This is a genomic window from Listeria grandensis FSL F6-0971, assembly GCF_000525835.1.
Taxonomy (GTDB): Bacteria; Bacillota; Bacilli; order Lactobacillales; family Listeriaceae; genus Listeria_A; species Listeria_A grandensis.
Window position 1 is genome coordinate 1 of the sequence record NZ_AODD01000006.1, and the last position, 115343, is coordinate 115343.

The window sequence follows — 115343 nt, forward strand, 5'->3', positions numbered from 1 at the left end:
CGAGGACTTAACCAAAGAAGTAAGAGACTCGGGCACGAACGGTCACGCACAGACCAACTTTCTTATCTAGTTTTGAGAGAACCGCGTTCTTTCAGTTAGTCACACATTGTCTGGTGGTTACGGCGAAGAGGTCACACCCGTTCCCATCCCGAACACGGAAGTTAAGCTTTTCAGCGCCGATGGTAGTAGGGGGCTTCCCCCTGTGAGAGTAGGTCGTCGCCGGGCAATGTATTATTCCACAGTAGCTCAGTTGGTAGAGCAATCGGCTGTTAACCGATCGGTCGCAAGTTCGAGTCTTGCCTGTGGAGCCTTATTTTTGTTCCAGGGAATATTACGTGCTACTGCTTCCATAGCTCAGTAGGTAGAGCACTTCCATGGTAAGGAAGAGGTCACCAGTTCGAATCTGGTTGGAAGCTTTTTAGAAAATGATATACCAAGGAGTTTAACGGTTTCCCGTTAGACTCCTTTTTTGTTCTGGTCAGCATTTGGTCACCGATTTTTGTATCCAAATTATTGAAGGTTAGGCCGAATTTCTTTAGACACTCATCAGTAGATTTTGAAGACGAAGGGAGTAATTCCTCCCAATTTTTAATGACTAAGCAATAAAATTTTGGGAAAGTCGAAAAAAGTTCACAAAAATAGGATCTTTCTCCACATATTTAGAAAACTATTCATAATTATTGTAATATACTAAATATATCATCTAGAAAGATAAAACTATAGATGCATCATATTAATGCTTCGTGTTTTGTGAGTAACTCACAATGACAACGGTTACATATTTTTGCACTTATTATTGCGATTTTATGTAATGAGAACGGAACTTCTGCTTATAAAAAAGAGGAAAGAAGGAATGTTTTATGAAAAGCTGGGGAATCAAAAAATTAGTAAGCTGTTTGACAGTAGTATCAGTTATAGGAGCGACTATTACAGCACCATTTAGTACGTTTACAAACGGAGTTCAGGCGGTACAGGATGTTCCAATCAAGCCAGATGAAACAACAGAGCAATATAATAATAGGCAAAAAGCAACGGGGAATTTATTAGAAAATCCTGCATTTCATTTTGATGCGGCGGACACGGATGTAGCAGGTTGGAAGCTGTTTAAAAATGAAACAGCCGTGATTGTGAATAATAAAGCTATCATGATGAGAAATGTAATTGATAGTGATGGAAATACATTAACGACGAATGAAAATATTAAATTAAAAAATGGTTTGCCGATTGGAGAAATTGGTGGTTATGTGAAAGCTGACAATGTGTTGATGATTGGGCAAACAATCGAGACCATTGCAGGACATGAGTATCAGATAGAGAGCAGTCATACGGGCGTTGATCAAATGGGGTATACGGTCTATAATGGGGCTAACATATATGCTGGTCGCAGAGCTTTGCTTAGTTCGTATTTGATGAATCCTGAGGGAGATACAAGACAAGTAGAATTTACAGCTGTATCTGATAAAACAAGCATTGGAAATCGCGTTTATTCTAACAAAAGCGAGGAGTGGCAAGAATTTAATATAAAAAACCTTAGGGTAGTAGATGTAACAGACTTAAATGAAGCGATTAGAATCGTAAAAGAGCTTTTTGAAAATGGGGATGTAGAAGGAATTATTAAAGAGACAACAGATGGAGAATCTATCCAAAATGCACAGAACAAAGTTAATGCTATCACAGATATAGTGAAAAAAGGGGAATTGCAGGCGAGTGTAGATGTGGCTAAAAATCAGCTAGGTAAAAGGGAGTTAGATCAGTATAATGCGCATATGAAGGAGATTGAGGCCAGAAAATTAGTAGATGAGCTATTTCTGAATAATGCTCCTTCTGCCAATGTCATTAAGGAGACAACCAAGCAAGAAGCAATAGATGAAGCTCAGAAGGCGATTAATGAAGTGGCTGATATTGCTAAAAAAATGGAATTGCAAGCCGATTTAGATAACGCTCAGGAGTTGCTAAACCAGCAAATGGCTGCACAATTGGAAAAAGAGAAGCAGGATGCTGCGACAAAAGCCGTGCAGGAACTGTTTGTGAATAATGATCCGTTGACGAACCAAGTTAAAGCGACAACGAATCAAGACACGATTGCGGAAGTTCAGAAGTTAGTAGATGGTGTGCGTGACGGGGCACTCAAAAAAGAGCTACAATCCTATCTTGATATTGCAAAGTCACTTTTAAATAAGCAGGATGAAATGCAGGGGGAAATAACGACACACGATTATGTCTTGGGTGTTGATCGTTATGTGACGGGGACATACGTAGGATATGTGTCATTTATCACAGTTACAATTGATGGTAAGGAGTACAGAGGTGGGACGGTGATCAATGGCGAATTTAAATTTTATACTTTTGATAAGATCCTATTTGCGACAAGTGAGGTTATCGTGAATGCCTACAATGCTTCGAATGAGTTGCTGGATACGAGGAGCGTAGTGCTGAAATCTAGTGTTGATTTGACGAAAGGGCACGTGACACCAGCTACTTTTACGATTGGGGATAAAAATATTACGGGGACATACGCGCATGATGTGAAATCATTTATTGTCACTGTCAATGGTACGAGTTATAAAGGTGGTACATTCCATGGTGAAAGTGAATTCAAATTCTATGTTCTAGATAAAATTAAAACGGTGGATGATATTGTGACTATTCAGGCTTTGGATAAGGCGAACAAAGTGCTAGATACGAAATCAGTGATGGTGAAAGCTGCGAATGTTACAACGAGTGGAGAGGTGACGCCAGGCATATTTACAATCGGTGATAAAAATCTTATAGGGACATATACGCATGACGTGAAATCAATTATTCTGACGGTAAATGGCGTGAATTATAAGGGCGGAACATTCCATAGTGATGGCACTTTTAAATTCTATGCTATCGATAAAATTAAGAAAGTCGGAGATATAGTTTCACTGGAAGCTTTTGATAAGTCTGGTAAATTGTTAGATACAAAAAACGTGATATTAAGTATGAAAACAGCTATTAAATAACTGATATTAGTGACTTGGCTAATACTCTTTACACAGCTTTTGGGCGCTTTACCTATGTATTGAAATGTGCTATCATGGAGACACCTTTGGTACTATATAGATGTTGAATGGAAACATACTGGAGGGTTAGTGTTTTGTGATATATGGAAAATTGCATTATGTAGCGGGATGGAAGGGGAATGTTGAAATGAGTGCACGTTTTAATCTTATGAAAGAAAATCCAGAAGTTTATGCATTGCTCGGTAAGCTTGATACGCTTGGACGGGAAAGTAGCATTCCGAAGAAGTTACAAGAATTGATTAAAGTTTATGCGTCGAGCTTGAACCACTGTGCGTTTTGTATTGATATGCATACGAAAGAAGCATTGGAGAATGGCGAAACAGTGCAACGTGTTATAGGTGTGAATGCTTGGCGTGAGGCTCCGTTTTATACGGATAAGGAACGCGTGGTTCTGGAACTGGTTGAGGAAGTAACTTTTATTCATCAGCACGGCGTTTCAGACAAGGTTTATGTGGAACTTGAGAAGTATTACAATGAGAAGGAAATTGGCGAGTTGTATTTGTTGATTACGACGATCAATGCATATAATAGACTTGGGGTTATGAGCCGTTTGCAACCAAAAGCCGATAAATGAAAAAATGGGGGGATTTACCGTTTTTAATGGTGAATCCTCTTTTTACTCTTTACCTTCTTTGCAAAATATGCTATCATAAAAGGTAGTCAAAATGAGGACGGTTTTAGGAGGAAAGAGCATGAATACAGCGTTAACAATTTTACTTGTAATTATATCTATATTGTTAATAATCGTAGTTGTTCTTCAACCAGGTAAGAGTAACGGGTTATCCGGAGCTATCTCTGGTGGAGCAGAAGAACTATTTGGTAAACAAAAGGCAAGAGGACTTGAGCGTATATTACATCGCACAACGATCGTTTTAGCGGTTATCTTCTTCGCAATATTGATTGCTTTAGGATTTTTCTTGTAATTTCAAAAGCAATGATGACTCCACCTAATTTTTTTGGGTGGAGCTTTTTGTTGATGGGGCTGTAGTGAGTATAGCCCTAAATGAGTGTGAGCGCAGGGAAACCATATTCAAAGCTTGATAAGTCTCTAGCACCTTCTTTTTGAAATTTAGATGCGGAGGCGGTACACTGGATGTAATGATATTTTTAGAATGAAGGGGATTTTTTGATATGAAGATGAAGGCGCCAGAGCCATTTTTATTTGAGACGGGAAAGCGTGCGGTATTGTTGTTGCATGGCTTTACGGGAAGTTCGGCGGATGTGCGGATGTTGGGGCGGTTTTTGCAGGATAATAATTATACGTGTTATGCGCCGCAGTATAAGGGGCATGGTGTGTCGCCTGATGTGCTTCTGACGACGGGACCTGATGATTGGTGGCAGGATGTGCTCGCGGCTTATGATCGCTTGAAATCGCTTGGCTACGAGGAGATTGCGGTGGCTGGGCTGTCGCTTGGTGGGCTTTTTTCGTTGAAGCTAGGGGTTAATCGGCCGCTTAAGGGAATTGTTGCGATGAGTACGCCGACGCGGATGGATAGTTCCTCGCCGATTATTCAGGGCTTTTTGGATTATGTGCGTAATTACAAGAAGTATGAGGGGAAGACGCCGGACGAGATCGATGCGGAGATGTTGGCATACAAGGATGCACCAATGGATACGATTGCAAAATTGAAGGATGAGATCGAGGACGTGATTCCGCAGATGGACATGATTTATGCGCCAATCATGGTTGTTCAAGGAAAAAAAGATCAGATGGTGGATGTAAATGGTGCGGAATTGATTTATAATAAGGTAGAGTCAGATCAAAAGGAACTGAAATGGTACGAGAATTCTGGACATGTTATTACGATCGATAAGGAAAAGGCGCAGTTGCAAGATGATATTTTGGCCTTTTTAGATACGCTGGATTGGCATGTTTAAGTTTTATGAAGAGAGAGGAGGGAAACAATGAAGAAAATAGAAGATAAGATTTTAGATTTTATGAAGGAATCACCGAAAAAGACGTTTTCACTGGATGATTTAGAGGTGGAGATGGCGTTGCAAGATGCGGATGATTTTAAGGCGATGGTGAAGTCGCTTGTTGCGATGGAGGATCGCGGGGATGTGATTCGGACGAAGAAGAACCGTTATGCTTTACCAGAGGAACTTGATTTTGTGAAAGGGACTTTCCGGGCACATGAGAAGGGGTTTGGATTTGTGCTTCCTGAGGAACAAGAGATGGATGATATTTTTATCCCGCCAACGCAGGTGAATAATGCGATGAATGGGGATATTGTTTTTGCTAATATTACGAAGATTAAGGGTGACAACTTAGCGGAGGGCTCCATTCACAAAATTGTGGAGCGGAAGACGTCGCAAATTGTTGGAACTTATATGGAGGATTTGATTGGGGACCCGATCGTGATTCCTGATGATAAACGTACATTTGGTCAGGTGGAGGTGGATCTTGAAAGTGGTCTGAAACCTGTGGATGGACATAAGGTGATCGTGGAATTGACGGATTATCCTGAGGGACGCAACCGTGCACGAGGGATTGTCAAAATGATTATTGGCCATCGTAATGATCCGGGTGTTGATATTCTATCGATTATTCATAAGCATGGGATTCCGATTGCGTTTCCGGATGAGGTGATGGAGCAGGCGAATGCGGTTCCGGCAGAGATTTCGGAAAGTGAGATTGGGGCGCGACGCGATTTGCGTGATGAGGTCATTGTTACGATTGATGGCGCGGATGCGAAGGATCTTGATGATGCGGTGACGGTGACGAAACTTCCCAATGGCAACTATAAATTAGGTGTACATATTGCGGATGTTAGTTCGTATGTGACGGAAGGTTCGGCGCTTGATCGTGAGGCATTTGATCGGGGAACGAGTGTCTACTTAGTGGACCGGGTTATTCCGATGATACCACATCGTCTGTCGAACGGGATTTGTTCGCTAAATCCGCATGTGGACCGTTTTACGATGTCTTGTGAGATGGAGATTGATGAGACGGGGACGGTTGTTTCGCATGAAATTTTTGAGAGTGTGATTAAGACTACGGAACGGATGACTTATTCGGATGTGAATGATATTTTAGTCTCTGAGGATGCGGACTTACGCGCGAAGTATGCCGCGATTGTCCCAATGCTTGAGGAGATGCATCATTTGTCGCGTATTCTGAATAAGAAACGGGACGCGCGTGGAGCCATTGATTTTGATTTTAAAGAGGCACGCATTGTGTGGATGATGAAGGTCGTCCAACGGGTGTTGTGACGCGGGAACGTTCGGCTGGTGAACGCCTGATTGAAGAATTTATGCTAGCGGCCAATGAGACTGTTGCGGAGCATTTTTTCTGGATGCAGGTACCGTTTATTTACCGTATTCATGAAAATCCGCGGGAAGAGAAGTTGCAACGTTTCTTCGAGTTTATTACGAACTTTGGCTTGATTGTGAAGGGAACGGCGAATGATGTTCATCCGCGGGCTTTGCAGCAAGTTTTGGAAGAAGTAAAAGGTAAGCCGGAGGAAATGGTGGTTTCGACGATTATGCTTCGTTCGATGCAACAAGCGAAGTATGATACGGCGAATTTAGGGCATTTCGGTTTGTCAACGGAATACTATACGCATTTCACGTCGCCGATTCGTCGGTATCCGGATTTAATCGTACACCGCCTGATTCGCGAGTATTTGATTCACGGGGATATTGATGAGGGTACGCTCGCAAAATGGGCTGAACGCCTTCCTGAGATCGCAGAGCACACTTCTAAAATGGAGCGTCGTGCGGTGGAGGCTGAACGTGAAACGGATGAGTTGAAGAAGACGGAGTATATGGTGGACAAGGTTGGTGAAATTTTTAAAGGGATTATTAGTTCGGTGACGAATTTTGGTCTGTTTATTGAATTGCCAAATACGATCGAGGGTCTTGTTCATGTGAGCACGATGAAGACGGACTACTACCAATTCCATCAAAATCAATTGGCGATGATCGGTGAGCGTACGGGCCAAGTTTATCGGATTGGTGATGAGGTCGAGGTCGAAGTAACGAAGGTTGATGTAGATCACCGCGAAATCGATTTTGCGCTTCGTAGTCCTGGTAAGGAGACGCCAGGCTTTAAGCGGAATAAGAAGCAGCTCGAAGTCTCGAAGTCGTTCAAGAAAAAGAAAAACCGCCCAAGTGGTGATAAAAAACGGAAGGATAAGGACTCGTCTAGCAAGAAGGAAAAGCAAGATAACGAATGGTCCGGCCAACCGAAGAAGAAAAAGAAAAAACCATTTTACCAAGGTGTGGCGAAGGGCACGAAGCCAAAGAAGCCGCGCCGTTAGAAGGGAAGATGTATCATGCCTAAAGGTGATGGACGTTTACTAGCGCAAAATAAGAAGGCGCGTCATGATTATGCGATTGAGGAGACTTTTGAAGCTGGGATTGTGCTTCAGGGAACGGAGATTAAGTCGGTCCGTAATGCACGCGTGAATTTGAAGGATGCGTATGCGCGAATTGATCGCGGTGAAATTTTTCTGCATAATATGCACATTAGTCCGTATGAGCAGGGAAATCGCTATAATCATGATCCGCTTCGGACGCGCAAGTTGTTGTTGCACAAGAAGCAGATTAGCAAGTTAATCGGTGAGACAAAAGAGGCGGGGTACTCGATTATTCCGCTGAAAATGTACATCAAGGATGGCTATGCTAAAGTGTTGATTGGTGTGGCGAAAGGTAAGAAGAAATATGATAAGCGTCAAGATTTGAAGAGCAAAGAAGCGAAGCGTGATGTGGAGCGGGCGTTTAAAGAAAGACAACGATAAGTTTCGGAGACTATTGTGGGTGAGATGCCGCTCGTGATTGGCTGTAATTTGCCATTTGTGAGCCTCTCGTGTATAATATTAGTTACTGTCACGTTTGGTGTTTCGCAAAAGGAAGCATTTTTCTCGTGGTACGCCGTTTGAGCGGCTATATCACGGGGACGTTACGGATTCGACAGGGATAGTTCGAGCTTGGATTGCGAGTCGGGGGGATCGGCCTCGTTACAAACGTCAAAGCCAATAATAACTGGCAAAACTAATAATAACCTAGCTTTCGCTGCCTAAGAACAGTCGATAGCTGATCCTCCGTGCATCGCCCATGTGCTACGGTAAGGGTCTCAAATGAAGTGGGATACGATTTCAAGTCTCCGTCTGGGGCTTGGAAGAAGAGATGAATCAGACTAGCTTTATGGAAGCCTGTTGTCGGGCTGATGTATATGCGAAATCCTAATACGACGACTACGCTCGTAGAAGTCTAAGTGCCGTTATTTCTGGACGTGGGTTCGACTCCCACCGTCTCCATTTTTGGAAGTTTAAAGAAGAATATTGTTTAGGAGGAAATCACTCTTGAGGCGTTGATATGAGACGCTTTAGGGGTGTTTTTTTTTTTATAAAAAGGATAGAAAATGATAGAAATGAAAAACTTTTGCCACGCTTTTTCAACTAACATCGTATAATTGTTCCATCACATCATCCACTAATCGTGATTCTTTTTGTTCAAGTTCATCAATTATATGACTATAGATTTGTAACGTAGTTATAATATCTTTGTGATCTAAACGTCTAGATATATATTTTATATTTATGCCCCTGTATAAAAGTATGGATGCATGAGAGTGTCGTAAACCATGACTTGTTATTGTTTCAACATTAATTTTACCGCAGAATTTTTTTAGTGTTTTGTTTAAGGCATGATTTGGTTATCACTTCTATATACAGTTTAAGGATGTTGTATCTCTTCAAAAAATATTTAATCATAAAGATCAAAAAGAAACATTAATTTATATTGGTATACAGCAGGATGAGTTAGACAGTAAGATGTTGAAGTTTAATTTGTAAATAGGTAATTGTTTATATAGAACTATGTTTGGTACAATTGGATACAGAGAGGTGTGTGAAAATATGAGTTTTGTATCAATTGTAGGAAATAAAAAATTTATTAATGTGGTGAGTGATCAGCTCGGAGGCACGAACCATCAAGACCCAATCGCGTGGTTAAAACAAAATGGTGTATCCATGACACAACTAAAAAAGGATTTGAAAGCTAAATATCGAGGGGATACCATTGTTTCACCAAGCACGCCCCCAGTGACAGAAACACCAAAACCAAACGTGCCAAGTAACATTGTGGTAGGTGCAAAAGTGAAGGTCTTGCCAAGTGCTAAAAAGTACGCTACGGGACAAGCTATTCCAGCCTTTATTAAAGGTAGCCAATACACAATTTTACAAACGAAAGCAGATCGCGTGCGACTCTCAGGGATTAACTCGTGGGTGTACAACCGAGATGTCGAGGTGATGAAGACAACAGTTGTACCACCTGTGACATCCAAAAAGGTCTATTTACCAGCTACAGCGAGCACATGGCGGATTTATGGACTTACGGTTAGTCCTGTTAAAGCGAACACGAAAGCCTTCTTAAAACCAGCAAAGTTTGGGGGATTAAGCTATACCATTCTAAAAAAACGTGGTTCGGATGTGTATGAAATCCAAACATCTCAGTTTGGAAGGGTGCAAATTTACGCTAGCTTAGCCACGGGTGCAACAATCAAATAAAAGAATGTGCAAAGCTCTTATCTTTTTTCAATAGATAGGGGCTTTTTTTATATGCAGAATATGGTATGATTGGAAGAAGAATATAACAATGTAAGGGCAAAAGATCAGGGCAACAAAATAATGCACTGAAAAGGAAAGCAACCAAAGATTTAAAAATGAAGAATGTCGGCAAGGAAATAGGCTGGGGAATAACTAAAATTCATCTTTAAAAACTTAGAAATAGAAAAGTATGAATAGATAAGCCATTGTGAAAAATAGATTATAAAAATTACTATTTTTCTGATTTCAAAACCTACAGAACCCTAATATTTTTCATATTTACGTAACATTTGACATATCAATGAAATCATTATATACTCAAAATTGTAAAATACAGAAAAAAAAAGAGAATGTATTATGTTGAAAGTATTGAGCAAAAAGAAAGTAAAAATGTTAGCGGTAGCAATGTCTTGTTCATTTGCATTTACAGTTGCATCCCCAGCTTTAAATGCCCATGCAGAAGAAAATTTGGAAGATGTAATGCTATCAGTAGAAACAAACCAATTCGATGTGGATGCCTCCCAAGCAATTTCTGAAATTGATAGTGTAGGGGTAGAAGAGATTGTAAGCGAAGATGCACCAACCACCTCAAACGTCCAACTACTTAGAGCAGCAGCTTATAAAAATAAGACTTATTCTTATAAAAGAGGTGGCTTTGCTGCGTGGTGTAGAGATAATATAAGTTATAAATATAATGGAGTTACAGTGTCGGAAAATAGTAAGTGGCAAGAAGCTGGCTATATTTTCCCAAATATTATTTCAAAAAAAGGAATCAAAATCGTTGCCACTGGTACAGGATACAGGGATTATAGAGGCACAAAAACATATAAAATTGGAACGCCAAGTCCGTGGGGAGATTTTGCCTTCAGCGCATTTGATAAAACAGATCAATACAGAGTGAAATCCAACGGCTCTGGTTATCTGAAATAAAAAGGTTTTAAGGTTCGATTAAGTGAGGCAGTTGCAATGTGTATTCTTAAATTTGCAACTGCACTACTTTTTAAAATATTGATTAGTGGAGTGGTAAAATGCTAGAAATTATTAATTTAGAAAAGCATTATAAGAATAAAAAAATATTAGCAGGTTTTAATTTAAAACTTGATTCCAAAGGTATTATTTTTTTTCTAGGGAAAAATGGAGCTGGAAAGACCACTTTTTTTAATTGTATTATGGGTTTTGAAGATTACTTAGGTGAGATTATCAAGCCTGTAAACATTGCAGCCGTTTTTGATGAGTCACAATTGTATAGCAATTTAAATGCATATGATAATATAAAATTATTGGTTGGAAGAGATTTAGAACAAGAGGAGCGGGTATTGCTACTGAAGTACATAGATGATAGCGTGCTAGATAGAAAAATAGGATCGTATTCACTAGGGCAAAAAAAGATTCTATCTATTTTTATTGCCATATTTACAAAGCCAGAAATGCTAATATTGGATGAAGTATCTAATGGTTTGGATTATGAAACGGCAAAGAAAGTTAAAAATTTGTTAATATCATGCAAAGATAAAATGCTTGTTTTAGTATGTGGGCATCAATTTGATTTTTATAATCAAATCTTGGATGAAGTTTTTGTAATAAATGATATGCAACTAATTCATGTTGATATAAATAAGTTTACAGATTTGGAGAGCGTATATGAAAAGTATGTGGGCTAGTGTAAAGATGCAATTATTTTATCAATGGAAGGCAAAATATCTTATTTCATTATTTATATCTCTTATTGTGATGTGTGTATTTTCTAGCTATACACAATACAGTTCGCTCCATCAAAAAGAAAATCGATTTGATATAACAATGGAGACGTATGAACAAGATGGAATTACCTTGAAGCAGGCACTTTCAGAGGAGTTGAAGATTAAGAAGGATGGTAATTCGGAAGAGATAAGCAATGCATTAAAATATGATTATTACCGTGTTATCGCGGCAAAAGTAGCATTAAACCCCTTAAATGCGCCCAATCAAATTTTTACATCTATTGCAATTATAATCTTACCCATTCTTTTTGGAGTATATAGCTGTCATGTTGCCTTTTTTGATTTTAAATATAGAACGATTAAAAATCAGTTATTATTAAGAGGTTATAAATCTTTCTATTTTAGTAAGCTTATATCTATTGCGATTGTTGCTGTCGCTACTGCTCTGATTACAATACTGCTTTCGATAGGAGTACAGTATTTATTTAATTTATTAGCAGGTGTTCAGCCTAATACAAGTGTGAACTATTTGTCGAAACTACCCTTACAGTTTTTTTATCAGTCATTAGTTTTTATTTTATTTGGAACTTTTTTTCTTCACACTAACCATTCTGATTCGTTCAACGTTAGTAAGCATAGTCATGTTATTTTTATACATGTTTATTGTACCAAATTTGGGCGGTTATGATCTGAAAAACTTGATGCTTCTTACAATATCTAAAATATACAATACCTCAGCCTCAACAATGGAAGTGGTATCAGGAGTGAATACAAATATTATAGCTGGTTACTTGATTGTTATAACTGTGTGTATTGTGTTTACAATTATTTCTTACAAGTGGAATGAAAAAAGGTTATGTCCTAAACTTTGAATCGGATAATATTGGAATGATTTCCACTAAGTTGCTGCAAGAATGTATGACTATGTTGAATGATTGAAAATATAGAAAGCTAGGCATCTTGCCTAAAGCATCTGATGCAAGTGGAATTGGATTAATTGAGAATTATAAAAAGCAGTTATTAAAGAAAAAGCAGTGCTAAAATCATTTGCCACAAATTTGCCACAAGAGTGATTTATGGGATAGTACAACCATTGGTACGAGTACCTTTGATGAACGGGTTATACGGTCACCGTCTCCATAAAACAGGGAATATGAAGAAATTCCTAGAAAACACCTCAAAAATTAGATGTTCGGTCTAACTTTTGAGGTGTTTTACTGTATGCAGCGCTAATGTGATTGTTTAAATGAAAAAATAAGTATTTACAACGTATTCCAAACATGGTATTATAGTTCAAGTAATCAAGGTTTACCAGTTCGGATCAGATGATTCATAACAGGCTACTAGTTTCAACCTGATTAGTAATTAAATATAGTCTGGTGGTTATTGCGAGAAGGTCACACCCGTTCCCATCCCGAACACGGAAGTTAAGTTTCTCAGCGTCGATGGTAGTAGGGGCTTCCCCCTGTGAGAGTAGATCGTTGCCAGGCAAAGTTGCATAATAGTCTATGAAATCGTAACGGATTTGTAGGCTATTTTTTTGTGATTTAAAAATGGGAATGGAGATGGCGAATTGGATTTAGTTAGTATTAAAAATATTCGTATTGCAAACTCCGGTTTAGGCAATGCTTTTGGATCAGTGAATGAGTGTGTGGAGGCGCTGATTGGTATACAGGCACAGTATCAGCAGTTTGGTGAGATTAGTCTGTTTCATCGGCTGGGTGAATTGGATAAGGATATTTTAAAAGGGAAATATGATGATAACGAAATCATTAAGTTGTGGGGACAGCGAACAACCGTGCATCTTTATATTCCTGAAGATTGGAAAAACTTAAGCGCGATTTATGCGCCGAGAAGGACGTGGGTTCGAAAACATTGTGAGGAATTGGGGGTGGATCTCGATCTTCTTTTGGAGCAAATGGATAGTCTTGGGAAATCGAAGCGCTTTGTCCCGAAAGAAGAATTGGCGGATTTGATGGGAGATCAAGCTAAGAAATTGATGACTTGGGGTGGCGTTTTGATTGAAGCTTCTTTGAGGGGGCAAATATATGCTGTGCCGGAGAGTCCAAAAACGCGTTTTATGCGCATAGGGAGTGGATCGATGACGCGTCGCTTGCAGCATGGCAAGAGAGTATAGACAAGTCCGCGATTGATCGATTTTTGTATCGGTATTTTTCTTGCTACGGGCCGGCTACGTTAGAGGATTTCAAGCATTGGAGCGGCTTGCCAAATTATGCTTTCTTGGACGCTTTTAAAAGGATGGAAGGGAACTTGGAGCGGTTTGAGGTTGCTGGGAAAATGTATTATATTCCTGAGGAGGCGCTTTATTTGGAGCGACAAAATGTGATTTCTCAGGTGAAATTGTTGGGGAAATTTGATCCGCTTTTTGTGAGTTATGCGGACAAGGGCTGGTTTGCGGATGCTATGTATCAAAAGGAAATCTGGCGAACGGCGGGACATATCGAGGCGGTGATCTTGATTGATGGGGAGATTCGTGGGACTTGGAGATACTTGATCAAAGGAACGAAGATTCAGTTTACTTGCTATTGTTTTAGTCGGATTTCTGTACGTGATCGGAAAAGAATCGCGCTTGAGGCAGAGCGGTTAGCATTATTCCTCCAGAAAGATTTAGCAGGTATCAAATACGAATAAAAACACAATCAGACTCCACTGCTAAGAATGCTGATTGTGTGATGGTTTTATAAAAATGGATTTTCTGACCAGTACTGGAGTGGTAATTCCATGCGTACCGTTTTGTTTGGGTCGACAACTTGGCAGATTCGAAGGTCGCCGGCTAGTGATAATAGCATGATGGCATCAGTAGCTGTAATTGTGCTTGTATCTACTAAAAGTTGTACCATGTTTTTAGTTGCTATTCGACTGGCATCGTCGAGCGTTGGAGCGGAAGCAATCGTGATGATCTTATCTTCGCTAATGAGGCTCGGTTGTTGGCCATTTTTTATTTTTTACAACTTGGAGGCGGATCGTGACTTGGCTAGCCATTTCTGCGCCTGAAACAGATACTTCTCCATCGGCCATTGCGGCATGGACGTCACCAAGAGCGAGAAGGGCGCCAGAGACGTTAACAGGAAGGAATAATGTTACGCCTTCTTTAATTTCCTTGCAGTCCATATTGCCTCCGTGTGCGTCTGGTGTGCCACAGGAAATCGGATCACCAACTGGTGCTGTGCCGATAACGCCGATCATTTTGTTTAATGGAATAGCAATATCGCTTGCAAAAATAAGTTTGTCATTTAGAATTGGAAGGCGTCGGATGGTATTGTTTGTCAATTCATCACCAAGTACGCCTAGGCCAGGGCCCGTTAGCATGGTCGCTTTTCCAATTAATTGAATTTTCTCTATAGTAACAGCCAGAATATCACCAGGCTCTGCGTCATTTATAAAAATGGGGCCAGTTGCTGGATTTATTTTGTTCCAATCAAGTTGATGGAAAGGCTGATCTTCCGTTTTAATTTGGTTTTCAAAGCAGTCAAAGGTTTCAACGGTAATTACTGCGCCGTTATCGACTGTCATACTCGGTTTGGTATTCTTATCCATCGCATAAATAACGTGTTGTTTCATCACAGGATGCATTTAATTTTCTCCTTTCTTTTTTAATGGTAGTACTTCAAGCAATAAGAAATAATTATATTATTTGATTACTTTGATAAAGTATAGCATCTCCGTAAATTGATGTACATGGACATATTGTGAACAGTTTGAGTCAGATTGTTTGCTTTTCTCCATTTTTTTGGTTAGAGGGCCAGGAGAAGTTTGGAAATATTGGAGTGATGCCGTTTCTGAGTTCTTCTTTGCAGGTTTTAAAATGAGAAAAACGTGAAAACAAGCTTGATTTTAGTCCTATTTTTTTGTCTGTAGTAGTCTGGATAGGGATCAATCATAATGAGTGCGCTTGCGATGGTCAACCGCATTAAAAATTCCTCATTCTTTATTTGAACACTCCTTCACTACGTCTGTTTAGGCCTTTTTGAGAGATTTTGAAAATGATTGCGATTGGGAACGCTAGGAAAACCATTCTTTGCGTGAGGTGTTTTTTTGTACTATAATAGGCAGAGAATAGGATCGTGTGAGAGTGAGGTGGGCGTGGTGTCGGAGGATTTTGTGAAATTAGATCACGTGAGTTATAAATATGAGGATGAAGATAATTTTGCGGTGAACGATGTTTCTTTTACGGTAAAAAGGGGCGAATGGTTGGCGCTCGTCGGGCATAATGGCTCAGGGAAGTCGACGATTGCAAAATTGCTAAATGGGCTTTTGTTTCCAACGGATGGTTTGGTGAAAATCGGCCATTTCAAACTGGGGGAAAAAACGATTTGGGAAATTAGAAAACAGATTGGCATGGTATTTCAGAATCCGGATAACCAATTTGTTGGGGCAACGGTGCAAGATGATGTGGCTTTTGGACTTGAGAATCATGGTGTACCGCATGAGTTGATGGTGGAGCGTGTGGAGAGTGCACTAGATGAGGTTGGCATGCAAGGTTACGCATTACACGAGCCGTCGCGTCTTTCAGGCGGTCAGAAACAGCGTGTGGCGATTGCAGGGGTACTTGCTTTGCAACCAGATGTGATTATTTTAGATGAGGCGACGTCGATGCTTGATCCGCGAGGCCGGGCTGAGGTGATGGAAACGATTCGCGTGATGCGGGAGCGCGAGGCCATTACGGTGATTTCCATTACGCATGATTTGGATGAGGTCGTTCTGGCTGACCGGGTAATCGTGATGAATAAGGGGTCGCTACATATTGAAGGCACGCCAAAAGAAGTTTTTGCGCAGGCGGATGAAATGCGTCGGATCGGACTGGGCGTCCCTTTTATAACCTTGCTACAGGAAAATTTAGAGCAATCAGGAGTCACACTCGCAGATCGAAGCTTGATGGAAGGGGCGTTGATGGATCAATTATGGACATTACATTCGAACAAGTAGGTTTTTGTTATCAGAAAAATTCTCCCTTTGAGACGCGCGCACTTCAACATGTGGATGTGGCAATCGATTCGGGAAGTTATACGGCGATTATCGGGCATACTGGCTCTGGGAAATCAACGTTGCTGCAACATTTGAATGCCTTGTTATTGCCAACAGAAGGAACAGTGACGCTCGGTGATCGTGTGATTAAGGCTGGCGAGAAACAAAAAGGATTACGTGAGCTACGTAAGCGTGTGGGAATTGTATTTCAGTTTCCAGAGGCACAGCTATTTGAGGAAACGGTGGAAAAGGACATTTGTTTTGGTCCGCTGAATTTTGGTGTGCCAGAGGAGGAAGCTAAAGCACGAGCGCGCAAGGTGATCGTGGAGGTTGGATTGACAGAGGAAATTTTGATGCGTTCACCGTTTGAACTTTCTGGTGGTCAGATGCGTCGGGTGGCCATTGCGGGCGTTTTGGCGATGGATCCGCAGGTATTGGTGCTTGATGAACCGACGGCGGGGCTTGATCCAAATGGGCGCAAGGAGATCATGGAAATGTTTGCAGCGCTGCACCGGACGAAGGGATTGACGACAGTTCTTGTGACGCACAGTATGGAGGACGCGGCGACCTATGCGGAAAAAGTGGTGCTGATGAAAGGCGGAACGGTGGAGCAAGTTTCGACGCCGAGAGAGCTTTTTAGTAATCCGGATAAATTGACGGATTTGGGGCTATCGGTTCCGGATGTGGTGCATTTTCAACGCCATTTTGAACAACGGTTTGCCGTGAAGTTTGGCAAGACGTGTTTAACGATCGATGAATTGGTGGGCGAAATGGTTCCGCATCTCGGGAAGGGTGTGGCGAGCGAATGATGGAGAAAATGATTCTCGGTCGGTTTATCCCCGGCGAATCATGGTTGCATAGGCTCGATCCGCGGGCTAAGATTACAGCGGTGATGTATTTTATAGTGATTGTATTTTTAGCAAATAACTGGCTTACATATGCGTTATTATTTGTGTTTGTACTCAGTTTATTATTTGCGTCACGTGTGCCATTTATGTTCTTTATTAAAGGACTGCAACCGGTGTTTTGGTTGATTATTTTGACGTTGCTGTTGCAAGTGTTTTTTACGCAGGGTGGGACAACGTATTTTGAATGGGGACCGGTTCATGTGACGAGTCTTGGCTTGATGAATGGGGCGATGATTTTTGCGCGGTTCGTGTTGATCATTTTTATGACAACGTTGCTGACGCTTACGACGAGTCCGATTGAGCTGACGGATGGGATTGAAAGCATGCTAGCATTATTGCGATATGTTCGTTTTCCAGTGCATGAGTTGGCGCTGATGCTTAGTATTGCACTCCGCTTTATTCCCACATTGATGGACGAGACGGAAAAAATTATGAAGGCACAGAAAGCACGAGGTGTGGAGTTTTCTAGCGGGCCAATCAAGGAGCGGATGAAGGCGATTGTGCCGCTACTCGTGCCGCTATTTATCAGTGCTTTTAAACGGGCAGAGGATTTGGCGATTGCGATGGAAGCACGCGGATATCGTGGTGGTAAGGGCAGGACGAAGTTTAGACTACTTGCGTGGCGGTTTTCGGATACATTTTTGTTAGTGATGATGTTTGTTGTGACGGCAATGTTGGTTTGGCTGCGATCATAAGAAGAGGTGTGACAAATGAAGCGATTTAAGGCAGTGATTCAGTATGACGGTACGGAGTTTGTGGGATACCAGATTCAGCCAAATGGGCGAACGGTGCAAGAGGAAATTGAAAAAGCGTTGTTGCGGATGCATAAGGGTGACGTGGTGAAAATCGTTGGGTCTGGACGGACGGATACGGGGGTTCATGCAAAAGGACAGGTGATTCATTTCGACTCGCCGCTTGCGATTCCGCCTGCAAAATATCGAAAGGCACTGCAAACGTTCACGCCGTATGATATTAGTATCGTGTCTGTAGAGGAAGTAGATGCTGATTTTCATGCGCGTTTTGGGACAGCTGGGAAGGAATATCGATATTTTGTGCAGCGTTCGGAGTTTTTTGATCCGTTTGCCCGTCATTTCTCGCTACACTTTCCTTATAAATTAGATGTTTCGCGGATGCGTGAGGCAGCGGATGTTCTGACTGGTGAGCATGATTTTACAAGTTTTTGTGCCGCGGGGTCGAGTCGTGAGAATAAGGTTCGGACGGTTTATGCGATTGAGATTATCGAAGAAGGCGATACGCTTATTTTCTCTTTTAAAGGAAATGGTTTTTTGTATAATATGGTGCGGATTCTAGTAGGCACGTTACTCGATGTCGGAAATGATCGGTTGACGGTGGCGCAAGTCAAAGCAAATTTAGAGGCACGCGACCGGACGCAAGGTGCAAAAACTGCGCCACCACAAGGACTTTACTTATGGGAGGTTTACTATAAGTAATATCAAGCGTTTTAGGTGAATAACGTTCCAATCTAAACCCATTTGAAAAAAAAATAACCAATCGCATTGACTTTTTACGGTAAAGACTGTATTATTGACTATGGTATTGTTTGCCCCACAATAAGCCCCGGAAAGTTTGTTGTGTTGAACAAAACAATGGAAATTTAAAACAAATCGAAAAGCAGATCGTGGGCTATGGAACAGTTTACAGATCGCATTTTTCTTAAAATCTAGGAGGGAAAATTATGCGTACGACTTATATGGCAAAAACAGGCGAAGTACAACGTAATTGGTATGTTATTGATGCCACTGATATTCCGCTTGGCCGTTTATCTAGTGAAGTAGCTTCAATCTTACGTGGTAAAATCAAGCCACAATTTACTCCTCATGTTGATACAGGGGACTTCGTAATTATTATCAATGCAGGCAAAATTGCTTTAACTGGTAAGAAAGCAACTGACAAAATCTACTACCGTCACTCTCAATATCCAGGCGGTTTGAAATCACGTACAGCGGGCGACCTACGTACGAACAATCCAGAGAGATTACTTGAGCTTTCTATCAAAGGAATGCTTCCAAAGAACTCTTTAGGACGTCAAATTTTCAAGAAATTACACGTTTATGGTGGCGCTGAGCACGAACATGCAGCACAAAAACCAGAAGTGTATCAATTACGCGGATAATTAGAAGAGGAGGGAAATATAGTGGCTCAAGTACAATATTATGGAACAGGTCGTCGTAAAAGCTCAGTAGCTCGTGTACGTTTAGTACCAGGCGATGGCAAAGTAGTTATAAACGGTAGAGATTGGGAAGATTACATTCCATTCGCGGCTCTTCGCGAAGTTATTAAACAACCATTAGTTGCGACTGAAACTCTAGGAAACTATGATGTTTTAGTAAACGTAAACGGTGGTGGTTATACTGGTCAAGCTGGCGCAATCCGTCACGGTATTTCACGTGCATTGCTACAAGTTGCACCAGATTACCGTTCTCCACTCAAACGTGCAGGTCTATTAACTCGTGACCCACGTATGAAAGAACGTAAGAAACCAGGTCTTAAAGGCGCACGTCGTGCACCTCAATTCTCAAAACGTTAATATATTTTTATATATCGACATTCAAAAAGGCACTTTCCAAGTAATTGGAGAGTGTTTTTTTACTCTTTGGAAGTTGGGAAAGATGTGCTATCAAAATGAAATGGAGATTCTAGAATGACAAATAATTTTTGGACGGAGTTGCCAAAGCCTTTTTTTGTTTTAGCACCGATGGAAGATGTGACAGATGTCGTTTTTCGGCACGTTGTAAAAGAAGCTGGTTCGCCGGATGTTTTTTTCACGGAGTTTACGAATTCTGATAGCTTTTGTCATCCGGATGGGAAAGAAAGTGTGCGTGGGCGCTTAGTTTTTACGGAAGACGAGCAGCCGATCGTGGCTCATATTTGGGGGATAAGCCTGAATTTTTCCGGGAAATGAGTATTGAATTGGCAAATATGGGGTTCAAAGGTGTAGATATTAATATGGGATGCCCGGTTCCGAATGTTGCTGGTCGTGGAAAAGGTAGTGGTCTTATTTTGCGTCCGGAAGTGGCTGCGGAATTGATTGAGGCTGCAAAAGCTGGCGGGATACCGGTTAGTGTTAAAACACGGATTGGGTATGAAGAGTTGGATGAACTGGAAGCGTGGATTACGCATTTGCTCAAGCAAGATATTGCGAATTTATCGGTTCATTTACGGACGCGCAAGGAAATGAGTAAAGTCGACGCTCATTGGGAAATGATTCCTCAAGTTATGGCGATTCGTGATCGTGTCGCGCCTAACACACTTATTACGATTAATGGGGATATTCCTGATCGTGAAAAGGGCTTGCAACTGGCGGAACAGTATGGCGTGGATGGGATTATGATTGGTCGAGGGATTTTTAAGAATCCATATGCGTTTGAAAAAGTGAAGACAGAGCATTCGGCGCAAGAATTACTTGGACTGCTGCAACTACAACTTGATTTACAAGATCAGTTTGCAGAACTTGTTCCGCGCTCCATTGTTGGATTGCATCGCTTCTTTAAAATTTATGTTAAAGGTTTTCCGGGTGCCAATGATCTGCGAATCCAATTGATGAATACGAAATCGACAGAAGAGGTTCGACGGGTTTTAGCCGATTTCACAAGTATCACTGAAAATTAGTATTGGAAAAACAAAAAATCCTCGAAATTAATCGGGGATTTTTTGTTGCTTACTATTGTTTCTCAACCACATGTACATCTTCAAACGAGCCATATTTTGACCACCATGGAGATGCTCCGGCGTTTAACAAGCCGTCAAGAGATGTGATATTCTCTTTTCCTTGTGTACGCAACCATTCGCGCAGTGCGTCATCGCCTTGTTTTCCGTAAACTTCAATGCCATCTTTCCATGTTGCACGGCCACAAAGCACACCGCTATATTGCACTTTATGCTCATTCGCAAAGGCGATTGTTTTATGGAAAAGTTCCGCCGTTACACCAGCACTTAAATAAATAAATGGTAGTGGGCTTAGATCGGAACACTCTTCAAAATGGCGTCCAGCTTCTTCTTTCGTATAAACGGTTTCGCCGTCCGTGAAGCCTTCTACATATTTAAAGTTCACTGGAACCTCTAGTTTAAGTACGTCCACGCCATAACGCGGTTTGGAGAATTCTTTGATCGATGCTTTGACTTTCGCAGGTTTCAGTTTGGCGTATTCGGCGCTTGCTGAATCTGTTACTTTCGCATCGTACGTAATTGGTTCAAGGAAGAATGGGATATCGACTTCACGACACTCAGCACCAATTCTTTCAAGAAACGCGTATTTGATCTCATTGATCTCAGCTGGCTCGTCTGGATCATAATATACTAAAATTTTCACTGCATCGCCGCCGCTTTCTTTAATGCGGAGTGCGGATAAGTCAGCGATCAAATCAGGAAGTTTACCTGGGGTTGTAGCGTCATAGCCTGTTTTTTCGTAAGAGGTTAGTAAGCCGCAATTCTCATGGCGTGCTTTGATGGCTGGTGTACCATATTGAAGATCCAACAAGATGGCAGATGCGTAAGGTGTCAGCTCTTCGGACACCAATTGTTTGAAATCCTCGACATCTTTATCACTCTCAGACCCCTTAGCTTCTTGAATCATTTTCTTTAGGGAGCCACGTTGGTCAATCGCGAGTGCGGCAATAATTCCTTTATCATTGGAAAGCCGTTGTAAACCATCAAATTTACCTTTTGTGATTTGTACCATAACTCTAATCTCCTTCTTTCTCTTATTTCTATACATACCTACCTACAATACCCTGTTAAAATGAGGCATAAACCTAGATTTGACCTACGTACCACTCTATTCTAACATCAAAATTGTTATATACAAAATATTTATCTATAAACGTTGCATTTTACACAAAAATGGGCTACTATTTTGATTAGGAGTTGTGTTTGGGGAATTGTTAACAATGGGGACGACAAGCGAGCAATTCTTGGATAGAAATGAGGATATGAGGCATGACAAAACAGGCTAGGAGCCGCTCCTCGAAACGGCGCAACAAAAAGAAACGTGATTTTTATGTCGGTGTCGCTTTGATTTTCGTGTTGTTGATGGTTACCTTTATTGTTGTGAAAATGATCACACCGGAAGAGCTAACAAATGCGGATGAAAAAAGTGCTCAGGAGGCGCCAACGAAAAAGAAGAAGTCAGAAACACCGAAGAAGCAGGTGGAGAAAGAAACGCCAACGGTGACGGATAATACCGAGATCGATCAATATCTAGAGAGCATCGGGTTTAGTGGAACGGCGCTGGTTTACCGAGAGGGTAAAATTGTACTGAATAAAGGGTATAAAGATGCGAATCGGGAGACAAAAGCGGCGAATACACCAGATACCGCATATTATATTGGCTCTTCTCAAAAAGCGGTGATTGCAACGGCGATTTTGCAATTGGAGGAACGTGGCAAGTTGCAGGTTTCAGATCCAGTGTCGCAGTATTTACCAGATTTTCCGAAGGGGGATCGGATTACGCTTCAGAACTTGCTCAATCATACATCTGGTATTGTCGGTCATACGGAAGAAAATGTGAAGATCACACCAGCTGACTTGATAAAGGATATTGAAGCGCAAGGTATCAAGCGCAAGCCCGGAAAATGGGATTATAATGATTCGAACTATAGTGTTCTAGCGTATATTATCGAGCAAATTAGTGGTGAAAAACTGATGAGCTACATTCAAAAAAATATTTTTGAACCGGCAGGCATGAAGCATTCGGGAATTTACACAACGTATAATAAGGAAAAGCATTCCTCTGTAGGCTATTCGATTCAAAAAGATGGAACGTATAAAACGCCATATTTACCTGATTTATCACAGCTTTACGGGTGCGGGGACATGTACATGACAGCGACGGATATGTATTTGTTTGATCGTGCCTTATCGGATCGGAAGTTGATCAATGATACGAGTTTTGAGAAGATGTTTACGGCTGGGAGTGCTTCTGGCTATGGTATGGGGTTTTATGCCGATCCAGGAAGCTACAATAGCCATGGCGTGTTAAGTGGTTGGAACGTTTCGAATAGCTTCAGCCACAGTGGAAAAACGGTGGTTGTTTTGCTGTCAAACATTCAAAATAACATTAAATCATTCGGCAAGGTGAACAATCATATTTATCAGCTACTAAATCAATAAAAAACAGGATGGGCACGTTTGGGGGCGTGACTCATCCTGTTTTTTGTTATTTTTTCGTTATTTTATCGATTGCATCTTGCATTTGGTATTCTCTTGATGGGGCCGTGTAATTACTCCAGTTATCGTTGTCTACAAGGTACACGTGTTTTGCTTTGACAGCAGGGATGTCTTTCCAAATGCCAGCTAAAAGTGTGCTGACATCGTCTGTTGTTTTACCTTCTGGTGTTAAAATAAATAGCTGATCAGCGTCGCTAACATAGGCTGGTACGGCTTCTGTTGCGATTGCTTTTGTTTCTTTATTCTTTTTGGCTGCTTCGGTTGGTGTGAACCCAGCGCCAGTATATAGGCCGTCAAACACGATTGGATCGTGTATGTAGGTTTCTTTACCCCAGAATTGAACAACGGCTGCTTTTTGATTTTCAATGCCAGCGTCTTTGAGTGTCGCTTTGGCTTTTTTTGATTCTTTTGCGTATTTTGCTTGGTATGTTTTTTCCGCGTCTTTGGCATTGACTAAATTAGCGATATCATTGAGTTGTTCATCAGGTGTCACACCGAATTTGGTTGCATAAACAGGTGCGATTTTTTCTAGGTTTGTAAGCATATCTTTTTGATAATCGGAAATAATGATGAGATCGGGTTTGAGTGAAGCGATTTTCTCCACGTTGGGCTTGTCGCCACCGACATTTTCAACACCTTTTAAGAAGTCTGGATAAATTCCCATGTAGTAGTCTGTTGTTGCGAGTGGCTTGATGTCAAGGGCGTAAAGTTCCCCAGCGTTTTGAATCGCCACGATTTTTTTCGGCGTTGCTGGAATGACGACTTTACGATCTAGTGCATCCGTTAGTGTACGCGCCTTATCTTTTGTTTTCGCTTCGTCGTTAGAAGCGCTGGATCCGCCACATGCGGCAAGTGCCAGTACCAATGTCAAAACGACGAGAAGAAGTGCTGTTAATTTTTTCTTTTTCATCCTTAAACCTCCTGTAATTGAAAACTATTCTCAATAAGATAATTATAGATGTAGATGAATGAATATTCAAGGGGTTTTGTAAAATAATTTTTGAGGTATACAAAAAAGCTGGATTCATGGCTCCAGCTTTTTGTATGTAGGGCTTTATTTCTTCATTTTCAAATGTTCGACTTCGATGACGCGCAGGCCTTTGCGATCTAGCGCGGTCACGATGGCGTCTTTTTCGGTTTCGGTGATGCCAGCAGGTAGTGTGACAAGAACGCGGCGGATGTAGTCCTCTACTTGGGAATCCATCGTGATTAGACTGGCGATTGTCGTATATTTATCGATGACTTTCGTGATTTTTGTAAGGGAGCCGGGAACTTCGCCGGTTGCGATTGTTAAAACGTAGCTTCCTGAATCAATATTCCATGCATCTTGTAAAACTCCGAGCAATTTACCGTGCGTCAAAATGCCGTAGAAATCGCCTTGTTCATTCAATACAGCGATGTAGGGCAGTTCTTTAATCGTGAAGAAAACCTCGAAAAATGAGGAATTGATGCTGATATGCTTGGTTTGGTTTTTAATGAGGCTTGTCACATTATCGGATAGGTCCCCACCATTTGCGGCGTGACGATAAATATGCATTTTATAAATATTACCAATAAATTTCTCGCTTTTATTATCTAATACGGGAACGCAACGGTATCCATCTTCTTCCAAAATATCTAGCGTTTCTTTGAGCGTTGCGTCTTCGGTGATGGTCGTTAAATTGATTTTAGGGATGCAAAGGTTTTTAATCAACATATGTTGGTCACTCCAATCTCTTTTTATTAGGATTCATCCTCTTCATTCTAACCCAATTTCGTGGGTTTGTATAGAAAATACTGTATGGATTAGTTGACAGTGAGAAGGGTTGTCATTTAGAATAGAGAAAATGATATTGATAATGATTATCAGTGAGAAAGAGTAGGTGGCGTTATGCATATTGAAACAGTGAGTATTGAGTTTGAGACGGGTAACAAGGAGAAAATGTTGCAATCTGTGGCGCATCACCGAGAAGAAATGGCCAAGTTTGAGGGCTTTTTAGGATATGAGGTTTGGTTAAAAGAGGGTGCGCGAAAGTCGACAGTGATGAATGTGTCGCGCTGGGCGTCGAAGGAGCAGTTTACGGTGTGGATGAAGCAGCATCGCGACTTCCATCGGGAAATGAAGCGAACTGGTGGAGGTGGGGGCTCAGAGCTTGTTGTCACTCGCCAGACTGGATCGTATGATATGATTATGATGTAGTATTTTGAAGCAGGAATCTTTCGGGGTTTCTGTTTTTTTGTTTAAAATGCGTCGAAAAGGTGTATTTATAGTGTAGTGGTCCATTCGTTACAGATGATGGGAATTGTGATAATATGGATACGTGACAAAATCTAAGACAAGAGGAAAGCGGGGACTTTATACAATGAATAAAGGAATTGCCAATTTTGATTATTATAACCCAACGCACATCGTATTTGGGAAAGACCGGATTGCGGAGCTTGTAACACTGATTCCAGTGGATAAGAAGGTACTGGTATTATACGGTGGTGGAAGCGTGGAACGTTTTGGGACGCTTAAAAGAGTACGTGAAGCACTTTCTGGGCACACTTTTGGTGAATTTGGTGGGATTGAAGCGAATCCTACATACGCGACGCTGGTACGCGCAATTGAGCAGGTGAGGCAAGAGGGCTATAATTATTTACTGGCTGTCGGCGGTGGTTCTGTCATTGATGGAACGAAATTCGTTGCGGCGGGCGCGCTTTTTGATAGTGAGCCGATTAATATTTTTGGTAGTGGGATTGGTGAGGGGATTCCGATTAAGGAGCATTGCCGTTTGGGGCTGTTTTGACGCTTCCTGCAACGGGGTCTGAGATGAATAGTGGTGGTGTGGTGAGTATCGTTGAGAAGAAGGCGAAACTTGGTTTTGGTAGCGCAGTTACTTTCCCACAATTCTCGATTCTTGAGCCGGAACTTACGTATACGTTGCCGAAACGTCAATTGGCGAACGGTGTGATCGATTCGTTTGTGCATATTATGGAACAGTATATGACGTATCCTGTTGGTGCGATGGTGCAGGATCGGTTCGCAGAAGGGTTGCTTGAGACGTTGATTGAGATTGGGTCGGACGTTGTAGATGAGTCGAATCATGATTATAACTTGCGGGCTAACTTTATGTGGACGGCGACATATGCGTTGAACGGGACGCTGAATAAAGGGGTTCCGGGTGACTGGTCGAGCCATGGGTTAGGGCATGAGATTACGGCGCTTTATCATATTGACCATGCGCGGACGCTTGCGATCGTGTTGCCTTCGCTACTGGAGATTCGTAAGGAAGAGAAGGGCGCGAAGCTGTTGCAATATGCGGAACGTGTTTGGCATATTATGGACGGGACGGATGATGAGAAAATTCAAGCGGCTATCGACAAAACGCGTGCTTTCTTTGAATCGCTTGGAGCTCCGACGCATTTCAGTGAGTATGAGCTTGGCGAGGAAGTCGTGGATGCGCTCGTTTCTCAGCTTGAAAAACATGGGTTGACGGCGATTTCTGAACGAGGGGATCAAACGCTTGATGTCAGCCGCGAAATTTATAGAAACGCCTTGTAATAATAGGCTAATCTAACTTTATGTGAATAGGACGCCGGACTTTTTTTGAGTTTGGCGTCCTATAATAGTAGATTTTGATAGGGAAGAGGGGATGATGATGAGGGAGATTCAGGATAGTAGTGCTAAAACATTTTTTGGACATCCTCGTGGTCTTGCAACGCTGTTTTTTACGGAGTTCTGGGAGCGTTTTTCTTACTACGGGATGCGTGCGATTCTTATTTACTACATGTACACGGCGGTTGTCGATGGAGGGCTTGGTTTTTCTCAAGCTACAGCGACGGCGATCATGTCGATTTATGGCTCGCTTGTTTACATGTCTGGCGTTATTGGTGGTTGGACGGCGGATCGGATTCTAGGACCGCGTAGGACGATTTTTTACGGTGGCGTCTTGATTATGTTAGGGCACATTGCGCTGTCATTTCCAGGAGGCGCGACGGCACTTTTCGTATCGATGTTCTTCATTATTATTGGAACTGGTTTTTTGAAACCCAACGTATCGAATGTGGTCGGTGATCTTTATCCAAAAGGAGATCAAAGACGGGATGCTGGTTTTAGTATTTTTTACATGGGGATTAATCTGGGTGCGTTTATTGCGCCGTTTATCGTAACGGGCGTGTCGAATTCGGCTAATAGTTATCATGCTGGGTTTGGTGTGGCTGCGGTTGGGATGGCGGTCGGTTTGATCGTGTACGTGATTACGGGGAAAATGTATCTGCGTGATGCTGGTAAAAAGGTTCCTAACCCACTGAAAAGCTCGGAAAAGAAGAAAATGTCTGGTCTAGTGTTAGCTTTGGCAGTTGGAATTGTTGCTATTGGTACGATTGTAGCTTGGCTTCAAGGTGAATTTACATTGCAAACAGTCATTATGACGGTTACCGTTATGGGTGTTATTATTCCGCTTATTTACTTTATTGTGATGATGACGAGTAAGAAAACGACGAAAGATGAGCGTTCGCGACTTACGGCTTACATACCTCTATTTTTGATCTCGGTTATGTTTTGGATGATTGAGGAACAGGGATCAACGACGCTTGCTTTATTTGCAGCTAATCGAACGGATCTGAGCGTTGGTAGTTTTACATTAGATCCGGGATTATTCCAATCGCTAAATCCAATGTTCATCATTATTTTATCACCAATCTTTGCTTGGATCTGGACGAAGCTCGGAAAAAGGCAACCAGGAACACCACGAAAATTTGCGATGGGTCTGTTTTTTGCGGGGCTATCGTTCGTGATTATGATGTTGCCGGGGATTCTCGCGGGAAATACGACGACAGCAGTAAGCCCGATGTGGCTTGTGCTGAGCTTCTTTATTTGTATCGTGGGTGAGATGTGTTTGTCGCCAGTTGGTTTATCGGCAACGACAAAACTAGCGCCAGCGGCATTTGCATCCCAGACAATGAGTGTTTGGTTTTTATCTGATGCGATGGCTCAGGCGTTTAATGCCCAAACGACGCAATATTTCAATGCCAAAACGGAGATCTTGTATTTCGGTATTTTCGGATTTGGTGCCGTGGCATTTGCGATCCTACTTTTCCTCGGTGCGCCATTACTAAAAAAATATATGCGAGGCGTGGATTAATGACGCCAAATTGTGCATAAGAAGGCAGTACAAAAAAAGCATTGAGAACTGGATTTTAGACCAGTTTTCAATGCTTTTTAGTTTGTTATTCAGAGAAGTGTCCTTTGTTCTTTTTGTAAAGGTAAATTGGTAGTCCGATTGCGGTGAGAACTAGTCCGATTCCGGCGTTCATTGGTTGTGTGAACAAGGTGTTCAGAACGATGAAGGCTCCACCACAGATCGCAATGAGTGGTATCACTGGATAAAGTGGGACTTTGTAGGGTCGGGCGAGTTCTGGTTCTCGTTTTCGCAATATGAAGACGGCAATGAATGTAAGTGTATAGAAAATCCAGATGACGAAGATGAGCATATCTGTCAGTTGGTTGAATTTCCCGGTGAAGATCATGATAATCGAAATGAGGAGTACGACAATTCCACCATTATACGGAACACTGCTTTTAGCGCCAAGTTTTTTGAACCAGTTGCTGAATGGTAGTTGATTATCTAAGGCCATTGCGTATGGAATACGGATTCCGGTCATGGTATAGCCATTGATAGTACCAAAAACGGAGATTAGAATTCCGACGGTGATCAACTTCCCGCCAATTGAGCCAAAGATGATGTTTGCTACGTCAGATGCCGGTGTTGCTGTAGCTGCGAGTGCTGCAGCAGGCATCACGAATAAATAAGCAATATTAATCAATAGATAGACAAGCATGACACCTGTTAGTCCGAATACGATCGCTTTTGGCAAATCTTTTTTCGGGTTTTTCATTTCGCCGGCAATATTACCAACGTGAATCCAGCCATCATAAGCAAACATTGTTGCAACAAGGCCGGAACCAAGGCTTGTCAAAAATGGGTGGTCTTCTACACTGATCGGGAATAAACGAAAAGCAACGTCCCCTTGATGAAAAAGTCCGAAAATAATAATTAGGATAAGTGGTATTAATTTACATATTGTTGTGACGGCTTGAAATGAGCCCGCTACTTTTGCGCCAATAAAGTTCATCAGCATAATGAAAACTGCTGCAGCAATGGCAACTGGGACAATGATATGATCGCCAGTGCCAAAAAGATTAGCGACTTGTGTTGCAAAAATAATGGATAAGGCCGCGATATTTGCTGGGAAGTAGATAACCGTCTGCGCCCAGCCAAGTAAGTATGCGGTTAGCTTGCCATATGTTTTTTGAAGGTACATCATCATTCCACCGGTTTGTGGGATGGCCGCGGAGAGTTCCGCTGCGGTTAGCCCTCCACAAATAGTGATGACACCGCCGAGAATCCAAGCTAGCAAGCCTAATCCCGCAGTTCCAGTTGCTGAATAAACAGCCTCAGGTTTGAAGAATACACCGGAACCAATAACAGTCCCCATAACAATGGTTAGTGCGGTAAAAAAGCCAATCTCTTTTTTTAGTTTCTGATTTTCCATATGTTTCCCCCTCGCTTGTCTGCGGTATGACATAATAACACCGCAGACAGTTGCTTTTGTAAAAGTGAAAATAAATTAATGCCTTACTACTGTATCATTTTCTAGCTTTTTTGTCAGCTTTTCTAGCATATCTTTTGTCATACGGTCTAGGTCATATTGTGGATCAAAATCCCATTCGTTTCTAGCACAACTAGCGTCTAGGGAATCTGGCCATGAGTCAGCGATGGCTTGACGAGCTGGATCGACATCATATTTTAGTTCGAAGTCAGGAATAAATTTGCGAATCGACGCAGCGATTTGTTCTGGCTCGAAGCTCATTGCGGTAATATTAAAAGCGTTGCGATGCACGAGACGTTTTGGATCCGCGTTCATCAGTTTGATGATGGCATCAATAGCGTCTGGCATATACATCATATCCATGTGCGTTCCTTTGCCAATGAAGGAGGTGTAGCTCTTGTTCTTCAAAGCTTCATAATAAATATCTACTGCATAATCGGTTGTTCCACCGCCTGGTAAGGTTTTATAAGAGATGAGGCCAGGGAAGCGAACGCCGCGGGTATCCACACCAAATTTTTGGAAGTAGTAGTCACATAGAAGTTCACCGCTGACTTTGGTAACACCGTACATTGTGGTTGGCCGTTGCAACGTATCTTGTGGTGTGTTTTCGGCGGGTGTGCCCGGTCCAAATGAGCCAATCGAGCTTGGTGTGAAGAATTTCAGATGGAGTTCGCGTGCTACTTCAAGGGCATTGACAAGTCCGCCCATGTTAAGGTTCCAAGCTAATTGTGGCTTTTCTTCGGCAACTGCGGAAAGAAGGGCTGCCAGGTGAATAATGGTATCGACTTCATATTCACGTGCGATATCCATCATCTTATCCTTATCGGTCACATCTAAAATCTCAAAGGGACCGCTTTCAATTACTTCGTTGCCAGCGATACGGCGAATATCTGTTGCGATAACACTATCTGTACCATTATCGGCACGTAAACGCATCGTTAATTCAGAACCAATTTGACCTAAGCAACCTGTAATAAGTACTTTTTTCATTAAAAAAACCTCCATTGGATTTGAAATCGTATTTTTATATATTGCGACACATTCATGATATAATTAAATTTGGTGTTAGAAAGAGTCATCGGTTGGGTGCGCATTGAGACGAATGTACACTCGATCGGCTCTTTTTTACGTTTTTTCGACACATATTGAGTGATGTGTGTGTTCTGCACTGGGAAGGAAAGTGGACGTGTGCCGACTTTTTCCCAAGAGACGTATGCAGTTTTTAAATCACGTTTAGCTCTTTACCGACTTTTTCGTAGGTTGTAAGCACTTCATCGAGCATTTCTTTTGTGTGGGCAGCGGTTGGCATATTACGAACGCGGCCAGTGCCTTTTGGAACGGTTGGGAAGACGATCGATTTGGCATAAACGCCTTCTTCTAGTAAACGGCGGGAGAACTGTTGTGTTAGGTTTTCATCGCCAATGATGCATGGTGTAATGGGTGTTTCTGAATGACCGATGTCAAAGCCTAATTTTGCTAAGCCCGATTTAAGGTACGCACCGTTTTCCCATAATTTATCCATGCGTTTTGAATCGTTCTCCATGATGTCGATAGCTTCGATACATGCGGCTGCGGTTCCTGGTGTTAGGGATGTTGAGAATAGGAACGGTCTAGCGCGGACTTTGAGCCAATCGATTAATTGTTGAGAGCCAGCCACGTATCCACCGACCGCACCAATGGCTTTGGAAAGTGTGCCCATTTGGAAATCAATTTTATCGGACATACCGAAATGTTTGACGGTTCCAGCACCTTTACCCATAACACCTGAGCCATGCGCATCATCTACATAAGTAATTAAGCCGAATTCTTCAGCGATAGCAACGATCTCCGGAATTTTAGCAACATCGCCATCCATGGAAAAAACGCCATCTGTGATGTACATAATTTTTTCATATTGACCGCTTTCGGTTGCTTCTTTGGCGACGCGGCGAAGGTCATCCATATCTTGATGCTTGGCGCGCAATACTTTAGCACCAGAAAGGCGACAGCCATCAATGATTGATGCGTGATTTAGTTCATCGGAAATGATCGCGTCTTTTTTTGTCATGACAGCGGAAATTGCCCCATATTACAGTTGAAACCGGATTGGAAAGCAATTGCTGCTTCGGTGTGCTTGAATTCGGCAAGGCGTTCCTCAAGTTCATTGTGGATGGTCATCGTTCCGTTAATCGTCCGGACGGCACCAGCGCCAACGCCATATTGTTCGGTCGCTTCGATGCATTTCTTTTTAAGGCGGTCGTCATTTGAAAAGCCAAGATAGTTATTGGAAGACAGGTTGATCAGTTCGGCACCGTTCACTTTAATTTTTGCGCCGTTAGGACCTTCTACCGTATCAATCGTGTTGTAAAGGCCTTGCTCTCGTAATGCTTGTAATTGTGGTTCTAGAAAGTCATTTAAAACGTTGTTCGTCATGTGAGAGATTCCTCCTAAAAAGTTTTTATATATTATCACGCATGCTGAAATTTTCGGATGGGGTTGAAAAAAGGGCACGCGCGGTAATGACAAAATAAGATTAGAAACCAAGTGAGCGATCGGTTACCATATGGTTGATATTTTTCTGTTCTAAAAATTCTTGAAGTATGGAGAGAATCAGGCTCTTGATTTTTTCGGGATTGCCAGACTCGATCATCGTGGTTGCGATTTCATCTTCGGTAAGCATCGTAATCAGATAGGTGAAAATCTCGATTTCTTCGCTTGACAGTGTACTTGGAAGTAGGAAGACGAGAATGTTTGCGATGTTGATTTTACCTTCTGAGGCGACATGCATTTCTAGATTATGTTTGGAGTTGAAGATGTGAACCGATGATGTAGTGACGTCTGTGTTGATAAGAAACATGGCCGTATTTGTTCCACAGGCCAAGATTTTACGCTTACTTTCGTGTTGGTTAAGCTGAGCATAAAGGTTATCCGCCGAAAGGTCGGTTTTTTGCGCGATTTCTTGACTGAAAGCGCGTAGATTGTCTTCTAAATTACGGGTCATCACGCTACTTGTTATGAAATGCGTTGCTTGGATAAGGGAAATAATCAAGTTATAATAGCATTGCATCGCGGTCAAACTAGATAAGGCAATGTCAAAATCAGTCGTTGATGCGGCATCCATCGGAAAGGCCTCATTTTGCTTCCGATTCGCAATTTTCTCCAGCTTTTTATTGATGGTATTGATTTCATGATCTGTGAAAAAAATACTGATAAATTGATAATCATGCGTAAAATTCTCCAAATGAGATGTTGATAGGATCATATCGTATTTTTCTAGATTGGTTTCTTTCATGAGATCGATCGGCGTGATGAATTTCATCTTTTTTAATTTCGGTAAGCGCTTCCTAAATCTTGCTTGTAGCCAAGTATTGATACCACTACTGCGCGAAGTGACGATGAGCGCGCTGTATGGTCGCATGTTTTCGGAATGAATAATGGCAGCTTCAAAATGAAGAACGATAAAGCCAGTCTCTTCCTCGGGTATTTGTTTGAAAGGATAAACGTCACACGCAGCGTTATGCACAATCTGGAAAAGCTCCGGAAATTCTGCCTTGATCATTTCGAGCAACGGATTACTCATGGGCATCTTTTTCTTCAATCGGATAATGGAATACTGGATATGTTCGGTGAGTCCTTTTAAAACATTGATTTGGGAAAGCGGTGTATCGATTTCCTTGGCAACGCGTGAAATGAGCTTCTTCGCGATCCGAATGGCTTGCACTTTCTCATTGCGATAGAAAACATCTTGTCCTTTACGGATCTCGGATTCAAGTACAAGCATTGTCAGTTCGGCAATCTCACTCTCCGGTATTTCCACCATGTCTGGCAAGCAATCACGTAAAATTCGCTCGGCAATATCAAATTCAGGATATTCTTGCAAAAAGACATGATTGCCTTCACTCTTTGTAATGATTTTCCCTTTTGGAATCTGCTGAATCGTAATCATGAGAAAAATAAGCAAATTTATGTAGGAATCGTTACTAATTTCATACGACAGCTTCTTCATCCATTTACTAATAATCGGATCGCACATCTGCAAAAGGGAGACATCAATGAAGTCGGCGAGTCGTTCGTCTATTGGATTTGTTTTCTCGTCTAGAATATCGCTGAACATCTGGTATAGTTTGATTTTCGGGATCGTCATCAAAAGCAATTCCCAAAGCAGTTCGCGCTTTTCCAGAATAGAAGCTTCTAGTAGAACCCCAATACCGCGCTTTCGTTTGATGTGAATCTTACCATTCCAATCTTCTTCAAGTCGCGTTAAATCACTGCTGACCGTCGCGACGGTGACTGATAATTCATTGGCAAGCGCTATTAACTTTACCGGTTCAGACTCGTTTAAAAGTACCCGCAAGATGATTTGTTGTCTCTCAAAAGGTGTGAATTCATTATTGACAAGTTCTAATATATTTTTTTGAATCTGGTCGCGGTGAAGGGTTGCTCCCGTCACGGTGAGTCGGCTACCATGTTTCACGAGTGTAAGTTTGAAGTCGTTCAATGTTTGGGCTACTTCTTTTAAATCACGCCGCACGGTTCGCTCGCTAACACCAAGATAGGACGCGAGTTGCGCAATCGAGATATCGCCAGGTACCGATAAGATTTTCTCTAAAATGATTCGGGAGCGTGCAGATAGGTACATTATGCTACTTCCTTTCGCAGAATTTTTCCCCCGTGAAAGCTGCTTCGTGCATGCTATTTCTTGCGTTGCTAAAGTTTCACCTTACACCCTTATACTATGACTCCGCTTGCATATAAGCAATACAAACATACTGCTAATTTGTCCAGATTTGAAAATGAAAAGTTGGACAAAGTTATATCAAGCCATGAAATGAGTGCTTTTGCTAGTGTTTGCAGGCGTTGGCGCGCAATACTTTTGGGAAGAATCAATCTGATATGATTTGTGAAATAATTATCAAACTTGATTTGACAGCGTTTCTTTTATGATGCTATTCTGTACTCGCAAACAGAATTTAAAGAAGGACGTGTTCATGATGAAAATAAGTGTTGTTAAGGAAATAAAAGCCGGTGAAGCACGAGTTGGAATGACACCAGAAAATGTGCAAAAATTGGTGGATCAAGATCATGTTGTGATGGTAGAACAAGATGCGGGAATTGGCTCTGGTTATAGTAATCAAGAATATGTGGAAGCGGGCGCCATAATCGTTGATCAAGCCGAGGCGTGGATGGCTGATATGGTTGTGAAAGTGAAAGAGCCGCAAGCCTCCGAATATCCTTTTTTCAAAGAAGGACAGATTATTTGGGGATTCTTACACTTGGCCGCATCAAAACCTTGTGTGGAGGCACTTTTAACGGCTGGTGCTACAGCGATTGGTGGCGAAACTATCGAAAAAGATGGCGTGCTGACCTTGTTGAAACCGATGAGTGCTATTGCTGGGCGCCGCGCGATTTTCATGGGAGCTTATTACTTAGAGAAACAGCATCAGGGTGAAGGAATTTTGTTATCAGGAATCGAAAATATTCCGGCTGGGCATGTTGTGATACTTGGTGGCGGAAATGCAGCGATAAATGCGTGTGATATGGCGATAGGAATTGGTTGTGATGTGACGATTTTAGAGTTGAATGCAGCACGTATAACCTATTTACAAGAACATTACGCGAATCAAGCAGTGACAGTTTTGCCGTCGACTACGGAAAATTTGGAACAAGAAATCAAGAACGCAGACCTGTTCATCTCTACCATCCTCATACCTGGAGCAAAACCACCAAAAATCGTGAAAGAGTACATGGTAGAATCAATGAAAGCGGGCAGTGTTATTGTTGATATTGCTATTGATCAAGGCGGAACAGTGGAAACGATCGAGCATTATACGACACATGATGATCCTACTTTTATCAAGCACGGGGTTATCCATTACGCGGTGCCGAATATGCCGGGCGCAACGCCTAGAACCTCCACGATGGCACTGGCAACGGGGAACATCGAATACCTGCTGGCTATTGCCAATAAAGGGCTAGAACAAGCCATGTTAGCAGACCCATCTTTAGCGAGCGGCCTCAACATTCATCAAGGGGAAATAACCTCGAAAAGCCTTGCTGAGACACTAGGAATGGAACTTGGCGAGGTGCCTCAATGATAAAAACCAATGAATACGTCAATATTTGGGATATTAATAAAGCGAAAGAAGTCCTTCAAAATAATGCCCGCAAAACACCGCTTGTAAAATCATTCTACTTAACAAGCGTTGCAGAAGCAAATGTTTACTTAAAGTTAGAAAACATGCAATTAACAGGCTCCTTCAAATTTCGTGGAGCCTACAATAAGATAGCCGCTCTGACAACGACTGAAAAAGAGCATGGCGTCATCGCGTGTTCGGCAGGGAATCACGCACAAGGCGTCGCACTATCCTCGAAATTACTTGGAATCAATAGTAAAATCGTGATGCCTGAAACGGCGCCTCAAGCCAAAATTGATGCGACGAGAGGTTACGACTCCGATGTTGTTTTATATGGACAAACGTTCGATGAAGCCAAAGAAAAATGCATTGAAATCGCAGAACGGACCGGGCGAACTTTTTTGCATCCGTATGATGATCCAGCGGTGATTGCGGGACAAGGCACCATCGGTTTGGAAATTTTGGATAATATGTGGGATGTCGATACCGTCATCGTTCCAATTGGTGGCGGTGGCTTGATTTCGGGTATCGCGATCGCCCTCAAATCCTTCAATCCAAACATTCGGATTATCGGTGTACAAGCAGAAAATGTGCATGGGATGAAGTCCTCGTTTGACGCTGGAAAAATAACGCCGCATTATCAAGCGCCAACGATGGCTGACGGTTGTGCTGTCAAAGTACCTGGTGACATCACATTTGCAACTGTACAAGCATTGGTGGATGAGATTATCACAGTTTCAGAAAGCGAATTAGAGCAAGCCATGAAAGATCTGTTACAGCGCGGAAAAGCCGTTGTAGAAGGTGCTGGAGCTCTTAGTGCCGCCGCGCTTGTTTCTGATAAAATAGTAGACTATGTCAAAGGGAAGAATGTGGTGTGTGTCATCTCTGGTGGAAATGTCGATTTAGAGCGAATTTCACAAGTTTGCGAACATTTCTTTTCAAGTGAAGTAGTTCAGTAATCGCAATCACTTTCATTGTAACTCTTTTCCAAAATAGGTATACTTAAAGGAAGCTAGAGTTTTGGAGAGGAGTGAATGCAATGAAGGTGCAGTGGCAAGCGATTGTCGGTATTATTATCGCTATTTTGATTATTATCTTTGGTACAACGAATATGGGAACGGTAGATGTGAAATTACTGTTTTGGACGGTACAATGGCCGCTTATTATTGTTATTTTAGGATCTGTGGTGGCAGGAGCTTTGCTCGTTATTTGTCTGAATTACTACCGAGCAAGAAAGAAGCGTAAAGCTGTGAAAAATCCAATAAAATAGCCGCTAAAAAATCTCCAAAGGCCTCGTTTCATGGTCTTTGGAGATTGGTGTTTTATTTCAGAATTTTACGGTGAAATTGTTGATGGGAATCATGCACTTGTTGATGCGGTTTCCCATGCAAATTTTCAGCAAATGGCTTTTTCTCTTTGTCGTGTGGAAGAGCGTCACTGATTTTTGGTGTTTGAATCGCTTGCGAGGTCTGACTTTTCTTAGAATTGGTCATTTTTTAAAACCTCCTTTCTTGTTCCTTTCCCCAAAAATATAGATTAAAACACTAGTTCATAAGGTGAAGTAATAATGGAAGATAGGAGTGCTTCTCTGTATAGGAGGGGTATTTTTTATGGGTTCAATAATAAGCAAACGGTTGACAAGCTACCCTAGTATCTATTAAAATGGGGTGTATAAACGATAATGAAAATCATTCTCAATTATAAAGGTGGGTGGTTGCTTGAAGAGAGCGATACTTATTATTGTTTTTATTGGACTAGCGCTACTTTCGGTATTTGTCGGGGTACAGAAGATTTCTATATTACATATTTTTGAATTAACAAAGGAACAATGGGACATTATTTGGATAAGCCGAATCCCTAGGCTGATCAGTATTATTTTGGCGGGAGCTGGGATAAGTATTTGTGGGATGATTATGCAGAGTTTGACGCAAAATAAGTTTGTTTCGCCTACAACGGCAGGGACGATGGATGCGGCAAGACTCGGAATACTTGTATCGTTGCTCGTGTTTACGACGGCGAGTCCTTTAGTGAAAATGGGTGTGGCTTTCTTATTTGCATTATTAGGTACATTTATATTTATGCAAATATTGGAACGGATTCCATTTACAGATACGATTTTTATTCCGTTAGTCGGGTTGATGTTTGGTGGGATACTTAGCTCGATTACGACATTTTTTGCATACAAATTTGATTTGATTCAAAATCTTTCTTCGTGGCTTCAGGGCGATTTCTCGATGGTACTAAAAGGGCGTTATGAATTGCTCTACGTTGCCGTTCCGCTCATTGTGATTGCGTATTTGTATGCGAATCAATTCACAGTGGCGGGGATGGGCGAAACTTTTTCACGAAACCTGGGGCTTTCTTATAAGGCGATTATGCGGATTGGACTGGTCATTGTGGCGTTTATCACGGCATCGGTTGTCCTGACGGTGGGCATGATTCCTTTCTTGGGATTGATTGTGCCGAATATTGTCTCGATTTATCGTGGGGATAATATGAAGAAAACGCTATTTGATACGGCCGTTTTTGGCGCTACGTTCTTGCTGTTTTGCGATGTATTGGGACGAGTGATTATTTATCCTTATGAGGTGTCGATCAGTTTGATGGTAGGCATTATCGGTAGTGCGATTTTTATTTATCTGCTGATGAGGAGAAAAGTCTATGCGTAAAAATTGGGTTTTAGCAGGTATTGTCGGGCTTTTGATGGCGTGTTATTTATTTTTATTCTTGGGTGGGAATCCAACTTTTGCTTTGGAACTCAGGTCGACGAAGCTCCTTGCGATTGTGTTTACGGGCGTTGCGATTGCGGTTTCGACGGTTATTTTTCAAACGATTACGCAAAATAAAATATTAACGCCTTCCATCATGGGGCTGGATTCGCTTTATATGCTTTTGCAGACGTCGCTTGTGTTTATTTTTGGCTCACAAGCGTTGATGCGAGCTGGGAATGGACGCTGGAATTTCTTTTTGTCGGTATTGTTGATGATGGGATTTGCACTTGTTTTGTATTGGTTGATGTTTAAGCGGAACGGGCGGAATATTTATTTCTTGTTACTTGTCGGGATCGTTTGCGGGACTTTTTTCTCGAGTTTCTCATCTTTCATGGAAATGTTGATTGATCCGAATGAATTCCAGATTGTACAGGATAAAATGTTTGCGAGTTTTAATAATGTGAACACGTCGATATTAGTGGTTGCTATTCTCATTTTTCTGCTGGCGATGATGTATTTATTGAGATTTGTGAAGTATTTGGATGTGCTGTCTTTGGGCAAGGATCATGCGGTTAATTTGGGCGTTCCTTATAATCGGATTGTGAAACAGCTGTTGCTTATTATTGTTGTCTTGGTCTCAGTTGCGACGGCGCTTGTCGGGCCAATTACGTTTCTGGGACTGATTGTGGCGAATGTGACGTATCAGTTTTTGAAGACGCACCGCCATGTCGAATTGCTCATTGGAGCGAGTCTGATTAGTTTGGTGGCCCTCGTTGGTGGGCAGTTGCTAGCAGAAAGGTTATTCCATTTCGATACGCCAATCAGCGTGATTATTAATTTATGTGGCGGCGTATATTTCTTGTATTTGCTTTTGAAAGGGGCGAAATTATGATTGAGGTACGGAACTTGCAGAAAAAATATGGAACAAAATCAGTGCTTCAAGATATCGATTTGGTGATTCCGGAAAAGCAGATCGTGTCCTTTATCGGAGCAAATGGTGCGGGAAAAAGTACGTTGCTCTCCATTATCGCGCGTTTGATGAAGTCGGATGGTGGTGAGGTTTTGGTGGATGGCGTGGCGCTCGCTGATTGGAAGTCGGATGATTTGGCGAAACGGTTGTCGATTTTGAAGCAGAGTAATCATGTGACGATGCGTTTGACGGTACGGGATTTGGTGGCCTTTGGGCGTTTTCCGCATTCGAAAGGACGTTTGCAAAAGGATGATGAGGCGTTTATCGAGATGGCATTGGATTATATGGAGTTACGGGATTTGGCGTCGCGCTATTTGGATGAGCTTAGCGGTGGTCAGCAGCAACGGGCGTATATTGCGATGATTATTGCGCAGAATACGGATTATATTTTGCTGGATGAGCCGCTGAATAATTTGGATATGAAGCATTCGGTGCAAATTATGCAGTTGTTGCGGCGTTTGGTGGATGAACTGGGCAAGACGGTGTTGTTAGTTTTGCATGATATTAATTTTGCGTCGTGTTATTCGGATTCGGTTGTGGCATTGAAAGATGGCGCGGTTGTGGCGAATGGTAGCACGGCGGAGATGATTCAGGAAGATGTGTTGGCGCAAGTTTTTGATATGCATATTCCGATTTCGTTGATTAATAATGACCGGATTGGCGTGTACTTTAAATAAAGGAGGTGAGGGCGCCAAACGGTTGGTATGACATGGAATAATAGCTTCAAAAATAGATAAATAAGGGTGGTTAAAGTAGATGAAGAAATTAGTATTGGTCGCAATGTTGATGCTTTTGGCGGTGTTTGCGGTTGCTTGTGGGACGGATGAAAAGACGAATGCAGACGCGGAAAAAACAGCGAAGGAATTGACGATTAAGCACGAACTTGGTGACACGAAGGTGAAGCAAAACCCAGGAAAAGTGGTTGTTTTTGATTTTGGAACACTTGATACGTTGAAGGCGCTCGACTTGTCTAAAAACGTGACTGGTTTGCCGAAACAATCTTTGCCGAAGTATTTGGATGCTTTTGCAAGTGATAAATACGCGGATCTTGGCGGTTTGAAAGAGCCTGATTTTGAGAAAATAAACGAGGCGGTACCGGATTTGAACATTATTTCTGGGCGCCAATCCGATTCTTATGATAAATTTTCCGATATTGCACCAACGATTTATCAAGGTGTGGACACGAAGGATTATATGAAGTCGTTCCAAGCGAATGTGAACACGGTGGCTAGTTTGTTTGGAAAAGAGGATGAAGCGAAGAAGCAGTTGGATGCGATTGACAAGCAGGTTGCGGATGTAAAAGCGAGCGTGCCAGCTGGTAAAACGGGATTAATTATTTTGGCGAACGATGGAAAAATGAGTGCGTATGGCCCTGGTTCGCGCTTTGGATTGATTCATGATGTGCTTGGTGTGACGCCGGCGGATCCGAAAATTGAAGCGTCAACGCATGGTCAAAGTATTTCTTCCGAGTATATTGCGGAGAAAAATCCGGATTACTTGTACGTGATTGACCGTGGTGCTGCGATTGGCGGGGAATCTTCCGCGAAATCTGTCGTGGAGAATGATCTAGTGAAGAAGACGAATGCTTATAAAAATGGCAACATTGTTTACTTGAATCCAGAGTACTGGTACCTGTCTGGAGGCGGGCTAGAGTCTGTTTCAGAGATGGTGAAAGAGGTTGGAGATAGCCTCAAATAATACGGAAAAACTGCTCAGCGAAATGTGTCGCTGAGCAGTTTTATTTGGCGTTGTATTCTTCTTTTAAAATAGCGTAGTAAGCGTCATCTACGAATTCTTCTTTGATGTAGCGGCTTTTTCGAAGTGTACCTTCGTAGCTCATGCCTAGGCGCTGCATGACTTTTCCAGAGGCGGGGTTGCGGACGTCGTGCATGGAGCAGACGCGTTCTAGTTGTAGTGTTTGGAAAGCTAAATCAAGGAGTGCGCGCCCAGCTTCGACCATGTAGCCTCGCCCCCAGTAATCGCGATTGAGGACGTAGCCGAGGCAGCCACTTCGGTTCATTGGATCGATGCGAATATCGATGGTGCCGATAAATTTACCAGTTTCGGCGAGTTCTATTCCGTATTTTCCAATGGGAGACGCGACGAAATATTCGGCAATTGTTTGACGGGTGATTTCGATGGATGTGTGTGTATCAAAAACAAAGCGTGTATTCTCGTCATCAGAGGCGTATTCAAACATACTTTTTGCGTCGGCAAGCGTGATGGGGCGTAAGATAAGTCGTTCGGTGCGAATAATTTGATGTTCCACTAACAAGTAAGTAAAGCTTTCCATTTTCGTTCCCTCCTTTTGGGTATTGTTGCTTATTTGAGCACAGGTAACCGTGGTTTGGAAGGGAATTTTTGAAATTGAGGCTGGAAAAAGGTATAATAGAGCTATAGAGTGATTAGGAGGTTTTTTACATGCCGATAAATGTAGCTTTAGATGAGAAGAATCTATCTATTCAAGGTGTCAAGTTTCGCAATAAACAGGATTATGTCGCGATGAAAAATTCTATTGGTTCAGCTATGTATGAAGGATTTGAGCCGACTAAAGTGATGGTTGAGTTACTCAGAGATATTCATGACGGAAAAAAAGGTACAGAGGCTATCTCCTCGTTTGTTTTGGGGTAGTAATATGAATTCAAATTATTATTATCTAGATGACGAAAATTTATATACGTATCCTAATACCTCAATATTGAGAAATAAATTGGATGTTCAGAACTTGGAAAAACTCCATTTGGCTGAGCATCTTTTTGTTTCTAATAGGCTTGTTCAATTAGTAGAGGAACCTATTCCCGTTATGGATATAAAATCTGTAAGGACAATTCATGAATATCTGTTTCAGGATGTTTATACTTGGGCTGGAGAGTATAGACGTGTAAATATAAGTAAAGAAGGTAAGCCATTCATGCCTTTCCAGTCTTTTCATATGGCGGAGATACATATTAGTTCTCTAATTAGCCAATTTAAGAGAAATAATGATGATATTACGACAGTTAGCAGAGGTTTGGCTGAGATATTAGACAATCTTAATTACATGCATCCATTCAGAGAGGGGAATGGCCGAGCCCAGCGAGAAGTTATTCGATGTTTGGCATTAAGTAAAAACTACACACTTGAACTGAATCCCATTAATAATTCACGAGTTTATAATGCTTACATGCAGGGAGCTGTAGAATCAAATGTGGTGTTGCTAACAGAAATCATCGTGGAACAGTTGACATAAATTGATGGTATGTGAATTTTATGCAGGAGGGGAAACGAATGTCTAAACAAAAATTAGAAGAAATCGTACCACAGGAGGCGCTCCCGCAGTTTTTAGCAACGGAGAAAAGTCGGATCTTGCTTTCGTTTAAGGATGAGGGAGAGCTTGGTTTGATGCAAAGTAAAGCGGGCGGACGGGCTTATTTGCCGAAATCGGAACCGTATCCGCGTAATGGGGATGGTCAGCCGTTGTCATTATTGGCACAGATTAATTTTGAGGAAATGCCGGCTTTGGATAATTTTCCGACGCGTGGGTTGTTGTCGTTTTATGTGGATTACAATGATGATATTATTGGCATTGACTTTGATGAGCCGACGAACACGAATGGGTTCCGTGTCTTTTATTTTGAGGATTTTAGTGAGGTTAGTTACTCGAAGGAAGAGCAGGATGCGTTGTTTGAGTCGGTGGATAAGGATGATTTTTACCCGGTTGTGGAAGGAGAGTTTTGGATGTATGGGCAGGAGAATTCGCAGTTGTTGCTGACGGATAGCTATGATTTCAAGAAAGTGTTTGGCGGAGATTTTTATGAAGTGGCTGAAAAGCTGGTTGGTGAAGATGATGACAAATTGGATGAACTTTTTGAATTAGCTGAAGTTGGTAGCCAACTGGGAGCGTACCCTTATTTTACGCAGGAAGATCCGCGGAAATACCAAGAGGGTGTGAGGCATGATACGTTGCTGTTCCAACTGGATTCTGTTGGTATCGATACATTTAATTATGGTATCATTTGGGGCGATTGCGGCATCGGGAATTTCTTTATTAATCTGGAGGATTTGAAGAACAAGGACTTCTCGAATGTGATGTATAATTGGGATTGTACCTGAATAAATTGGAGGAGCTGGTTTCGTGCTAGCTTCTTTTTTATTTTCAAAACCTTAACATTTCTTTAAAAAGTTTTTAGTAAGCCTTGATTGTTGGGTGGTATGCTAGAAACTATAGAAAAGACGAGGAGGAGATAGAATGAAAAAGTTAACGATTTGGACGGTTTTGCCAGTGCTATCCCTTTGCGCGGCGGTTATGATGTACTATCTTTGGTTTCAAGGATGGTTGCAATTTTATTTGAGAGATGTGATGCAAGCGGTGGATCACATGGGATATATAACGGTTGGTGTGACGGCATTGATGCTTTATCTTTGTGCGGTACAGCTTGTCAATTGGAAAATTAATAAGACGTTGCTTGTTTTGACATATGTGATTTATTTTGGCATCATGATTGGGCTTCTGTTTGGAAAAGCGTCTGGTGCGCAAGGGTTTTCGACGGATACATTTGGTTTTGTGGATACGTTTGTTTCGGGGAACTTGCGGGTGATTACGATTGGAAACGTGCTTGCTTTTGTGCCGATTGGGTTCTTGTTGAAGAAATTATCACCCCTGATGGCGCTGCTTTCAGCGGGAATCATGATTTTTATTGTGGAAGGGTTGCAATATGCGCTACATGTAGGGTATTTTGATACGGGAGATGTCTTTTTGAATGTATCTGGTATCATGATCGGGTACGTGATCATTCGTATTTTTTCAAGTTCGCATAAACATATAATGGAGCAGAAATGAGTGGACAGTAATGAAAATGTGGAAAAAAGTGATTTTAGCATTAGTGGGAATTGGCGTTGTGTATGTTGGCGTCGTGCTCGGCTCTATGTATAGCGGGGCGCGGGAGGTACCAACGTCAAACCCGGATACGATTCTTATTTAGGTTCAAAAGTAATCGATGATCCGGCGCGGCCAATGCCTGTTTTGCGGGAACGATTGGACGCAGCGATTCCGTTTATTGAGAAGCATGATTCGGCGAAAGTGGTTGTGTCGGGCGGCCAGGGTGAGGATGAGTCTGCGTCTGAGGGAAGTGTAATGAAGGCCCATTTGGTTGCGCACGGCATTGCGTCATCAAGGATTGAAGTCGAGGATACATCGATGCGTACCGAGGAAAACCTAGCGAATAGTAAGGCGAAATTTGAGCTTGGTAAAACGGTCATCGTGACAAGTGACTATCATTTGTACCGCGCGTTGATGCTAGCAGGGCGGCAAAACATCGATGCGACAGGATTACCTGCAAAAACGCAGATGGGAGCGCTTTTCAAAGGTGTGCCTCGCGAGATTTTATCGATTAGTTATGCGTTGGGTTTTTGATCGGTAGAATTTAAAAAAAGTTATTGACATTCACGTTACGTCAAGGTGTAAAGTAGAGTTATCAAGGAGGCGAGAGACGCATGGAATATACGGTTCAAAAGCTAGGACAGCTTGCGGGAGTGAGCACGAGGACGCTGCGGTATTATGATGAAATTGGGATTCTGAAGCCAGCGAGAATTAATTCTTCAGGGTATCGGATTTACGGGCAAGTTGAGGTGGATCGATTGCAGCAAATCATGTTTTACCGTGAAATGAACGTCAGTTTGGAAAAAATCAAGGCGATTCTAGAACAGCCGGATTTTGACGAGGCGGAAGCACTTAGAAAACATCGCGTCGAACTGCTTGATAAACGAAAACAATTAGACGAACTGATTCGCAATGTGGAGAAATCCATCGCGCATTCAGAAAGGAGAATGACAATGACTGATCAAGAAAAATTCGAAGGCTTCAAACAAAAAATGATAGATGATAACGAAATAAAATATGGCACGGAAATTCGCGAGAAATATGGCGGGGAGACGGTCAATAAATCGAACGCGAAGCTAAAGGGCATGAGTGAGGCTGAGCTTGCGCGGGTCGATCAACTTGGTCAAACGATCTTAACAGACTTACAAGTGGCGTATGAAACGGGTGATCCAGCTGGTGAACTGGCACAAAACGTAGCGGCAATGCATAAAGAATGGCTGATGGCTTACTGGGATAGCTACAGCAAAGAAGCACATGCTGGACTTGCCCAAATGTACGTTGATGATGCACGATTTACGGCTTATTACGACAAAGAAAAACCAGGATCGGCCGCTTTTTTACGCGATGCGATTGTCATTTTTACTAGTAAGTAGGCTGGAAAAACGATATAATGAAGAGAGCTTCCGAACATTGATGCGGAGGTTCTTTTTTAGTTTGGGAGGGATTTTTAATGCTAGAAACAAAACGCCTAGTTTTCCGCGAATTGGATCAACTCGATTTTGCGGATTTATGTGAGATATTGCAAGATGATGCGGTGATGACGGCTTATGAGGGCGCTTTTACGGATGAAGAAGTGCAGCGCTGGCTTGCGAAGCAGTTAGATAATTACGAACGGTGGGGCTTCGGTCTGTGGGCGGTAATCAAGAAAGATACTGGCGAATTTGTTGGACAAGTAGGTTTGACCATGCAACGTGTGGAGGCAGAGGAAGTGCTGGAAATCGGTTACCTTTTGAAAAGGAAGTTTTGGCAGCAAGGTTTTGCAACGGAAGCAGCATTCGGATGCAAGCAATATGCGCTAGAAACGCTAGGTGCAAAAACGGTGACTTGCACGATTCGAGACAAGAACATTGCCTCCCAAAAAGTCGCCGAACGGATTGGTATGACAAGACATAAGCGCTACGTGAAATATTATCGCGGCGTCGAGATGCCACATTACGTATATTATTAAATTTAAGTGGCGACATGTCTATAGATTTTTAGTACAATAGAAGTGGAGCATAAAAAGGAGGAAAGCATGAAAAAGTTTCTGTTTATAAGTATACTCTCACTACTTCTTGTTATCATGGCAGCATGCGGACCTAAAGATGTTACTTCTTCTGGAAGTGATAGTGAAACATCTAGCAAGCAAAAGGTGTCGAATCAGGCTACAGTTTTAACCGTGAAGGATATGTCGGGGAGAACGGTGAAATTCGCCAAGAAGCCAGAACGAATCATTACACTTACCAATTCTGATATGGGAATTGTTTATGCACTGGGCGGAACAGTGATTGGCCGTCAAACGATGGATGCAAGCGGTGTTGAGCCAAGTGCCGCGCTAAAAGCAACAGAAGTCGGCAATACTCATGACTTGAATTTAGAAAAAATTGCATCGCTCACGCCAGACGTCATTATCGCAAGTTCGGAACAAAATTTAAAAGACGTCCCCGCGCTGGAAGGGATTGGCGCGCAAGTCATATTAACAGGCGCCAACTCGATCGCTGATATCAAAAAACAAGAAGCGATTTTGGCGCAATTACTAGGGAAAGACGCGACGAATCTAGAGCAAGAGATCGATACGAAAGTCGCTGCAATAAATGAAAAACAAAAAGGAAAGGCAGTTCGCGCACTACTCATACTAGGCGCACCGGGCAGTAATTATGCGGCATTGCCGAATTCACTCAGCGGAGATATCCTCGAAAAAGCTGGCGGAATCAATGTTGCAAAGGATTTCAAAGGGGTCGAGAATTTCCCTCAATATGCATCACTTAATATTGAAAAAATCGTCGAATCAGACCCAGAGGTGATCTTTCTGATGATCCACGGTGGCGACGAAAAGGAAACCGAGCTTGCGTTCCAAAAAGAAATGAAGCAAAACGATGCATGGAATTCCACAACAGCTGTAAAAAATAACAATATCGTCGTGCTTCCGGCAGATCTTTTTGGTACAAACCCTGGTATCCGTATTACAAAAGCGCTTGATTACATGGCAAATGAACTGAATCAGGTTACAAAATAATGCATGATCCACGTAAAAAGAGAAGAATCATCACATTTATCGTTACGATTTTGCTACTCATCGTTGTTTTCTTTTATGGTTTGACAACAGGGTCGGTGAAAGTGAGCTATTCTGACGTATGGCAAACGCTGATGGGGCATGGCGACGACCTTTCTACACAACTCATTTGGAATCTGCGTTTACCACGAATGTTCATCGCGTTTCTCGTTGGAGCGGCACTGGCCATCGCTGGTTGCTTACTACAAGGTGTGATGCGCAACCCGCTCGCTGACCCAGGCGTTATCGGTGTTTCAGCAGGTGGTGGACTTGTCGCGATTATTTTGACCATCGTGTTGCCATCACTGAGCCAGTTCGTCCCACTTGGCGCTTTTATCGGCGCTTTTGGTACGGCGCTCCTTATCTATTTAGTCGCTTGGGACAAAGGCGTTGCACCACTTCGTGTTATTTTATCTGGTGTCGCCATCAATGCCTTTATCGGTGCGATGACATCAGGAATCATGGTGCTTTATAGCAACCGCGTGCAAAGTATCATTTCGTGGATGACCGGAACGCTATCAGGAAAAAGCTGGTACCATCTGAATCTTATTTTGCCATATATGATTGTCGGTTTTGCGCTTAGTATCTTTGCGATTAGGTCATCAAACGTCCTCTTACTCGGGGATGACGCGGCGAAATTGCTCGGCTACTCCGTTGAGAAACACCGCTTTTTCATCATCATGCTAGCGGCTTTCCTAAGCGGTGTAGCTGTCAGCGTCGCAGGCTTAATTGGTTTCGTAGGGCTTGTTGTGCCGCATATTTTCCGACTTATCATTGGTAATGACTATCGTTACCTGCTACCAATGTCAGCGATCGGGGGCGCTTTGCTCGTCGGATTTGCAGACACGGCCGCGCGTAGCTGGTTTGGCTCGATTGAATTACCAGTTGGCATCCTGCTCGCCATGATCGGCGCACCGTTCTTCCTATTTCTACTACAGAGAGGGAGGGTTGCCTCATGACCGCGATTACAGCACTGGAAAACGTCACCTTCATCCGCAAGCGTTCCTTCGAAATGAAGGGTTTACAACTCGAAATTCCAGAAGGCAAAATCACCACGATTATCGGGCCAAACGGTTCCGGAAAATCGACCATTCTGCGCCTCATCATGCGTCTTTTAGCTCCAAATGAAGGCAAAATTATGTTAAATGGCACAGATCTAAAAAATATTAGCGCGAAAAATTTAGCACGCGAAATGACGATGCTATCTCAATCACCCGATGGACTTATTGATGTCGTGGTACGCGATCTTGTGAGCTACGGGCGGATGCCTTACAAATCATGGCTTGGCACGATGGAAAAAGACGACGAACTCGCGGTAGATTGGGCGATGAAAGTTTGTAACCTAGAAGAGCTTGCATACCGCCCGCTACACACCTTATCTGGCGGCGAAAAGCAGCGAGCTTGGCTTGCCATGGCCTTGGCACAAAAAACGCCTATTCTGCTATTAGACGAGCCGACAACCTATCTTGATATCTCGCATCAACTAGAATTACTCGATCTGTTGAAGCAACTCAATCGCGATTTTGATATGTCGATTATTCTTGTTTTGCACGATTTAAATCAAGCCGCAGGATATAGCGACCACGTTATCGTATGCGAGGACGGAGAGATTCAGCGAACCGGAACACCGGAAGCCGTTTTCACGAAGGATTTACTGCGCGATATCTTCAAAATCGAAGCGGAGATCCATACGACGGAAAGAGGCTTACGCGTACTCCCAATCGCCTCGGCAAAATTTCATTCATGAAGTTAAAGATATGTTAAAGATTTCAATATTATGGCTCTAGAAACCAAGACAGCATCCTGTTTTGTTCTCTAGAGCCGTTTTTGACTACATTAGAATTTAGTGAGAAAGCTTCCTATCCAGTACAAAATTTTATATAATAAGAAGGTTGGCGTAAGGTAAATATTATTAGGAGGAAGTGCATGAATAATAAAAGGGACGGCAGTACAAAGATAGATTATTCGATCATTATTCAACCTTCCGAATCAATGAAAAGCTTCTTGATTGTCGCCCTCACAAACTAATCTGGGATCATACTAAGAAAACACACATTCGGACATGCAAGAGCGATGTTATTTTTTTATGAAAATCAGTCTTATGGCCTTGGTTCCGATAGACCTTATTATGTTACAATCAGATTTAGGTACGTCGCTAGTGCTTATTGCTATTATGATTGGCATAATGTTCACAGCGTTTACTGCTGCCGATTTTTGGTGGTATCAGATAGCCAGCCATTCCAATCCCAGAAAACGATAATGATTTTATTTTTACAATCATCGGTGAGGACTTCGGCTTTGTTGGTGCATGTCTCTTACTTGTGTTATACTTCTTATTAGTTTACCAAATTATCCGTGTCGCCTTGGATGTTGGGATGCCGTTTTATTCGTACATATGTACAGGCGTTGTGGCGATGATTTTTTTCACGTATTACAGAAATAGGTATGACGATTAGAATATTACCAAATTACGGGGATACCGCTACTATTTATTAGTTATGGTGGAAGTGCAATGGCGATCGGCCTTGTTTTATCCGCACGTTACAATGCACCAAAGGCAATGGATCTATAAATTTTTAAAAACTGTATGGGAAACAGTATTCCGTCCAGTAAGGAGCGTTAGGAATGAATTCGCAAAATAAAATGTCTACGAGAATTGATTACGGTATTGTATTATCTCTTATGTTATTGTGTTTGATCAGCATGGTTTCGATCTATAGCGCACAGCTAACGAATGAGCAGTATACAGCCAACTTTGTCATGAAACAAGCCGTTTGGTTCGTTGTTAGTGGCTTTGCTATTTTCGTTATTATGCAATTAGATTATGAAAAATTAACTAAATGGGCGTACTATTTTTATGGTGCGGGTCTTTTAATGTTGGTTTTTGTGTTGTTTTTCGGTAAAGAGGTGAACGGCGCGAAAAGTTGGATTATCATTCCGTTTTTAGGAAGCCTGCAACCATCTGAGGTCGTAAAAGTGATCTTAATTATCGTGCTTGCAAAAGTGATCTGGGACCATAATCGTAAATACACGATGCATACGGTTAAATATGATTTCTTGCTTCTTGTCAAAATGGGTATTATTACAGTTATCCCGATTGGTCTTATTATGCTACAACCCGATTTAGGAACTGGCCTTGTTTTTATCGCGATTATGTCGGGAATGATTTTGGTTTCGGGGATCACTTGGAAGTTGATTGTGCCGATTTATGGATCGATTGTGGCGATTGGTGGGACTTTGCTATATCTTGTGCTCTATCATGAGAGCTGGCTTGTGAAGCTAGGCTTTAAACCGTATCAATTTGAGCGTATCCATACGTGGATTAATCCAGAATCTGATCCACAAGGTGGCGGCTATCAAGTGTTGCGCGCGATGACGGCGATTGGTTCGGGTCAGATTAGCGGGAATGGAGCAGGGTACAACGCGATTGCGATACCAGAAAACCATAATGACTTTATTTTTACGGTTATTGGTGGGGATTTTGGTTTTGTTGGCGCGAGTATTTTATTAGCGATTTATTTCTTGCTCATTTATCAAATTATTCGTGTGGCTCTAGATATCGGTATTCCGTTCTATTCTTACATTTGTACAGGTGTGGTCATGATGATTATGTTCCACGTATTTGAAAATGTTGGGATGAATATTGGCTTACTGCCGATTACAGGAATACCATTACCATTCATTAGCTACGGAGGAAGTGCACTCCTTGGGAATATGATGGCCATTGGTCTGGTTCTTGGGATTAGATATAATTATCAGAAATCGATGTTTACAGTCAAGGAAGAGAAGCTCGCAGAATAAGAGGTGGATTACCCTGTCGGTTTGGTGGTCGGGTAATCTTTTTTTGCTTTTTTTAGGGAACTATTTGTGATTACATTCGAAATCCATTATGATAGAGGTAGATTACAATTTGGGAGGGGAATAACAAAGATGATAACTTTTTACTGGTATCCAAAATGTTCGACCTGCAAGAAGGCAAAACAGTGGCTAGATGACAACCAAGTGGCTTATAATCAAGTAGACATGATTGAAACACCACCGAAGAAAGAGGAATTGCAGAAGTGGTTTGAAAATAGTGAACTAGGAATTCGTCGTTTCTTTAATACGAGCGGCATTAAATACCGTGAATTGGGCTTAAAAGACAAAGTAGAGCATATGACAGAGGATGAAGCGTTTACATTGCTTGCAACTGATGGTAAACTAATTAAGAGACCAATTGTTACGGACGGTAAAAAAGTGACGCTTGGCTTCAAAGAAAGCGAATTTGTAGCAAACTGGAAGTAAATACGGACTTGAAGGGGGATTTATTAAAATGAGTTTACCAAAGGATTTACGTTATTCAGAAGAGCACGAATGGGTGAAAGATGACGCGGGAAATTTCGTTATCGGGATTACAGATTTTGCGCAAGATCAATTAGGTGATATTGTTTTTGTTGAATTACCAGAAATTGGTGACACGATTACGCAAGGTGATTCTATTGGAAGTATTGAATCTGTAAAAACAGTGTCTGATTTTTATGCGCCAATCACAGGGAAAGTCGTTGCGATCAATGAAGTGCTTGAAGATGAGCCTGAACTACTTAACTCAGCGCCTTATGAGGCTGGTTGGTTATTGAAAGTGGAAGATGTAGACGCAGCGCAAGTTGCAGCCTTACTTTCTGCAGACGACTATGAAAAAACATTAGATTGATACGTTACATAGAAAACCCTCTCGCGTGATGCGGTAGGGTTTTCTTTCTTTAAAGCATGGATACAGAGGGGAGGCTAAACAGTGGTAGACATTTGGAATAAGCAACAACTCATGGCGCAGTTAGATAATCGCGCGGATTTCGCAGTATATTTTTTCACGCCGATGTGTTTAGGCTGTCAACAAGCGATGAAGTTGGTAGACCTTGCGGGAGCCGCCTTGCCGGATCTTGCTATTGGCAAAATGGATTTGAATTACGTACCAGAACTCGCGGAGAAATGGGCAATTACGAACGTGCCAGTCTTATTGACTTTTAAGGATGGTGAATGGATTTCGACGAGCTATAGGTTAGGAAATATGATTGAGGTGTATGATTTTTTGAAGGCGTTGTGAGATTTATTTTTATTTCAAAAACAGGAAGTAAACGAAGATTAAATGTTTCCTTCACCCAAAAAAGTTTCGCTTCCGATATAGATGTGTACCTTGCAAAAAAGGTTTCTATAGACCCACATGAAGACGGTGTGGTACTATACTTGAGATACTTCATCGGCGCCTATGAATGCTCTTTCTTAGGCGCGATGATATTTATAGTATAGCGGGGGTTTATGATGAGCAATTCTAATTTAACTATTCTTTCGGTAATAAGTAATTTTGTTATCGTGGTTTTGAAGTTTATCGTTGGATTTTTGACGGGGTCTGTTGCGGTTATTTCGGAGGCTGTCCATTCATCGATGGACTTGTTTGCGTCTGTGATTACCTTCTTCTCGATTCGTATTTCAAGTCAGCCGGCAGATACGGACCATCCTTATGGGCATGGGAAAGCGGAAAACATTGCTGGAACGATTGAAACTTTACTTATTTTTGTGGCGGGGATTTGGATTATTTTTGAATCAATGAATAAGTTTTTCAATCCGCATGAGATTCGTTTTCCTGCTCTCGGTATCGCGGTGATGCTTTTTGGGGCTGCGGTGAATATTATTGTTTCAAAAATCATCAAAAAGGCGGCGGATAAGGAAAATTCGGTGGCGATGAAGTCGAATGCGCTTCATTTGTACACGGATGTGTTTACGTCGCTAGGCATTGCGTTTAGTTTGTTACTTGTTCATTTGACCGGCTGGTTGTGGCTAGATCCTGTCATTGCGATTTTAACGGCGTTTTATATTATGTATGAGGCTTGGAAGTTGTTGAAAGAGTCGTTCCCACCATTGATGGACAAGCGTTTGTCGCCAAGCGAAGAAGAGGAAATTAAGCGTATTATCCTGACGTATCAGGACGATTTTATTGAATTTCATGATTTCCGTTCTCGTCGTGCTGGCGCGGAGGAATATATTGATTTCCATTTGGTCGTGGCGAATGATTTGACCATTGAGCAGGGACACTCGTTGTGTGATGCTATTGAGAAGGAAATCTACGAATTTTATGCTAAAGCGCAGGTGCTCATTCATTTAGAACCGGAAGAAGAGCGGGTTTTGACGAAGTAAATCGGGCGTTCTTAGTTTAGAAATGTACCTTGAAGTCTCTTGTGATACAATAAATATAGGCGATAAAGATGACGCGCCGAACGACAGAAGGGATTGATATGATGACATCCATTTTAATTGCAGACGATGATAAGGAAATTGTTGATTTGGTCAAACTATACCTTCAAAATGAGGGATACACGATTCATAGTGCGTACGATGGCGCCCAGGTGTGGGAAATGGTACAAAAAGAGCAGCTGGATCTCGTTGTGTTAGATATTATGATGCCGAAGATGGATGGCTTGGAAGTGTGTCGCTTGATGCGTCAAGAAGGTATCGCGACGCCAATTTTGATGCTGAGTGCGAAGGCCGAAGATAACGATAAAATTATGGGGCTCTTGACTGGTGCTGATGACTACATGGTAAAGCCGTTTAATCCACTGGAACTGTCGGTGCGTGTGAAGGCGATTTTGCGACGCGTGCAGATGATGAAGCAGGGGAGCCTTGGAAATAAGCCGAGTAATGAGCTCATCCTAGGACCGATTGTGATCGATCGTGAGCTACACACAGTGATGGTGAATGAGAAAGAGTTGCATTTAACGACATCAGAATTTGATATCTTATTTTTGCTTGCGCATGAACCAGGTCGTGTTTTTAGTTCCGAGTTGATTTTTGAGCGGATTTGGCAAGAAAAAGCGCTTGGTGCGAGTAAAACGGTGATGGTGCACATCAGTAATTTGCGCGATAAATTGAAGGATGCGATGGATGGGGAAAATGTGATCAAAACCATCTGGGGAGTAGGTTATAAAATTGAAGTTTAAGCAGTTAGTATGGCGAGTTTGGCAGCAAATGCACCCGATACAAATCTTAATTTTAGCGCTGCTATCTTGGTTTTCTAGTTTTGTAGCTTTGCGAAGTATTGGTTTGTGGTTGGTTTCTGTGAAGAATGATTCGGTAGTGCTGATGGGAACGACGAGCCGGTTTATTGATCTGTTTGGCTATGGCCGCTATGATAAATTGCTGAATTCGCCGTGGATGATCATGCTTAAGTACATGGGGATTTTAGCTGTATCGCTTGTCTTTTTTTATTTTTTTTCTATTGGCTATTTAAACAAAACTTGCTTAGAAAACAGTTGCGTCGAATTAATATTGCAATTTTAGAGAACCAACCGATGGAGCAGGAGAGCTTGATTCCTGAGATTATGCAACTGGAAGAGAGCATCAATAAAATGCGGGAGCACCAGGAGGCGTTAATTGCGCAGGAGCAAGAGGCTCAGCAAGCTAAGAATGACCTCATTACGAATGTATCGCATGACTTACGCACGCCTTTGACCTCTATTTTAGGTTACTTAAGCTATATTCATGAGGATCGGTATCGCGATGAGGTGGAACTGCGCCATTATACGGAATTGGTTTATGGAAAGGCACAGCGGTTGCATAAGTTGATCGATGATTTGTTTGATTATACGCGCTTGGAGAGTGCGGAGTTTCACATCAAAGAGGACACACTTGATATGGTGGAATTGTTGCGCCAACTAGTTTCCGAATACGAGCGCTCAGCCGCGGAGAAAGACGTTCGGATTGTCGAAATGTACGCTGTGGAGAATTTGCGGGTAATTGGTGACGGTATGCAGATTATGCGTTTGTTTGAGAACCTGTTTTCAAATGCGCTTAGATATGGTGCGAGTGGTAAAAAGATTGACATTAGTGCCAAGAGTGAGGCTGGCATGGCAGTTATTGAAGTGTCCAATTATGGCGCGGAGATTCCAGCTGGCGATATACCGCAATTGTTTGACCGATTTTACAAAGTGGATAAAAATCGGACGACATCGGGAACGGGGCTGGGTCTTGCGATTGCGAAGTCCATTGTCGAGCGCCACGGCGGTCAGGTCACGGCTACGAGTAGAAAAGGAAAAACAACCTTCACTGTGCAGTTGCCAATCAGCAATCTTTAAAGTTTCTTTCTGATTTCTTAACTCCTGGTTTATCATTGTTAGTTAGAATGAAACTAGGAGGGGAAATCATGAAAAAACAAATGGTAATTTTATGTTTAGCTTGTTTAACGATTATTGCTATTTTATTTTTTTATTTTTTTGGGGTGAGGGTATTCGCACTACGCCAAAGATTGAAGCAACTAGTGCCTTGGTTATTAATACGAAAAGCGAGGAGCCCATTTTCAAAAAGGGAGAAAATGAAGTGGTTCCCATTGCTAGTTTGACGAAATTAATGACTGCATACTTAGTACTCGAGGCCGTCCATAAAAAGACGATTTCATGGAGTGAAGTACTACCACTGAAACGCCTAGATGATCCTCGTGCTGTGAGCTTATACGCACAAACCGGGACAAAATATTATACGGTACAAGATTTGTTTGCAGCGATGCTAATTATGTCGGCTAATGACGCTGCTGAGGCACTGGCTGAGCGCATAGATGGTACCAATTTTATAAAGAATATGAATGCTAAGGCTAAGGCGATTGGAATGTCCAGTGAGACGAAGTATGGAAGTGCTAGTGGCTTGGATGAAGCTGGTGAGACATCGGTATCCACGGCCAATGATCTGTTGACTTTGTCGAAGAGGTTGATACAGGACTTTCCAGAAGTGCTCGATATTACTTCGCGAACAGAATATGTTATACAAAAAGGGAGTACAATACATACGACGAATCAAGTTCTGGCAAAAGGGTCAGTAGATGGAATGGACGGCCTTAAAACTGGTTTTACCGATCAGGCAGGCTATTGCCTCATTGCGACGGCGGTACAAAATGGTGAACGAGTTATTGTGATTACACTTGGAAGTAAAACAGACGGCGCGCGCGCAAAAGCAGTCGAAAAATTGATGGATTACGGTTTTTCAAAATAAATATTGACTGAATCTTGACAAATCCGACTAAAAACATGTAATATTAATAAACACAAGACGTAAGCGCGGTTTGCGTCGGAAAATTAATCTTATCAAGAGTGGTGGAGGGACATGCCCGAAGAAACCCAGCAACCTAAGTGGACGAAAAGCCCATTGCAAGGTGCTAAATCATACAGAGCGTAAAGCTTTGAGAGATGAGAGAAAAGCGTAAATTATGCATGTAATTACACCTTTCTTCGCTCAATTTGGCGGGAGAGGTTTTTTGATTAAGAAAAATAAATAAGGGTGGAGTTTACTTTGATTAGGCTTAAAAGCGTTGCAAAAGAGTATAAAACACGCAAAAATAATGTCAGAGCTGTAGATGATGTCAATTTAGATATTGCAGAAGGCGAGATTTTTGGCGTGGTAGGGTATTCAGGTGCTGGAAAGAGCACGCTGATTCGGATGTTTAATGGTTTGGAGTTGCCAACAGAAGGTACCGTCGAAGTCGATGATTTATTTATTTCAGAAATTAGAGGAAGTAAATTGCGTAAGGCGCGCCAGCAGATTGGAATGATTTTTCAACATTTTAATTTACTTTGGTCGCGTACCGTCTTTGATAACATCGCTTTCCCGCTAGAAATAGCTGGAGTTAGAGGGGAGAAAAGACGCTTTCGAGTGAACGAATTAATCCGCCTTGTTGGTTTAGAAGGCAAGGAAGATGCGTATCCGTCGGAATTAAGTGGCGGTCAGAAGCAACGTGTCGGGATTGCTCGGGCGCTTGCCAATAATCCGAAATTACTGCTGTGTGATGAGGCAACATCCGCGCTCGATCCGCAAACAACGGATGAAGTGTTAGAACTGTTGTTGGATATTAACCGCCGTTTGAACTTGACGATCATCGTGATTACCCATGAAATGCACGTTATTCGTAAAATCTGCAATCGGGTAGCGGTGATGGAAGCTGGTCGCGTAGTCGAACTCGGGGATGTGATTGAAGTGTTCCAACATCCGAAAGAGTCCGTGACACAGCGATTTGTGCGCCAAGTAACGGAATCAGACGAGACGGAAGAACTGATTCACATGCTGCTTAAAAATTACTCGGAAGGCAAACTGGTGAAGCTACTTTTTGTTGGTGGACAAGCGACACAGCCGATTATTTCACAAGTAGCGCAAGACAATCAGGTATTACTGAATATTTTACATGGAAACCTGACGCAGACGCAAAATGGGGCGTACGGGACTTTATACATTCAAATTCAGGGTGAAAAATCGCAAGTGGATGCCACAATCACACGGTTACGCGAGCTTGAGATAGAAACGGAAGTGATTGAAGGATGAACAATTCTGGAGGATATTTTGCAAACGTAGATTGGGATATGATGAAAGCAGCTACAGAGGAAACGCTTTACATGACGATCGTTTCACTGTTCGCTGTTTTCTTCCTAGGTTTAGCTTTGGGGCTAGTCTTATTCCTAACCAACCGCAAAAAGGATGCTGGTTCACGGACGGCGTATTGGATTACAGCCATTTTAGTCAACGTTTTCCGATCGATTCCATTTATTATCTTAATCGTATTACTACTTCCAATGACGAAAACCTTAGTTGGTACGATTATTGGACCAAAAGCGGCACTACCAGCCTTGATAATTTCAGCAGCTCCATTTTATGCGAGAATGGTCGAAATCGCGTTTCGTGAAGTAGACAAGGGCGTGATTGAGGCAGCCAAAGCAATGGGTGCCAACCTGTTCACGATTATTGGCAAGGTTTTAATACCAGAAGCATTACCAGCAATTATTTCAGGGATTACCGTGACGGGGATATCACTTGTTGGCTTCACTGCCATGGCGGGTGTTATCGGCGCAGGCGGACTCGGAAACGCGGCTTATTTAGAAGGTTTCCAACGAGCGCAACCAGCAGTCACATTAGTAGCAACTATTATTATTTTAATCATAGTATTTGTTTTCCAATTCATTGGAGACATCTTAACCAAATGGGTCGACAAACGATAAGAAAAGGGGCGTTAACGGATGAAAAAAGTTTTATTAGGATTATTTACACTGACATTAGTACTAGTTTTAGCAGCTTGTGGCGGAGGTTCGAAAGATGACGCAAGTGGAGACAAAGGAACGACGCTCGTAATCGGTGCTTCTAACTCACCACATGCCGTTATTTTGGAAAAAGCGAAACCGATTTTAGCAAAAAAAGGCATCAACTTAGATATTAAAAAATATACCGATTACGTAATGCCAAATGTAGCATTGGATGAGGGCGACTTAGATGCGAACTATTTCCAAACGATTCCTTATATGGATCTAGAAATGAAGGAAAAAGGTTATAAGTTCGTCAACATGGGTGGCATTCATATTGAACCCATGGGCCTTTATTCTAAGAAAATCGATTCATTAGATGCTCTGCCAAAAAATGCGTTAGTTATCATGTCCAACAGTAAATCTGATTGGCCGCGTGTGCTAGGAATTCTTGCAGATGGTGGCGTTATTAAACTAAAAGAAGGCGTGAAGCGTCAAGATGTTACGTTTGATGATATCGTGGAAAATCCGAAAAACATTAAGTTCAAATACGATGTGGATGCTGGGTATTTGATGACAGCATACAACAATAAAGAAGGCGATGTTGTCGCGATCAACTCTAATTTTGTGGTGGATCAAGGCATGAATCCTAAGAAAGATGCGATTGCAATTGAGAAAACAGATTCTCCTTATGTAAACATTATTGCAGCACAAGAGAAAAATAAAGATAACAAAGATATTAAAGAATTAGTAAAAGTGTTGCAATCAAAAGAGATTCAGGACTTTATCACGAAAGAGTGGAAGGGCGCAGTTGTCCCTGTCTCCAACTAAGTGAAAGAACGGATACACATTAAAAAATAAAGCCGAAGCGTACCTTACCACGTAGGATGGGGAGGTACGCTTCGGCTTTAAAGCGAGCGTTTGTTACCAATTTATTTAGTCTTTCGTTGTTCGCGGATGATGTCGGTGATGAGCTTGTCGAGCTCTTTTTTTGTGATGATTTGGGTTGGATCTGGCGGTGTGGGGATCTGTTCGTAATGTAGTAGTTCCATTGTGAAGTCGAAGTTTTAGTTTTTGTTTTTTAGAGGTGTCTTCGTAGTTTACGGACATTGTTAGCTTTCGGACACCTTTTTCTGCATCGGGATGCATGGTTATGGTCATACCTAATTTAATATCGGCATTTGTGATAAGCTCTTTTAGTGTTTCTTGGGCTTTTTTGTCGGTGGTTAACCATGTTTTCTTGGCTTCGGTTTCGGTCAATCCGGAGACTTCTGCATACAAGGCGATGAAATCTTTGTTGGTTTGAAATTCTTCCAACCAAGCGTTACTCAGTTCGGCCATCTCTTTTTTATCTAAAGTGAGTGTGATATTGCGATCTTGGGTTTTGTAATGGCTTTTGTCCAGGTTATTGATTTTTTTATACAAGGTGAAAGCTGTTTTTTGTTCAATGGCACGCAATTGACTGGACTGTTCATCTACGGTTTTTTCATCGATGACCCGGTTGGTGATGTTTTGTAGTGCTTGCAGGACGTCTAGGTGTCTGTTCTTTAGATCTTTATTGTCTGCTAGTACTCTGGAAAACACGGAGTCTGTCGCTAGATCTAGGATGTTTGTGACGGTGTTTGGTGTTTGGTAAAGATCGGCGACGGGAACGTAAATTTTGCCCGTATTACCATTTTCAAAAGAGTGGGCGGTTATGTCCATTGCGGGTGTGCCTCCGACATGAAGGCCGTAAGTATTATAGGTTAAGTCACGCGTAAGGTCACGCGATGTTTTCATGGTTAAACTGCTTTTGGCTAATGCGTCTGGATTGAGGAAAGCTAGCGTATCAAATCCGGCAATTGTTATGGGTTTCAATGTGAATACAGCGGTATATTGTTTGTTTTTAGCGATGCCTCGAAAGGACGACATGAATTCGGATTTCGGTGAGCTACATGCGGCTAAGATAATCGTAACTGATAGGATGATGACTGCGAGCGCTGCGATGGCTTTCTTCATAAAAACTCCTCCAAATGTTTCAAAAATATTACACAAATATAACGATACCATATCATCATACAATCTTCAATCTCTTATTTTCTAAACGCCTGTACAAAAAATCGTTTTGGATGTTTTCGGTCGTAGATTTTGGTACACTTAGAGGGTATGCGAAGGGGCTGTTTTCTCAAGTACAATTTCATGAGTGATAATAAGAAAAAAACATCGAGAAGTTAGGGTATGCCACAAAATAAGGCGCTTTTTGAAATAAAGTATTTCGGATAGTTGTAATTAGATTAGAATTATACTAAACTAGAACCATACGTACTGAAAATAATGCGAAAAAATTAGGAGGTAATTTTTAATGTCAACGTTGAAAATTCAAGATTTACATGTTGAAATAGAGGGCAAAGAGATTTTAAAAGGGGTTAACCTAGAAATTTCTACAGGGGAAATCCACGCTATAATGGGACCTAACGGAACTGGTAAATCGACGCTATCCTCAGCAATTATGGGGCATCCTAAATATGAAGTAACGCAAGGGACAATCGAGCTTGATGGGGAAGATGTTCTAGAAATGGAAGTAGATGAACGCGCTCGTGCTGGTCTATTCTTAGCAATGCAATATCCAAGTGAAATTAGTGGGGTTACAAACGCTGAATTCATGCGTGCAGCGATCAATAGCCGTCGTGAAGAAGGTAAAGAAATTCCATTGATGCAATATATCCGCAAATTAGACGAAAAAATGGCTATTTTGGAAATGGACGAAGAAATGGCGGAACGTTATTTGAACGAAGGTTTTTCTGGCGGAGAGAAAAAACGTAATGAAATTCTACAATTATTGATGATTGAGCCGACGATCGCGATTCTAGATGAAATCGATTCAGGTCTGGATATCGATGCATTGAAAGTAGTTTCAAAAGGAATTAACGAAATGCGCGGGGAAGGTTTTGGCTGCTTGATTATTACCCATTACCAACGTTTGCTGAACTACATCGAGCCTGATTTCGTGCATGTAATGATGCAAGGAAAAGTCGTGAAAAGTGGCGGATCTGAACTTGCGAAGCGCTTAGAGGGCGAAGGTTATGACTGGATTAAGCAAGAACTTGGTATCGAGTTTGACGAAGAAGAAGAGACCGTTGACCAAAAATAAGAGGGTGAGGGATAAATCATGACAGAAAATTTAGCTGTAAAAGATGATTTTATCCGTGCTTTTTCAGGCGATTTAGGCGAGCCTGGCTGGTTAACAGAGCTACGGATAAACGCATGGCAACAAGCTTCTGAGTTAGCATTGCCGTTTGTAGATAAAACAAAGATTGATCGCTGGAATTTCACGAAGTTTGAGGCTTTTGCGGCTTTTCAAGCGGGTGTGACGAATGAGGAGTTGCCTGAAAGTGTGCAAACGCTAATCAGTGAGGACGCAAATGTGTACGTCCAAATCGATAATCGCCCAGCGCGACTGCATTTAAATAAGGAATTATTGGATGCTGGTGTTATTTTTACGGATATCATCACGGCTGCGAAGGATCATCCGGAATTGGTACAGAAATATTTCATGACTGAAGCGGTGAAAGTAGATGAAAGTCGTTTGACGGCCTTCCATACGGCGCTTGTGAACGGTGGATTGTTCTTATATGTACCGAAAAACGTGGAAGTGAAAGAGCCGATTCAAGCGGTTTTTGCACACGGAAACGCAGCTTCACCACTCGTAAACCATGTGTTATTGGTTGCGGATGATAATAGCGCTGTGACGTATGTGGAGAACTATGTGACGCTTGACGCGGAGAATAAAGGTATTGTGAACATTGTTGCTGAAGTGATTGCGGAGAATAATGCGCAAGTTAAATTCGGTGCGGTGGACAACTTGGGAAGTGGCGCGACGACTTATGTTAGCCGCCGTGGACATGTTGGTAACGATAGCCGTGTGGAGTGGGCGCTTGGTTTGATGAACGATGGCGACACGATTAATGAAAATACGACGAACTTGATGGGCAATGGCTCTGTCAGCGACGTGAAAACCGTGACGGTTGGTCGTGGGAAGCAAACGCAAAACATTACGACACGTGTGACGCATTACGGCTTGGCTTCGCTAGGTACGATTTTGTCACATGGAGTTATGAAAGATAGCGCGACAACGATTTTCAATGGTATTGGGCATATTAAACATGGCGCGTCGAAATCGGATGCGCAGCAAGAATCTCGCGTGTTGATGCTTAGTCCAAAAGCGCGTGGAGATGCGAATCCAATTCTTTTAATTGATGAAAATGATGTAGTAGCAGGGCACGCAGCGTCAGTTGGCCGTGTGGATCCGTTGCAACTTTTCTATCTAATGAGTCGCGGAATCTCGAAACAAGAAGCAGAACGTCTTGTTATTCATGGTTTCCTCGATCCAGTTGTGCGTCAACTACCAATCGAAAGCGTGAAACTTCAATTGAAGGAAGTTATCGAAGGGAAAGTGCGCTAATATGACGCTAACCCAAAAAATTCAGGCTGATTTTCCGATTTTAAAGCAAGAGATCAACGAAAAACCGCTTGCTTATCTGGATAATGCTGCTACTTCCCAAAAGCCGAAGCAAGTCTTGGATGTGGTAATGAAGTATTATGAGTGGGAAAACGCGAATGTTCACCGTGGTGTGCATACGTTGGCAGCTCGCGCGACGGATGCTTATGAAGGAAGTCGTGCCAAAGTTGCGCGCTTTATTGGTGCACGGGAGACGGCGGAAATTATTTTCACGCGCGGGACGACGACGGCGATTAATATGGTTGCAAACGGTTATGGTGACGCGAATTTACATGCGGGAGATGAGATTGTGATTTCTCACTTGGAGCATCATAGTAACTTGATTCCGTGGCAGCAATTGGCGAAACGGACGGGCGCGACGCTTGTTTATATCGAATTGGATGCAGACGCGACGATTACGCTTGCCAATGCCGAAAAAGTGATTAACGAGAAAACGAAAATTGTCGCGATTGCGCACGTGTCTAATGTGATTGGCTCGATTGCACCGGTTCGCGCGATTGCGGATTTGGCGCACTCGGTTGGTGCGGTTATCGTTGTGGATGGCGCGCAATCTGTGCCGCACATGAAGGTTGATGTTCTCGAATTGGACGCTGATTTCTACGCTTTTTCGGGTCATAAAATGATGGCGCCGACGGGAATTGGTGCGCTTTATGGGAAACGGGAATTGCTTGATGCGATGAACCCGACTGAATTTGGTGGCGAAATGATCGATTTCGTAGAGTTACAGGATGCAACGTGGAAAGAACTACCGTGGAAAATGGAAGCAGGGACGCCAAATATTGCGGGAGCGATTGGTCTTGGCGCGGCGATTGACTATTTGGAAACAATCGGTTTTGACCTGATTCACAATCACGAAGAAGAATTAACCGCCTATGCGATGGCAGAAATGCAAAAGCTAGACGGGATTACAATATATGGTCCACTGGACGCGACAAAGCGTTGCGGGCTGATTACGTTTAATTTAGAAGGAGCGCATCCCCATGATATCGCGACAGTGCTTGATGAAGAAGGCGTGGCAATCCGCGCTGGACATCATTGTGCGCAACCGCTCATGAAGTGGTTGGACACGTCTTCTACAGCCAGAGTAAGTTTTTACGTATATAATACCAAGCAGGAGGTCGACCAGTTTATCGCTGGCCTCAAGCTAACAAAGGAGTATTTCGGACTATGAGTGGTCGCAAATTAGATCAATTATATCGCCAAGTTATTATGGATCACTACAAAAATCCGCGTAACAACGGCACGCTCGATGACGAAAGTGTCACGATTGACCTGAATAACCCGACGTGTGGTGATGAAATTCATCTCCATCTTAAAGTGGAAAATGAAATCATCACTGCCGCCAAATTTACAGGTAGCGGATGCTCGATTTCGATGGCGAGCGCTTCGATGATGACCGAGAGTATTATCGGCAAATCAGAAAAAGAAGCCCTCAAAATGTCGCGTGACTTTTCAGAAATGGTACAAGGTCATGAACACGATGTGATCGATGAGAACGGTGATGTGGAAGCATTATCCGGCGTTGCTAAATTCCCAGCTCGAATTAAATGTGCGACTCTTTCATGGAAAGCCATGGAACGTGCGATTTTCGAATTTGAAGGAAAGAAATAATAAGTTTAAAGGAGGATCTTGACTATGACTGAAATTCCAGAAATGGGCGAGTATAAATACGGTTTTCATGATAAAGATACATCCGTTTTCCGTAGTGAACGCGGCTTGACAGAAGATATCGTAAGAGAAATTTCAAGCATTAAAGAAGAACCACAATGGATGCTCGATTTCCGCTTGAAGTCCCTAGAACAATTCTACAAAATGCCGATGCCGCAATGGGGTGGCGACTTATCCGAACTGAAATTTGAGGATATTCGCTACTACGTGAAGCCATCGGATCACACGGTAAACGATTGGGACGAGGTTCCTGACGAAATCAAGCGTACCTTCGACAAACTCGGAATTCCAGAAGCAGAGCAGAAATATCTTGCCGGTGCTTCCGCGCAGTACGAGTCCGAAGTAGTTTATCACAACCTGAAAAAAGATCTAGAGGACATCGGTATTGTTTTCAAAGACACAGATTCAGCGCTCAAAGAAAACGAAGACATTTTCCGCGAGTATTTCTCCAAAGTTATCCCGCCAACTGACAACAAATTCGCAGCGCTAAACTCGGCTGTTTGGTCTGGTGGCTCGTTCATCTACGTTCCAAAAGGCGTGAAAGTGGATACACCGCTACAAGCCTATTTCCGTATTAACTCGGAAAACATGGGACAATTTGAGCGCACACTGATTATTGTGGATGAAGGCGCGAGCGTAAACTACGTAGAGGGCTGTACAGCACCAGTTTACACGACGAACTCCCTTCATTCAGCGGTTGTTGAAATCATTGTTAAACGCGATGCATATTGCCGCTACACAACGATTCAAAACTGGGCAAATAACGTGTACAATCTAGTAACCAAGCGTACTTTCTGTGATGAAAATGCGACAATGGAATGGATTGATGGAAACATCGGCTCGAAATTAACGATGAAATACCCGGCGGTTCATCTTCGCGGGGAAGGCGCACGTGGTATGACGCTCTCCATCGCGATTGCTGGTAAAGGACAACGCCAAGATGCCGGAGCGAAAATGCTTCACTTGGCACCAAACACGTCGTCCACTATCGTCTCAAAATCCATCTCCAAACAAGGTGGTAACGTAACCTATCGTGGTATCGTTCACTTTGGCCGTAATTCAGCAGGGTCCCGCTCGAATATTGAGTGTGATACGCTAATTATGGATAACGCATCGACGTCTGATACAATTCCATACAACGAAATCTTGAATAGCGATATTTCCCTTGAGCATGAAGCGAAAGTTTCCAAAGTATCAGAGGAACAATTATTCTATCTGATGAGCCGCGGCGTAACGGAAGAAGAGGCGACAGAGATGATCGTAATGGGCTTCATTGAGCCATTTACAAAAGAATTACCAATGGAATATGCCGTCGAAATGAACCGTTTGATTAAGTTCGAAATGGAAGGCAGTATCGGGTAGGTCTTTAGTGATTGTTTTCAGCAATCAAATAGCTTTGCAACCCAAAATTTCAGAAGCTATTTCGTATAATCTGTATAGATATTAATTGAATCAGTTTCAAACTTCTTTTTAAGATGAACATAGGTATTAATAATTGTTTTAACAGATGCATGTCCGAACCCCTCGGACATGCATTTTATGTTACTCCAACTTCGATCGAATTGAAGACATAATCAAGGAATTTCAGAAGAAACTAATGCTTTTTTGTTTATGAGCATATGTTACCTTCGTTGTATCTATGTCAGAAAATTGGTTAGCTTCTTGATAGATGTTATAGTTCGAATATCCCGTTTAATCGATCCAAGAGTCAATGATATACATAGGGAATAGTATTAAAGTAAAAATATTTTAAAAAAAACTGTCAGATATTTCGAATCGGCTGTCAATGTATTAGTTGAAGGTAGCTATGGCTTAATTCTAACAGGAATTTAAAAAGAGGGATAAACAATGTTTTCAGACAAACAGTCAATGATATACATAGGCATACTATTAAAATATTTTTTTAGAAAACTGTCAGATACTTCGAATCAGCTGTCAATGTATTAGTTGAAGATAGCCATGGCTTAATTCTAATAGGAATTTGAAAAGAGGGATAAACAATGTTTTCAGATAAACAGTTAATGATATATATAGGGCATACTATTAAAATATTTTTTAGAAAACTGTCAGATTTTTTGAATCAGCTGTCAATGTATTAGTTGAAGATAGCTATGGCTTAATTCTATTATGAATTTGAAAAGAGGGGTAAACAATGTTTTCAGATGAGCAATTATTGGATATGCTCACTAATCAGCCTGAAATCGGTTTTGGGCTATTAATGGATCAATATATTGGTCTTGTTTATACAATAGTAAGAAGTAAGTTGATAAATGTAGCAAGCAGTGAGGATATCGAAGAATGTACAAGCGATATTTTCTATGAGTTCTATCAAAATCGAGATTCACTTGACTTAACAAAGGGAACTATCAAAGCTTTTCTTTCCATCATTGCAAAGAGAAAGGCGATACGTCAATTTCACAAACTTGTAAGACTATCCCAGAATTACCTAAACGAAGAGTTGGAGGCAGATCGTATTAACTCACAAGAAGATGTGGTAAGCACCTTGATCGACAGAGAGGTAAAAGCCGATTTGGTAAAAGAAATAAATGCTTTAGGTGAGCCAGATAATGAGATATTCATTCGGAAATATTTTATGGGGCAGAGTACAAAGGCAATAGCAGAAGCTTTACAAATAAAGGCGAATACAGTTGATAAAAAAATTTCCAGAGGTCTTCACCGTTTGCAAAATTCGATAGGAGGTATTCTGTAATGGATAGAGATATTCAGAAAATTTTAGAGGACTTAGATGAAAGTGAGATGACAAAATTGCTAAAAAAAGATATGCAATTTGAAATCGATTCTCTTGTTGCTGAGAGAATAAAGCAAGCTACATTTAAAAAGGCTAGTCTGGAACCAGAAAAATCCATCAGCCAAATACAAAAAGGGAGTGCTATTATGAAGAAAAAACGTCGATTCTCAAATCAAACCAAGGTGCTTATTACTGCTGCAGTTGTAATACTTTCCTTTACTGCAGTGTTAAATTCAGATAAAGTCAGTGCTACATTAGACAATTGGTTTAAGTTTAACCCAGGCTCAGGTATCACACAAAATAATGATAAAGATGTTGAATTCCCTGAAAACGGAAGATTGATTCTGGACAAACAGTCAGCGTTAACTGCTGAAAATGATCAATATCATTTAGCGTTAGAGAACGCAGCTTCAGTGCAAGATGAACTTTTACAGGTCGGTGTAACAACAATCAATAAATTAAAAAAGAATGTTCAAAAAAGTGATGCTTTTTCAGGCATTACTGAAACGCCGTATGTATTATACATTGGTGATCAACAGTATCAAGATGAAGGGAATGGCCTAACAGGCTCATCTGAATCCATGGTGTCAGGCATACCTGAATTTAGAGTAGGTAAAGGAAATTTAAACACGAACACTGTCTATAAATTAGTAGATACACAGAACGATTTATCTGTTAGTTTTAAGCTGGTTGATGCAGAATCTGTTCAATCACTTAATGAAATCGGGAAGACTGTAACGCATAATAACTTTGGTGTAACAGCCCTACCTACTTATAAAAATGGGAAAATTATGGTGGAGCTATACCCATCAGGAAAAGATAACGGGTATCATCCTTATTACTACTTCGCAGATCAGCAACGTTTGACTCAATTCGGAGGCGTGACACTTTTAACAGAAAGTGGTTCGAAAGTCGGTAAAACGCCAGATACAACCTTCAATGTTGATAATAAATATGCTTTTGATGTAAACTCGACTGATAAAAATTTTGATCTAAAAGTTTCAGCACTAGCAATCGCGCACCGGACAGACACGGCATCAACAACGATACCAGTTCCAGAAATGGGTCAAAAGTTGCCTGTTAACAAGGATGCACAATTTAAAGATGGTGCTATAACTATTGTATCTGTAGAAAGAATTAAAGATCCCGAAGGCGAAAACCCCAATGGTGCAGTGAAGATGACTCTTAAAATGAAAAGTAAGAATGAACATATGAAGCTTTTTGATAGCTTACTTGTTGTAGGTAAGTATGAACATGAGTATGATGAAAATGGCGTATTGAATGAAATTGTCTATTCACCAAGTAATAACGCTGGTGAGCCAATGAAGTTCGATAACGATTTAAAACTTCAATTTAGTTGGCCGATTTACAAATTGAATGATACCTATAACTTTAATTTTACTAGAGAAGATCTCAAGTAATCATTGTGTTAGTCTTAGGCCAGCTTTTGTCGATGATTCAAGAGAAAATCACAACTAACAAATGACGAATTGGAAGCATCTTAGCTCTATGTCAATTGTTGGGATGAAATATCGAGGTGCGAGCTAGAGTTTCCATAGCTCGTGCCTCTTTTTAGCCTACAGAAACGTCAAAATCTTTGATAAAGTGTTGTGCGAGTATTTTGGATCGGAAGCTTTCGAAGCACTGGAAGCCATAGGCGCCTCGTTTTTCGGCTATTTTAGGTGTATACGGTAATCTTTAATACGATTCGTACGGGTTTGACAGTGAGGACAAGTATGTTTCTTTCGCTTTAGTTGAATATGGATGTGGCACGTATCATTCTCTATCGAATGCTCGATGATCTGAACGTTTTTTTCTAAACTGATAAGTTGTATGATAAAATGGTCTGGCATGGTAATATCGCTTCTTGGGGGTGGGTTTCCTCACTTTTAACTTAAAGGATGTTGATATTACTGTGTTTTTTTTGCCTCGAAATGGCAACGAAAAATGTTGAGGCAGATATTTTCGTCTTTTTATGCCTAAGTCACTTAGAAACAAATTTTATACTAGCTTCAGATTTGTGATATAAAAATTAATATATATTACTAAAATAATATATAGTGTTAAATCCAACACTAGCTTTCTGGCAAGAGGAACTAATCAAATCATGGGCTTTAGACGAAGTTAAATAGTTCCTTGACACTCTTGTCTATAGTAGTAAATGTTTTGCAGGACAAGAGGTTAGACCATATTATGTATGTAATATTTCTTCGGTTTTTTCTACCTTTACCCGTGTCGTTTTTCCCTCCTTTATTTCAAATTCAAACGCTAGTTCATTTTGTTCATTAACTCCCTTTTTTAAAAAAAGTGGTAGACAGAACAATGTGTAAATGATATAATTCAGTTCTGGATCCAGCAAGTAATGTAGGTTTGGAAACTTACTATCCTTGTAAAAAGCAGAAATACCAAAAAAACATTATATTAAGGGGTTATCAACTTATGAAGAACAAAAAATATTTAAAACCAGCAGTAGCAATCGCATTAGCACTTTCTCTTGCAGCTTCACCAACTTATTTAGGTATGGCATCATCAGAAGCATCTGCAGCTACAAAGCAAGTATCAGCACCAGTTATTAGCGGAGAAGTCTTTGCGGATAGTAGTATTCTTTCTGGTTCAACGACAGATAAATCTGCAGCTACTGTAATTGTTACTTTTTCAAACGGAAATCAACGAATTGTAGGAGTATCGAACGGGAAATTCTCAGTTAATTTACCAGCTGGCGTTCTTGTAGCTGGAGGTAAAATTTCTGTTAAAACAGCAAACAAGAATTATGAAGAAAGTCTTGCAACGGACATAATCGTTAAAGCAGCTTCAAAAAGCCAACCAGTAACACCTGTTGTTCCATTAACACCTATTACTCCAGCAACGCCTGTTGTTCCAGTAACACCAGTTACTCCAGTAAAACCAGTAACACCTACTACTCAAGCTTCAGCGCCTCAAATAGTTGGAACAGTTAATACAAGTAGTACTATTCTTTCTGGTGTAACGACAGATAAATCTGCAGTTACTGTAATTGTTGCTTTTTCAAATGGAGACATGCGCATTGTAGGCGTGCAAAATGGGAGATTCTCAGTCAATTTACCAGCTAGCGTTCTTGTAGCTGGAGGTAAAATTTCTGTTAAAACAGCAAACAAGAATTACGAAGAAAGTCTTGCAACGGATATAATCATTCAAGCAGCTAAGTAATAACTCTCAAAAAATCAACCAGACCCAACACCAGCAGAATCTGTTGTACTAGCAGAACAAACTCTAGAGTTAAAAATACTTGGTATCACTCCCATGAGGTGGAGCGATACCAAGTATTTTTTTATTATCTGGGACCTCCATTTTTAGATCTCTTTACAAATTTTTAAATGAAGCTTAAAATGAAAGAACGAACATACGTTTTTTTGGAGGTGTTACCATGGAATCCAATTTGGAACAAAAATTAAAAACATTGCCTGAATTGTCAGGTTGTTATATATATCGTGACAAAAAAGGAGCCATCTTATACATCGGGAAATCCAAGAACTTAAAACACCGTGTGAAATCTTACTTTACTAAGACCCAAATTGGAAAAACAGCGCGCTTAGTTCACCATATCCATGATTTGGAACTTATTATTACTGATTCTGAACAAGAGGCTTTACTGTTAGAGATGACGCTCATTATGAAATATCAGCCGCCGTATAATGTGATGCTCAAAGACGAAATTCAGTATACATATCTTAAGATCACAAAAGAAGCAAACCCACATCTCGAGCTAACGAAAGAAATTAAAAAAGATGGTGCCCGTTATTTCGGTCCGTATGCTAGTAGTTATAAGGCAACGGAAACGCATGAATTGTTACAAAAAATCTATCCACTTTGTCATTGTGAAGGGAAGAGAGGGCGTCCTTGTTTTTACTACCAGATAGGTATGTGTCTTGGCCCCTGCGTTCGAGAGGTCACTAAAGAAGAATACGAGGCTCAAATCCAGAAGATAGAGGCCTTTTTTTTATGGCAGCGGATATAAAGAGGTGAAACGCGAGCTAGAAAAACATTTGAAGCAGCAAGTAGACAATCTTGAATTTGAGCGGGCGAAGGAAACACACGAACTTTTGAATGTTTTAGATCGGATAACAGACAAGGAAAAAGTGCTAACGCGGGATTTTGGTCATCGTGATGCCATTCATTTCGTAACACGCGATCAGTTTTGCGCTATTCAAATCAGCTTCTTACGGAACGGAGCGGTTGCTGGGAGGAGTTCTAAAGTATTGGAGCTTGTAGGGGAAGAAAGTGAACTGGTGGAGAGTTTCCTGATGGCTTTTTATACGGATCCTAATCATTTGAGGCCAAAAGAGTTACTTGTTCCTGAGCAACTGGATGCGAAATTATTGGCGAGTGCATTAGGTATAAAAGTAAGAGTACCACAGAAAGGTGAAAAAAAAAGCATTGCTAGAGCGCATTCATGAAAATGCTAAAAGTGCACTAGATGCCCATTTTAAAATGATAGATTATGCAGAGGAAAAAGAAAACGGAGACCCTGATTAGTCTGCTACAAATATGTTAGGCTTAAACAACGAAGAAAGCGCTTAAAATGATGGGTTTCAACTGCGCGGATAATCAAAAAATGTTAAGTGAGGAAGAGGCGAAATAAAGATGCTAAGAAAATATCCAGAAAGCCTAGTTGATGATATCAAAAAGAAGCAAGAAGTAGTGCTGGTCGATGAAGTAGAAGTTTTGCTTAAGCATATACCTGATGGTGACATAAAAGGTGCCATGGATCCTCGTCTTTATAAAGAGATGAAGAAAATGGCTCTCTTGTCCAATTTCATTCCGAAAAGCATGTTCAAGATGGACTCGAGTCCGAAATCCTTGGTGAGATTAAGAAAAATATTTAACAGTGTGGATAGTTATCCAATGGTAGAAGAGGAAATTAGAACAACGAAATTCCTGATAAAGGCGAGTGGAAGCTATGATATGCCAATGTATTGTTTCAAATCAGAGGCCCCGTTAGAGAACGCCCCAATACTTTATTTTATTCATGGAGGAGGTTTCTTTGCCGGTAGTGTGGATGTAGTTACCGAAGCGCTCAAATTATTTGTTGCGAACACGAATATGATTGCCTGCTCTATCGATTACCGCTTAGCGCCTGAAAATCCGTATCCAGTAGGTCATGAGGATTGTTATACAGGGCTTAAATGGATACATGAAAATGCGGCTCGATTTGGTGGGGACCCAACTAATATTTTTGTAGCAGGTGATAGTGCTGGTGGGAATTTAACCCAGTATTGTACGAACAAATCGTTAGAAGACGGGAGCCATTTGGTTAGAGGCCAATTATTACTTTATCCAACGGTCAATATGGGTGGCGTAAAAGACGAACATGTTCATTTTAGTAAAGAAAAATTTGATATTTATTCTAAACATAGCAAGGTTATCAATATGTCGTTGGGTATGTTTGATGACTTATCAGGTAGTTTAGGAGATTTTCTAGGAACAAAGGATTTGATGAATAAATATTTAACGCCGTATTTGGAGGTTAGCTCAGATTTGCCGCCAACATTCATAACTGTAGGGGAACACGACTTTCTAAAAATTGAAACGTTGGCTTATGCGCGTAAATTGACACTTGCTGGGATTGATACAACAACAGTAGTATACAAAGGACTTGGACACGCTTATATTGATAAGGTGGGATATTACCCGCAAAGCGAGGATTGTGTACTAGAAATGATTGATTTTATAGGAAAGCATAGAAAATAATTCCTGCATAAAATCGAAGTGTATCCGGATTTTTGTTTAGAACGATTGCAAAACATGATGTAGCTTGATAAACTAGTGGTATAATGGAAGAAACGGCGGTGTTTGTTAAAATGACTGGAAAAGTAACATTGTTTGTAACGAGGCACGGTAAGACAATGCTTAATACAACGGAGCGCGTGCAAGGATGGGCGGATTCGCCACTGACTGCGGAGGGGGTTCTAGTCGCGGAACAATTGGGACGCGGTTTAGCAGATACAACATTTGAAGCGCTTTATACGAGTGATCGTGGACGGACGCTTGAAACAGCAGATATTGTGATGCGCCACGCAGATTTTCAGTTGCCGGTGAATCAGTTGAAGGGATTACGCGAATTCGGCTTTGGTAAATTTGAAGGCGAATACAATCTTTTCATGTGGGAGACGGTGAGTAAGAGGCATGGTTTTCCGTCTGTGGAGGCATTTTTTGAGGTACATAAGCATGATGCGCCACGGGTGATGATTGATGCGGTAGCCGAAATGGATGAGACTGGTATGGCGGAGAATTGGGATATTTTCACGGAGCGATTGCTTCAGTCGCTGGACTTGATCTGTGAAGAACATACAGAGGGGCATGTACTCGTGATTTGTCACGGTATGGTTATCAATATTTTGCTTTCACTACTGGCTCCAAACCGCGTGGATGGTCCCATTGAAAATGCGAGTGTCACTAAAATAAGTTATGCAAATGGGGAATACACTGTAGAGTCGGCGAATGACATGCAGTATGTTGCGCGTGGCATCGTTAAAAATTAGGATAAGGGATGAAGAACATGGAAGATGAACCGATCAAAAAAAAGAACAACACTCTTAGGTATTCTGGCATTTTTACTAGGAATTCTATGTATCGTGATGATTTTTATAAAGCCAGTTGAGTTTGGATTTGTCACGTCGAGTAATTGGTTTATTGTGATTTTTGGTGTGGCGGTAGTGGCGATGATTTTTTCGATTTGGGGTATTGCAAGGGAGACAGAGCGCAATTTCTTACCGATTATTGGCTTTATTATTTCGATGGCCTATATCGTATTTTGGGTGATTTTTTTCTTGTTGATATTAATAGGTGTGATGTAAAAAATGAGATGGAGGAATGAGAATTATGGCATTTGAAACAAGAAAACCGATTTCTACTTTTTTAACGTTTAGTGGGAAAGCAGAGGCGGCGATGGATTTCTACGTTGGGCTGTTCGGTGAAGATGCGAAGACGTTCGGCAAAACATATATCGGCGAAAGCGATCGTGGGGAAACCGGTAAACTGCTTAATGGTACGTTCGATATTCGTGGTCAATCATTCATGGTAATGGACATGGAGGCGGAGTATGCTACGCCGTTTTCGTGGGCAACTTCGATTTTAGTGCAGTGTGAAGAGGAAGTAGAGTTTGATCGCTTGTTTGCGGCATTTTCCGATGGAGGTTCTGTGATGATGGGACCAATCGAGCTTCCACCATTTAAAAAAGTAACATGGGTTACTGATAAGTTCGGCGTGACTTGGCAGCTCGTTTGGTAAAATAGGAAAAACGTTTGTGACGAAATAAAGCTAGAAAAGCCCTTCCCGGAAATGGGGAGGGCTTTTCAAAAGTATTAACGTGATGCGGTTACTGTAGATGTGAGTGGTTCGCATACGTTACTGTAGTCATCGACCATGGTGGCTGTTAACGTGGTTTCAGCTTTTAACAAAGCATCTAGTTTAACGTGAATGATACCAGCAGAATCAGCAGAATATCGCTTTCCTAGTAGTGTCAGTCTAGAATAAGGCGTCGCAGTAGAGAGGATATCTGTACTACGATCGGAAACCTCTTGTACTAATTGCGGCCCTTTTGGTAATGCGGTAGTAGAAGGCTTAACATTGTAGACTGGACTATATAAAACCTGACTATACTCTGATGAAGTTACTCGTAGCATAACACTATCTCCAAGAGGGATAGGGGAGCCCAGTCTTATGTACCACTGACCATAGCCAAATGAGTATGTAGAAGCAGATTCTTTTCCATTTACTAAAAGAGTTACAATAGAATTTGGTCGTACACTTCCAAATAGCATGTTTGCTCCAGTGGTGACTGCAGGATCTATCGTGTTTCCATTTGCTACGGTGTATACTTTCGTGGCACTGCTAACCCCTGTTGATGAGATGAACTTTGTAATAACATTATCACCTAACTCTAGATAATTCGGTAATTGAATATGAAAAACTCCGTTAGTATTGCTTGTATAGTTTTGTCCATTGACAACTAAAGTGGCATTTGGGGGACCGATAAAGGTGGCCTCTTTACTGGTATTTAGTAAGTTTCCAGCCAAAAATGGTACATCGATAGACGCGTTGCTGGTAGCAGTTACATTACTATTGTGTTCAGCTACTTGAGCAATACACGAATTACCAACAGTGAAGCTTCCTAAAGTTTATCCTATTCCGGCGGCGACAAGAATGGCATTTATTTATTTGTTAAAAAGTTACACAAAAAAATTGAAAAGAAAACGCTTTCTTCGAGAGGGTAGTTGCGATTGAGGAAGGCTACTATAAAAAAACCTCCGTATCAAATAGAAGGCTCATTTGGTACGGAGGAAAAATTTAATATACAATGACCTAACACTTATAAAGAAATCACACGTGGATTTTTCCCAGTGAAGCCTTGTTCTAATATCGTCATATTTGTAAGTGTTTCGTTGTCGCTTACTAATTTTTGCGTACTGTTTAAAATGGCATCATGCAACTGATCATAAAGACGACCATAATCACCAAGTGGTGTAGGTACGGTTTCTTGCACGGTTTCGTTATTTTCATTGACATAAACAAGCGTACCGTAATGGCTCTCAGGATCAATACCGAAATTCGCATCACCAGGCATTACACCAGCTTTTAGGCATGTTTCCTGCTGGTCGATACCATATTTCACGAAGCTGCCTTTTGTACCGTGAAGGATGAACTTCGGATATGGAATATTCACCAAATGGCTTGTCTTCACAATTACCTTATGCTTTGGATAGAAGAATTGCACTTCAAATGTGTCATCAGGATTCTTCGGATTGCGAACAGAACGAATGTCGTAACTAACTTCTTCAGGGCGACCGAACAAATCAATAATTTGATCCATCATGTGAACGCCAAGTCCATAAAAAGCTCCGTCGTAATATTCCCCATCAGAATCTGGCGCCTCCGGACGATAATAATCCATATGTGATTCCAGTTCTACAAGATCACCTATTTTCCCACTAGCCAAAACTTCCTTTACCGCCAAGAAATCACTATCAAAACGACGGTTTTGGTAAGCCGTCGCAATTAAACCTTTTGATTTCGCCAGTTCAAAAAGCTCTTCCGCCTCTTCAGAAGTTGTGCAGAACGGTTTTTCAACGAGAACGTTTTTGCCGTTTTGCAAAGCTTTTTTCGCTAGTTCATAGTGCGTGCTTGCAGGCGTGCAGATGCTGACTAACTGAATTTCGCCGTCTTGCAAAAGCACATCAAGATTATCCGTAAATTCAATCTGATGTTGCGCATATTCTGCCTCCAGTTCAGGCTTGCGGTGGTGATTGTAAATCGTTTTAACGCGGATATTGTCGCGGATCAGCGTGTAAGGCATGTGATAACGCGTCGTACTTTTCCCAAATCCGATATAACCAATAGTCAATGTCATTATATTTCCTCCTAGAGAGATGCTTGGGCCAAATAAATCGGCGACAAGCGCTCGCATTTAAGGAGTTTCGCGAACTTCCGGTTCTCATGTACAGTCGTACACTCCGCTTCCGGCTTCCGCAAAACTCCTTAAATACAAACGCTTTCGCTCGATTTGTGTAAAGCCATAAATACTTTTTATCTAAAGTATGGTGAGCTCTTTTCACTTATTCCGAATTTTCCCAAGGCCTCTTGTTTATTACTCGTTAATAAATTTCACGCAAACTGGTTCTGGAACGTGGATATCTTTTTGAAGTAAAGTTAGCGCGCCAGTTTCTTTATTCACGCCAAATACTGTAACGTTGTTCGTGTTTTCGTTGGATACTAACAAAATTTCGCCACTCGGATCAAGGTCGAAGTCACGAGGACCAACACCTTCCACAGGAGTAGTAGCGGCCAAACTCAATTTACCTGCTGCATCAATCGCAAAAGTCACAACCGCATCTTGTCCGCGATTAGAAACATATAGGAAGCGACCGTCGTTGGAAATGTGAATCGCGCTACCTTTATTTTCACCACTAAAATCAGCTGGTAAAGAAGCAATGCTTTGAATCTCAGTTAACGCGCCAGTGGCTTCATCATAAGCCGCAACGACAACATCAGCCGCCATTTCAGTCATGATATAAGCAATTTTGTCGTTCGGATGGAAAACAAGGTTACGAGGACCACTTCCACCCTTGACTTTCAAATCGCTCACTTTTTCAAGAACACCGTCGTTTAGCGCATACGTTGTCACATAGTCTGTTCCAAGATCACACGTAATGACAAATTTCTCATCCGGCGTGAAACCTGCAAAATGGGCATGTGCTTTTTCTTGACGCTCTTTGTTCGGGCCAGTACCGATATGCTGAACGGACGAACTTGGAGCTTTTAGTGCGCCGTTTTTCTCGGTTGGGTAGGCCACGATTGTTCCTAAATGATAGTTCGCTGATACGACAAAAGCGCCGTCTTTCGATGCATCGACATAACAAGGAGGATTTCCAGCTTGGACTTCTTGGTTCAAATAATCTAGAGAACCATCTTCTTTAATCGCAAAAGCCGCAACTCCGCCATTTTCGCCATCTTTTGCTACAGAATAAAGATATTTTTGATCATCCGTAAGTTTCAAGTAAGTAGGATTGTCCATCTTTCCAGCAAGCTTATTCTGCGTAATTTCACCTGTTTTTTTATCAATATGAAGGCGATAAATTCCTTCACTTTCTACTTTGGTGTATGTACCAATGTAGGCAATTGCTTCTTTGTTAGCCATAAATCTTTTCCTCCTTTAAGCGTTATCTTCTTTATTATTATAGCACAGCTGGAGAAAAGTATAGGCTTATAAAACTATGTTACTATATCATTACAAATATTTCTGTAAAAGCACTCATTTTAGAGATTGAAAACACAATTTTAGCGAAAAAAGTGCGTTTAATGTAAAAAATAAGAACTTTTTTCGAGTATTCATGATATCAATATAAAATAATTGTAATAAAAACGTAACAAAAGTATTGACTTAGAAATATTAATAGTGTAATATAAAGATATCGAAAGGGCGCCCCTTAGAAAACTTGTAAAACTGCAACTATCCTTATGAAAAACTAAATTTGAAGGAGAGATTATGATGAATAATGTAATGAGCAAAAAAACAACTAAATTGGTAGCCGCAACAGGATTAGCATTGACACTAGCATTCACAACAGTAGCAGCCGGAGCCTTTACAGTAGATGCAGCACAAACAACACATTATACAGCGAAACCTCAAATGGTAACAGCAAAATCAGCAGTATACGTTCGCGCAGGTGAAAGCACAAATTCAAAAATACTAGGCACACTTAAAAAAGGTGAAAAAGTTTACTTCGTGAAAGACAATTATGGATGGAGTAAAGTTACTTATAAAGGCAAGACTGGCTATGTCGGAACTCGCTACTTAAACATTCCTGGCAAACAAGTCAACTCAGTTAAAAAGTAGAACCAACAAAAGCAGCAACTGCCAAAACTGCTGTATCCGTTCGGGCTGACGCAAGCAAGACAGCTAAGATTTTAAACACACTGAAAAAAGGCGAAAAGTAACAATTGTAATAGACAAGCATGGCTGGAGCAAAGTGATTTACAAAGGTAAAACAGGCTATGTAGCGACACAATTCTTAAACTTAAGATAAGTTTTTCTGCAACAAGAGTGAAAATTGTGAAGTAAGTAGGATTGCATCACAAGAATGAGTAGCTCATCACATAGATTTTTGCATAAACTCCCCCCATGAAGAACGAAATAGGACGTAAACTGGTTGTATAGATCAGTTCGCGTCCTATTTTGTTCCACAGAAAAAGAGTTGTGAATTGCTTTTTGACAATGGCTGAGTATAATGAGATGCAAGAACATATAAACTGTTGTACTTATTTTATGGGGGTGTTGTGTATGAATCATTTCTTTTTACAGTTGATCGCAGAAAAAAAGGTTAGGCGACAAATCAGGGTAGTCCAGAAGATTTACGATGCTAAATTCCCTATGACAGTGGATGAGATTGCAGAGGATTTGGATATTTCCAAAAGAACATTATCTAGAGATATAAAGGATATCGAGCACTCGTTTCCAGAACAAGAAGTATTAGAACTAAATACGGTGTATGGCTATTCTATTAATCACACGCATTACGTCGATGATCTGATAGTAAGAATTTCTGAGGAATCACCATTGCTTCTTATTGTGAATGGTGTTTTTCAGGGAGAGTCCAAAAGTATCGATGAGTGGGCAGATGAATTGTTTATATCGACATCTACGCTACACAGATATTTAACATACCTGAAAAACATATTAAAGGAATTTAAGCTTGAATTATCGTTAACACCGATAGCAATACTTGGTGAGGAAGTGAATATTCGACATTTCTTTTTTAACTTTTTCTACAATATGAATGATATTTCGACGATAAGCCATCCAACAGAAGCGGAGTATGAGTTTCACCTAAAATTATTGGCTGAATATGATGAAATCAGGAAAACCAGTAATTTTTCACAACACAGAAGAGGGCTGTATTGGATTATGGTAGTAAATACTCGCATTAAACAAGGTCACTTTATCAAAATAAATCCAGAACTAAAAAAAATGCAAAAACAAATGGAGACATATCAGGTATTAGCTCAGGTAGTAGAATCACTACTCCCGATTTTTGTGGTAGATAGTGTGCCTGAAGATGAGATGGTGTACATGGATTTGTTGACGCTAGATATTTTTGTGTATTTAGGGGATAGAGTTATAAGTGGTTTTCATTCTAAAGCAGAAATGGATGCAGTCGATGATTTTCTAGCGAAGGCATTTCAAGTGTTAGGTATTGATGCGATAGAAGCGTCTGATTTAAGGGTTTTCATTGCCTATTTTCGTAATCAAATTATATTATCTAAGCTAACACCTTTATTTCAAAAAAATGTTTATGAGGTCAACCAACTTATAAAAGGTGGACATAAGGCGTTGTTTTACAATTGGGTAGATCTATTGCAAAATGACCCAATTAAGCAAATTGCTAACATAGAGTATATAGAGGATGTAGCGGTGAATTTGACGATCTTTACACATTGTATGGCTTATAATAAGCACTTCAAAGAACGTGAGCGGCACATTTTATTTACATTCGATGGTCCTAACGCCTATTTGAACTATTTGGCGACTTTGATAGAGAAATTCAATATTAAAAATGTCCGAATCACACTTTTGACGAATGAGCACGCTACGAATGAGCTTATAAAAGAACGTCAGGTGGATGTTGTTGTGTGCAACTACAAAGATGATAATGTGGTATTGGACTGCGAAGTATATAAGGCCGAGCGGGTTCCAACAGAGAATGATTGGGAACAAATTCGTAACATTATATTTTATATGGATGAAATTATCTAATAATAGCAGGAAGCTCTAGTGTCAGTAAAGTTGCTGATACTGGAGTTTTTTTGTTGGAAATAGAATGGCGGAGGTTGAAGCCAAATTTGATTTCTAATCAATTATTAAAAATGGTTTAATAGAATTAACAACAAGAACAACTGACCACAAGAAAAAGACATAAAAAAAATGTCAGAGTTGTGACGGATACCAACCTTGTCATAGCAAGGAAAAAAAAATGTATAGAAAAAAAATAAAAACATGAGGTAGCATGGTATCATTTTGGAGCACGTATAAAAAAGACGTTTTGATTGGATTAACGTATTAATAAAAATACAAAAACATAGTAGTATTAATTCTAGTCATGCAAGGAGATATTAATGGAGGTTTACAAATGGATTATTTAGCAATAAACAAGCTACTCATTCGGGATAAGACAATTTTACAAAGCATCATAAACTCCAATGATTTTCAGGATAACTTATTGGAAACGGTAGTTATTCGAAAAGGGGATAGAATAATGCAAGATAGGATTCAAGATATTTACATCATAGAGGAAGGCTATCTTGCCAAAATATTTACTCATAATAAAAATATAGAAAAAAAAAATATGTCAAGCATTCTTGAGTGAAACAGATGTTATTTGGAGTAATCAATTTATTAGTGATAGTAAGGTGAGTTATGAGCCGCTAAGCAGAGTTGTATTAACGAAAATTGATGCAAATATTTTTTTTAACGTACTAGCATCACATCCATTTTTTACAGACGTCCTTATTGAGGTATTGAATCGAAATGAGGAGCTTGCTGAATTATATGCCAAGCAGTTTCAGTACGAGTTGCAAGACAGAATCCTTATGTTATTCGAACAGCTAGGAACACAAATAAGTCAGCAAAAGTTTATTTTGCCAAAAGGCTTGAATGCATATTATATCGCTGCTTATTGTGGCGTGAGTAGAGTTAGCGCTAACAGAGTATTGAGAGAATTGAAAGAAATTAAATTGATAGAAAAAAATAGTAAAGGTATATTAATATTCAGAAAATAATAATGTGACCTAAATTAGAAACATGGGTTTATAAGTTCTCCCGTGCCCGCAAAAAACTTAAAATGATCATTTGGAGTGTCAGTTCAAAGGGTATACAGTTAAGAAAATAAATTTAGAAGGAGAATGATTTAAAAATGACAGAAGCAAAACAAAGTAATAAGTAGAGTATCGAAAGTAATGGTAGCAGGAACAATTGTGTTTTCTAGCTTAGGGACAATCCCTTTTAATACGTTAGCGGCTGATGTAACAGGGACGCAAGCGGCAAATGCGCAAGTTACAATCCAGAATGGCGTAAAAGCAGAGTATACGCAAATTATTAAAACTAATCCATGGCAAGGTAACTTGGTTGGAACAGAATATGTAGCAAAAACATTTAGTGAGGATTTCGGTACGAACGAGCTTTTTCCAGGGGTAGGAAAAACGAATTATTCCGTTACGAAAACAGCTTTCGTTGTCATTCCAGTTTCTGGGCAATATAATTTCAGAACACAAGGAGATGACAGAACATCCGTTAAAATCAATGGAGTGCAAAAGTTAGCAACAGGTGCGTATAATGCGACTGATGACAAGAATGTAGGTTATTTTCACGGTGGAGATGTCGTTGAAATTTCACAGACGATGGAAAATGATGGAAGTCTAGGTTTTATGGCCTTAAAATGGGGAATGCCAAACTTGATATTGGAAAATCCAGATGGGCAAAGAAAAGATATTCCGCTTGCTAGTACGTTCCCAACAAGAGAACAAGCGGAGCAAGCCGCAGCAAAAATGAAGGACTATGGTGTCTTGACAGAATATTATGACGGCACTTCATCCAATGTTTTTAAAGGTCAAGTAGTTGAGCCTGAGAGTTTCACAAAGCATTATGGCTCGTCGGAACCGTATCCAGGGGTAGGAACTACTGACTACACAGTGAAGAAGACAGGTTATATTTATATTTCTGAAACTGGTAATTACCGTTTTAATGGCGGTGGAGATGATTACTATACGCTTGCTATTGATGGAAAAGAATTGATTAAAAGTTTGAAGTATCCGAATTATGCCGAAACAGGTAATATCTACCTGGAAAAAGGAGCGACCATCAAAATTGAGCAAACATTTGTTAATGAGGGTGGCGAAGGCTATGCCTCACTGAGATGGACAACTCCTAGTCAACCCGCATACAGTGACGTTAAAGTAACAGATGTTTATGAGTCTAAGGAGAAAGCACTGGTATCTAACGAAGGAACATCATTTGCGGATGCGAGCGCAGCAGTCAACAACTTATTTACAAATCAAGATCCAAATGGCAATATCAAAAGTACCTTAACACAGGCTGAAATCGATGCAGCGCAAGCGTTAATCAATAAAGTAACAGATCCAACGAAAAAAGCAACGTTACAAGCCGATTTGAACAAAGCACAAAGCCAATTAGATGCTAAAAACGCAGCCTCAGCGACAGAAAAAAGCAAACCAAGATGCGGCTAAAAAAGCAGTAGACGAACTATTCAACAACAATACATCATCAAGCAATGCGATCAAACCATTGACAGATCAAGCAGCAATTGATGCAGCACAAGCACTAGTAAACAAAGTAACAGACCCAACAGTGAAAGCAGCATTGCAAGCCGATGTAGACAAAGCACAAAACCTACTAGACGCTAAAAACGCGGCAACAGCAGCAGAAAAAGCAAAACAAGATGCAGCGAAAAAAGCAGTAGACGAACTATTCAACAACAACGCACCATCAAACAATGCGATCAAACCAGTAACAGACCAAGCAGCAATTGATGCAGCACAAGCACTAGTAAACAAAGTAACAGACCCAACAACAAAAGCAGCATTGCAAGCAGATGTAGATAAAGCACAAAACCTACTAGACGCTAAAAACGCGGCAACAGCAGCAGAAAAAGCAAAACAAGACGCAGCGAAAAAAGCAGTAGACGAACTATTCAACAACAACGCACCATCAAGCAATGCGATCAAACCAGTAACAGACCAAGCAGCAATTGATGCAGCACAAGCACTAGTAAACAAAGTAACAGACCCAACAGTGAAAGCAGCATTGCAAGCAGATGTAGACAAAGCACAAAACCTACTAGACGCTAAAAACGCGGCAACAGCAGCAGAAAAAGCAAAACAAGATGCAGCGAAAAAAGCAGTAGACGAACTATTCAACAACAACGCACCATCAAGCAATGCGATCAAACCAGTAACAGACCAAGCAGCAATTGATGCAGCACAAGTACTAGTAAACAAAGTAACAGACCCAACAACAAAAGCAGCATTACAAGCCGATGTAGACAAAGCACAACAACTGCTAAATAATAGCGTACTAGCAATACCACAATTGAATCCAATGACAGAAGCAGACACAGTATTCAGCGGTAAATTGGATGTTTCGAAATACAATCCAGGCACGATTCGTATTTACATCAATAATGCACCAGCAACAGTTGTAACAGTGGACGCGAGCGGTAACTTCTCGTTTAACATTGGAAACCGTAAAGCAGGCGATGTAATCGGTGTAGATTACAAAGATCGTACAGGTCAGTACAATACTACGACGAAAACATCGATCACAGTAACCCCAGTAGCTAGCAATCTAACTATTAATAAAATGACAGAAAATGATGACACGATTACTGGTAAAACAGCACCAAATGCAAAAGTGAGATATGTTGTCAATGGTCAAGCAGTGAACGTAGGTAATGCAGATGCGAACGGTAATTACTCGATGTATATCGGCAAACAAAAAACAGGAACCGTTGTTGGCGTAGAAGTGTTTGATCCAGCAACAAACAAATACAAAGCAGCAGTAACGACAACGGTACTAGCCGTGAACGTTACGATTCAATCCATGACAAACACAAATGATACCGTATCAGGAACAGCCCCAGCCAATGCTAAGCTAAGATTCCTAATCAACGGTACAGCTGTGAATGTAGGAACAGCAGATGCGAGCGGGAACTACAGCAAATATGTAGGGACTCAAATAGTAGGCACAACAGTAGCAGTAGAGATATTAAACCCGGACACAGGAAAATACGAACTTGCGAAAACAACAACTGTAACAGGCGCTCCGAAAAACACAGCATATACCGTCAACGCATTGACGACAGACAGCGACACACTGACAGGAACAGCCCCTGCAAATGCCAAACTAAGATTCTCTATCAATGGTAATTTAATCAGCGTGATCACGGCAGACGCATCTGGAAATTACAGCAAATATATTGGGAAACAAAAAGACGGCACAGTCGTTAGCGTCGAGCTATTAAACGAAAATACGAACCAATATACAGCACCACAAGCAGTGACAGTTACAACAGGAACAGGCAATGCAACATTGGCACCAGTCATCAATACAATTACAGAAGGCCAAGGCGTGGTTACCGGCACAGTTCCAACAAGCGTTACAACTGTCAGAGTATGGGTAAACGGCGTTGCACAAACGATGGTAACTGCCACAAACGGTAACATCACATGGACAAAAGCAAACCTAAAAGCAGGCGATACAGTCAAAGTTGACTATAAAGATGCCACTGGAAACTGGATTTCCGCAGAGAAAATCGTAACAAAATAATAAAGAACGAGCTGGGACGTGAAAACAGTTTTCCGTCCTAGCATATAAAGTAAGCCAAGTAATATATGGTGTAGAAAATCTGACAGACAAGCTTATTCATCGAGATAATCTCAACTTACCCGATTTGAAAATAGAATGGCGGATGTTGAAGCCAAATCTGATTTCTAATCAATTGTTAAAAATGGTTTAATAGAATTAACAACAAGAACAACAGATCAGACGATACAGTCAAAGTAGACTATGAAGATGTCACTGGAAAATGGATTTCCACAGAGAAAGCCGCAACAGAATAATAAAAATGAGCTGGGATGGGAAAATATTTTTTCATCCCAGTATATAAAAATAAGCGAGGTAATAGAATGAAAAAAATAGCAATCGGACTCGTAGCAGTAATCGGTCTTACATCAGCTCTTACAGGATGTAGCAATCCACCATCAGAAAAAAGCCAAACAGAACAAAAGCAAGCGGTGCAACAGGAAACAATAAAAGCAACAGACCAAAAAACAGTCAAACTAGGCGATCATGTAGATTTTCTAGGGCTGATTATTACATTTGAAAAAGCCACCTATTTAGAAAATGACAAAGGCGTCAAAAATAGTGTGATGAAAATAGATATGAAGGTAGAAAATAAATCAGCAGCATCACGTGGCTTTACAACGATTGATATGGAGATTAAAGACAGTAAAGGTAAGAAATTAGCGATTTATCCAGGCGAAAACCTAGGTGAAAAAATAAAGCCAGGCAAGTCAATCAGCGGTTCAGGTTATTTTACAGTGAACGGCAACGGACCATACACAATCACTTACAAAGACCAAGATTCAGATAAAAAAGCTTCATGGGAAGTGGAGGTTAAATAGCATTGGAGCAAAAAACAATTGAACTAGCAGACTTTTTATATGTGTTAAAAAAATGGTTCTGGCTCATCATTATTCTATGTATCGTAGGTGCTGCGAGCGGATTTGTTATTTCAAAAGAGTTTATGACCCCAATCTATGAATCTCAATCACAACTAGTCATTAAGCAAGAACAACACAAAAATGACACAACTACAACATCAGAAACCCAGAGTAACATCCAGCTCGTTAACACCTACAAAATCATCCTAGTAAGTCCGACTGTGTTAGAGACGGTAATCAAAAGTTTAGATTTACCAGAAACAACAGAGCAACTTTCAAAACAAATATTAATCGAGAACTCGAAAGACTCTCAAGTGCTTACTGTCAACGTATTAAATGCAGATCGTGAACTAGCAAAACAAATAAATCAACAACTGATCAAAGCAGCAACAAAAGAATCCGATAAAATCATGTCTGCCAATAATATTCGAGTTTTGACAGAACCAACTGAAAATATGTCACCGGTTAAGCCGAATAAAACATTGGTGATTGGCGTAGGATTCCTCGTCGGATTCCTCGTAGCTATCTCCATTATTGTGATCAAAGAAACGATGAGACAGCATATCAGAGATGAAAAAGAGTTGCGAGCGATTATTAAAGCCACCCATTTAGGCAATATAAATCAATTTTGATAGGAGTAAATGTATGCTTTCGCTATCTAGGAAAAAAAACAAACCACCATTGAATAGGCTAGCTAAGTTAGGAGAAAATAAATCAGTCAATGAACAGTTTCGCATTATTAGAACGAATATCGAGTTCGTCTCCATGGGACAAAATAACGTGTATCTTATCACATCAAGTATTCCAGGAGAAGGCAAGTCAACGATAACATCGAACATCGCGATGACTTTTGGACAACAGAATAAGAAAGTATTGTTGATAGATGGAGATATGAGACGACCGACGCAAGACAAGCTATTTCGCAGGTTGAACAACGTCGGACTGAGTACTTTACTTGCTAACCAACACAAAATGGAAGAAGCCATTCAACCGATTGAAGAATACAATATCGACTTTTTGCCAAGTGGTCCCGTTCCACCTAATCCCGCTGAATTACTTTCCTCGACCAAACTTGAGAAACTACTGGAAGAATGCAAACAGAAATACGATCTCATTTTCATTGACAGTCCTCCACTGATTGATATTGCTGACGGTCCAATTTTGGCAAGCAAGGTAGATGGAACTTTTCTAATCGTACGAGCATACAAGACCTATAAAGCAGAGATTCAGAAAAGTGTACAAATACTAGAGCAATCTAATAGTAAAGTCATGGGATATATTCTAAACGATGTAAAAAAACAAGGCCAAGGCAAAAACTATTACGTCTATTAAATGATAAGGATGCGTTTATAAATGGAACAGACTAATTTTCAACAAGTAAAAAATACGTTAATACTAGGTGCGGGCGACACTGGTCATATTATTGCTAAGAAAATCATGAAAGAACAAGAGGAAACATTTAATATTCTTGGCTTTCTAGACGATGCCCCAGAGAAACAAGATATTAGTTTGTCTGGTGTTTCAGTTATCGGGACTTTAGCAGACTTAGGGCGGTTGATCAAGCTATATGATATAAAGTTGGTTATTGTCGCTATTACGAACATGGGACGAGTCGCTTTTACAAGAATAGAAACGATTTGTAAGCTTGCTGATATAGAGTTGAGACGAATTCCATGCATCGAGGACTTACTTTTAAAAAATGAGCCGCTTATCAATTTTGCAGATATTCCAGAACAATCTTTATTAAATCGTGAACCAGTTCAGTTAAATGATGCGGATATTAAGCGACAACTGCATCAGCAATCGGTATTAATCACAGGTGCTGGGGGTTCCATCGGTTCGGAGATGTGTCGCCAGCTGTTGAGATATGAACCGAAATCGCTTATATTGCTTGGTCATGGTGAGAATAGTATTTATCTGATTGAGCAAGAGTTGCGTGAAAAGGCTGGGAATACAACGCTTATCCCGGTTATCGCGGATATCAAAAATCGGCAACAAATGCATGAAATCGTGGAAGAATATGCCCCGAATGCGATCTATCACGCAGCAGCACATAAACACGTGACTTTGATGGAAACAAATCCACATGAAGCGATTAGTAATAACGTGATTGGAACAAGAAACATTAGTGAAGCGGCTGATCGATTCGGTGTACAATCATTTGTGATGATTTCCTCGGATAAGGCAGTCAACCCAACAGGCGTAATGGGTGCGTCCAAACGAATGTGTGAAATGATTATCCAAGAATTCGCACAGAAAAGCGATACAAAATTCGCGGCGGTTCGTTTTGGAAATGTACTCGGTAGTCGAGGCAGTGTTGTCCCGATGTTCAAAAAGCAAATTGCTAAAGGCGGTCCAGTAACGGTAACAGATCCGGATATGACGCGATTCTTCATGACAATCCCAGAAGCGGCGAGCCTCGTTTTACAAGCGGGTGTTTTCTCGCAAGGTGGCGAAATCTTTGTCTTAGATATGGGTGAGGAAGTCAAAATTCTAGATTTAGCAAAAAATATCATCCGATTATCTGGCTATTCCTTGGATGACATTGAAATTAAATTCACCGGTTTACGTCCAGGTGAAAAACTATATGAAGAGTTGTTGCTAGAAAATGAACTGGAGCCTCAACAAATATATCCTAAAATCTACGTTGGTAAGACAAAATTTGTGAGTTTTGAAACATTGCACACTATTTTAGAAAACAACGACAAGTGGACAAAAGAGGAACTGCGCAAAGAGATGTTAGCGCTCGCGAACAGTAATCACATAACGCAAGAAAAAATAATTTGAAAGTCTAGGTGGTGAATCGTTTGAACTGGTTGTTTGCACACGATAATCGATTTTTGGAAGCGGAAGATGGACAAGTATACTCGGAAGTTGCCTTCTCGTACAGCAATTGGGAGCGCTATGTGAAGCATGTCGATCAGCTCACTGTCATTGCGCGCATGGAGCCATTAGGGGATTTAGATACTACGTTTTTAAATCTTTCAAGTGGAGAAAATGTCGCGTTTGAAGGCATGCCAAATCCATATGGAATCAGAGCTTTCACACCATTTCCACGCGGATACAAAACGGTACTCGCGGCAGTTGAAAAAGCCGATGGAGTCATCGCCCGCTTGCCTTCAGAAATCGGCTATATGGCAGTCAAAGCAGCTCGAAAAACGAAGACGCCTTACTGTATTGAAGTCGTTGGCGATGCTTATAACGCAATGGCGACGTACGGCGATTGGAAAGGGAAATTATACGCCCCTTTTGCAGAACGGAAAATGAAGCGAAGCATTAGCAAATCTCAACATACACTTTATATCACGGACAGACACTTGCAAGAACGTTACCCGACGAACGGTCAAAGCGTCTCTTGTTCCAATGTAGAACTTTCCAAGCTAGCGGAGGAGACGATCGAACGACGCCAAGAAAGAAATGCGAAGCCCGCAGAAAAGTTGATAATCGGCATGAATGGTTCGCTATCTTCGCCTTACAAAGGTTTTGAAACAGCCTTCCAAGCGCTTGCTAGCATTAAATCGGACTTACCGCCGTTCGAGTTTCGAATTTTAGGACGCGGGTCAAAAGAAGACTGGCTTGAAATGATCGAGCAGCTAGGATTAGCCGAATACGTCGTTTTTTCGGGCACATTGCCTCATCAAGGCGTCTACGAGTGGTTGGATGATATCGATATTTTCCTGATGCCAAGTAAAACAGAAGGGCAAGGAAGAGCTTTAATCGAAGCCTTATCGCGAGGTTGCAGTTGCTTAGGATCAAACGTCGGAGGCATTCCAGAACTAATCACAAAGGAACAACTACATGAGCCAAACAATGTTGCCGAGCTAGCGGACAAATTAGTCAAACTCGCAACCAATCAAGGAATACGACGACGATATGCTAGGTTGGCGTTTGAACGAGCTGTGGCTTTTCAGAGTGGGCGGTTACAAGAACTCAGACAACGATTCTTTCAGGATTTTAAAAACACCATACACAACAAACGAAATGAGGAATTATAATAATGGCTAGGAAAATTGCAGTCGTAGGTTTAGGCTATGTTGGCTTGCCGGTAGCAGTCGCCTTCGGACAGAAGGAAAACGTCGTCGGATTCGATATTAACGAAGAGCGCATCCAAGCACTTCAAAATAATATTGATACGACAAAAGAAGTAACCACGGAAAACCTGGAAAAAGCAAAGATTGATTTTACGTCAGATGCAACAAAATTACAGGCATGCGATTTTATTATTGTCGCTGTACCAACCCCAATTACCAACGATAAACAACCGAATTTAGCGCCGTTAATCAGTGTCTCCCAGACTATTGGCGAGAACTTAACGGAGGGAACGATTGTCGTGTATGAATCTACCGTATACCCAGGTGTGACCGAAGAAGAATGTGTGCCAGTCCTCGAAAAATACTCCCAACTAAAAGCAGGTCAAGGCTTTTATGTAGGCTATTCCCCAGAGCGAATTAACCCCGGTGATAAGAAAAATACCTTTTCCTCGATTAACAAAATTGTATCTGGCCAAACAGAAGCGGTAACAGAAATTGTTTATGAGACGTATAAGTCCGTGATTCAGGCGGATGTCTATAAAGCAAGCAGCATTAAGGTAGCAGAAGCCGCGAAAGTGATTGAGAATACACAACGAGATTTAAATATTGCACTTATGAACGAATTTGCGATGATATTTGATCGGTTAGACATTGATACATCGGAAGTGTTAGCTGCAGCGAAAACGAAATGGAATTTCCTACCCTTTGCACCAGGTCTTGTTGGTGGGCATTGTATCAGCGTGGATCCTTATTATTTAACACACAAAGCGCAGATGCTTGGCTACGATCCACATATGATTTTAGCAGGTCGCCGAATTAATGACGGCATGAGCCATTTTATCGTTTCAAGTCTCATCAAAAAAATGATCGCGGCTGATTTACCCATTAAAAATAGCGTGGTTACGATTCTAGGTGTGACGTTTAAAGAGAACGTTCCTGATATGAGAAATTCCAAAGTGATGGATATTATCGCCGAATTAAAGCAGTTTGGCATCGAGGTACAACTTTCAGATACCGTATTGGCAGCAGAAGGAACGAAGCTTGACGATGAACTTGTACCATTTGCGGAGTTGAAACCAAGCCACGCGGTAATTATGGCAGTACCACATGCAGAGTTCTTGACAACAGGTTGGGAAGGACTAGCAGATTTAGTCACGCCAGGTGGGATTTTCATGGATGTGAAAGGTGCGTTAAATAGCGCGGAAAAACCAAATCATATCGACTACTGGAGACTATAGTATGACCAAATTACTCATGGGCGTGACGTCATCGATTAGCCTACAACTTCTCCGAGGACAGTTAGAATACTTTAGCAAACAGGGTTACGACATTCATCTGATTTGCTCGCCAAGTGGGGAGATAGATCAGATGCTACCGGAGAATATCACCGTGCATAACGTACGAATGACGCGCGAGATATCACCGTTTTCTGACCTCTTGTCCTTACTCCGAATTATCATGATCTATTTAAAAGTGAGACCAGATATCACCAACGTATCCACACCAAAAGCAAGTTTGCTCTGCATGATAGCAGCATTTCTCACACGTACACCGACACGCATTTATTCGGTGATTGGTCTAAGATTTGAGACTTGCACAGGAAAAAAACGAAAACTATTACACTTCATTGAAAAATTAGTTTGTAAACTGAGTACGACATGTCTCGCGGTCAGCCCTAGCTTGAAGGAAGTTTTAGTAGAAGAAAGACTGGCATCGCGAGAGAAAATTCGCGTGTTGGGATCTGGGAGCTATAACGGCTTAGACTTAGCGGAATTCCAGTTAGACGCGGCGGAAGTGGCGCGTTTGAAGAAACAATACATGCCTAATAAGAAACACAAGGTCATTGGTTATGTAGGACGGTTGACGAAAGATAAAGGCATCGATGATTTGGTGGGCGCTTTTACGGAACTCTCTGAGGAACACGGGAATCTCACGCTACTCTTAGTTGGTGATTTTGAAGCGGGTGATATGGTTACGCCGCTAACGAAAAAGCGAATCGAGGAGCATCCACATATCGTAAAAACCGGCTTTGTCCCTAAAACAGCTTCCTATTATCGCCTGATGGACGTGTTTATTTTACCGACCTATCGTGAGGGCTTTGGAAATGTCATTTTAGAGGCGGCGGCAGCGAATGTCCCTGTGATTACAACGAATGTGACAGGGGCAAAAGATGCAATTATTCCGAATGAAACGGGATTACTGATTGAAGCGGGTCATATAGCGGCTATGAAAAAAGCATTGATGACGCTACTGGAAGATAACGAGTTGGCCGAAAAACTTAGCGAAAACGGGAGCATGCGAGTGAGTAGAGAATTTAGATCTGAAATTATTTGGCAACAGTTAGATAAGGTGTACAGAGAAACGGAGGTCGATAAGCGAAATGTATACGAAATGGAAAAATAATATGGACCGGTGCATAGCTGTCGTGATGTTATTGTTGCTAGCGCCCTTGTTAGGAGTTATCGCCTTACTCGTATGGGTGAAATTAGACAGGAAAATCATCTTTTCGCAAGAACGCGTAGGTTTGCACGAAAAGATTTTCAAGATCTATAAGTTTAAAACGATGACTGATGAACGGGACGCGGAAGGTCAATTATTACCGGATAACGAACGACTTCATCCATTTGGTAACGCATTACGGAAGCTGAGTTTGGATGAGTTGCCACAATTAATGAATGTTATCAAGGGCGATATGAATTTTATCGGACCACGACCGCTGTTAAAAGAATACCTTGCTTTTTACTCAGAAGAAGAGAAGAAACGTCACCATACGAAGCCTGGTCTCAGCGGTTGGGCACAAGTGAACGGACGCAATAGTATCAGCTGGCAGGAGAAGTTTCAATTAGACCTCTATTATGTTGAAAATCAGTCGCTTAAGCTAGATATGCTCATCTACAAAAAAACGATGTTGAAAGTGATTCGTCGAGAAGATGTGAATACGTCAGAGCAAGTGACAATGGAAAGGTTGGACGAGATTAAACATGCTTAAAACAAAAAAGATGATTCCGTTAGCAGTGCCTCACATGAGTGGTATGGAAGAGAAATATATTCAGAAGGCTTTTCAGGAAAATTGGATTGCACCATTGGGCTCGAATGTAGACGGCTTTGAAGCAAGCATCGCATCCTATAATCACGTTTCAGAGTCAGCGGTTGTTTCTTCTGGAACAGCAGCCATCCATTTAGCGCTTCAACTCTTAGGTGTTGGTGCCGGAGATACAGTATTTTGTTCCACCTTTACGTTTGTTGCTAGTATCAACCCAGCGTTGTACTTAGGTGCCAAACCAGTATTTATCGATTCGGAGCAAGAGACGTGGTGCATGTCCCCATTTGCTCTCAAAACAGCACTAGAAGACGCGCGAAAAAAGAACCAACTACCAAAAGCAATCATCGTTGTTCATATATACGGGCAGTCCGCTAAAATGGATGAAATCATCGCTTTGGCTAAGGAGTATGGTGTTCCAGTCGTAGAAGATGCGGCGGAGTCACTTGGAGGCACATATCGAAATGCCCCGCTTGGAACGCTTGGTGACTTTGGTATTTTCTCTTTTAATGGGAATAAAATCATTACGACATCGGGTGGTGGTGCTTTAGTGGCTAAGCAACCGGAGAAAATCGCAGAAGCCCGCTTTTTAGCTAGTCAGTCGAAAGAAGATGCGCCGTATTATTTACATCACCAAGTTGGCTATAATTATCGCTTGAGCAATGTGCTTGCTGGGATTGGTATCGCTCAAATGGACGTTTTGAATGATCGGGTGGCTAAAAAACAGGAGATATTTGCAACCTATGAAAAAGGATTAGCAGATGTTCCGAGTGTAGTCATGATGCCAGAATTGGATGTAGCAAAAGGAAATCGCTGGCTTTCGACCATGACATTTTGTGTAGACACGGTTGGGAAAACGCCAGAAGATGTAATGGAATTATTGAAGGCACGAGGTATTGATAGTCGCTTATTGTGGAAGCCAATGCATCATCAACCACTTTTCCAAGATGCGCTATTTTATGCGGATGGAGCAGGAGATGTGGCGACAAAGTTGTACGAAACAGGATTATGCCTTCCATCCAGTACGCAGATGACGCAAGAAGAACAGGAATACGTGATCGATACAGTAAAGGAAATACTCATCAAATAATTTGAAGGATGTATGAATAAATATGCCAATAAAAATTCCTAAACAATTCTACGTTATTGCAGTCAATGTTATCATGTTAGCCATCGGTGGTTTTGTCACTTTTTATGTGGCAGGTAATACCAATGGGAGTGGTTATGATCGACTCTATTTATTACCATTGACGTTTACGGTCAGCTTCTTGTTCGTCTTTTCGCGAATTTTATTTCAGCGATTTAAAGTATTTATCATTGTGTTTACGGGGATTGGATTTGCTAGGTTTGTCGTGTTACCTTATTTTATCGTATTTAATGATTATTACGGAGGCAGATCACCAGAACCACCGCTTGCAGGCTCGATGGAAACCGCGATTTATTTGAGCTGATTGTCGTGACGATTGTCATTGGGATACTTGATTATTTGCAAAATAAGAAATACAAACCGAGAAATACGCAGCAACCGTTTGATGAAACGAAAAGCTATTTTGGTTATATGGTATTTATTGTCGTGGCTATTGTTGCGGCGCTTGGAATACCGAACGTGATTTCATCCATTAGCTTCTTTATTCCGAAACCGGATTTGGTGGATGTGATGGAAGATAGTAATGTGATGGTTATGCTTGGTGGCTATATGTTTATTTTAGCGAAGCAGCTTGTTTTCATTATGGTTACGTGGTGGGCGCATAAGAGACATCAGGCAACAAGTCAGTTACTCTATGTGTGGATTGCGATAGGTGCTTTATTTGCTAATATTGGTATATTTATCGGTACGAATCGTTCAGATATTGTGTTAGTTGCGATTGTTAGTTTAGTGACATTTCGTTTGTTGTTTCCGAAGTATTTTAAACTCGTTGTGCTCCTTGTTGTCGGTATGCTCGTTGGAATTCTTTTGATTATGAGTACGGTGCGAAATATTGCCTCAATATCTGGTGGCACGAGTGGGGTTACGGATTTTACGGATAATTTACAAGTGTATTTTGGCGGACCGTATAATGTGGCGATGGCGCTTGAAACGAAGCTGATTTACCCGGAATCGCAAAATTGGAGTGTGCTGTTTTTCGATATTTTCAGACCGATGATTGGGGTGAATATGTTGGTGAAAGATTTGCCGTTTGAGTATTCGAATATTTTCTTTAATCAACGCTATTTCTATTCGGATCATGCGACGCAAATTTTGCCAATGATTGGGCAAGGGAACTTGTTTTTCGGTTATTTATTGTCGCCGCTATTATCTGTGTTAGTGGTGTGTCTAGCGTATTTCATTCAATCGAAAATTGATCAGACGCGTTCTATCGAGATGTTCTATTTTCTTACACTAGTTTGTACGCGAATGGGGATGTTGATGGGGCAGAACACGATGAATATTATCAATGATTTGAGTTATAACTTGGCGCTGTTTTTAATTGTGTACTATGTGAACCGCAAAATTGTTTACAAGAAACGTTTAGGAGATGTTCATTATGAATAAGAAAAAATTGTTTTTCCGATATGTTTTGCCAATGCACTGTATTCAATTATTGACTGCGTGGATGCCGAATACAGATATCACGACGAAAATTCGTGGCCGGTTGATGCGTCCGTTTTTCAAGCAATGTGGGTCTAATTTTCGGATTGGAACGCGGGTTATTATTAATCGACCGGATTTGATTAGTATTGGTGATAATGTGTATATTGCGCACCAATGTTATTTGAACGGTACGGGCGGTTTGAAGATTGAGCGGAATGTTTCGGTTGGGCCGATGTGCGTGATTGTGACATCGAAACATGTGTATCAAAATGGTGCGGTTTCGATGGATTCTAAGGCAAGCCGTGTTGTGATAGGAGAAGGTTCGTGGCTTGCGAGTCATGCGGTGATTAATGCGGGAGTCACGGTGGCGGAAGGGACGACTGTTGGGGCGAACGCGGTGGTAACGAAGAACTTCGAGCCGCATACGATTATTGGTGGGGTGCCTGCTCGTGTGATTCGCACGCAGGAAACGTCGCTATGAGTTTTGCCGCGCGAATGTTCAATAATGCGTTCTTCCTAACCTTTGTTAAAAAGGGGTTTGTCGTTCTGAATGGCATCATTAGTTTGATGCTGGTGGCTAGATACTTTGGACCTGCGATGCGTGGGGAATATATGTTTATCGTCAATGTGGTGATTGTGGGGACGACGATTCTGAATTTAGGTATTTCACTCATTTACCCGCATTTTAGAAAACAAGATAAGCGTGCGAAAAATCTTTTTGTGAGCTATTCGTTTCTTCAATTTTTTCTGTATTTGCTTGTTTCTTTGCTGATTCTGATCTTCACGAAGAATGTGATTTTAGGTATCAGTGCGTTGCTGATTAGTGTGAATGTGTTGAATCTGCCAGTGACACAGATTAATCTAGTAGAAAATTTGAAGCAGCAGTCGATGATTATTATTATTTCATCGCTAATCAATACGGCTTTGATTACTCTCGCTTTTTTTCTGACGAGTGAAAATTTGTATCTGATTTTGATTATTTTCGGATTGAAAAGCTATGTATCGATGGTCTTTTCTTTAGCGTCGTTGTGGGATAAGGATTTTAAGTTTACGATTGTTCCTGTCAAATATAAGAAGATGACAGCACTCGCGTTTCTTCCGTTGTTAACCTCTTTTTTGATCGCGATTAATTACCAAGCAGATATTATTATTTTGAAAATGATGTCCGTTGATTTTTATCATATTGGGTTGTACAGTACGGGTGTGGCGCTTGCGGAGTATTCGTGGATGATTCCGGATATTTTTAAAGAGGTTATGTTTCATCATAATGCACGTAAAGATGATGTGAAGCGGATGACGTTTTCGATTCGGTTAGGTTTCACGGCGGTTGTTTCCGTTGCGATTCTGGTCATTGCTTTTGGGAAGCCGATATTGGGATTCTTATTTGGAGCTGATTTTGTAGCGGCGTATCCGATTGTCGTGTGGATGTTTTTGGCGGTTCCTTTTATGGTCTATACGAAAATTATTGGGACGCTGTTTTCGGCAAATGGTGGGTGGCGTTTTTACTTCATCACCTTGCTTATTAGTGTGCTACTGAATATCGGCTTGAACGTGGCGCTCATTCCATCTTTTCATATTTATGGTTCTGCGTTTGCTTCGGTGATCTCGTATGCTTTTTGTGGTGTAACGATGTTGCTTTGGTTTAAGCGGAAATATAAAGTGCCGTTTCGGGATGTATTGTTTGTGAAATGGGAGGACATGCAGAAAGTGATGCCATTTTTATTTAGGAAAAAAGCATCGTCGGTGGAATCGCTTATTATAATTGGCGACGGCGGGCATAGTAAAATGGTTCAGAATATCGTTCGGGAGAGTGGGACGTATCGGCTGACGGAGGTATGGGATGATAAACATCGTGAACCTGTGGCGCGAGACGGGATTATCTACACAGCGTTGGATGAAAAATTGCAGGGCTTGACGCAAATGAATGAGGATGTTGTCTTTTTTGTAGCGATTGGTGATAATGAAATTCGGAAAAAAATCGCTCGAACCTTGGCTTTAGCTGGGAGAAAATTTGCGGTGATTGTTCATCCGACGGCGTTTGTCGAAGCAACGGTGGAAATTGGCGAAGGTAGCTTAGTCATGGCTGGATCGATTGTTCAGGCGAATACGGTGCTTGGAAAACATGTGATTGTAAACAGTGGCGCGACTGTAGAACATGACATTTCGGTTGGGAATTTTGTTCATTTTGCTCCTGGAAGTGTTGTGACTGGCGGATGTACAGTGGCGGATAGCGTGTTAATTGGTGCTGGGAGTGTTGTGGTGCCAAATATAAGTATTGGAGCGAATGCCGTTGTTCGTGCAGGAAGTACACTGACGCGTAATATCGAGGCAAATACGTTAGAATATAGCAGAAAAAAGACCGAATAGTGAGGGAAGTAGCCCATCCTAATTCGGTCTTTTCGTTGTTTAGATAATACCTTCTGTCAACATGCTATCGGCAACTTTCAGGAAACCGGCGATGTTGGAACCAACGACTAGATTTCCAGATGCATCGTAAGCGGATGCTGTGGCGCTAGCGTTTTTGTAGATATTTTTCATGATGGATTTCAAGTGAGAATCCACTTCTTCAAAAGTCCAGCTCATCCGGATGCTGTTTTGGGCCATTTCTAAGGCTGATACAGCAACTCCGCCAGCGTTTGCGGCTTTGGCAGGTCCGAATAATACGTTGTTTTCTTGGAACACGGCAACAGCATCGAGTGTGGATGGCATGTTCGCGCCTTCTGCTACTGCGATGACACCATTGTTAACAAGTGTTGCGGCTTGGTCTGCGTTGATTTCGTTTTGTGTTGCACAAGGTAAGGCGATGTCAGCAGGTAGGGACCAAATATCTCCGTTTGCGACAAAAGTGGCATTTGGATGGTGTTTCGTATATTCGCTGATACGTTTGCGTTCTTGCTCTTTCAATTGTTTGACGGTTGCGACATTGATGCCGTTCTCGTCTAAGATGTAGCCACTTGAATCGCTACATGCAATGACAGTCGCGCCAAGTTCGTGGGCTTTTTCGATGGCATAAATCGCGACGTTACCTGAACCGGAAACGGTGATTTTTTTGCCTTTTAGGGAGTCACCTTTGTCTTGGAGCATTTCTTGGGTGAAGTAGACCACGCCGTAACCTGTTGCTTCGGTACGTGTTAAACTTCCGCCGTAGTTCAGGCCTTTACCAGTTAGAGTACCAGCATCGAAGGCGTTTAGGCGCTTATATTGGCCGAATAGGAAGCCGATTTCGCGGGCGCCGACACCGATGTCACCAGCTGGAACGTCGGTATTTGGACCGATATATTTCTGCAATTCGGACATGAAGCTTTGGCAGAAACGCATCACTTCATTGTCTGTTTTACCTTTAGGATCAAAATCAGAACCACCTTTACCGCCACCGATAGGCAAGCCAGTTAAGGAGTTTTTGAAGATTTGCTCGAATCCAAGAAATTTGACGATGCTGCCGTTTACCGATGGATGGAAACGAAGTCCGCCTTTATATGGACCGATAGCGCTATTGAATTGTACGCGGAAACCACGGTTGACTTTGACATTGCCGTTATCGTCTACCCAAGGGACGCGGAATGTGATGAGTCGTTCTGGCTCGGTCAATCTTTCTAGAATTCCAGCTGCCTCATATTTCGGCTCTTTCGCTAAAACAGGGACTAAAGATTGTAAAAATTCTTCGACTGCTTGGTGAAACTCGCTTTCAGAAGGGTTGCGTTTCTTTACTGTTTCAAAAATACGTGCTGTGTAACTTTCTGCTGCTTCGACTTCTTTTGTCACTGTTGTTGGTTGTACCATATTGATCGCTCCTTGTGGTTTTATTTTAAGTGAGAATAAATGTGACATAAAAGGTATACATCAAATGTTCACTTTTCTTTTATTTCGAGTTGCTAGCCTTCGAAAAATTCACTTATAATGTTAGTTTACATGAAAAACGTCAAGTATACAAGGTAAAAAAACGACTTTTCTGATTTTTTTAACAAGGTGCGCAATTTATAAACGCTTTCTTTGAGTGGCTTCGGAATGTTACAATGAGAGGGAGTTTTGAAAAGAAATGAGGGAATGGATAGTGTACAAAAATGATATGTTAGAAAAGGGCTTTATTCGGTTTGATGCAGGGGCGGATATTGGTCGTTTATATAAGAAGGATGCGGCTTGGATTGCGGAACAGTTTGCTGAGATTGAGCAGGCTTTTGAGGATTTGCCGGTCGATGTTTATGCAGCTGGACTTCATCGTTATCGCCGTTTTTCGCGTGCGGTTATTTTGCCGTGGTCGAATCAGGTGGAATGGTTGCCGGCGATGGTGAATGAGGATGGGGAAGCGGTTGCGGAGTATTTTCAGGGTTCGTTTAATCCAGAGTTTAAGGACGCGTATCGTAGTTTTCCGATGTTGCAGCAGGAGATGCTTGAAAATGAGCTTTTGAAGCGGATTATTCAGTTTGATTTTGCGCAGACGTATTGGGAGGCGCGGGATATGGTGATGCCGGTGAATGTGGGCGTGCATTTTGTGAAGTTGAAGGTGGAGCGTGATGGGGACGAGGCGGTTTCGTCGCCGAATTGTTTGCATCGGGATGGTGAGCCGTTTACGTTTGCGCATTTGGTGAAGCGCCGGAATGTCGTTGGAGGTCAGAATGTGATTGCGACGGTAGATGATGTGGATCAGTTCCCGCAAGATATTGATGAGGGGCATATTTTTGCGGATTTTGCGTTGACGAAAGGTTTGGAGTCTTACGGGGTTGCGGATGTGGCGGTGAGCCATTATGTGAGTGCGGTTCGTAAAGGGAGTGGCGACGAGGCTGGAGAACGGTCGATGATTTTGATTGATTATCAGCCGACTGTTGTGAAGCCGCTTTGATTGGTTAAAAACATAAAAAGGGAGACAGAGGATATGGAGAATAAGCATGCTTGGATTATTGGGATTTGTGTGATTGTAGCTGGGATGATGATTGGAAATGGTGTTGTTACTGGTTCGGAAGATAGCCCAACTCCAATCGAGCTGTCGGATGATGGAGCGTCTATAGGTGTTAATATAGAAAATTCGGATACGACATTGTTGGATGAGGATGGTTTGATGTCTTACTTGGGCATTGATGAAAAAGAGATGAAACGACTGCAAAAGGTTGGGGATTTGCCTAGTATTACTATTGATGGTTATATGTATTATCCAAAGACAGGATTAGATAGATGGGTTGAGGAGAATACGGGGAAAACTTTCTAGGTAGATAGAGTTAGGTAAGGATGTGAGCATGGATATGAATCGATTATATGCCTCCAAATTAAATCTGGTTGTGTTGACATTAATGTGGGCGTTACTGCTGATATTGAATTTAATCAATTATGTAAATACGAAATCAGGGTTGGTTTTGATAGTTGTTATTGTTGCAGCGGTGGGGTTGGTGTTGAATTTTGTGTTCTACTTTGTGGCTAGTAGGAGAAAGAGGGAGAAGTTTTAGAGAAGGGGAGCGTAATTGGTTTGTAGTCATTTCTGTGTGGGCTTGATTCATGGTTCGGCGCATAAGAACCACTGGGGGATTACTTGCTCACTGCGTTCGCATGCATATTGTGGTTCTAATTCAGCATAGTACGCTTCATAAGAACCACAACAAAACACACGCGGGGGAACCGCATGTGCAAGTAGGGAGTTTTAGGAGTGTGTGGGACGACGATATAAAAGGGATATCAGGGAAATTTTATGGTATAGGATGTATTCACCACAAGAAGCAAAGCGAGTAATGCTTCTCATTTTGAATAAGAAATGGGTTTTCTTTTGAAGCGTGTATTAGAACTTGAAAAGAGAACTCATTTTTATTTATCGTCGTCGCCACATCATCTTGGGGAAAAGATGATTTGCTCCAATAAGTTAAGTATATCTCGAATAGTAATCTTAAAACATCGCTTTGTCTTACATTATGAAACTGAAAAGTGACAGTTTTGTCAGGTTCGATAAGCTTGATTAGAATGTGATGAGAGTAGGGTTAAGCGCGTGTTAGAATATATTATTTCTCCTCTAAAATGGAAGTTAATGCCTGGATGCAACCTTGGTTTTCTTGGGTGGATCCGATGGTGATTCGTAGCCAATTTGGTTTGAGGCCGGCGCGTACGATGTAGCCTTTTTGGAGCAGTTTATTGAACAGCTCGGTGGCGTCGCGTTTTGTGTCAAAAAAGATGAAGTTGGCGTCGGATTTGTAGTAGGTGAGTCCGCGCGCGTCTAAGAAATCGTACCATTGTTGTAGGCCGCTCGTGTTGGCGTCGACGCATTTTTTGACGAAGGCTTGATCGGCGAGTGCGGCTGTTGCGGCGGATTGGGCGATCGATGAGGTATTGAACGGGAGTCGCACGATGTTCAGCGGTTCGCTCAGTGCCTCCGGGATGATCGCGTATCCGATGCGCAAGCCTGCTAAGCCGTAAATTTTTGAAAAGGTGCGCATGATGATCACGTTTGGAAATTGGTCAAGGAGTGCGAATGTATCTGGATAGTCGGCCGATGTGGCGTATTCGTAATAGGCTTCGTCGCTGATGACAAGCACGTCCTTTGGTACGGATTCCAGCAAAGTTAGGACTTCTCGTTGGGTGGAAATCGTGCCTGTCGGGTTATTTGGGTTACAGAGCCAGATGATTTTGGTGCGTGCGTTGACGGCGTTTGCCATGGCGGTGAGATCGGATTTTCCGGTTGTTTCATCAACTGGGAGCGAAATCGTTTCAGCGCCTTCGATCGTGGCGTGTAGGGAGTATTGGGAGAAGGTCGGCGCGGCTTCGATGATGTTGTCACCCGGTTCTAGGACGGCGCGGGAGATGATTTGGATAACGTCATCGAGACCTGAGCCAAGCAAGATTTGGTCGGTAGGAACATCATGGAATTTGGCGATCGCTTCGCGTAAAACACGCCCGGCGCCATCTGGATAATAGGACAGATCGATGCTTCCTTCTCTTAGGATGCGCGACACGGCCTTAGATGTGCCGAACGGATTTTCATTTGACGCTAGTTTGTAGATTTTTTGGAGTCCGAGTTCGCGGCGTACTTCTTCTAGCGGTTTGCCGGGTTTGTATGCAGATAGGGCGTTTAGGGCTGATTTTACCATGTGGAAACCTCCTTCTTATAATTCGTCGATTGGTTTGCGATCTTCTGTGACGCTGAGTTTACCTTCGCGTTTTTCGAGTTCACGTGCGATGTCATCAGTCGTCAAGCCTTGCTGTACCAACAATACGAGGACGTGATAAGTCAGGTCGGCGAGTTCTGATGTTAATTCCGCGTTGTCATTATTTTTTGCGGCGATAACCACTTCGGTCGCTTCCTCCCCAACCTTTTTCAAAATTTTATCGAGTCCGCGGTCGAATAAGTAATTGGTATAGGAGCCTTCTTTTGGCGTTGTTTTACGGTCATTGATTTGATTGTAGAGTTCCGTTAGGATGCTCATTTTGCAGTCACTTCCTTTTCAATATTGAAAAAACAGCTGTGCGCGCCGGTGTGGCAGGCGGCTCCTATTTGGTCGACGCGAATCAAGAGTGTATCGTTGTCGCAGTCGGAGCGGATTTCTTTGACGTGCTGAAAATGGCCGGATGTCGCGCCCTTATTCCAGAGTTCGTTGCGGGAACGGGAGAAAAACCACGTCGTGTTTGTGTCGAGTGTTTTTTGGTAGCTTTCGGCGTTCATATAGGCGAGCATGAGGACATCGCCAGTCGTGTCTTCCACAATAATAGCAGGGATGAGACCTTTCGAAAAATCAAGTGTCATGGCCGAATCGCAACTCCTTTCGCTTGCAAAATTTGTTTGACTTCAGGGATCGTCATTTCACCGTAATGGAAAATCGAGGCGGCGAGTGCTGCGTCTGCACCTGTTTTCTCAAAAACTTCGACCATGTGTTCCGCGTTCCCGCAACCGCCTGATGCGATGACGGGGACGGAGACGGCGTTACAGATGGCGTCGGTGAGCGCGATGTCGTAACCGTCTTTGGTACCGTCGCCATCCATACTTGTAAGCAGGATTTCGCCAGCGCCGAGTGAGACGGCTTTTTTCGCCCACTGGATAGCGTCAAGGCCTGTATCATCACGTCCACCGCGACTGTAAACATGCCAGGAATCATCGTCGGCGTGATATTTCGCATCGATGGCCACGACAATGCATTGATTGCCAAATTTGGCGGCACCTTCTGCGATCAGGTCGGGATTTTTGAGGGCAGCGGAGTTGAGTGAGATCTTGTCCGCGCCAGCTTGGAGTAAGGCTTTCATATTCGCGACGGAATGGATGCCACCGCCGACGGTAAGCGGGATGAAGACTTGTTCTGCAGTCCGCGCCACGACATCAACCATCGTCCGGCGTTCTTCGTGGGTGGCTGTGATATCCAAGAAAACAAGCTCGTCTGCACCGGCTTCATTATAGGCCTTAGCAATTTCAACAGGATCGCCGACATCGGTTAGCGACACGAAGTTGATCCCCTTCACCACGCGTCCATCGGTAACGTCTAGGCACGGAATGATGCGTTTAGTCAGCAAGGTTCTCCACCTCCGTAATTTCTGCCATGGAGATATTACCGTTATACAGGGCTTTTCCAGAGATGGCACCATATAAACCGAGTTCGGCAAGCTCTATTAAATCGGCTTTACTGCTCACGCCACCAGATGCGATAATATCTACATTTACCGCGCCTTGTAAAGCCTGTAGTTGCTGCAAATTCGGACCTGCAAGCGTGCCGTCTTTCGCGATATCAGTAAAAATGATCGTTTGTACACCGCCTTTTTTCGACTTCTTTTGCAAAAGTGAGGTAATCCGTAGTGCTTACATCGAGCCAACCAGATGTGGCAACAAAGCCATTTTTCGCGTCAATGCCGACCGCGATTTTGTCACCGTAAAGCTTTACGGCATCGCGAACGAAGTCAGGGTGGGAAAGAGCGGCCGAACCAATAATGACACGATCGATGCCAGCATCTTCGAGATAAAAGGTGATTTGTGCCATCGTCCGGATGCCGCCGCCAACTTGGACAGGAAGCTGCGAAACTTTTTTTCATTTCACGAATGATATCCAGATTTATCGGTTTTCCTTCTAGCGCCCCATCTAGATCTACAATATGTAAATAGGTCGCGCCTTCTTCGCTAAACGCTTTTGCTTGGCTAATCGGGTCGGGATTCACCACCGTTTCTTGGGCGAAATCACCTTGGTAAAGCCGCACACAACGGCCGTTTTTCAAATCTATTGCTGGGAAGATGCGCATTCGATAACCTCCTTAAATCCTTGTAAAATTTCGAGTCCTGCTTGACCGCTTTTTTCGGGGTGGAACTGGGCGCCGTAGACGTTCTCATTGGCGATGATACCAGGAATTTCTACGGAATAGTCACTGGATGCCATCACATATTTTGGCTCGCATACGGCATAATAGGAATGGACATAATACACAAAATTCCCATCTTGACCATGCGCTAAGGGGCAATCCTGCTTCACCTCGAGCTGATTCCATCCCATATGCGGAATTTTCGCCGTGTCGGGGAGTAGTTTTGCATGCCCTGGAATGAGCCCGAGCCCTTGTGTGTAACCATGCTCATCGCTGGAATCAAGCAACAGTTGCATACCGAGACAAACGCCGAGTAGTGGTTTCCCATGTGCCACAGCTTCTTGCAAAACGGAAATTAAATCGCGTTCCTCGAGCGCCGCCATGGCTTGCGGAAAGGCACCAACCCCCGGCAAAATAATCCCATCAGCCGCCAAAATCTCCTTTTCCACAGCGGTTATCTTATTCTTTAAACCAATAAAATCGAGCGCTTTGCTGACGCTTTTCGTATTGCCAGTGTCATAATCCACAATTGCAATCTGCATTTACAGCACGCCCTTCGTCGAGTTAACCCCTTTAATATCGGGATTTACCGTAATTGCCTGACGCAATGCGCGCCCAAATGCTTTAAAAAGTGCCTCAATTTTGTGATGCGTATTTTTACCATAGAGGACGCGGCAGTGTAAGTTCATCGTCGCATTAAACGCCACAGCTTGGAAGAATTCCTCCACGAGTTCCGTATCAAAAGCACCGAGTTTCGGGTTATCAAAAGTGGCGTCAAAAACAAGATACGAACGGCCACTCAAATCTAGTGCTACAAAGCCAAGCGATTCATCCATTGGCACGTATTCCGAACCGTAGCGGTTAATGCCAGCCTTATCGCCAAGCGCTTCCTTCAAACATTGACCAAGCACGATTCCGACATCTTCGGCGGTGTGATGCGAGTCAACATCGAGGTCACCGATCGCTTCACAAACAAGTCCAATGCGGCTATGTCGCGCAAAAAGTGTCAGCATATGATCCAGAAAACCGATCCCTGTATGAATCTCACATTTTTCTGGCTGATCAAGATATACCTCCATACGAATCGATGTTTCCGCTGTTTTCCGTTCTATTTTGGCAGTTCTCATTTTAGTTTTCCTCCTCAAAGCGAATTTGGATAGCGCGAGCATGCGCGGTTAAACCTTCTTTTTCAGCGAGTAACACAATGGCATCCTTCTCCTTTTCGAGCGCATCCTTTGTATAGGAGATAAACGATGTCCGTTTGCAAAAATCAGCGACGCCAAGCGGGGAGAAGAAGCGCGCCGTGCCACTCGTCGGCAAGACATGATTTGGACCAGCAAAATAATCACCGAGCGGTTCGGATGCATAAGCGCCTAAGAAGACAGAACCAGCGTTTTTCACGTAGCTCAAGTAATCCATCGGGTTTTCCAGCTGAATTTCTAGATGTTCCGGTGCGATGTCATTCATAATCTCGAATGCGGCTTCGATTGAATCAGCAACAATAACTTGCCCAAAGTTTGCTATCGAGGCGCGTGCGATCTCTTCACGTGGCAATGTTCGCAATTGTTTTTCGACTTCGCTTGCAACAGCTTGGCCAAACGGTTCGCTTGTCGTAATGAGAATCGCGCGCGCTAGCTTATCGTGCTCCGCTTGCGACAATAAATCCGCAGCTACAAATCGCGGATTCGCTGTTGCATCCGCCACGACTACAACCTCAGAAGGTCCTGCAATCATATCGATGTCCACGATGCCAAACACTTCTCGTTTTGCCAATGCGACAAACATATTTCCAGGTCCAACGATCTTATCTACTTTGGGAATCGATGCTGTTCCGAAAGCTAACGCCGCGACGGCCTGCGCGCCCCCAACTTGATATACTTCGTCGGCTCCCGCAATCTTGGCTGCCGCTAAAATATAAGGATTCAAACCATCCGCACCAGGCGGAGTCACCATAATGATTCGCGGAACGCCTGCGATTTTGGCTGGGAGAATGTTCATTAAAACCGAGGACGGATACGCCGCCGTGCCTCCTGGAACGTAAATACCAGCCGTTTCGAGTGGCCTAACGAGCTGACCACGCATGACGCCGCGTTTTTCCGTATCGACAAACCCAGACTGTTTCTGTTTTTGGTGATAGGAAAGAATGTTTTCCTTCGCCTGCTCCAAAGCTTGAATGAAATCTGCCTCGACATGTTGAAGCGCGTCATCAAGATCGCTTTGAGAAACCCTAAAATCGGTTAGCGTAACCCCGTCAAACTGCGCCGTCAATCGTTTTAGCGCCTCATCACCATTCTCACGAACATCTGCGACAATTCGCTTGACGGCAAGCTCTGTTTCGATTTGCGCCTCATCAACTACTGCCGTATGTAATTGCTGAAAAATTGCCTCTTTATCCCCAGAAATAAATCGCATCATCGTGTCTCCTCCTCCAATGTGTTTTCCAACAAGTCAATCAACTCGAAAATTTCCGCCTTATTCCGCTTCAGCGAGGCCTTATTTACAATCAAACGTGCCGAAATAGCGTACATCGTATCAAAAATGACCAGTCCGTTTTCGCGCAAAGTTGATCCTGTTTCCACAATGTCAATAATCGCATCCGCAAGTCCAAGTAGGGGCGCCATTTCAACAGAGCCCTCAATTTTAATGATTTCGACGTCCTCACCGCGTTCCCGAAAATATTTTGTCGCAACCGTCGGATACTTCGTCGCAATAATTTTGCGTCTATAATCGCTTGGATCATAACTTGGCGTGGATGCTAAGCAAAACTGACATTGCCCAATTTTTAAATCCAGCATCTCGTAATGCTCCTTGTCTTGCTCCATCAGCACGTCTTTTCCAACGATTCCGATATCTGCAACACCATGTTTGACATAGGTCGCGACATCCGGAGCTTTCGCTAAAATAAACGAATAGGGCGCATCCTCGCTCGCAAAAATGAGTTTCCGGCTTTTTTCATGCAGCATCTCGCAATCCACGCCGGCCTTTTCAAGAAGCGCAACAGCCGATTTTTCCAAGCGTCCTTTTGTCAGCGCAATTTGTAGCGATTTCATGATAAAACCTCCTTCTCCGGATCGATTTCGCGAAGCCCATTACCAGATACATCAATCAGTTTATGATATTGCCATTTTTTCGCATAGGCCATACTTTCCGCTAGTTCATCAAAAAAACTGAGCGAACTGTTCGGCGTCTTGGCAAGCACTTCTTCCGCGAGTTGCGTCGTTTCTAGCGAGTAATGAATAAATGTTTTAGCGATATGCTCCTGCTTTTTCAACGTCCGGCGTTTCAGTGAAACAATCTCATCTAAATTCAGCGCGAGACCAACCGCAGGCCAATTTTCCTCGCCAAACTGGGCAAGAAGCGAATCATAACGTCCACCGCTTAGGAAATGAACAGCAGACATATCCGCATATCCCCGAAAAATGGCTCCCGTGTAATAATGAAGTTCCTGCACGAGGCCGATGTCCACCGATAAGTGCTCCGGTGCATTCACGACCTGAACAATCGTTTCCATCTGTGTCAATGCCTCCAAAATCAGTCGATTATCCGTCAAAGCCCGCGCTTCTCCAATTGTATCCACTGACCCAAACAATCGTGGCAATGCTAAAATAAAAGCATCCATCGCGCTTGGGTGACTCGCCACAAAGGATCGAATCCCGAATAAACTCTTATTTTGCAAGGCTTGGCGAAAGATTTCCTCATCGTTAGCCTGCAGCGCAAGCGACTGGATAACCGCTTGATAAATCGCGGCATGGCCAATCTCGATTTGGAAATCTGTCATCCCGAGTTCCCGTAAAACTGCAATCGCGCTAGTGATACACTCAATCTCCGCCTTTATCGAGGCAAAACCGATAATCTCAATCCCTGCTTGCGTCATCTCGTTCCGTTCCCCAGCCAGCTCCTCATTCGCCCGAAAAACCTTGCCACTATAACAAAGCTTGAGCGGTGGTGTGACGCCAGTAGTACTAATCACGCGTCCAATGGGAGAAGTCATGTCAGGCCGTAGCACTGTCAAGCGTCCTTTTGTATCGAAAAAACGGTATAAATTCATATCATCAATCGCCGAAAAAACATCATCAAATTCGATAACTGGCGTCTCAATCCGTTGATAGCCCCGCTCGTGAAATGATCGGTTCACTTGATGTTCCATATCATAGGCCGACGCGGCTTCCTTGAAAAGTTTATCTCTTGTTCCAATAGGCAAATTCCGATTCCACTTCATTGATCTGAGCTCCTTTTTCATAAAAACTTTAACATATTAGCATATTAGCAGAGTAAAGCATTTTTGTAAATAGATAAAATAAAAACTTCTGTTCCCTCATTATATCAGAAAAATGAAATATTTTATAAAGATAGCATGACCTTCTTTCCAAGGGATGCTATAATTGGAAGAAAAGAGGAGTGGTGGTACATGATCAAGCGTGATGGACATACACACACCGAATTCTGCCCGCACGGTTCTGGTGATAAAGTAGAGGCGATGATTGAAAAAGCAATTGGACTTGGATTTACCGATTATTCGATAACGGAGCACCCGCCGATGCCCACAGCTTTTGAACAAGAAATTGCTAATTCGAAAGAGGAGATTGCGACGGCGGCACTTCAGTGGGATCAGCTAGATGCCTATTTTAAGAAGGCACATGAGGTGAAGCAAAAGTATAGTGATCAGATTCGGATTCACGTCGGATTAGAGGTTGATTTTTTACCAGGTTTTGAAGCAGATACGAGAGCTTTACTTCGGGAATATGGTTCGCAGATGGATGATGGTGTTTTATCGTTGCACTTCATACCGGGAGTTGGCGGCTGGCGATTTATCGATTTCTCAGCGCCAGATTTTGAAGCTGGAATTTGGAAGCATTATGGAAATTTTGCAGCGATTCAAAAAGCCTACTATGAGCTGATTCGAGAATCATTGTTTGCCGATTTAGGCGTGGCAAAACCAACTCGACTGGGTCATATCTCACTTTGTCAGAAATTCCAGCATTATTTTCCAGAGCATGAAACGGCAATAAAAGGGGAAGCGAGACAGCAAGTATCGCATCTACTCCAAGATATAAAAGTGCGAAAGTATCAATTAGATTGGAATACAGCGGGGTTATATAAAGAATATTGCAAGGAAGCTTATCCACCACTTGATATTGCCAAAGAAGCACATTCACTTGGCATTGAGTTAGTCTACGGCTCAGATGCGCACAGCTTGGCAGATGTTGGCCGCGGCTATGATGATATAGAAAAATCTTTGTAGGCGAATTACAAGAAATCATAGAAAAAAGCTGAAACTCCATCCATTAGGACGATATTTCAGCTTCTTTCTTGCATTTTTTAAACGACGAACACAAAATATAAAATAAATAAGATCATCAAAATATACATAATCGGGTGAACTTCTTTGTAACGACCTTTAAAAAACATCGTGATCGGGTAAAAGATAAACCCAAGCGCAATCCCCGAAGCAATCGAGAAACTAAGCACCATCATCAAAATAACCATGAAACACGGCACGGCGATCTCGAATTTAGACCAGTCAATATGCGCCACATTTCCAATCATCAAAATCCCGACTATGACAAGCGCTGGCGTCGTCACTGCACTTGTAATCACACCAAGCAGCGGCGAAAAGAACATCGAAAGAGCAAAACAAATCGCAATCACAATCGCCGTCAAACCAGTCCGTCCACCAACCGCCACACCAGCCGTTGATTCCACGTATGAAGTGGTCGTTGATGTCCCTAAAATCGAGCCAACAATCGTTGCCGATGAATCTGCGAATAGCGCCCGACTTGCACGAGGGACTTTGTTATCCTTCATAAAACCGGCCTGATTCGCAACAGCCACCAGCGTCCCCGCGGTATCGAAAAAGTCAATAAAGAAGAACGTCAAAATCACAATCAACATCTGCGGCGTGAATATGTCTCCAAGATGAAAAATCGCTTGCCCAAATGTAGGTGAAATATCAGGAATAGGCGCCACAATTTGCGTCGGGACATCAATCAATTGAAAGAGCATCCCGACAATAACCGTCGCAGCCATCCCGATAAAAATCGCACCATTTATGTTCAAGGTCATCAAAACAATCGTGATGACAATGCCGAAAACAGCAAGCAAAACCGCGCTGTTATGTAAATCTCCAAGCGCCACGAGTGTCGCTTTGTTTCCCACGATAATCCCGGCATTTTTCAGCCCAAGAAAAGCGATGAAAAAGCCGATTCCTGCACCAACTGCGAATTTTAGTTCTGTCGGAATGGCATTGATAATTTTTTCTCGAATCCCGGTGACGGTCAGTACAATAAATACACAACCGGAGACTAAAACACCTGATAAAGCAGTTTCCCAAGGAATTCCCCATTGCGCACAAACCGTGTAGGCAAAGAAGGAACTAAGCCCAATGCCCGGAGCGAGCCCAATCGGATAATTCGCAATCAATCCCATAAGCAGTGAGCCAACCACAGCTGCTAGAGCCGTTGCCACAAACACCGCGCTCATGTCCATTCCAGTCGTTGCTAGCGCGGAAGGATTCACAAATAGTATGTACGCCATCGACAAGAAAGTCGTTAACCCCGCCAAAATTTCCGTTCTAACCGTTGTCTTATTTTCTCGCAGTTTAAACAATTTTTCCATTAAAAAAAGCCTCCCTGAATTGTGTTGTCGCACATTTTTCAAAGATGAGCCATCGCAAAAAAAAGCCGTTTCTAAGTCAACGAAAAAGAAACGCAGTATGCTATTGCTCGTAGTGTAGCCATTTACGGTAGCTAAGTAGAAACGTCTGGGCCATATTCCTAGACATATACGACATGTGTTTATTTTAGCTTAGTTAGTGGCGGTTAGCAAGAGGGGGGGAAAGAATCGTTGCAAGAGAATGAGAAACTGGCATAATGAACATAAAAAGAGAGGCGCTGGACACACAACTCCCTTAACAAGTAGAAGCTGCTGAAGACAATGACTTAGTTTGGATAGATATCAATAAAGTAGACAGTAAAATGATAAGAAGAAGTGAAATGCTCTGATAAAACTTAACTTCAAAAGATATGAAGGATAGTATATGGAAGAAACACACGATAATGGCTGTCCTATATTTACATATATAAGAAAAAAATTATTGCTTTTCACATGTATTATATGGTACGTTTTAATAGAGATGTATTGCTCAATTACAAACAGAAAAGGGGCTTAACAAGATGAAAAAGGGACTATCACGATTACTTTTAGTCACGATCGCTATTACAATGATCGTGTCTACGATTCCAGCGTACGAACCGTATGCGGAACAAGGAGTGCCACCAGCAGAAGGAACAATAGAAGGCGCATCAGAAAAAGCAACGATTAAAACCGTAAACAGTAAACAGTGGGGGTACAATGCTGCTGGCAAACAAGTTGCATCTAGGTATACCACTAAATAGTGGCTAATGGAGGTGAGGGCGTTGTATAAGAAATGGAATCATTTTTATAATGAGCATCCCTATTGGAGTGTCTTGATAATAGCTATTGTAAGTGGTGTGATAGGTATTTCAATAGAATTTATAGTAAATGGTGATTTTATGGAAACGGCGATTTATGGAGTATTATTTTATAACATTTTGATGTTGTTAAGTGCTAGGAGAAGAGCAAAAAAAATAAAGAATAGTTGATGAAGGGAACAAAGTAAATGTAAAGAAAGGGCGCGCTGAAAAAGTGATGCTCTTTCTTAAGGAAAATGGAAAAATTGTTAGTAAGTAATAGAAATGAAATTTACAAAAAAGGAGTTGAAGTGGTGTGCGTAGCCTTTGTGACTAAGGAAGTGACTCTCCACGCCATGACTTTTCTAGAGAATAGGTCCAAACGCATATATAAACAAAGGATTGTTTGATGGGAATATAGAAAATATCACTAATCCATATTTGATTAGGCGCTGATAGTTGAAACTTTAAGCTTCCGACTGAATAATATTTAAAAAAACCGTCATTATGTCTTAAAAAGATAAAATGACGGCTTTTTTGATCACCTCAAATACTACTTTATCAAGTTATAAGTTTATACTTTTAAAAAAATAGGGTATAATGAGGATATTACACGAGCTTAATGAGCTTGTCCTTTGGAGGTAGAAATGATGAAATATGAATTTCCGCAAGATTTTTGGTGGGGTAGTGCTGCTTCAGGTCCGCAAACGGAAGGGGCTGCGGATGTTGATGGCAGAAAACCGAGTGTTTGGGATCATTGGTACAAGGAGGAACCGGGTCGCTTCTTCAATAATGTTGGACCTGTGAATACGTCTAACTTCTACTATCAATATAAAGCGGATATTCAGTTGATGAAGGAAACGGGACATAATTCGTTCCGGACGTCGATCCAGTGGTCGCGCTTGATTCCAGATGGGGTTGGTGAAGTGAATCCTAAAGCTGTGGAATTTTATAATAATGTGATCGATGAGATGTTGGCAAATGAGGTGGAGCCGTTTATTAACTTGTATCATTTTGATATGCCGATGTCGATGCAGGAATTGGGCGGCTGGGAAAATCGCGAAGTTGTGGATGCTTATGCTGCTTTCGCTAAAACGTGTTTCGAGTTGTTTGGCGACCGTGTGAAACATTGGTTTACATTTAACGAGCCGATTGTTCCTGTTGAGGCGGGTTACTTATATGATATGCATTTTCCGAATGTCGTTGATTTCAAGCGTGCGGCACAGGTGGCTTACCATACGACGGTGGCTCATGCGCTTGCGGTCAAAGCGTATCATGCATTGCAGCAAGATGGTGAAATTGGAATTATCTTGAATTTGACACCATCTTATCCGCGTAGCCAAAATCCAGCCGATCTACGCGCTTCACATATTGCAGACTTGATTTTTAATCGAAGCTTCCTAGATCCAGTGACAAAGGGCGAGTTTCCGGCTGATTTGGTGGATATTTTGAAAGAGCATGATGCGCTCCCGGTTTATACGGAGGAAGATTTGGCGGTTATTAAGAACAATATTATCGATATTCTAGGTGTGAATTATTACCAGCCGCGCCGTGTGAAAGCCAAGGAATATGCGGCTCATCCGGATGCGCCGTTTATGCCGGAACACCTATTTGATAACTACGAAATGCCTTATCGTAAAATGAATCCATATCGTGGTTGGGAAATTTTTGAGAGGGCGATTTATGATATTGCGATCAATCTGCGTGATAATTACGGCAATATTCCGTTCTTTATTTCGGAAAATGGGATGGGCGTGGAAGGCGAAGATCGTTATCGTACGGAGTCTGGCTACATCGATGATCATTACCGGATCGCGTTTATTCAAGATCATTTGAAGTGGTTGCATAAGGCTATGAGTGAGGGCGCGAACTGTAAAGGATATCATCTGTGGACGTTTATGGATTGCTGGTCGTGGGCAAATGCTTATAAAAATCGCTATGGTTTAGTTGAAGTGAATCTGGATCAAGATTATAAACGGACGGTGAAATCTTCTGGGCGTTGGTACAAGGCGCTTTCAGATAATCATGGCTTTGATGCTTAATTATATGATAAAATAAAAGAAAAAAAAGAGGTGTTTGGCATCATGGCGAATAATCAGACAAAATATAGTTTTATCGCGGAAGAGTTGAAAAAGCGTATTTTCGCTAAGAAATATCCTCTTGATAAGCCAATTCCGGATGAGATGTCACTTGCGAAGGAATTTGATTGTAGTCGTATGACGATGAAAAAAGCACTGGAAGTTCTTGTTTTGGAAGGGCTATTGTATCGTAAGCGGGGGCACGGGACGTTTATTATTAAGTCAGCGCTCGATATGGATCGGCTCCATATTCATAGTCAGGAAGTAAATGGATTTACGAAGTTGTTGGAAGGGCGCGATGTGGAAAGTAAGATCGTGGACTTTCAGGTAACTTTTCCGGATGTACATGTGGCGGAGCGGTTGAATATTGATTTGGAGACGCCGGTTTATGATATTGTGCGGGCGCGGATTCTGGACGGGGAGCCGTATGTTTTAGAGCATACGTGCATGCCGGTAGCGTTGATTCCCGGTGTGACGCAGCAAGTGTTGGAGCATTCGATTTATACGCATATTCGCGAGGAACTGAATTTAAAAATTGCGAGTTCCTACAAGCAAATTCGGGCGGATAAGCCGAATGAGTTGGATTTTCAGTATCTGGATTGTGCGCAAGA

At 41.9% G+C, this 115343-nt stretch carries 111 protein-coding genes, 2 tRNA genes, 2 rRNA genes, 1 other RNA gene, 11 pseudogenes and 2 riboswitches (1 of these 129 running past the window's edge); of the genes and pseudogenes, 100 read left to right on the plus strand and 27 right to left on the minus strand.

Features of this window, described 5'->3' with window-relative positions; all coding sequences use genetic code 11:
* Nucleotides 1-109 precede the first annotated feature (109 nt).
* From rrf (PGRAN_RS05250) to ssrA, 10 genes and pseudogenes are all read left to right on the plus strand, one after another.
* Nucleotides 110-225: ribosomal RNA gene (gene rrf, locus PGRAN_RS05250) — 5S ribosomal RNA — on the plus strand.
* 10 nt (nt 226-235) lie between these two features.
* Nucleotides 236-308: transfer RNA gene (locus PGRAN_RS05255), tRNA-Asn, on the plus strand.
* A 35-nt stretch (nt 309-343) separates the two neighbouring features.
* A tRNA-Thr gene (locus tag PGRAN_RS05260) sits at nt 344-416 on the plus strand.
* A 444-nt stretch (nt 417-860) separates the two neighbouring features.
* On the plus strand, nt 861-2987 hold the full coding sequence (locus tag PGRAN_RS05265; protein WP_036065737.1) for an immunoglobulin-like domain-containing protein: 2127 nt from the start codon (nt 861-863) through the stop codon (nt 2985-2987).
* 187 nt (nt 2988-3174) lie between these two features.
* Complete coding sequence (locus PGRAN_RS05270) at nt 3175-3621, plus strand: carboxymuconolactone decarboxylase family protein (RefSeq protein ID WP_036065872.1); 447 nt, start codon at nt 3175-3177, stop codon at nt 3619-3621.
* Nucleotides 3622-3739: 118 nt separating this feature from the next.
* A complete protein-coding gene (gene secG / locus PGRAN_RS05275) occupies nt 3740-3970 on the plus strand; it encodes a preprotein translocase subunit SecG (protein WP_036065738.1) in 231 nt (76 codons plus the stop codon).
* A 208-nt stretch (nt 3971-4178) separates the two neighbouring features.
* Nucleotides 4179-4925, plus strand: a complete 747-nt coding sequence (locus tag PGRAN_RS05280; protein ID WP_036065740.1) for an alpha/beta hydrolase — start codon at nt 4179-4181, stop codon at nt 4923-4925.
* Nucleotides 4926-4952: 27 nt separating this feature from the next.
* Nucleotides 4953-7309, plus strand: a pseudogene (gene rnr / locus PGRAN_RS05285) (ribonuclease R).
* A 15-nt stretch (nt 7310-7324) separates the two neighbouring features.
* Entirely contained in the window at nt 7325-7789 is a 465-nt protein-coding gene (smpB, locus tag PGRAN_RS05290) for an SsrA-binding protein SmpB (protein WP_036063106.1), read from the plus strand.
* Between the two features lie 154 nt (nt 7790-7943).
* Nucleotides 7944-8311, plus strand: a transfer-messenger RNA (tmRNA) gene (gene ssrA / locus PGRAN_RS15990).
* Between the two features lie 134 nt (nt 8312-8445).
* Here ssrA and PGRAN_RS16205 read toward each other — a convergent pair.
* Nucleotides 8446-8703 (minus strand): annotated as a pseudogene (locus PGRAN_RS16205) (tyrosine-type recombinase/integrase); the annotation flags it as partial.
* On the opposite strand from PGRAN_RS16205, the pseudogene PGRAN_RS17210 reads away from it, so the two are divergent.
* The 8 genes and pseudogenes from PGRAN_RS17210 to PGRAN_RS16220 form a co-directional block, all read left to right on the plus strand.
* Nucleotides 8702-8845: pseudogene (locus tag PGRAN_RS17210) on the plus strand (site-specific integrase); the annotation flags it as partial. The pseudogenes PGRAN_RS16205 and PGRAN_RS17210 overlap by 2 nt on opposite strands.
* Before the next feature lie 63 nt (nt 8846-8908).
* On the plus strand, nt 8909-9559 hold the full coding sequence (locus tag PGRAN_RS05295; RefSeq protein WP_036065741.1) for a hypothetical protein: 651 nt from the start codon (nt 8909-8911) through the stop codon (nt 9557-9559).
* 396 nt (nt 9560-9955) lie between these two features.
* On the plus strand, nt 9956-10528 hold the full coding sequence (locus PGRAN_RS15535; protein WP_051998430.1) for a hypothetical protein: 573 nt from the start codon (nt 9956-9958) through the stop codon (nt 10526-10528).
* A 98-nt stretch (nt 10529-10626) separates the two neighbouring features.
* On the plus strand, nt 10627-11259 hold the full coding sequence (locus PGRAN_RS05305) for an ATP-binding cassette domain-containing protein (RefSeq protein ID WP_036065742.1): 633 nt from the start codon (nt 10627-10629) through the stop codon (nt 11257-11259).
* Nucleotides 11240-11986, plus strand: coding sequence for an ABC-2 transporter permease (locus tag PGRAN_RS05310; protein WP_036065743.1), 747 nt, complete (start codon nt 11240-11242; stop codon nt 11984-11986). Before PGRAN_RS05305 ends, PGRAN_RS05310 begins: the two co-directional genes overlap by 20 nt.
* A 687-nt stretch (nt 11987-12673) precedes the next feature.
* A 5S ribosomal RNA gene (gene rrf, locus PGRAN_RS05315) occupies nt 12674-12788 on the plus strand.
* An 83-nt stretch (nt 12789-12871) separates the two neighbouring features.
* Nucleotides 12872-13435 (plus strand): DNA glycosylase AlkZ-like family protein, encoded by a 564-nt coding sequence (locus PGRAN_RS16215; protein WP_051998431.1) that lies wholly within the window; start codon nt 12872-12874, stop codon nt 13433-13435.
* A 23-nt stretch (nt 13436-13458) separates the two neighbouring features.
* Nucleotides 13459-13950, plus strand: coding sequence for a DNA glycosylase AlkZ-like family protein (locus tag PGRAN_RS16220; RefSeq protein ID WP_051998432.1), 492 nt, complete (start codon nt 13459-13461; stop codon nt 13948-13950).
* 47 nt (nt 13951-13997) lie between these two features.
* Here PGRAN_RS16220 and PGRAN_RS05325 read toward each other — a convergent pair.
* A pseudogene (locus tag PGRAN_RS05325) lies at nt 13998-14892 on the minus strand (acetamidase/formamidase family protein).
* Nucleotides 14893-15405: 513 nt separating this feature from the next.
* Between PGRAN_RS05325 and PGRAN_RS05330 the strand changes: the two are divergent.
* The 7 genes and pseudogenes from PGRAN_RS05330 (at nt 15406) to PGRAN_RS05360 (ending at nt 20822) form a co-directional block, all read left to right on the plus strand.
* Complete coding sequence (locus PGRAN_RS05330; protein WP_036065745.1) at nt 15406-16245, plus strand: energy-coupling factor ABC transporter ATP-binding protein; 840 nt, start codon at nt 15406-15408, stop codon at nt 16243-16245.
* Nucleotides 16221-17093, plus strand: a complete 873-nt coding sequence (locus PGRAN_RS05335; protein ID WP_036065746.1) for an energy-coupling factor ABC transporter ATP-binding protein — start codon at nt 16221-16223, stop codon at nt 17091-17093. Before PGRAN_RS05330 ends, PGRAN_RS05335 begins: the two co-directional genes overlap by 25 nt.
* On the plus strand, nt 17090-17887 hold the full coding sequence (locus PGRAN_RS05340) for an energy-coupling factor transporter transmembrane component T family protein (protein ID WP_036065747.1): 798 nt from the start codon (nt 17090-17092) through the stop codon (nt 17885-17887). Before PGRAN_RS05335 ends, PGRAN_RS05340 begins: the two co-directional genes overlap by 4 nt.
* A gap of 15 nt (nt 17888-17902) precedes the next feature.
* A complete protein-coding gene (gene truA / locus PGRAN_RS05345) occupies nt 17903-18643 on the plus strand; it encodes a tRNA pseudouridine(38-40) synthase TruA (RefSeq protein ID WP_036065748.1) in 741 nt (246 codons plus the stop codon).
* 245 nt (nt 18644-18888) lie between these two features.
* On the plus strand, nt 18889-19326 hold the full coding sequence (gene rplM, locus PGRAN_RS05350) for a 50S ribosomal protein L13 (RefSeq protein WP_036065750.1): 438 nt from the start codon (nt 18889-18891) through the stop codon (nt 19324-19326).
* A gap of 21 nt (nt 19327-19347) precedes the next feature.
* Complete coding sequence (rpsI, locus tag PGRAN_RS05355; RefSeq protein ID WP_036065752.1) at nt 19348-19740, plus strand: 30S ribosomal protein S9; 393 nt, start codon at nt 19348-19350, stop codon at nt 19738-19740.
* Nucleotides 19741-19854: 114 nt separating this feature from the next.
* Nucleotides 19855-20822 (plus strand): annotated as a pseudogene (locus PGRAN_RS05360) (tRNA dihydrouridine synthase).
* 52 nt (nt 20823-20874) lie between these two features.
* On the opposite strand, the gene PGRAN_RS05365 reads toward PGRAN_RS05360, so the two are convergent.
* Nucleotides 20875-21891: a tagatose-bisphosphate aldolase gene (locus tag PGRAN_RS05365; protein WP_036065754.1), complete on the minus strand. Its 1017-nt coding sequence runs from the start codon at nt 21889-21891 to the stop codon at nt 20875-20877.
* Between the two features lie 257 nt (nt 21892-22148).
* Between PGRAN_RS05365 and PGRAN_RS05370 the strand changes: the two genes are divergently transcribed.
* Nucleotides 22149-23321 (plus strand): serine hydrolase domain-containing protein, encoded by a 1173-nt coding sequence (locus PGRAN_RS05370; RefSeq protein WP_036065757.1) that lies wholly within the window; start codon nt 22149-22151, stop codon nt 23319-23321.
* A gap of 46 nt (nt 23322-23367) precedes the next feature.
* Here PGRAN_RS05370 and PGRAN_RS05375 read toward each other — a convergent pair whose 3' ends face one another.
* Nucleotides 23368-24288 carry an ABC transporter substrate-binding protein gene (locus tag PGRAN_RS05375; RefSeq protein WP_036065759.1) on the minus strand — a complete coding sequence of 307 codons (921 nt, stop codon included), beginning with the start codon at nt 24286-24288 and terminating at the stop codon, nt 23368-23370.
* Between the two features lie 144 nt (nt 24289-24432).
* Nucleotides 24433-25074 carry a cyclic di-AMP binding protein CbpA gene (cbpA, locus tag PGRAN_RS05380; RefSeq protein WP_036065761.1) on the minus strand — a complete coding sequence of 214 codons (642 nt, stop codon included), beginning with the start codon at nt 25072-25074 and terminating at the stop codon, nt 24433-24435.
* A 174-nt stretch (nt 25075-25248) separates the two neighbouring features.
* On the opposite strand from cbpA, the gene PGRAN_RS05385 reads away from it, so the two are divergent.
* The 3 genes and pseudogenes from PGRAN_RS05385 (at nt 25249) to PGRAN_RS05395 (ending at nt 28483) form a co-directional block, all read left to right on the plus strand.
* Nucleotides 25249-25557 (plus strand): antibiotic biosynthesis monooxygenase family protein, encoded by a 309-nt coding sequence (locus PGRAN_RS05385; protein WP_036065764.1) that lies wholly within the window; start codon nt 25249-25251, stop codon nt 25555-25557.
* Nucleotides 25558-25720: 163 nt separating this feature from the next.
* Nucleotides 25721-26901 (plus strand): annotated as a pseudogene (locus PGRAN_RS05390) (iron-containing alcohol dehydrogenase).
* 97 nt (nt 26902-26998) lie between these two features.
* Nucleotides 26999-28483, plus strand: coding sequence for a peptide MFS transporter (locus PGRAN_RS05395; RefSeq protein ID WP_036065767.1), 1485 nt, complete (start codon nt 26999-27001; stop codon nt 28481-28483).
* Between the two features lie 85 nt (nt 28484-28568).
* On the opposite strand, the gene PGRAN_RS05400 is transcribed toward PGRAN_RS05395, so the two are convergent.
* From PGRAN_RS05400 to PGRAN_RS05415, 4 genes and pseudogenes are all read right to left on the minus strand, one after another.
* Nucleotides 28569-29894, minus strand: coding sequence for an APC family permease (locus PGRAN_RS05400; protein ID WP_036065768.1), 1326 nt, complete (start codon nt 29892-29894; stop codon nt 28569-28571).
* Nucleotides 29895-29969: 75 nt separating this feature from the next.
* Nucleotides 29970-30941, minus strand: coding sequence for an L-threonine 3-dehydrogenase (locus PGRAN_RS05405; protein ID WP_036065770.1), 972 nt, complete (start codon nt 30939-30941; stop codon nt 29970-29972).
* Nucleotides 30942-31173: 232 nt separating this feature from the next.
* Nucleotides 31174-32363: pseudogene (locus PGRAN_RS05410) on the minus strand (glycine C-acetyltransferase).
* A 100-nt stretch (nt 32364-32463) separates the two neighbouring features.
* Nucleotides 32464-34569 (minus strand): BglG family transcription antiterminator, encoded by a 2106-nt coding sequence (locus tag PGRAN_RS05415; protein WP_036065771.1) that lies wholly within the window; start codon nt 34567-34569, stop codon nt 32464-32466.
* Between the two features lie 352 nt (nt 34570-34921).
* Here PGRAN_RS05415 and ald point away from each other — a divergent pair, with 352 nt between their 5' ends.
* From ald to PGRAN_RS05430, 3 genes are all read left to right on the plus strand, one after another.
* On the plus strand, nt 34922-36025 hold the full coding sequence (gene ald, locus PGRAN_RS05420; protein WP_036065875.1) for an alanine dehydrogenase: 1104 nt from the start codon (nt 34922-34924) through the stop codon (nt 36023-36025).
* Entirely contained in the window at nt 36022-37023 is a 1002-nt protein-coding gene (tdcB, locus tag PGRAN_RS05425; RefSeq protein WP_036065773.1) for a bifunctional threonine ammonia-lyase/L-serine ammonia-lyase TdcB, read from the plus strand. Before ald ends, tdcB begins: the two co-directional genes overlap by 4 nt.
* Nucleotides 37024-37103: 80 nt before the next feature.
* Nucleotides 37104-37334 carry a lipopolysaccharide assembly protein LapA domain-containing protein gene (locus PGRAN_RS05430; RefSeq protein WP_036065876.1) on the plus strand — a complete coding sequence of 77 codons (231 nt, stop codon included), beginning with the start codon at nt 37104-37106 and terminating at the stop codon, nt 37332-37334.
* A gap of 52 nt (nt 37335-37386) precedes the next feature.
* Here PGRAN_RS05430 and PGRAN_RS16740 read toward each other — a convergent pair whose 3' ends face one another.
* Nucleotides 37387-37557 (minus strand): hypothetical protein, encoded by a 171-nt coding sequence (locus tag PGRAN_RS16740; RefSeq protein WP_159101111.1) that lies wholly within the window; start codon nt 37555-37557, stop codon nt 37387-37389.
* A gap of 225 nt (nt 37558-37782) precedes the next feature.
* Here PGRAN_RS16740 and PGRAN_RS05435 point away from each other — a divergent pair, with 225 nt between their 5' ends.
* From PGRAN_RS05435 to PGRAN_RS05450, 4 genes are all read left to right on the plus strand, one after another.
* Entirely contained in the window at nt 37783-38733 is a 951-nt protein-coding gene (locus PGRAN_RS05435) for an ABC transporter permease (protein WP_036065774.1), read from the plus strand.
* Nucleotides 38726-39667 (plus strand): iron chelate uptake ABC transporter family permease subunit, encoded by a 942-nt coding sequence (locus PGRAN_RS05440; RefSeq protein ID WP_036065775.1) that lies wholly within the window; start codon nt 38726-38728, stop codon nt 39665-39667. The genes PGRAN_RS05435 and PGRAN_RS05440 overlap by 8 nt, the downstream gene beginning before the upstream one ends.
* On the plus strand, nt 39664-40422 hold the full coding sequence (locus tag PGRAN_RS05445; protein WP_036065776.1) for an iron ABC transporter ATP-binding protein: 759 nt from the start codon (nt 39664-39666) through the stop codon (nt 40420-40422). Before PGRAN_RS05440 ends, PGRAN_RS05445 begins: the two co-directional genes overlap by 4 nt.
* 79 nt (nt 40423-40501) lie before the next feature.
* Nucleotides 40502-41443: a siderophore ABC transporter substrate-binding protein gene (locus tag PGRAN_RS05450; RefSeq protein WP_036065779.1), complete on the plus strand. Its 942-nt coding sequence runs from the start codon at nt 40502-40504 to the stop codon at nt 41441-41443.
* Between the two features lie 40 nt (nt 41444-41483).
* Here the strand turns inward: PGRAN_RS05450 and PGRAN_RS05455 are convergent, their stop codons facing one another.
* A complete protein-coding gene (locus PGRAN_RS05455) occupies nt 41484-42038 on the minus strand; it encodes a GNAT family N-acetyltransferase (RefSeq protein WP_036065780.1) in 555 nt (184 codons plus the stop codon).
* 128 nt (nt 42039-42166) lie between these two features.
* On the opposite strand from PGRAN_RS05455, the gene PGRAN_RS05460 reads away from it, so the two are divergent.
* From PGRAN_RS05460 to PGRAN_RS05565, 23 genes and pseudogenes are all read left to right on the plus strand, one after another.
* Nucleotides 42167-42376, plus strand: coding sequence for a hypothetical protein (locus PGRAN_RS05460; RefSeq protein WP_036065781.1), 210 nt, complete (start codon nt 42167-42169; stop codon nt 42374-42376).
* A gap of 4 nt (nt 42377-42380) precedes the next feature.
* The gene (locus PGRAN_RS05465; protein WP_036065782.1) at nt 42381-42974 is read left to right on the plus strand and encodes a Fic/DOC family protein; all 594 of its coding nucleotides are present in this window, start codon (nt 42381-42383) and stop codon (nt 42972-42974) included.
* Between the two features lie 38 nt (nt 42975-43012).
* A complete protein-coding gene (locus PGRAN_RS05470) occupies nt 43013-43837 on the plus strand; it encodes a YwqG family protein (RefSeq protein WP_036065783.1) in 825 nt (274 codons plus the stop codon).
* Between the two features lie 136 nt (nt 43838-43973).
* Nucleotides 43974-44564: a VanZ family protein gene (locus PGRAN_RS05475; protein WP_036065784.1), complete on the plus strand. Its 591-nt coding sequence runs from the start codon at nt 43974-43976 to the stop codon at nt 44562-44564.
* Between the two features lie 10 nt (nt 44565-44574).
* Nucleotides 44575-45144: pseudogene (locus tag PGRAN_RS05480) on the plus strand (YdcF family protein).
* A 73-nt stretch (nt 45145-45217) separates the two neighbouring features.
* A complete protein-coding gene (locus PGRAN_RS05485) occupies nt 45218-45976 on the plus strand; it encodes a MerR family transcriptional regulator (RefSeq protein WP_036065785.1) in 759 nt (252 codons plus the stop codon).
* A gap of 77 nt (nt 45977-46053) precedes the next feature.
* Complete coding sequence (locus tag PGRAN_RS05490) at nt 46054-46551, plus strand: GNAT family N-acetyltransferase (protein WP_036065786.1); 498 nt, start codon at nt 46054-46056, stop codon at nt 46549-46551.
* Nucleotides 46552-46617: 66 nt separating this feature from the next.
* Nucleotides 46618-47598 (plus strand): ABC transporter substrate-binding protein, encoded by a 981-nt coding sequence (locus PGRAN_RS05495; protein ID WP_036065787.1) that lies wholly within the window; start codon nt 46618-46620, stop codon nt 47596-47598.
* Nucleotides 47598-48593 carry a FecCD family ABC transporter permease gene (locus PGRAN_RS05500; protein ID WP_036065788.1) on the plus strand — a complete coding sequence of 332 codons (996 nt, stop codon included), beginning with the start codon at nt 47598-47600 and terminating at the stop codon, nt 48591-48593. The genes PGRAN_RS05495 and PGRAN_RS05500 overlap by 1 nt, the downstream gene beginning before the upstream one ends.
* Nucleotides 48590-49381, plus strand: a complete 792-nt coding sequence (locus tag PGRAN_RS05505; protein ID WP_036065789.1) for an ABC transporter ATP-binding protein — start codon at nt 48590-48592, stop codon at nt 49379-49381. Before PGRAN_RS05500 ends, PGRAN_RS05505 begins: the two co-directional genes overlap by 4 nt.
* Before the next feature lie 227 nt (nt 49382-49608).
* Nucleotides 49609-50206 (plus strand): annotated as a pseudogene (locus PGRAN_RS16225) (FtsW/RodA/SpoVE family cell cycle protein); the annotation flags it as partial.
* A gap of 53 nt (nt 50207-50259) precedes the next feature.
* On the plus strand, nt 50260-51435 hold the full coding sequence (rodA, locus tag PGRAN_RS05510) for a rod shape-determining protein RodA (protein ID WP_036065790.1): 1176 nt from the start codon (nt 50260-50262) through the stop codon (nt 51433-51435).
* Nucleotides 51436-51564: 129 nt separating this feature from the next.
* Nucleotides 51565-51918: an arsenate reductase family protein gene (locus PGRAN_RS05515; RefSeq protein ID WP_036065791.1), complete on the plus strand. Its 354-nt coding sequence runs from the start codon at nt 51565-51567 to the stop codon at nt 51916-51918.
* A 28-nt stretch (nt 51919-51946) separates the two neighbouring features.
* Nucleotides 51947-52324 carry a glycine cleavage system protein GcvH gene (gene gcvH, locus PGRAN_RS05520; RefSeq protein WP_036065792.1) on the plus strand — a complete coding sequence of 126 codons (378 nt, stop codon included), beginning with the start codon at nt 51947-51949 and terminating at the stop codon, nt 52322-52324.
* Between the two features lie 81 nt (nt 52325-52405).
* The gene (locus PGRAN_RS05525; protein WP_051998433.1) at nt 52406-52714 is read left to right on the plus strand and encodes a thioredoxin family protein; all 309 of its coding nucleotides are present in this window, start codon (nt 52406-52408) and stop codon (nt 52712-52714) included.
* A gap of 215 nt (nt 52715-52929) precedes the next feature.
* The gene (locus PGRAN_RS05530) at nt 52930-53802 is read left to right on the plus strand and encodes a cation diffusion facilitator family transporter (RefSeq protein WP_036065793.1); all 873 of its coding nucleotides are present in this window, start codon (nt 52930-52932) and stop codon (nt 53800-53802) included.
* A gap of 98 nt (nt 53803-53900) precedes the next feature.
* Nucleotides 53901-54602, plus strand: a complete 702-nt coding sequence (locus tag PGRAN_RS05535) for a response regulator transcription factor (RefSeq protein ID WP_036065878.1) — start codon at nt 53901-53903, stop codon at nt 54600-54602.
* A pseudogene (locus tag PGRAN_RS05545) lies at nt 54586-55736 on the plus strand (sensor histidine kinase). The gene PGRAN_RS05535 and the pseudogene PGRAN_RS05545 overlap by 17 nt, the downstream one beginning before the upstream one ends.
* 68 nt (nt 55737-55804) lie before the next feature.
* On the plus strand, nt 55805-55999 hold the full coding sequence (locus tag PGRAN_RS16930) for a hypothetical protein (protein WP_173399968.1): 195 nt from the start codon (nt 55805-55807) through the stop codon (nt 55997-55999).
* Entirely contained in the window at nt 55924-56643 is a 720-nt protein-coding gene (locus PGRAN_RS05550; RefSeq protein ID WP_159101112.1) for a D-alanyl-D-alanine carboxypeptidase family protein, read from the plus strand. The genes PGRAN_RS16930 and PGRAN_RS05550 overlap by 76 nt, the downstream gene beginning before the upstream one ends.
* An 86-nt stretch (nt 56644-56729) precedes the next feature.
* Nucleotides 56730-56844: riboswitch (SAM riboswitch) on the plus strand.
* A gap of 96 nt (nt 56845-56940) precedes the next feature.
* The gene (locus PGRAN_RS05555; protein WP_036065795.1) at nt 56941-57963 is read left to right on the plus strand and encodes a methionine ABC transporter ATP-binding protein; all 1023 of its coding nucleotides are present in this window, start codon (nt 56941-56943) and stop codon (nt 57961-57963) included.
* Nucleotides 57960-58634, plus strand: a complete 675-nt coding sequence (locus tag PGRAN_RS05560; RefSeq protein ID WP_036065796.1) for a methionine ABC transporter permease — start codon at nt 57960-57962, stop codon at nt 58632-58634. The genes PGRAN_RS05555 and PGRAN_RS05560 overlap by 4 nt, the downstream gene beginning before the upstream one ends.
* An 18-nt stretch (nt 58635-58652) precedes the next feature.
* Complete coding sequence (locus PGRAN_RS05565; protein WP_036065797.1) at nt 58653-59483, plus strand: MetQ/NlpA family ABC transporter substrate-binding protein; 831 nt, start codon at nt 58653-58655, stop codon at nt 59481-59483.
* 105 nt (nt 59484-59588) lie between these two features.
* Here PGRAN_RS05565 and PGRAN_RS05570 read toward each other — a convergent pair whose 3' ends face one another.
* Nucleotides 59589-60650 (minus strand): Lmo2079 family surface lipoprotein, encoded by a 1062-nt coding sequence (locus tag PGRAN_RS05570; RefSeq protein WP_036065798.1) that lies wholly within the window; start codon nt 60648-60650, stop codon nt 59589-59591.
* A gap of 343 nt (nt 60651-60993) precedes the next feature.
* Here PGRAN_RS05570 and sufC point away from each other — a divergent pair, with 343 nt between their 5' ends.
* The 14 genes from sufC (at nt 60994) to PGRAN_RS05635 (ending at nt 74833) form a co-directional block, all read left to right on the plus strand.
* Entirely contained in the window at nt 60994-61782 is a 789-nt protein-coding gene (sufC, locus tag PGRAN_RS05575; protein ID WP_036065799.1) for a Fe-S cluster assembly ATPase SufC, read from the plus strand.
* An 18-nt stretch (nt 61783-61800) separates the two neighbouring features.
* A complete protein-coding gene (gene sufD / locus PGRAN_RS05580; protein ID WP_036065800.1) occupies nt 61801-63093 on the plus strand; it encodes a Fe-S cluster assembly protein SufD in 1293 nt (430 codons plus the stop codon).
* Between the two features lies 1 nt (nt 63094).
* Nucleotides 63095-64321, plus strand: a complete 1227-nt coding sequence (locus PGRAN_RS05585) for a cysteine desulfurase (RefSeq protein ID WP_036065801.1) — start codon at nt 63095-63097, stop codon at nt 64319-64321.
* The gene (gene sufU, locus PGRAN_RS05590) at nt 64318-64761 is read left to right on the plus strand and encodes a Fe-S cluster assembly sulfur transfer protein SufU (RefSeq protein WP_036065802.1); all 444 of its coding nucleotides are present in this window, start codon (nt 64318-64320) and stop codon (nt 64759-64761) included. Before PGRAN_RS05585 ends, sufU begins: the two co-directional genes overlap by 4 nt.
* Before the next feature lie 24 nt (nt 64762-64785).
* Nucleotides 64786-66180: a Fe-S cluster assembly protein SufB gene (gene sufB / locus PGRAN_RS05595; protein ID WP_036065803.1), complete on the plus strand. Its 1395-nt coding sequence runs from the start codon at nt 64786-64788 to the stop codon at nt 66178-66180.
* A gap of 790 nt (nt 66181-66970) precedes the next feature.
* Complete coding sequence (locus PGRAN_RS05600; protein WP_036065804.1) at nt 66971-67528, plus strand: sigma-70 family RNA polymerase sigma factor; 558 nt, start codon at nt 66971-66973, stop codon at nt 67526-67528.
* Entirely contained in the window at nt 67528-68988 is a 1461-nt protein-coding gene (locus PGRAN_RS05605) for a hypothetical protein (RefSeq protein ID WP_036065805.1), read from the plus strand. Before PGRAN_RS05600 ends, PGRAN_RS05605 begins: the two co-directional genes overlap by 1 nt.
* Nucleotides 68989-70006: 1018 nt before the next feature.
* Entirely contained in the window at nt 70007-70753 is a 747-nt protein-coding gene (locus PGRAN_RS16975; protein WP_036065807.1) for a hypothetical protein, read from the plus strand.
* A gap of 217 nt (nt 70754-70970) precedes the next feature.
* The gene (locus PGRAN_RS16230; protein ID WP_051998434.1) at nt 70971-71561 is read left to right on the plus strand and encodes a GIY-YIG nuclease family protein; all 591 of its coding nucleotides are present in this window, start codon (nt 70971-70973) and stop codon (nt 71559-71561) included.
* Nucleotides 71562-71565: 4 nt separating this feature from the next.
* The gene (locus PGRAN_RS16235; protein WP_051998435.1) at nt 71566-72000 is read left to right on the plus strand and encodes a hypothetical protein; all 435 of its coding nucleotides are present in this window, start codon (nt 71566-71568) and stop codon (nt 71998-72000) included.
* A 187-nt stretch (nt 72001-72187) separates the two neighbouring features.
* A complete protein-coding gene (locus PGRAN_RS05620; protein WP_036065809.1) occupies nt 72188-73294 on the plus strand; it encodes an alpha/beta hydrolase in 1107 nt (368 codons plus the stop codon).
* A 98-nt stretch (nt 73295-73392) separates the two neighbouring features.
* A complete protein-coding gene (locus PGRAN_RS05625) occupies nt 73393-74085 on the plus strand; it encodes a histidine phosphatase family protein (RefSeq protein ID WP_241433288.1) in 693 nt (230 codons plus the stop codon).
* A gap of 24 nt (nt 74086-74109) precedes the next feature.
* On the plus strand, nt 74110-74400 hold the full coding sequence (locus PGRAN_RS05630) for a hypothetical protein (protein WP_036065810.1): 291 nt from the start codon (nt 74110-74112) through the stop codon (nt 74398-74400).
* Between the two features lie 25 nt (nt 74401-74425).
* Nucleotides 74426-74833, plus strand: a complete 408-nt coding sequence (locus PGRAN_RS05635) for a VOC family protein (protein ID WP_036065812.1) — start codon at nt 74426-74428, stop codon at nt 74831-74833.
* Nucleotides 74834-74907: 74 nt separating this feature from the next.
* Here PGRAN_RS05635 and PGRAN_RS16575 read toward each other — a convergent pair whose 3' ends face one another.
* The 3 genes from PGRAN_RS16575 to PGRAN_RS05650 form a co-directional block, all read right to left on the minus strand.
* A complete protein-coding gene (locus PGRAN_RS16575) occupies nt 74908-75228 on the minus strand; it encodes a hypothetical protein (protein ID WP_149023991.1) in 321 nt (106 codons plus the stop codon).
* A 686-nt stretch (nt 75229-75914) separates the two neighbouring features.
* Nucleotides 75915-76952, minus strand: a complete 1038-nt coding sequence (locus tag PGRAN_RS05645) for an oxidoreductase (RefSeq protein ID WP_036065814.1) — start codon at nt 76950-76952, stop codon at nt 75915-75917.
* A 237-nt stretch (nt 76953-77189) separates the two neighbouring features.
* Nucleotides 77190-78239, minus strand: coding sequence for a lactonase family protein (locus tag PGRAN_RS05650; RefSeq protein WP_036065815.1), 1050 nt, complete (start codon nt 78237-78239; stop codon nt 77190-77192).
* Nucleotides 78240-78587: 348 nt separating this feature from the next.
* Here PGRAN_RS05650 and PGRAN_RS05655 point away from each other — a divergent pair, with 348 nt between their 5' ends.
* The 19 genes from PGRAN_RS05655 (at nt 78588) to PGRAN_RS16240 (ending at nt 98345) form a co-directional block, all read left to right on the plus strand.
* Nucleotides 78588-78938 carry an SH3 domain-containing protein gene (locus PGRAN_RS05655; protein WP_077914596.1) on the plus strand — a complete coding sequence of 117 codons (351 nt, stop codon included), beginning with the start codon at nt 78588-78590 and terminating at the stop codon, nt 78936-78938.
* 444 nt (nt 78939-79382) lie between these two features.
* Nucleotides 79383-80855 carry an AcpB/EbpR/MafR family transcriptional regulator gene (locus PGRAN_RS05660; protein ID WP_036065817.1) on the plus strand — a complete coding sequence of 491 codons (1473 nt, stop codon included), beginning with the start codon at nt 79383-79385 and terminating at the stop codon, nt 80853-80855.
* A gap of 373 nt (nt 80856-81228) precedes the next feature.
* Complete coding sequence (locus tag PGRAN_RS05665) at nt 81229-81465, plus strand: hypothetical protein (RefSeq protein WP_036065818.1); 237 nt, start codon at nt 81229-81231, stop codon at nt 81463-81465.
* The gene (locus PGRAN_RS05670) at nt 81458-81877 is read left to right on the plus strand and encodes a Crp/Fnr family transcriptional regulator (protein WP_149023992.1); all 420 of its coding nucleotides are present in this window, start codon (nt 81458-81460) and stop codon (nt 81875-81877) included. The genes PGRAN_RS05665 and PGRAN_RS05670 overlap by 8 nt, the downstream gene beginning before the upstream one ends.
* A 177-nt stretch (nt 81878-82054) precedes the next feature.
* A complete protein-coding gene (locus PGRAN_RS05675; RefSeq protein ID WP_036065820.1) occupies nt 82055-83341 on the plus strand; it encodes a toxin Cry1Ac domain D-VI-related protein in 1287 nt (428 codons plus the stop codon).
* The gene (locus PGRAN_RS05680) at nt 83289-85439 is read left to right on the plus strand and encodes a toxin Cry1Ac domain D-VI-related protein (protein ID WP_036065821.1); all 2151 of its coding nucleotides are present in this window, start codon (nt 83289-83291) and stop codon (nt 85437-85439) included. Before PGRAN_RS05675 ends, PGRAN_RS05680 begins: the two co-directional genes overlap by 53 nt.
* Before the next feature lie 359 nt (nt 85440-85798).
* Nucleotides 85799-86296 (plus strand): DUF4352 domain-containing protein, encoded by a 498-nt coding sequence (locus tag PGRAN_RS05685; protein ID WP_036065822.1) that lies wholly within the window; start codon nt 85799-85801, stop codon nt 86294-86296.
* Nucleotides 86297-86298: 2 nt separating this feature from the next.
* Nucleotides 86299-86967, plus strand: coding sequence for a YveK family protein (locus tag PGRAN_RS05690; RefSeq protein ID WP_036065823.1), 669 nt, complete (start codon nt 86299-86301; stop codon nt 86965-86967).
* A 13-nt stretch (nt 86968-86980) separates the two neighbouring features.
* Nucleotides 86981-87667 (plus strand): CpsD/CapB family tyrosine-protein kinase, encoded by a 687-nt coding sequence (locus PGRAN_RS05695; RefSeq protein ID WP_036065824.1) that lies wholly within the window; start codon nt 86981-86983, stop codon nt 87665-87667.
* A gap of 21 nt (nt 87668-87688) precedes the next feature.
* On the plus strand, nt 87689-89122 hold the full coding sequence (locus tag PGRAN_RS05700; protein ID WP_051998436.1) for a polysaccharide biosynthesis protein: 1434 nt from the start codon (nt 87689-87691) through the stop codon (nt 89120-89122).
* A gap of 20 nt (nt 89123-89142) precedes the next feature.
* Nucleotides 89143-90330, plus strand: a complete 1188-nt coding sequence (locus tag PGRAN_RS05705; RefSeq protein ID WP_051998437.1) for a glycosyltransferase family 4 protein — start codon at nt 89143-89145, stop codon at nt 90328-90330.
* A 2-nt stretch (nt 90331-90332) separates the two neighbouring features.
* Entirely contained in the window at nt 90333-91604 is a 1272-nt protein-coding gene (locus PGRAN_RS05710; protein WP_036065826.1) for a nucleotide sugar dehydrogenase, read from the plus strand.
* Nucleotide 91605: 1 nt separating this feature from the next.
* The gene (locus tag PGRAN_RS05715) at nt 91606-92769 is read left to right on the plus strand and encodes a glycosyltransferase family 4 protein (RefSeq protein WP_051998438.1); all 1164 of its coding nucleotides are present in this window, start codon (nt 91606-91608) and stop codon (nt 92767-92769) included.
* Entirely contained in the window at nt 92747-93355 is a 609-nt protein-coding gene (locus PGRAN_RS05720) for a sugar transferase (RefSeq protein WP_036065827.1), read from the plus strand. The genes PGRAN_RS05715 and PGRAN_RS05720 overlap by 23 nt, the downstream gene beginning before the upstream one ends.
* Complete coding sequence (locus PGRAN_RS05725) at nt 93348-94496, plus strand: DegT/DnrJ/EryC1/StrS family aminotransferase (RefSeq protein WP_036065828.1); 1149 nt, start codon at nt 93348-93350, stop codon at nt 94494-94496. The genes PGRAN_RS05720 and PGRAN_RS05725 overlap by 8 nt, the downstream gene beginning before the upstream one ends.
* 22 nt (nt 94497-94518) lie before the next feature.
* Nucleotides 94519-94857, plus strand: a complete 339-nt coding sequence (locus PGRAN_RS05730) for a hypothetical protein (protein ID WP_036065829.1) — start codon at nt 94519-94521, stop codon at nt 94855-94857.
* A gap of 5 nt (nt 94858-94862) precedes the next feature.
* Complete coding sequence (locus PGRAN_RS05735; RefSeq protein ID WP_036065831.1) at nt 94863-95939, plus strand: hypothetical protein; 1077 nt, start codon at nt 94863-94865, stop codon at nt 95937-95939.
* Nucleotides 95932-96459, plus strand: coding sequence for an acyltransferase (locus tag PGRAN_RS05740; RefSeq protein ID WP_051998439.1), 528 nt, complete (start codon nt 95932-95934; stop codon nt 96457-96459). Before PGRAN_RS05735 ends, PGRAN_RS05740 begins: the two co-directional genes overlap by 8 nt.
* Complete coding sequence (locus PGRAN_RS16240; protein WP_051998440.1) at nt 96456-98345, plus strand: NeuD/PglB/VioB family sugar acetyltransferase; 1890 nt, start codon at nt 96456-96458, stop codon at nt 98343-98345. Before PGRAN_RS05740 ends, PGRAN_RS16240 begins: the two co-directional genes overlap by 4 nt.
* A gap of 39 nt (nt 98346-98384) precedes the next feature.
* Here PGRAN_RS16240 and gdhA read toward each other — a convergent pair whose 3' ends face one another.
* Nucleotides 98385-99758 carry an NADP-specific glutamate dehydrogenase gene (gene gdhA / locus PGRAN_RS05750; protein WP_077914601.1) on the minus strand — a complete coding sequence of 458 codons (1374 nt, stop codon included), beginning with the start codon at nt 99756-99758 and terminating at the stop codon, nt 98385-98387.
* Nucleotides 99759-100014: 256 nt separating this feature from the next.
* Here gdhA and PGRAN_RS05755 point away from each other — a divergent pair, with 256 nt between their 5' ends.
* From PGRAN_RS05755 to PGRAN_RS05765, 3 genes are read left to right on the plus strand one after another with little or no spacing between them, the layout of a single operon-like run.
* Nucleotides 100015-100815 (plus strand): 2OG-Fe dioxygenase family protein, encoded by an 801-nt coding sequence (locus PGRAN_RS05755; RefSeq protein ID WP_065427903.1) that lies wholly within the window; start codon nt 100015-100017, stop codon nt 100813-100815.
* Nucleotides 100816-100848: 33 nt separating this feature from the next.
* Entirely contained in the window at nt 100849-101178 is a 330-nt protein-coding gene (locus PGRAN_RS05760) for a MerR family transcriptional regulator (protein ID WP_036065832.1), read from the plus strand.
* A 34-nt stretch (nt 101179-101212) separates the two neighbouring features.
* The gene (locus tag PGRAN_RS05765) at nt 101213-101413 is read left to right on the plus strand and encodes a hypothetical protein (protein ID WP_149023993.1); all 201 of its coding nucleotides are present in this window, start codon (nt 101213-101215) and stop codon (nt 101411-101413) included.
* A 543-nt stretch (nt 101414-101956) separates the two neighbouring features.
* Here the strand turns inward: PGRAN_RS05765 and hisC are convergent.
* The 10 genes and pseudogenes from hisC to hisZ form a co-directional block, all read right to left on the minus strand.
* Nucleotides 101957-103039, minus strand: a complete 1083-nt coding sequence (gene hisC / locus PGRAN_RS05775) for a histidinol-phosphate transaminase (RefSeq protein WP_036065836.1) — start codon at nt 103037-103039, stop codon at nt 101957-101959.
* Nucleotides 103040-103054: 15 nt separating this feature from the next.
* A complete protein-coding gene (hisE, locus tag PGRAN_RS05780; protein WP_036065890.1) occupies nt 103055-103369 on the minus strand; it encodes a phosphoribosyl-ATP diphosphatase in 315 nt (104 codons plus the stop codon).
* 2 nt (nt 103370-103371) lie between these two features.
* Nucleotides 103372-103692, minus strand: a complete 321-nt coding sequence (hisI, locus tag PGRAN_RS05785; RefSeq protein ID WP_036065837.1) for a phosphoribosyl-AMP cyclohydrolase — start codon at nt 103690-103692, stop codon at nt 103372-103374.
* A complete protein-coding gene (gene hisF / locus PGRAN_RS05790) occupies nt 103689-104450 on the minus strand; it encodes an imidazole glycerol phosphate synthase subunit HisF (protein WP_036065838.1) in 762 nt (253 codons plus the stop codon). Before hisF ends, hisI begins: the two co-directional genes overlap by 4 nt.
* A pseudogene (gene hisA / locus PGRAN_RS05795) lies at nt 104440-105167 on the minus strand (1-(5-phosphoribosyl)-5-[(5-phosphoribosylamino)methylideneamino]imidazole-4-carboxamide isomerase). The gene hisF and the pseudogene hisA overlap by 11 nt, the downstream one beginning before the upstream one ends.
* The gene (gene hisH, locus PGRAN_RS05800) at nt 105146-105766 is read right to left on the minus strand and encodes an imidazole glycerol phosphate synthase subunit HisH (RefSeq protein ID WP_036065840.1); all 621 of its coding nucleotides are present in this window, start codon (nt 105764-105766) and stop codon (nt 105146-105148) included. Before hisH ends, hisA begins: the two are co-directional and overlap by 22 nt.
* On the minus strand, nt 105767-106351 hold the full coding sequence (gene hisB, locus PGRAN_RS05805) for an imidazoleglycerol-phosphate dehydratase HisB (RefSeq protein WP_036065841.1): 585 nt from the start codon (nt 106349-106351) through the stop codon (nt 105767-105769). It abuts the gene before it with no gap.
* Nucleotide 106352: 1 nt separating this feature from the next.
* The gene (gene hisD / locus PGRAN_RS05810) at nt 106353-107636 is read right to left on the minus strand and encodes a histidinol dehydrogenase (protein ID WP_036065891.1); all 1284 of its coding nucleotides are present in this window, start codon (nt 107634-107636) and stop codon (nt 106353-106355) included.
* Complete coding sequence (gene hisG, locus PGRAN_RS05815; protein WP_036065842.1) at nt 107636-108274, minus strand: ATP phosphoribosyltransferase; 639 nt, start codon at nt 108272-108274, stop codon at nt 107636-107638. Before hisG ends, hisD begins: the two co-directional genes overlap by 1 nt.
* Nucleotides 108271-109443 carry an ATP phosphoribosyltransferase regulatory subunit gene (hisZ, locus tag PGRAN_RS05820; RefSeq protein ID WP_036065843.1) on the minus strand — a complete coding sequence of 391 codons (1173 nt, stop codon included), beginning with the start codon at nt 109441-109443 and terminating at the stop codon, nt 108271-108273. Before hisZ ends, hisG begins: the two co-directional genes overlap by 4 nt.
* 192 nt (nt 109444-109635) lie before the next feature.
* Here hisZ and hisJ point away from each other — a divergent pair, with 192 nt between their 5' ends.
* A complete protein-coding gene (gene hisJ, locus PGRAN_RS05825; RefSeq protein ID WP_036065892.1) occupies nt 109636-110466 on the plus strand; it encodes a histidinol-phosphatase HisJ in 831 nt (276 codons plus the stop codon).
* A 77-nt stretch (nt 110467-110543) separates the two neighbouring features.
* On the opposite strand, the gene PGRAN_RS05830 is transcribed toward hisJ, so the two are convergent.
* Nucleotides 110544-111839 (minus strand): NCS2 family permease, encoded by a 1296-nt coding sequence (locus PGRAN_RS05830; RefSeq protein WP_036065844.1) that lies wholly within the window; start codon nt 111837-111839, stop codon nt 110544-110546.
* A 90-nt stretch (nt 111840-111929) separates the two neighbouring features.
* A riboswitch (purine riboswitch) is annotated at nt 111930-112031 on the minus strand.
* A gap of 365 nt (nt 112032-112396) precedes the next feature.
* On the opposite strand from PGRAN_RS05830, the gene PGRAN_RS05835 reads away from it, so the two are divergent.
* The 4 genes from PGRAN_RS05835 to PGRAN_RS05850 form a co-directional block, all read left to right on the plus strand.
* Nucleotides 112397-112618, plus strand: coding sequence for a hypothetical protein (locus PGRAN_RS05835; protein WP_036065845.1), 222 nt, complete (start codon nt 112397-112399; stop codon nt 112616-112618).
* A gap of 21 nt (nt 112619-112639) precedes the next feature.
* Entirely contained in the window at nt 112640-112846 is a 207-nt protein-coding gene (locus PGRAN_RS05840; protein ID WP_051998442.1) for a hypothetical protein, read from the plus strand.
* Between the two features lie 458 nt (nt 112847-113304).
* Entirely contained in the window at nt 113305-114696 is a 1392-nt protein-coding gene (locus PGRAN_RS05845) for a glycoside hydrolase family 1 protein (protein WP_036065847.1), read from the plus strand.
* A gap of 42 nt (nt 114697-114738) precedes the next feature.
* Nucleotides 114739-115343 carry the 5' portion of a GntR family transcriptional regulator gene (locus PGRAN_RS05850; protein WP_036065849.1) on the plus strand. Its footprint extends 124 nt past the window's final position, so only the first 605 of its 729 coding nucleotides appear in the window; the start codon lies at nt 114739-114741; its stop codon lies beyond the right edge, outside the window.

Bases quoted from the DNA above. Each gene is read 5' to 3' on its own strand.
- PGRAN_RS05265 (WP_036065737.1), top strand. From the start codon at position 861: ATGAAAAGCTGGGGAATCAAAAAATTAGTAAGCTGTTTGACAGTAGTA.
- PGRAN_RS05270 (WP_036065872.1), top strand. From the start codon at position 3,175: ATGAGTGCACGTTTTAATCTTATGAAAGAAAATCCAGAAGTTTATGCA.
- secG (WP_036065738.1), top strand. From the start codon at position 3,740: ATGAATACAGCGTTAACAATTTTACTTGTAATTATATCTATATTGTTA.
- PGRAN_RS05280 (WP_036065740.1), top strand. From the start codon at position 4,179: ATGAAGATGAAGGCGCCAGAGCCATTTTTATTTGAGACGGGAAAGCGT.
- smpB (WP_036063106.1), top strand. From the start codon at position 7,325: ATGCCTAAAGGTGATGGACGTTTACTAGCGCAAAATAAGAAGGCGCGT.
- PGRAN_RS05295 (WP_036065741.1), top strand. From the start codon at position 8,909: ATGAGTTTTGTATCAATTGTAGGAAATAAAAAATTTATTAATGTGGTG.
- PGRAN_RS15535 (WP_051998430.1), top strand. From the start codon at position 9,956: ATGTTGAAAGTATTGAGCAAAAAGAAAGTAAAAATGTTAGCGGTAGCA.
- PGRAN_RS05305 (WP_036065742.1), top strand. From the start codon at position 10,627: ATGCTAGAAATTATTAATTTAGAAAAGCATTATAAGAATAAAAAAATA.
- PGRAN_RS05310 (WP_036065743.1), top strand. From the start codon at position 11,240: ATGAAAAGTATGTGGGCTAGTGTAAAGATGCAATTATTTTATCAATGG.
- PGRAN_RS05335 (WP_036065746.1), top strand. From the start codon at position 16,221: ATGGACATTACATTCGAACAAGTAGGTTTTTGTTATCAGAAAAATTCT.
- PGRAN_RS05340 (WP_036065747.1), top strand. From the start codon at position 17,090: ATGATGGAGAAAATGATTCTCGGTCGGTTTATCCCCGGCGAATCATGG.
- truA (WP_036065748.1), top strand. From the start codon at position 17,903: ATGAAGCGATTTAAGGCAGTGATTCAGTATGACGGTACGGAGTTTGTG.
- rplM (WP_036065750.1), top strand. From the start codon at position 18,889: ATGCGTACGACTTATATGGCAAAAACAGGCGAAGTACAACGTAATTGG.
- PGRAN_RS05365 (WP_036065754.1), bottom strand. From the start codon at position 21,891: ATGGTACAAATCACAAAAGGTAAATTTGATGGTTTACAACGGCTTTCC.
- PGRAN_RS05370 (WP_036065757.1), top strand. From the start codon at position 22,149: ATGACAAAACAGGCTAGGAGCCGCTCCTCGAAACGGCGCAACAAAAAG.
- PGRAN_RS05375 (WP_036065759.1), bottom strand. From the start codon at position 24,288: ATGAAAAAGAAAAAATTAACAGCACTTCTTCTCGTCGTTTTGACATTG.
- cbpA (WP_036065761.1), bottom strand. From the start codon at position 25,074: ATGTTGATTAAAAACCTTTGCATCCCTAAAATCAATTTAACGACCATC.
- PGRAN_RS05385 (WP_036065764.1), top strand. From the start codon at position 25,249: ATGCATATTGAAACAGTGAGTATTGAGTTTGAGACGGGTAACAAGGAG.
- PGRAN_RS05395 (WP_036065767.1), top strand. From the start codon at position 26,999: ATGAGGGAGATTCAGGATAGTAGTGCTAAAACATTTTTTGGACATCCT.
- PGRAN_RS05400 (WP_036065768.1), bottom strand. From the start codon at position 29,894: ATGGAAAATCAGAAACTAAAAAAAGAGATTGGCTTTTTTACCGCACTA.
- PGRAN_RS05405 (WP_036065770.1), bottom strand. From the start codon at position 30,941: ATGAAAAAAGTACTTATTACAGGTTGCTTAGGTCAAATTGGTTCTGAA.
- PGRAN_RS05415 (WP_036065771.1), bottom strand. From the start codon at position 34,569: ATGTACCTATCTGCACGCTCCCGAATCATTTTAGAGAAAATCTTATCG.
- ald (WP_036065875.1), top strand. From the start codon at position 34,922: ATGAAAATAAGTGTTGTTAAGGAAATAAAAGCCGGTGAAGCACGAGTT.
- tdcB (WP_036065773.1), top strand. From the start codon at position 36,022: ATGATAAAAACCAATGAATACGTCAATATTTGGGATATTAATAAAGCG.
- PGRAN_RS05430 (WP_036065876.1), top strand. From the start codon at position 37,104: ATGAAGGTGCAGTGGCAAGCGATTGTCGGTATTATTATCGCTATTTTG.
- PGRAN_RS16740 (WP_159101111.1), bottom strand. From the start codon at position 37,557: ATGACCAATTCTAAGAAAAGTCAGACCTCGCAAGCGATTCAAACACCA.
- PGRAN_RS05440 (WP_036065775.1), top strand. From the start codon at position 38,726: ATGCGTAAAAATTGGGTTTTAGCAGGTATTGTCGGGCTTTTGATGGCG.
- PGRAN_RS05445 (WP_036065776.1), top strand. From the start codon at position 39,664: ATGATTGAGGTACGGAACTTGCAGAAAAAATATGGAACAAAATCAGTG.
- PGRAN_RS05450 (WP_036065779.1), top strand. From the start codon at position 40,502: ATGAAGAAATTAGTATTGGTCGCAATGTTGATGCTTTTGGCGGTGTTT.
- PGRAN_RS05455 (WP_036065780.1), bottom strand. From the start codon at position 42,038: ATGGAAAGCTTTACTTACTTGTTAGTGGAACATCAAATTATTCGCACC.
- PGRAN_RS05460 (WP_036065781.1), top strand. From the start codon at position 42,167: ATGCCGATAAATGTAGCTTTAGATGAGAAGAATCTATCTATTCAAGGT.
- PGRAN_RS05465 (WP_036065782.1), top strand. From the start codon at position 42,381: ATGAATTCAAATTATTATTATCTAGATGACGAAAATTTATATACGTAT.
- PGRAN_RS05470 (WP_036065783.1), top strand. From the start codon at position 43,013: ATGTCTAAACAAAAATTAGAAGAAATCGTACCACAGGAGGCGCTCCCG.
- PGRAN_RS05475 (WP_036065784.1), top strand. From the start codon at position 43,974: ATGAAAAAGTTAACGATTTGGACGGTTTTGCCAGTGCTATCCCTTTGC.
- PGRAN_RS05485 (WP_036065785.1), top strand. From the start codon at position 45,218: ATGGAATATACGGTTCAAAAGCTAGGACAGCTTGCGGGAGTGAGCACG.
- PGRAN_RS05490 (WP_036065786.1), top strand. From the start codon at position 46,054: ATGCTAGAAACAAAACGCCTAGTTTTCCGCGAATTGGATCAACTCGAT.
- PGRAN_RS05495 (WP_036065787.1), top strand. From the start codon at position 46,618: ATGAAAAAGTTTCTGTTTATAAGTATACTCTCACTACTTCTTGTTATC.
- PGRAN_RS05500 (WP_036065788.1), top strand. From the start codon at position 47,598: ATGCATGATCCACGTAAAAAGAGAAGAATCATCACATTTATCGTTACG.
- PGRAN_RS05505 (WP_036065789.1), top strand. From the start codon at position 48,590: ATGACCGCGATTACAGCACTGGAAAACGTCACCTTCATCCGCAAGCGT.
- rodA (WP_036065790.1), top strand. From the start codon at position 50,260: ATGAATTCGCAAAATAAAATGTCTACGAGAATTGATTACGGTATTGTA.
- PGRAN_RS05515 (WP_036065791.1), top strand. From the start codon at position 51,565: ATGATAACTTTTTACTGGTATCCAAAATGTTCGACCTGCAAGAAGGCA.
- gcvH (WP_036065792.1), top strand. From the start codon at position 51,947: ATGAGTTTACCAAAGGATTTACGTTATTCAGAAGAGCACGAATGGGTG.
- PGRAN_RS05530 (WP_036065793.1), top strand. From the start codon at position 52,930: ATGAGCAATTCTAATTTAACTATTCTTTCGGTAATAAGTAATTTTGTT.
- PGRAN_RS05535 (WP_036065878.1), top strand. From the start codon at position 53,901: ATGATGACATCCATTTTAATTGCAGACGATGATAAGGAAATTGTTGAT.
- PGRAN_RS16930 (WP_173399968.1), top strand. From the start codon at position 55,805: ATGAAAAAACAAATGGTAATTTTATGTTTAGCTTGTTTAACGATTATT.
- PGRAN_RS05560 (WP_036065796.1), top strand. From the start codon at position 57,960: ATGAACAATTCTGGAGGATATTTTGCAAACGTAGATTGGGATATGATG.
- PGRAN_RS05565 (WP_036065797.1), top strand. From the start codon at position 58,653: ATGAAAAAAGTTTTATTAGGATTATTTACACTGACATTAGTACTAGTT.
- PGRAN_RS05570 (WP_036065798.1), bottom strand. From the start codon at position 60,650: ATGAAGAAAGCCATCGCAGCGCTCGCAGTCATCATCCTATCAGTTACG.
- sufC (WP_036065799.1), top strand. From the start codon at position 60,994: ATGTCAACGTTGAAAATTCAAGATTTACATGTTGAAATAGAGGGCAAA.
- sufD (WP_036065800.1), top strand. From the start codon at position 61,801: ATGACAGAAAATTTAGCTGTAAAAGATGATTTTATCCGTGCTTTTTCA.
- PGRAN_RS05585 (WP_036065801.1), top strand. From the start codon at position 63,095: ATGACGCTAACCCAAAAAATTCAGGCTGATTTTCCGATTTTAAAGCAA.
- sufU (WP_036065802.1), top strand. From the start codon at position 64,318: ATGAGTGGTCGCAAATTAGATCAATTATATCGCCAAGTTATTATGGAT.
- sufB (WP_036065803.1), top strand. From the start codon at position 64,786: ATGACTGAAATTCCAGAAATGGGCGAGTATAAATACGGTTTTCATGAT.
- PGRAN_RS05600 (WP_036065804.1), top strand. From the start codon at position 66,971: ATGTTTTCAGATGAGCAATTATTGGATATGCTCACTAATCAGCCTGAA.
- PGRAN_RS05605 (WP_036065805.1), top strand. From the start codon at position 67,528: ATGGATAGAGATATTCAGAAAATTTTAGAGGACTTAGATGAAAGTGAG.
- PGRAN_RS16975 (WP_036065807.1), top strand. From the start codon at position 70,007: ATGAAGAACAAAAAATATTTAAAACCAGCAGTAGCAATCGCATTAGCA.
- PGRAN_RS16230 (WP_051998434.1), top strand. From the start codon at position 70,971: ATGGAATCCAATTTGGAACAAAAATTAAAAACATTGCCTGAATTGTCA.
- PGRAN_RS05620 (WP_036065809.1), top strand. From the start codon at position 72,188: ATGCTAAGAAAATATCCAGAAAGCCTAGTTGATGATATCAAAAAGAAG.
- PGRAN_RS05630 (WP_036065810.1), top strand. From the start codon at position 74,110: ATGAACCGATCAAAAAAAAGAACAACACTCTTAGGTATTCTGGCATTT.
- PGRAN_RS05635 (WP_036065812.1), top strand. From the start codon at position 74,426: ATGGCATTTGAAACAAGAAAACCGATTTCTACTTTTTTAACGTTTAGT.
- PGRAN_RS16575 (WP_149023991.1), bottom strand. From the start codon at position 75,228: ATGCTACGAGTAACTTCATCAGAGTATAGTCAGGTTTTATATAGTCCA.
- PGRAN_RS05645 (WP_036065814.1), bottom strand. From the start codon at position 76,952: ATGACATTGACTATTGGTTATATCGGATTTGGGAAAAGTACGACGCGT.
- PGRAN_RS05650 (WP_036065815.1), bottom strand. From the start codon at position 78,239: ATGGCTAACAAAGAAGCAATTGCCTACATTGGTACATACACCAAAGTA.
- PGRAN_RS05655 (WP_077914596.1), top strand. From the start codon at position 78,588: ATGATGAATAATGTAATGAGCAAAAAAACAACTAAATTGGTAGCCGCA.
- PGRAN_RS05660 (WP_036065817.1), top strand. From the start codon at position 79,383: ATGAATCATTTCTTTTTACAGTTGATCGCAGAAAAAAAGGTTAGGCGA.
- PGRAN_RS05665 (WP_036065818.1), top strand. From the start codon at position 81,229: ATGGATTATTTAGCAATAAACAAGCTACTCATTCGGGATAAGACAATT.
- PGRAN_RS05675 (WP_036065820.1), top strand. From the start codon at position 82,055: ATGGTAGCAGGAACAATTGTGTTTTCTAGCTTAGGGACAATCCCTTTT.
- PGRAN_RS05680 (WP_036065821.1), top strand. From the start codon at position 83,289: ATGCTAAAAACGCAGCCTCAGCGACAGAAAAAAGCAAACCAAGATGCG.
- PGRAN_RS05685 (WP_036065822.1), top strand. From the start codon at position 85,799: ATGAAAAAAATAGCAATCGGACTCGTAGCAGTAATCGGTCTTACATCA.
- PGRAN_RS05695 (WP_036065824.1), top strand. From the start codon at position 86,981: ATGCTTTCGCTATCTAGGAAAAAAAACAAACCACCATTGAATAGGCTA.
- PGRAN_RS05700 (WP_051998436.1), top strand. From the start codon at position 87,689: ATGGAACAGACTAATTTTCAACAAGTAAAAAATACGTTAATACTAGGT.
- PGRAN_RS05710 (WP_036065826.1), top strand. From the start codon at position 90,333: ATGGCTAGGAAAATTGCAGTCGTAGGTTTAGGCTATGTTGGCTTGCCG.
- PGRAN_RS05715 (WP_051998438.1), top strand. From the start codon at position 91,606: ATGACCAAATTACTCATGGGCGTGACGTCATCGATTAGCCTACAACTT.
- PGRAN_RS05720 (WP_036065827.1), top strand. From the start codon at position 92,747: ATGTATACGAAATGGAAAAATAATATGGACCGGTGCATAGCTGTCGTG.
- PGRAN_RS05725 (WP_036065828.1), top strand. From the start codon at position 93,348: ATGCTTAAAACAAAAAAGATGATTCCGTTAGCAGTGCCTCACATGAGT.
- PGRAN_RS05730 (WP_036065829.1), top strand. From the start codon at position 94,519: ATGCCAATAAAAATTCCTAAACAATTCTACGTTATTGCAGTCAATGTT.
- PGRAN_RS05740 (WP_051998439.1), top strand. From the start codon at position 95,932: ATGAATAAGAAAAAATTGTTTTTCCGATATGTTTTGCCAATGCACTGT.
- PGRAN_RS16240 (WP_051998440.1), top strand. From the start codon at position 96,456: ATGAGTTTTGCCGCGCGAATGTTCAATAATGCGTTCTTCCTAACCTTT.
- gdhA (WP_077914601.1), bottom strand. From the start codon at position 99,758: ATGGTACAACCAACAACAGTGACAAAAGAAGTCGAAGCAGCAGAAAGT.
- PGRAN_RS05755 (WP_065427903.1), top strand. From the start codon at position 100,015: ATGAGGGAATGGATAGTGTACAAAAATGATATGTTAGAAAAGGGCTTT.
- PGRAN_RS05760 (WP_036065832.1), top strand. From the start codon at position 100,849: ATGGAGAATAAGCATGCTTGGATTATTGGGATTTGTGTGATTGTAGCT.
- PGRAN_RS05765 (WP_149023993.1), top strand. From the start codon at position 101,213: ATGAATCGATTATATGCCTCCAAATTAAATCTGGTTGTGTTGACATTA.
- hisC (WP_036065836.1), bottom strand. From the start codon at position 103,039: ATGGTAAAATCAGCCCTAAACGCCCTATCTGCATACAAACCCGGCAAA.
- hisI (WP_036065837.1), bottom strand. From the start codon at position 103,692: ATGACACTTGATTTTTCGAAAGGTCTCATCCCTGCTATTATTGTGGAA.
- hisH (WP_036065840.1), bottom strand. From the start codon at position 105,766: ATGCAGATTGCAATTGTGGATTATGACACTGGCAATACGAAAAGCGTC.
- hisB (WP_036065841.1), bottom strand. From the start codon at position 106,351: ATGAGAACTGCCAAAATAGAACGGAAAACAGCGGAAACATCGATTCGT.
- hisD (WP_036065891.1), bottom strand. From the start codon at position 107,636: ATGCGATTTATTTCTGGGGATAAAGAGGCAATTTTTCAGCAATTACAT.
- hisG (WP_036065842.1), bottom strand. From the start codon at position 108,274: ATGAAATCGCTACAAATTGCGCTGACAAAAGGACGCTTGGAAAAATCG.
- hisZ (WP_036065843.1), bottom strand. From the start codon at position 109,443: ATGAAGTGGAATCGGAATTTGCCTATTGGAACAAGAGATAAACTTTTC.
- PGRAN_RS05830 (WP_036065844.1), bottom strand. From the start codon at position 111,839: ATGGAAAAATTGTTTAAACTGCGAGAAAATAAGACAACGGTTAGAACG.
- PGRAN_RS05835 (WP_036065845.1), top strand. From the start codon at position 112,397: ATGAAAAAGGGACTATCACGATTACTTTTAGTCACGATCGCTATTACA.
- PGRAN_RS05845 (WP_036065847.1), top strand. From the start codon at position 113,305: ATGAAATATGAATTTCCGCAAGATTTTTGGTGGGGTAGTGCTGCTTCA.